The organism is Myceligenerans crystallogenes (assembly GCF_039529775.1).
Classification (GTDB): domain Bacteria; phylum Actinomycetota; class Actinomycetes; order Actinomycetales; family Cellulomonadaceae; genus Myceligenerans; species Myceligenerans crystallogenes.
In genome coordinates this window covers 115343-230685 of record NZ_BAAANL010000001.1, presented here as the reverse complement: position 1 = coordinate 230685, position 115343 = coordinate 115343, and the positions used below count along the sequence as shown (strand labels likewise).

75 protein-coding genes and 2 pseudogenes (2 of these 77 running past the window's edge) are annotated in these 115343 nt (G+C 72.3%); 27 read left to right on the top strand and 50 right to left on the bottom strand.

Annotated features, from left to right (window positions below; genetic code table 11):
* Positions 1-910: the 5' portion of an NAD(P)/FAD-dependent oxidoreductase gene (locus ABD208_RS00870; protein ID WP_344098776.1), read on the bottom strand. Its footprint begins 422 nt before the window's first position; only the first 910 of its 1332 coding nucleotides appear in the window; the start codon lies at positions 908-910; the stop codon falls past the left edge of the window.
* A gap of 38 nt (positions 911-948) precedes the next feature.
* Between ABD208_RS00870 and ABD208_RS00865 the strand changes: the two genes are divergently transcribed.
* A complete protein-coding gene (locus tag ABD208_RS00865; protein WP_344098775.1) occupies positions 949-1743 on the top strand; it encodes a ThuA domain-containing protein in 795 nt (264 codons plus the stop codon).
* On the opposite strand, the gene ABD208_RS00860 is transcribed toward ABD208_RS00865, so the two are convergent.
* The 4 genes from ABD208_RS00860 to ABD208_RS00845 all read right to left on the bottom strand — a co-directional run bounded on the left by ABD208_RS00860 (position 1736) and on the right by ABD208_RS00845 (position 7013).
* On the bottom strand, positions 1736-3523 hold the full coding sequence (locus ABD208_RS00860) for a UxaA family hydrolase (RefSeq protein WP_344098774.1): 1788 nt from the start codon (positions 3521-3523) through the stop codon (positions 1736-1738). The two genes, ABD208_RS00865 and ABD208_RS00860, sit on opposite strands and share 8 nt — an antisense overlap.
* Positions 3524-3716: 193 nt before the next feature.
* Positions 3717-5048, bottom strand: a complete 1332-nt coding sequence (locus ABD208_RS00855; protein ID WP_344098773.1) for an ABC transporter substrate-binding protein — start codon at positions 5046-5048, stop codon at positions 3717-3719.
* A gap of 116 nt (positions 5049-5164) precedes the next feature.
* A complete protein-coding gene (locus ABD208_RS00850; RefSeq protein WP_344098772.1) occupies positions 5165-6097 on the bottom strand; it encodes a carbohydrate ABC transporter permease in 933 nt (310 codons plus the stop codon).
* Positions 6090-7013 (bottom strand): carbohydrate ABC transporter permease, encoded by a 924-nt coding sequence (locus ABD208_RS00845; RefSeq protein WP_344098771.1) that lies wholly within the window; start codon positions 7011-7013, stop codon positions 6090-6092. The genes ABD208_RS00850 and ABD208_RS00845 overlap by 8 nt, the downstream gene beginning before the upstream one ends.
* 143 nt (positions 7014-7156) lie before the next feature.
* Between ABD208_RS00845 and ABD208_RS00840 the strand changes: the two genes are divergently transcribed.
* Both ABD208_RS00840 and ABD208_RS00835 read left to right on the top strand, forming a co-directional pair.
* The gene (locus ABD208_RS00840; protein ID WP_344098770.1) at positions 7157-9157 is read left to right on the top strand and encodes a DUF6807 family protein; all 2001 of its coding nucleotides are present in this window, start codon (positions 7157-7159) and stop codon (positions 9155-9157) included.
* Positions 9154-10338 (top strand): Gfo/Idh/MocA family protein, encoded by a 1185-nt coding sequence (locus ABD208_RS00835; protein ID WP_344098769.1) that lies wholly within the window; start codon positions 9154-9156, stop codon positions 10336-10338. The genes ABD208_RS00840 and ABD208_RS00835 overlap by 4 nt, the downstream gene beginning before the upstream one ends.
* Positions 10339-10437: 99 nt before the next feature.
* On the opposite strand, the gene ABD208_RS00830 is transcribed toward ABD208_RS00835, so the two are convergent.
* Positions 10438-11922 carry a pectate lyase family protein gene (locus ABD208_RS00830; protein ID WP_344098768.1) on the bottom strand — a complete coding sequence of 495 codons (1485 nt, stop codon included), beginning with the start codon at positions 11920-11922 and terminating at the stop codon, positions 10438-10440.
* A 271-nt stretch (positions 11923-12193) separates the two neighbouring features.
* Between ABD208_RS00830 and ABD208_RS00825 the strand changes: the two genes are divergently transcribed.
* Positions 12194-13450, top strand: coding sequence for a hypothetical protein (locus ABD208_RS00825; protein ID WP_344098766.1), 1257 nt, complete (start codon positions 12194-12196; stop codon positions 13448-13450).
* A 416-nt stretch (positions 13451-13866) separates the two neighbouring features.
* Here the strand turns inward: ABD208_RS00825 and ABD208_RS00820 are convergent, their stop codons facing one another.
* Both ABD208_RS00820 and ABD208_RS00815 read right to left on the bottom strand, forming a co-directional pair.
* A complete protein-coding gene (locus ABD208_RS00820; RefSeq protein ID WP_344098765.1) occupies positions 13867-15288 on the bottom strand; it encodes a Gfo/Idh/MocA family protein in 1422 nt (473 codons plus the stop codon).
* A 99-nt stretch (positions 15289-15387) separates the two neighbouring features.
* A complete protein-coding gene (locus ABD208_RS00815) occupies positions 15388-16185 on the bottom strand; it encodes a FadR/GntR family transcriptional regulator (RefSeq protein ID WP_344098764.1) in 798 nt (265 codons plus the stop codon).
* Positions 16186-16303: 118 nt separating this feature from the next.
* On the opposite strand from ABD208_RS00815, the gene ABD208_RS00810 reads away from it, so the two are divergent.
* From ABD208_RS00810 to ABD208_RS00770, 9 genes are all read left to right on the top strand, one after another.
* Positions 16304-17194 carry a (Fe-S)-binding protein gene (locus tag ABD208_RS00810; RefSeq protein ID WP_344098763.1) on the top strand — a complete coding sequence of 297 codons (891 nt, stop codon included), beginning with the start codon at positions 16304-16306 and terminating at the stop codon, positions 17192-17194.
* On the top strand, positions 17191-18759 hold the full coding sequence (locus ABD208_RS00805; protein WP_425561050.1) for a LutB/LldF family L-lactate oxidation iron-sulfur protein: 1569 nt from the start codon (positions 17191-17193) through the stop codon (positions 18757-18759). The genes ABD208_RS00810 and ABD208_RS00805 overlap by 4 nt, the downstream gene beginning before the upstream one ends.
* On the top strand, positions 18756-19448 hold the full coding sequence (locus tag ABD208_RS00800; RefSeq protein WP_344098762.1) for a LutC/YkgG family protein: 693 nt from the start codon (positions 18756-18758) through the stop codon (positions 19446-19448). The genes ABD208_RS00805 and ABD208_RS00800 overlap by 4 nt, the downstream gene beginning before the upstream one ends.
* A 199-nt stretch (positions 19449-19647) precedes the next feature.
* Positions 19648-20310 (top strand): ATP-binding protein, encoded by a 663-nt coding sequence (locus tag ABD208_RS00795; RefSeq protein ID WP_344098761.1) that lies wholly within the window; start codon positions 19648-19650, stop codon positions 20308-20310.
* A 173-nt stretch (positions 20311-20483) separates the two neighbouring features.
* Complete coding sequence (locus ABD208_RS00790) at positions 20484-21623, top strand: glycosyltransferase (RefSeq protein ID WP_344098760.1); 1140 nt, start codon at positions 20484-20486, stop codon at positions 21621-21623.
* 126 nt (positions 21624-21749) lie between these two features.
* A complete protein-coding gene (locus ABD208_RS00785) occupies positions 21750-22862 on the top strand; it encodes a LacI family DNA-binding transcriptional regulator (protein WP_344098759.1) in 1113 nt (370 codons plus the stop codon).
* A gap of 186 nt (positions 22863-23048) precedes the next feature.
* Positions 23049-24203, top strand: coding sequence for a Gfo/Idh/MocA family protein (locus ABD208_RS00780; RefSeq protein WP_344098758.1), 1155 nt, complete (start codon positions 23049-23051; stop codon positions 24201-24203).
* A 329-nt stretch (positions 24204-24532) separates the two neighbouring features.
* Complete coding sequence (locus ABD208_RS00775) at positions 24533-25897, top strand: dihydrodipicolinate synthase family protein (RefSeq protein ID WP_425561049.1); 1365 nt, start codon at positions 24533-24535, stop codon at positions 25895-25897.
* The gene (locus ABD208_RS00770) at positions 25894-26877 is read left to right on the top strand and encodes a sugar phosphate isomerase/epimerase family protein (protein WP_344098757.1); all 984 of its coding nucleotides are present in this window, start codon (positions 25894-25896) and stop codon (positions 26875-26877) included. The genes ABD208_RS00775 and ABD208_RS00770 overlap by 4 nt, the downstream gene beginning before the upstream one ends.
* 147 nt (positions 26878-27024) lie before the next feature.
* Here ABD208_RS00770 and ABD208_RS00765 read toward each other — a convergent pair whose 3' ends face one another.
* Positions 27025-28242, bottom strand: coding sequence for a sulfotransferase family protein (locus ABD208_RS00765; RefSeq protein WP_344098756.1), 1218 nt, complete (start codon positions 28240-28242; stop codon positions 27025-27027).
* A gap of 150 nt (positions 28243-28392) precedes the next feature.
* Between ABD208_RS00765 and ABD208_RS00760 the strand changes: the two genes are divergently transcribed.
* The gene (locus tag ABD208_RS00760) at positions 28393-30282 is read left to right on the top strand and encodes a heparinase II/III domain-containing protein (RefSeq protein WP_344098755.1); all 1890 of its coding nucleotides are present in this window, start codon (positions 28393-28395) and stop codon (positions 30280-30282) included.
* A gap of 79 nt (positions 30283-30361) precedes the next feature.
* Positions 30362-31255: a hypothetical protein gene (locus ABD208_RS00755; RefSeq protein ID WP_344098754.1), complete on the top strand. Its 894-nt coding sequence runs from the start codon at positions 30362-30364 to the stop codon at positions 31253-31255.
* A 17-nt stretch (positions 31256-31272) separates the two neighbouring features.
* On the opposite strand, the gene ABD208_RS00750 is transcribed toward ABD208_RS00755, so the two are convergent.
* The 5 genes from ABD208_RS00750 to ABD208_RS00730 form a co-directional block, all read right to left on the bottom strand.
* Positions 31273-32862, bottom strand: coding sequence for a rhamnulokinase (locus ABD208_RS00750; protein WP_344098753.1), 1590 nt, complete (start codon positions 32860-32862; stop codon positions 31273-31275).
* Entirely contained in the window at positions 32859-34961 is a 2103-nt protein-coding gene (locus ABD208_RS00745) for a bifunctional aldolase/short-chain dehydrogenase (RefSeq protein ID WP_344098752.1), read from the bottom strand. Before ABD208_RS00745 ends, ABD208_RS00750 begins: the two co-directional genes overlap by 4 nt.
* Before the next feature lies 1 nt (position 34962).
* A complete protein-coding gene (locus ABD208_RS00740; RefSeq protein WP_344098751.1) occupies positions 34963-36033 on the bottom strand; it encodes an alpha/beta hydrolase in 1071 nt (356 codons plus the stop codon).
* Positions 36030-37193 (bottom strand): L-rhamnose isomerase, encoded by a 1164-nt coding sequence (gene rhaI / locus ABD208_RS00735; RefSeq protein WP_344098750.1) that lies wholly within the window; start codon positions 37191-37193, stop codon positions 36030-36032. Before rhaI ends, ABD208_RS00740 begins: the two co-directional genes overlap by 4 nt.
* Before the next feature lie 181 nt (positions 37194-37374).
* Positions 37375-37728, bottom strand: coding sequence for an L-rhamnose mutarotase (locus ABD208_RS00730; protein ID WP_344099983.1), 354 nt, complete (start codon positions 37726-37728; stop codon positions 37375-37377).
* Between the two features lie 279 nt (positions 37729-38007).
* Between ABD208_RS00730 and ABD208_RS00725 the strand changes: the two genes are divergently transcribed.
* Together ABD208_RS00725 and ABD208_RS00720 are read left to right on the top strand one after the other, a co-directional pair.
* Positions 38008-39051, top strand: a complete 1044-nt coding sequence (locus ABD208_RS00725; RefSeq protein WP_344098749.1) for a LacI family DNA-binding transcriptional regulator — start codon at positions 38008-38010, stop codon at positions 39049-39051.
* Positions 39052-39222: 171 nt separating this feature from the next.
* Positions 39223-40671: an APC family permease gene (locus tag ABD208_RS00720; protein WP_344098748.1), complete on the top strand. Its 1449-nt coding sequence runs from the start codon at positions 39223-39225 to the stop codon at positions 40669-40671.
* A gap of 138 nt (positions 40672-40809) precedes the next feature.
* Here ABD208_RS00720 and ABD208_RS00715 read toward each other — a convergent pair whose 3' ends face one another.
* From ABD208_RS00715 to ABD208_RS00705, 3 genes are all read right to left on the bottom strand, one after another.
* Positions 40810-41886, bottom strand: a complete 1077-nt coding sequence (locus ABD208_RS00715) for a Gfo/Idh/MocA family protein (RefSeq protein WP_344098747.1) — start codon at positions 41884-41886, stop codon at positions 40810-40812.
* A 55-nt stretch (positions 41887-41941) separates the two neighbouring features.
* Positions 41942-43108 (bottom strand): Gfo/Idh/MocA family protein, encoded by a 1167-nt coding sequence (locus ABD208_RS00710; protein ID WP_344098746.1) that lies wholly within the window; start codon positions 43106-43108, stop codon positions 41942-41944.
* A 501-nt stretch (positions 43109-43609) separates the two neighbouring features.
* Positions 43610-44608: a LacI family DNA-binding transcriptional regulator gene (locus ABD208_RS00705; RefSeq protein WP_344098745.1), complete on the bottom strand. Its 999-nt coding sequence runs from the start codon at positions 44606-44608 to the stop codon at positions 43610-43612.
* Between the two features lie 878 nt (positions 44609-45486).
* Here ABD208_RS00705 and ABD208_RS00700 point away from each other — a divergent pair.
* Positions 45487-47652: an HNH endonuclease signature motif containing protein gene (locus ABD208_RS00700; protein WP_344098744.1), complete on the top strand. Its 2166-nt coding sequence runs from the start codon at positions 45487-45489 to the stop codon at positions 47650-47652.
* Between the two features lie 147 nt (positions 47653-47799).
* Here the strand turns inward: ABD208_RS00700 and ABD208_RS00695 are convergent, their stop codons facing one another.
* Positions 47800-49899, bottom strand: a complete 2100-nt coding sequence (locus tag ABD208_RS00695; RefSeq protein ID WP_344098743.1) for a beta-galactosidase — start codon at positions 49897-49899, stop codon at positions 47800-47802.
* 63 nt (positions 49900-49962) lie between these two features.
* Between ABD208_RS00695 and ABD208_RS00690 the strand changes: the two genes are divergently transcribed.
* Entirely contained in the window at positions 49963-50751 is a 789-nt protein-coding gene (locus tag ABD208_RS00690; protein WP_344098742.1) for an MBL fold metallo-hydrolase, read from the top strand.
* 6 nt (positions 50752-50757) lie between these two features.
* Here the strand turns inward: ABD208_RS00690 and ABD208_RS00685 are convergent, their stop codons facing one another.
* Complete coding sequence (locus ABD208_RS00685) at positions 50758-51582, bottom strand: alpha/beta fold hydrolase (RefSeq protein ID WP_344098741.1); 825 nt, start codon at positions 51580-51582, stop codon at positions 50758-50760.
* Positions 51583-51717: 135 nt separating this feature from the next.
* Here ABD208_RS00685 and ABD208_RS00680 point away from each other — a divergent pair, with 135 nt between their 5' ends.
* Both ABD208_RS00680 and ABD208_RS00675 read left to right on the top strand, forming a co-directional pair.
* Complete coding sequence (locus ABD208_RS00680) at positions 51718-52938, top strand: cytochrome P450 (RefSeq protein ID WP_344098740.1); 1221 nt, start codon at positions 51718-51720, stop codon at positions 52936-52938.
* Between the two features lie 257 nt (positions 52939-53195).
* A complete protein-coding gene (locus ABD208_RS00675) occupies positions 53196-54410 on the top strand; it encodes a beta-ketoacyl-[acyl-carrier-protein] synthase family protein (RefSeq protein WP_344098739.1) in 1215 nt (404 codons plus the stop codon).
* Here ABD208_RS00675 and ABD208_RS00670 read toward each other — a convergent pair.
* The 21 genes from ABD208_RS00670 to ABD208_RS00570 form a co-directional block, all read right to left on the bottom strand.
* Positions 54324-55079: a 4'-phosphopantetheinyl transferase family protein gene (locus ABD208_RS00670; RefSeq protein WP_344098738.1), complete on the bottom strand. Its 756-nt coding sequence runs from the start codon at positions 55077-55079 to the stop codon at positions 54324-54326. The two genes, ABD208_RS00675 and ABD208_RS00670, sit on opposite strands and share 87 nt — an antisense overlap.
* Positions 55076-56293, bottom strand: coding sequence for a beta-ketoacyl-[acyl-carrier-protein] synthase family protein (locus ABD208_RS00665; protein WP_344098737.1), 1218 nt, complete (start codon positions 56291-56293; stop codon positions 55076-55078). The genes ABD208_RS00670 and ABD208_RS00665 overlap by 4 nt, the downstream gene beginning before the upstream one ends.
* A gap of 85 nt (positions 56294-56378) precedes the next feature.
* A complete protein-coding gene (locus tag ABD208_RS00660) occupies positions 56379-56615 on the bottom strand; it encodes a phosphopantetheine-binding protein (RefSeq protein WP_344098736.1) in 237 nt (78 codons plus the stop codon).
* 28 nt (positions 56616-56643) lie between these two features.
* Positions 56644-57438 carry an ABC transporter ATP-binding protein gene (locus ABD208_RS00655; RefSeq protein ID WP_344098735.1) on the bottom strand — a complete coding sequence of 265 codons (795 nt, stop codon included), beginning with the start codon at positions 57436-57438 and terminating at the stop codon, positions 56644-56646.
* 10 nt (positions 57439-57448) lie between these two features.
* Entirely contained in the window at positions 57449-59851 is a 2403-nt protein-coding gene (locus ABD208_RS00650; protein ID WP_344098734.1) for an ABC transporter permease, read from the bottom strand.
* Positions 59848-60336 (bottom strand): DUF6790 family protein, encoded by a 489-nt coding sequence (locus ABD208_RS00645; protein WP_344098733.1) that lies wholly within the window; start codon positions 60334-60336, stop codon positions 59848-59850. Before ABD208_RS00645 ends, ABD208_RS00650 begins: the two co-directional genes overlap by 4 nt.
* A 52-nt stretch (positions 60337-60388) precedes the next feature.
* Positions 60389-61768 carry an MFS transporter gene (locus tag ABD208_RS00640; protein WP_344098732.1) on the bottom strand — a complete coding sequence of 460 codons (1380 nt, stop codon included), beginning with the start codon at positions 61766-61768 and terminating at the stop codon, positions 60389-60391.
* Entirely contained in the window at positions 61765-62517 is a 753-nt protein-coding gene (locus ABD208_RS00635) for a thioesterase II family protein (RefSeq protein WP_344098731.1), read from the bottom strand. The genes ABD208_RS00640 and ABD208_RS00635 overlap by 4 nt, the downstream gene beginning before the upstream one ends.
* Positions 62514-63557, bottom strand: coding sequence for a hypothetical protein (locus tag ABD208_RS00630; protein ID WP_344098730.1), 1044 nt, complete (start codon positions 63555-63557; stop codon positions 62514-62516). The genes ABD208_RS00635 and ABD208_RS00630 overlap by 4 nt, the downstream gene beginning before the upstream one ends.
* 28 nt (positions 63558-63585) lie before the next feature.
* Positions 63586-64932 (bottom strand): aspartate aminotransferase family protein, encoded by a 1347-nt coding sequence (locus ABD208_RS00625; RefSeq protein WP_344098729.1) that lies wholly within the window; start codon positions 64930-64932, stop codon positions 63586-63588.
* Positions 64932-65171 (bottom strand): acyl carrier protein, encoded by a 240-nt coding sequence (locus ABD208_RS00620; protein WP_344098728.1) that lies wholly within the window; start codon positions 65169-65171, stop codon positions 64932-64934. Before ABD208_RS00620 ends, ABD208_RS00625 begins: the two co-directional genes overlap by 1 nt.
* A gap of 13 nt (positions 65172-65184) precedes the next feature.
* Positions 65185-66882 carry a polyketide synthase gene (locus tag ABD208_RS00615; protein WP_344098727.1) on the bottom strand — a complete coding sequence of 566 codons (1698 nt, stop codon included), beginning with the start codon at positions 66880-66882 and terminating at the stop codon, positions 65185-65187.
* Positions 66879-83189 (bottom strand): non-ribosomal peptide synthetase/type I polyketide synthase, encoded by a 16311-nt coding sequence (locus ABD208_RS00610; protein WP_344098726.1) that lies wholly within the window; start codon positions 83187-83189, stop codon positions 66879-66881. The genes ABD208_RS00615 and ABD208_RS00610 overlap by 4 nt, the downstream gene beginning before the upstream one ends.
* A gap of 50 nt (positions 83190-83239) precedes the next feature.
* On the bottom strand, positions 83240-83776 hold the full coding sequence (locus ABD208_RS00605; RefSeq protein ID WP_344098725.1) for a flavin reductase family protein: 537 nt from the start codon (positions 83774-83776) through the stop codon (positions 83240-83242).
* A 2-nt stretch (positions 83777-83778) separates the two neighbouring features.
* On the bottom strand, positions 83779-84843 hold the full coding sequence (locus ABD208_RS00600) for a MupA/Atu3671 family FMN-dependent luciferase-like monooxygenase (RefSeq protein ID WP_344098724.1): 1065 nt from the start codon (positions 84841-84843) through the stop codon (positions 83779-83781).
* A gap of 235 nt (positions 84844-85078) precedes the next feature.
* Entirely contained in the window at positions 85079-87370 is a 2292-nt protein-coding gene (locus ABD208_RS00595; protein ID WP_344098723.1) for a rhamnogalacturonan lyase, read from the bottom strand.
* Between the two features lie 49 nt (positions 87371-87419).
* Positions 87420-88061 (bottom strand): hypothetical protein, encoded by a 642-nt coding sequence (locus ABD208_RS00590; RefSeq protein WP_344098722.1) that lies wholly within the window; start codon positions 88059-88061, stop codon positions 87420-87422.
* Positions 88062-88067: 6 nt separating this feature from the next.
* Positions 88068-88910 carry a carbohydrate ABC transporter permease gene (locus tag ABD208_RS00585; protein WP_344098721.1) on the bottom strand — a complete coding sequence of 281 codons (843 nt, stop codon included), beginning with the start codon at positions 88908-88910 and terminating at the stop codon, positions 88068-88070.
* On the bottom strand, positions 88907-89920 hold the full coding sequence (locus ABD208_RS00580; RefSeq protein ID WP_344098720.1) for a carbohydrate ABC transporter permease: 1014 nt from the start codon (positions 89918-89920) through the stop codon (positions 88907-88909). The genes ABD208_RS00585 and ABD208_RS00580 overlap by 4 nt, the downstream gene beginning before the upstream one ends.
* A 74-nt stretch (positions 89921-89994) precedes the next feature.
* On the bottom strand, positions 89995-91311 hold the full coding sequence (locus ABD208_RS00575; RefSeq protein ID WP_344098719.1) for an ABC transporter substrate-binding protein: 1317 nt from the start codon (positions 91309-91311) through the stop codon (positions 89995-89997).
* 197 nt (positions 91312-91508) lie between these two features.
* On the bottom strand, positions 91509-93371 hold the full coding sequence (locus ABD208_RS00570) for a rhamnogalacturonan lyase family protein (RefSeq protein WP_344098718.1): 1863 nt from the start codon (positions 93369-93371) through the stop codon (positions 91509-91511).
* Between the two features lie 42 nt (positions 93372-93413).
* Between ABD208_RS00570 and ABD208_RS00565 the strand changes: the two genes are divergently transcribed.
* Positions 93414-93776, top strand: a complete 363-nt coding sequence (locus ABD208_RS00565; protein WP_344098717.1) for a ribbon-helix-helix domain-containing protein — start codon at positions 93414-93416, stop codon at positions 93774-93776.
* Positions 93770-94210: a type II toxin-antitoxin system VapC family toxin gene (locus ABD208_RS00560; RefSeq protein WP_344098716.1), complete on the top strand. Its 441-nt coding sequence runs from the start codon at positions 93770-93772 to the stop codon at positions 94208-94210. The genes ABD208_RS00565 and ABD208_RS00560 overlap by 7 nt, the downstream gene beginning before the upstream one ends.
* A 44-nt stretch (positions 94211-94254) precedes the next feature.
* Here the strand turns inward: ABD208_RS00560 and ABD208_RS20430 are convergent.
* The 3 genes and pseudogenes from ABD208_RS20430 to ABD208_RS00550 all read right to left on the bottom strand — a co-directional run.
* Positions 94255-95481 (bottom strand): annotated as a pseudogene (locus ABD208_RS20430) (exo-rhamnogalacturonan lyase family protein); the annotation flags it as partial.
* Between the two features lie 39 nt (positions 95482-95520).
* Positions 95521-96879: pseudogene (locus tag ABD208_RS20425) on the bottom strand (exo-rhamnogalacturonan lyase family protein); the annotation flags it as partial.
* A 287-nt stretch (positions 96880-97166) separates the two neighbouring features.
* Positions 97167-99284, bottom strand: a complete 2118-nt coding sequence (locus tag ABD208_RS00550) for a DUF2264 domain-containing protein (RefSeq protein ID WP_344098714.1) — start codon at positions 99282-99284, stop codon at positions 97167-97169.
* Positions 99285-99395: 111 nt separating this feature from the next.
* Between ABD208_RS00550 and ABD208_RS00545 the strand changes: the two genes are divergently transcribed.
* Positions 99396-100463, top strand: a complete 1068-nt coding sequence (locus tag ABD208_RS00545) for a substrate-binding domain-containing protein (protein ID WP_344098713.1) — start codon at positions 99396-99398, stop codon at positions 100461-100463.
* 25 nt (positions 100464-100488) lie between these two features.
* Here ABD208_RS00545 and ABD208_RS00540 read toward each other — a convergent pair whose 3' ends face one another.
* The 4 genes from ABD208_RS00540 to ABD208_RS00525 form a co-directional block, all read right to left on the bottom strand.
* Entirely contained in the window at positions 100489-101781 is a 1293-nt protein-coding gene (locus tag ABD208_RS00540) for an ABC transporter substrate-binding protein (RefSeq protein ID WP_344098712.1), read from the bottom strand.
* Positions 101782-102039: 258 nt separating this feature from the next.
* Positions 102040-103161, bottom strand: coding sequence for a rhamnogalacturonan acetylesterase (locus ABD208_RS00535; protein WP_344098711.1), 1122 nt, complete (start codon positions 103159-103161; stop codon positions 102040-102042).
* A gap of 150 nt (positions 103162-103311) precedes the next feature.
* Positions 103312-104349, bottom strand: a complete 1038-nt coding sequence (locus tag ABD208_RS00530; protein WP_344098710.1) for a DUF6807 domain-containing protein — start codon at positions 104347-104349, stop codon at positions 103312-103314.
* Entirely contained in the window at positions 104346-105482 is a 1137-nt protein-coding gene (locus ABD208_RS00525; protein WP_344098709.1) for a Gfo/Idh/MocA family protein, read from the bottom strand. Before ABD208_RS00525 ends, ABD208_RS00530 begins: the two co-directional genes overlap by 4 nt.
* A 221-nt stretch (positions 105483-105703) precedes the next feature.
* Here ABD208_RS00525 and ABD208_RS00520 point away from each other — a divergent pair, with 221 nt between their 5' ends.
* Positions 105704-106861 (top strand): cellulose binding domain-containing protein, encoded by a 1158-nt coding sequence (locus tag ABD208_RS00520; RefSeq protein WP_344098708.1) that lies wholly within the window; start codon positions 105704-105706, stop codon positions 106859-106861.
* Between the two features lie 75 nt (positions 106862-106936).
* Here the strand turns inward: ABD208_RS00520 and ABD208_RS00515 are convergent, their stop codons facing one another.
* Positions 106937-108544, bottom strand: coding sequence for a mannitol dehydrogenase family protein (locus ABD208_RS00515; protein WP_344098707.1), 1608 nt, complete (start codon positions 108542-108544; stop codon positions 106937-106939).
* Positions 108545-108679: 135 nt separating this feature from the next.
* On the bottom strand, positions 108680-109849 hold the full coding sequence (locus ABD208_RS00510) for a LacI family DNA-binding transcriptional regulator (protein WP_344098706.1): 1170 nt from the start codon (positions 109847-109849) through the stop codon (positions 108680-108682).
* A 113-nt stretch (positions 109850-109962) separates the two neighbouring features.
* Between ABD208_RS00510 and uxaC the strand changes: the two genes are divergently transcribed.
* The gene (gene uxaC / locus ABD208_RS00505; RefSeq protein WP_344098705.1) at positions 109963-111414 is read left to right on the top strand and encodes a glucuronate isomerase; all 1452 of its coding nucleotides are present in this window, start codon (positions 109963-109965) and stop codon (positions 111412-111414) included.
* Between the two features lie 177 nt (positions 111415-111591).
* The gene (locus ABD208_RS00500) at positions 111592-113700 is read left to right on the top strand and encodes an alpha-glucuronidase (RefSeq protein WP_344098704.1); all 2109 of its coding nucleotides are present in this window, start codon (positions 111592-111594) and stop codon (positions 113698-113700) included.
* Positions 113701-113802: 102 nt separating this feature from the next.
* Here ABD208_RS00500 and ABD208_RS00495 read toward each other — a convergent pair whose 3' ends face one another.
* Positions 113803-115343: the 3' portion of a glycoside hydrolase family 9 protein gene (locus tag ABD208_RS00495; protein WP_344098703.1), read on the bottom strand. 1237 nt of this gene lie beyond the right edge of the window; 1541 of the gene's 2778 nt are visible here — the last part of the coding sequence; its start codon lies off the right edge, out of view; its stop codon occupies positions 113803-113805.

The window sequence follows — 115343 nt, the reverse complement described above, 5'->3', positions numbered from 1 at the left end:
CGTGCGGCAGCTGATGCGTCGCGTGCGACCCGACGTCGGTGACCTCGAACCCGCGCCGCCGCAGGTCGGCGAGGTAGACGTCGAACAGCTCGCCGAGCTTCTGCTCCCGCTGCGCCAGCAGGTCCACGGGAATGCCGATGCCGACGTTCGCCCGGTCGCCCGGCAGCGGGAAGATCCACCCGTAGGCGGGCAGCAGCTCGTCGATGAAGTCGAACCAGAGCGTGTCCGCCAGCACCCGCTCCGGATGCGTCACGGTGGCGTAGGCCCGCATCGCGATGATCGTGTCCTTCTTCGCCGGGCGCGCGATCCCGAGCGCACGCCGGACGGCGGAGTAGGCACCGTCGGCGCCCACCACGAGGTCGTACGCCTCGGTAGTCACCCCGGTCTCGGCCGCCGGATCGTGGCCGACGGCGGGCGTCGTCGTGCCGCCCTGGCCCGTGCCGTCCCGCGCGAGGCGGACGACGGCGCCCCCGGCGTCGTCGGACATCTCGATGCCCTGGAAGGAGACGCCCTCGCGGAACGTCACCCCGGCCTCGACCGCGGCGTTCTTGAGCGCCTCGTCGAGGTCGAGGCGCGGCACGACGTAGCCGCGGAAGTCACCGTGGGCGATGGTCGACTTCTCGATGGCGGCGGACACGCCGCCGGGGCCGCTGATCGCGACGCCGGTCGGGGTGCCGAAGCGCTCGAAGACCTCGGTCAGCCCGAGCTGCTCCAGGATCCTCCGGGCGCCGGGACCCATGCCGTCGCCGCAGGTCTTGTCGCGCGGGAAGGTGGCCTTGTCGACGAGCGTGACCTCGGCGTCGGGCAGCTCGCGCCGCAGCGCGATCGCCGCGACGGACCCTCCGGGCCCGGCACCGACGACAAGGATCCGAGGCGGACGAGACGGGCCGGCACGCAGAACTGAGCTCACGAACCGACCGTATCGGAGTCTCGTGGCAGGATCGCGGTGTGACGACGCGCATCGTGGTTCTGGCCGGGCGGGGACGGTACGAGGATCCCTGGCATGATCACGCCGCCACCTCGCACGTGGTGGCGGAACTGCTGGGAGAGCTGGGCGACGTCGCCGTCCGGTCGACGTGGCGGGACGCGCTCGGCGACCTGGACGACGCCGGGCTGCTGGTGGTGAACTCCGGGAGCGGGCGCGTGGATCCGGCGTTCGACGGGGACGACGCCGCCTGGGCCGGGTTCCACGAGCGGCTCGCCGGGTGGGCGCGGGGCGGCGGGGCGATCCTGGCGCTGCACCAGGCCGCCAACACGTTCGCGGACGCACCCGGTTTCGAGGAGATCCTCGGCGGGCGATGGATCCCGGGCGTGTCGATGCATCCGCCCATCGGGGACGCGGTGTTCGACGTCGTCCCGGGGCATCCGGTCACCGACGGCCTCGGCACCGGCGGAACGGCCGCGGGCGGGACCGTCGCCGGTCGAACCGCCGCGGGCGGCCCCGGGGCGGACGCCGCGGCGTCGTCGATCGCGGCGTTCGACGAGCGCTACTGCCACCTCGTCGTCGCGGAGACGTCCCGGGTCCTGCTCACCACCCGCGGCCCGGGACCCGGCAGCGGCGCCCCGGACGGCACCCACGTCCACCCGGTCGCCTGGGCGAACGAGGCCCACGGCGGCCGCACCGTCTACTCGGGCCTGGGCCACGACCCGCGCAGCTTCGGCTCGGGGTCGCACCGGGCCTTCCTCCGCGCCGCGGCCGGCTGGCTGCTGGGCCAGGAACAGGAGCCCGGCCGGCTCAGGTGACCGCGCCGACGTGCCAGGGGATGAACTCCTCGGCGCCGATGCCGAGGTCCTCGCTGACCGTCCGCTCGCCCGAGGCGACCGCCAGGATGCGGTCGAGGATCACCCGGCCGACGTCGGCCACGGTCGCCTCGCCGTCCACGATGACGCCCGCGTTGACGTCCATGTCCTCGGACATGCGCTCGTACATGGGCGTGTTCGTGGCGACCTTGATCGACGGCGACGGGCGGCAGCCGAACACCGACCCGCGGCCCGTCGTGAAGACGACGACGTTCGCCCCGCCCGCGACCAGCCCGGTCACCGACACCGGGTCGTAGCCCGGGGTGTCCATGAACGAGAACCCGACGTGCGGCTCGATCGGCTCGGCGTACTCGTACACCGCAGACATGGGCGCGGTGCCGCCCTTGGCCACCGCTCCGAGCGACTTCTCCAGGATCGTGGTCAGGCCGCCGGCCTTGTTGCCCGGCGACGGGTTGTTGTCGAGCGTCCCGCCCCCGGCCGCGACGTACTCCCGCCACCACTCGATCCGCCCGAAGAGCTTCTCGGCGACCGCGGGCTCCGTGGCCCGCGCCGCGAGCAGGTGCTCCGCCCCGTACACCTCGGGCGTCTCGGCCAGCACCGAGGCGGCCCCCAGCTCCACCAGCCGGTCCGAGGCCCAGCCGAGCGCGGGGTTCGCAGTGATCCCGGAGTACCCGTCCGATCCCCCGCAGTTCAGAGCCAGCACCAGCTCGGACGCGTCGCACTCGACCCGCTCCCGGGCGTTCAGCTCCGGCAGCATCGCGCGCACGGCCGCCACCCCGGCACGCACGGTCGCGCGCACACCCCCGGTCTCCTGGATGGTCAGCGACCGCACCACGGTGTCCGCGGGAATCGAGGCGAGCAGTCCCGCGTCGACACCAGGGTCGACGCCGCCACTGCCGATGACGCCCGACGACGGCGCGCCGCCCGACGACGCCGCCGCGACCTCGTGCCCGGCGACCGCGGGCGTCTCCCCGCTGGTCGACCCCGTGGCGGTCCTTCCCGGCGCCGGCATGGCCGGCATCCCGAGATCCACGCTCGCCCCGCTCCGCGCGGACAGCGCCGCGCCGGGGACCATCTCGCACCCCAGCCCGAGGACCAGGAGGCCGGCGACGTTCGGGTGCGCCGCATGGCCCCGCAGCGTGCGCAGCAGCATCTGCCCGCCCTCCGACTCGGGCACCATCCCGCAGCCGCTCGTGTGCGTCAGCGCGATGACCCCGTCCACGTTCGGGAACTCGTCGAGCGCGGCCCCGCGGAACTGGTCGGCGATCATCTTCGCCGTCGAGGCCGAGCAGTTCACGCTGGTGAGGATCGCCAGGTAGTTCCGCGTCCCGACCCGCCCGTCGGCCCGCGGGTAGCCCCGGAACGTCAGCCGCTCCCCCGCCGCGGAAGGCGTGACCCCGCCACCGAAGGCGGTGCCGGGCGCGGAACCCCCTGCCTCCGGACCCGGGGCACCCCGGCCCGAGGTGTCGTCACGCCGGAGGGCGAGGGCGGCGTCGTCGTCGAACACGAGGTTGTGGGAGTGCACGTGGTCGCCCGCCACGATGTCCGACGTCGCCATGCCGATCGCCTGGCCGTACTTGCGCACGAGCCCGCCCGTGCCGACGTCGGACATCGCGATCTTGTGCCCGCGCGGCACGTCCGACCGGACGACGAACGCCCGCCCCGACGCGGAGACCTCCTCCCCGCCACGCAGATCGCGCGTGGCGACGGCGACGTCGTCGCCCTCACGCAGCACCAGCAGGTCAGCAGATCCAGATCCCACGATTCCCCTCCGAAAAGCGCTTTCCCAAGACCTCGCACCAGTCTCGCAGACCCCTGGGCGCAGGCCCACCCACCAGATCACCACCAGGGGCACCGATGATCGGTGCCCGCCGGACGCAGCCGAGAGGGCCGGGGCGCGCGGCGGACATCCCGTCGGCCGCGCGCGCCGGCCCCCTCAACAGGAGCCCAGGGGATCAGCCGGCGATGGCCGCCCCGACCTCCTCCATGAACATGGTCGCCGCCTCCTCGGGCGTGATCCGCTCGAACAACACCTCGGTGTTGATCCGCTCCATGATCTCCTCCATCTCGGCCGACCCGTTCGGCGGCACCGGCGGCGCGTCGACGATCTCGTCCTCGATGTCGGCCATGTAGTCGGCCATCGCCTGGTCGGCGTCGGCCAGCTCCGGCGTGATCAGCTCACGCATCTCCGAGTTCGCCGGCAGGCCGCGGTCGGTCAGGTTGATCTTCGCGGCCTCCTCGGCGTTGAGCATGAAGTCCACGAACTTCGCCGCGGCGTCGGGGTACTCGGTCTTCGCCGACACGGAGTAGAACATCGCCGGCTTGTAGTAGACGCCGGTGCGCTCGCCCTCGGTCTCACCCGGGTACCGCAGCAGCTGGATCTCCTCGCCGGACGCCTCCGTCAGCGCGCCGAGCTGGTTCGACCAGAAGTGCGCCATGCCGCCCACGTTCGTGCCGACGAGCGAACCCTCCGGGCCCGCGTGCTGGTACTCCAGCGAGCGCGAGGCGTCGGGCTGGCCGCCGCCCTCCATGAGGTCGAGCGAGGTCTGGTAGAACTGCGCCACGGTCTCCTCGGAGACGCCGATCTCGCCCTCGGGCGTCCACAGGCTCTCGCCCTTCTGACGCGCGAGGATGTTCAGGCCGGCCTCGTTGAAGCCGTAGTCCTGGACGCCCCAGACGCCCTTGCCGGCGCCCTCCGAGATCGCGTTGGCGGTCTCGACGTACTCCTCCCAGGTCCACGTCGTGTCGTCCGGGATCTCGACGCCGGCCTTCTCGAACACGGCGGGGTTCGCCATGAGCGCGTAGGAGTTGATGCCGGTCGGCAGCGCGTACTGGGTGCCGTCGATCTGGCCGCCGGCAAGGATGGCCTCGTCGATCTTCGAGGTGTCGATGTCGAGCGTGCCCAGGTCGGCCAGCACGCCGCGCGTGGCGTAGTCGGAGACGTAGCGCTCCTCCTGGGTGATCACGTCGGGCGTGTCACCGGCGGCGACGGCCGTCGAGAGCTTGTTCCAGTAGCCGTCCCAGTCGGTGAAGTCGGGGACGACGTCGATGTCCGGGTTCTCCTTCTCGAACGCGGCGATGATCTCCTCGGTCGCGGCGTGCCGCTCGTCGGAGCCCCACCAGGCGAAGCGGATCTCGCACGGGCACTCCTTGGCCTCGACCGGCTCGCCGCCCCCGCCGAGCCCGGAGTCGCCGCCGGAACAGGCGGACAGGATCAGTGCGGCGGCCGCGGCCCCCGCTGCCACCGCGGCGGCCCGCCGGTGGCGCTGGTTCGTTGTGGTACGCATTTCTCTCCTTCTGGGTGACGAGACGTCGTCGTATCGGTCGTTTCGGAGGAACGGATTCGGAGGGACGGAGCGGGACGACGGCGGCCGCCGGGTACTGGTGGCACCCGGCGCGCCGGCTACTTGATGCCTGTCGTGGCGATCCCCTTGACCAGGTACTTCTGGCCGAAGAGGAAGACGAGGAACACCGGGACCAGGGAGACCATCGACATCGCGAACAGCGCGCCCCACGAGCTCTCGCCCGAGGTGTCGACGAAGGTCCGCAGCGCGATCGGCACCGTGTACATGTCCGGCTTGGTGAGGAAGATCAGCTGGCTGAAGAAGTCGTTCCACGTCCAGATGAACGTGAAGATCGCGGTCGTCGCCAGGGCCGGGACCGCCAGCGGCATCATGATCTGCCAGAAGATGCGCAGGTGCCCGGCGCCGTCGATGCGCGCGGCCTCGTCGAGCTCCTTCGGGATGCCGCGGAAGAACTGCACCATGAGGAAGATGAAGAACGCGTCGGTCGCCAGCAGCTTCGGCACGATCAGCGGCAGGAACGTGTTGATCCAGCTCAGCTGGGAGAACATCACGTACTGCGGCACGATGATGACGTGGATCGGCAGCATGATCGACATCAGCATGATCGCGAACCAGAAGTTGCGCCCGCGGAACTTCAGCCGGGCGAACGCGTACGCGGCCAGCGAGCAGGAGAACAGGTTCCCCAGCACCGACCCGAGCACGATGATCGCCGAGTTGATCAGGTAGTGGCTGAACGGGTGCAGCAGCGCGTCCCAGCCCTCGGTGTAGTTGCTGAGGTCCGTCTCGGTCGGGATGAGCCCGGGTTCCCGGAAGATCAGCGCGTCCGGCTTGATCGAGCTGACCGCCATCCACAGCAGCGGGTACAGCATCACGAAGCCGAAGAGGATCAGCCCGGTGTGCTTGAGGGCGGTCACGAGGCCGTGCCGCGCGTTCCGCGCCGCCCTGCTGGGGCTGTTGCGGCGGCTCCGCTGCGGGGCCGACGGCGCCGGCTCGGCGAAGGTGAGCTTCGAGTCGGTCGTGAGTTCAGTCATCGTAGTGGACCCAATACTTCGAGGCGAGGAAGTTGACGAGCGTCATACCGCCGATGATCAGGACCAGGAACCAGGCCATCGCCGAGGCGTAGCCCATGTCCAGGCTGGAGAACCCGTTCTCGTACAGGTAGAGCGTGTAGAGCAGGGTCGAGTCGGCGGGGCCGCCGTTGCCCCCGCTCACCACGAACGCCTGCGTGAAGTTCTGGAACGCGTTGATCAGCTGCAGCACCAGGTTGAAGAACACGATGGGCGTGAGCAGCGGCATCGTGATCGACCAGAACCGCCGGAACCTGCCGGCGCCGTCGATCGACGCGGCCTCGTAGTACATCTGCGGGATCTGCCGCAGGCCCGCGAGGAAGATGACCATCGGGGCGCCGAAGGTCCACACGTTGAGGATGATGAGCGTGCCCAGGGCGTGGTCCGGGTGCGAGACCCAGCCGACGCCCTCGATCCCGACGAGGCTCAGCACCTGGTTGATCAGGCCGTCCGCGCCGAAGATCTGCCGCCAGAGGATCGCGATCGCGACGCTGCCGCCGAGCAGTGACGGCAGGTAGTAGACCGACCGGTACAGGGCCAGCCCGCGCAGGCCGCGGTCGAGCACCAGGGCCAGGGCGAGCGCGGCGGCGAGCTGGAGCGGCACGGACACGAGCACGTAGGTGAACGTGACCTGCAGCGACTTCAGGAGCCGCGGGTCCTCGAACATGCGCACGTAGTTGTCGAGGCCGATCCATTCCGGCGCCGACAACAGGTCGTAGTCCGTGAAGGACAGGTACAGCGACGCGGCCATGGGGCCCGCCGTGATGAGGAACAACCCCACGAACCATGGGGCGAGGAAGAACGCGGCCCACTTGCCGTCGCCCTTACGTCGTTCGAGCGCGGCCCCCCGCGTCCGAGCGACCTCTTGGATCACAGACATTCCGTCCTCCGGTCTTCGTCGACCTGGATTCCCGCCCGTGGGTGCGGCAAGGGGCCCGCCGTTGCACCCACAACCAGGAAACCGGTTGCTGTTGCAGAACGTACCACATGAGGAACCGGTTTCCCATGGTGTACCTTCAGCACGTGAGCATCAGGCGACCAGCAGTGACGATCGGTGACGTGGCCAAGGCCGCGGGAGTTTCGCGCGCCACGGTGTCGCGGGTGATGAACGGCCGCAGCACGGTCGCCGCGGACATCGCCGAACGCGTCCGCGAGGCCGCCGAGCAGCTGAGCTACCGGCCCAGCAACGCCGCGCGGAACCTCGCGCTCGGCCGCACGCGGACCGTCGCGCTCGTCATGCCCGACGTCGGCAACCCGGTCTTCCAGCAGATCCTCCACGGCGTGATGAACGCCGCCGACGAGGACGGCTACCGCGTCCTGGTCGCGGACACCGCCGAGGACCAGACCCAGGAGGCCGCCATCGCGCTGGAGGCGCGGCTGCGCTGCGACGCGCTGGTGCTCGTCTCCCCGCGCATGTCCGACGACGACCTGGGCAAGCTGATCCCCGAGGTCGAGCCCGTCGTCGTGCTGAATCGTCAGGCACCACCTCCTCCCCGGGCCGACGGTACCGCTCCCGGCGGGCGTCAGGTAAACGATGTACTCGCGCCCAGCCTGCTGGTCGACTACGAGGGCGCGGCGGTGCAGGTCATCGAGCACCTCGTGACGCTGGGCCACACCCGGCTCGTGTATCTCGCGGGCCCGGGCGCCTCGGCGTCGGACGCGCAGCGCCGCGCGGGCATCCGCCGCGCCCTGGCGCGCCACCCGCACCTCGACGTGCAGGAGATCCCCGCCGGGCCGGACATCGCCGCGGGCCACGCGGCGACCGGCGCCGTGCTCGACGGCCGCGCCACCGCGGCCGTCGCCTTCAACGACCTGGTCGCGTTCGGTCTGCTCGCCGGCCTGAACGAGGCCGGGGTCGCCGTGCCCGCCGACATCTCGGTGGCCGGATTCGACGACATCGACCTGGCCCGCTACGCGACACCGGCGCTCACCACCGTCGCCGTGCCGCAGGCGGAGCTCGGCCGACACGCCTGGAAGGAGCTAGCCGCAGTGATGGACGACGACGCCCAGCCTGCCCGGTCCGCCCGATTCACCACGGAACTCGAGGTGCGCGCCAGCACCGGACCCGTCCCCGTCCGGCCCGAGCGCGTGCATGTCACGGACCGCGCGGTACCCGCCGGCGAGCCGGGGCAGCAGGCGACACCCGCCGACGACGCGCCGGCGCCGTCGGGCACCACGCTGAACTGGTCCGAGGACCAGGACGCAATCGTTCTCCACGGCCCCGCGGGCACGCCGCTCGCGCGCCGCGAGAGCGGCGAGCGCATCCCGCCCGTGCACGCCCCGCGCCCGTACCTGCACCCGGTCCACACCCTGGGCGGCACGCCGCTGACCGACTCCGGGCCGGTCGACCACCGGCACCACTACGGCGTCGGGATGGCCGTCGCGGACGTGAACGGCACCAGCCACTGGGGCGGGCGCACCTTCATCGAGCACGTCGGCCCGACCCTGCTGCAGAACCACGGGCGCCAGATCACGAGCGACCTGCGCCCCGCCGGCGCGGCCCTGACCGAGACGCTGGCCTGGCTCGACGAGCACGGCGGCCGCCAGCTCACCGAGGAGCGCACCCTGACCGCGCGCCTGCTCGAGGACGGCTGGGCGCTCGACTGGCGCTCGACCCTCCGCGCGACCGAGGGCCCGCTGGAGATCCGCTCCCCCGCCACCAACGGGCGGCCCGGCGCGGGCTACGGCGGCCTGTTCTGGCGCCTGCCGATCGCCGACTCCACCCGGGTGCTGTCCGTGGCGGGCGAGGGCGAGACCCTCGCGCACGGCAGCAGCTCGCCGTGGATCGCGTTCACCCAGCGGCACGGCGACCGCCCGACGACGCTCGTGCTCGCCCAGCCCGGCACGGTGCGGCCGTGGTTCGTGCGCTCGGCCGAGTACCCGGGCGCCTGCCCGGCCCTCGCCTGGGACGCGCCGCTGGTGGTGCCCGCCGGCGGGTCGGTGACGACGGGCCTGGTCGCGGCGCTCTTCGACACCGAGCTCGACGCGGGCGAGGCCGCCGCGGTGGCGGAGGCGATCGTATGACGACGACGCCGCCGCCGGGCCGGGCCACCCCGGGGACCGGCGAGACCGGCACCCCGCGCATCGCCGTCGTCGGCGTGCACGGGCACGGCGCGTCGCACGTGCGGCGCGTCAGCGAGCTGGAGGCGCGGGGCGAGGCCCGGCTCGTCGCCGTCGTCGACCCGCGGGAACCGGATCGCGAGGCGCTCGACGCCTCCGGGGCGACCTGGTACGCCCACCTCGGGGACCTGCTGTCCGGGCCCGAGCCGCTGCCCGACGTCGTCGTCCTGTCCACGCCGATCCACACCCACCTGCCGCTCGCGCAGGCGGCCATGGAGGCGGGGATCGACGTGCTGCTGGAGAAGCCGACCACCGCCTCGCTCGCGGAGCACGCGGCGCTCGTCGACGTCGCGCGGCGGACCGGGCGGCTCTGCCAGGTCGGCTTCCAGACGTACGGGTCGCACGCGCTGCCCGCCGTGACGGCCATGGTCGAGAGCGGGGAGATCGGCGAGGTCACCGGGATCGGGGCGGTCGGCGCGTGGGTGCGGACGGCGTCGTACTGGGCACGGTCGGCGTGGGCCGGGCGGCGGCACCTGGACGGGCACGACGTCGTCGACGGCGTCGTGACGAACCCGCTCGCGCACGCCGTGGCGACCGCGCTGCGGATCGGCGGGGCCCGCCGCGCCGAGGACGTCGCCTACGTGGACACCGAGCTGTGGCACGCGAACCCGATCGAGGCGGACGACACGTCGTCCGTCCGCGTGGTCGGCACGGACGGGCGGCGGTACGGCTTCGGCCTGACGCTCTGCACGGACGTGCGGACGGCGTCGCGCGTGATCGTCCACGGGACGCGCGGCACGATCACGCTGGAGTACGAGTTCGACCGCGTGCTGCTGCGGACCGGCTCGGTCACGGCCGAGAAGGAGTACGGCCGCACCGACCTGCTCGAGGACCTGCTCGCCGCGCGCCGCACCGGCGGCCCGCTGCTCTGCGAGGTCGCCGAGACCGGCGCGTTCATGCGCGTCCTGGAGGCGGTCCGCACGGGCCCGGAGCCGCGGGAGATCGTGTCCGACGACGCCTGGCTCGAATGGCGCGGCACGGACGACGGCCGCTGGCCGGTCATCGCGGACATCGAGTCGTGGTGCGAACGCGTGGCCGCGGAGCAGAAGCTCTTCTCGGAGCTCCAGGCCCCCTGGACGAGGTAGGCCGTTTTCGCCGTTCAGGCGGTATTCGCACGGGTAAGCGCTTACTCGCGCGAATACCGCCTGAACGGCGAAAACAGCCTGGGTTCACCAGGAGACGAGCTACCCCAAGCTGCGGGGGAGCTCCGAGAGGAGGACGCCCGCGCCCGCGTTCGCCGGGACCACGTGGGGGACCGCGCGGTTCGGGTGCAGCTCGTACGGGTAGACGTCCGCCGGGGTCCAGCGGGCCGCCGGGGACAGCGGCGTCGTCGCCGTCTCGTTGTAGGCACCGACGACGTCGATCTCGTGGCCGTTCACCCGCGTACCCGTGGCCCGCAGCATCGTGCCCTTGAAGACCGAGGTGATCCGGCCCGCCGCGACCCCGGGAGCCAGCTGCACGGCGTTGTTCTCGGCGACGACCGACGACTCGATCCCGGCGCCCCAGTAGTAGTTGAAGATCCCGGCCTCGGTCTGCCGGTAGTAGTTGTTGTAGACGTGGACGTCGCCGAACCGCACCCGCGGGGCGCGCTGGCCGATGTCCTCCCAGTAGTTGTGGTGCAGGGTCACCCGGTGCTGCCCCCGGTCCAGCACGCGGGAGTCGCTGGAGCCGATGAGCATCGTCTTGTCGTGGTGCAGGAACTTGTTCCACGAGACCGTGACCAGGTCGGAGCCGTGGGTGATGTCCAGCAGGCCGTCGTGCACCTCGAACTTGCGGCCGAACACCTCGGGCAGCGACTCGGCCGGGTGGTCGCCGTCGTCGAACGTGGAGTGGTCCACCCACACGCTCGTGGCCGTCCACAGGGAGACGTTGTCGTACGCGGAGTTCCAGTTGCCGGTCGCGCCGTCGGCCGGGTCCCACTGCGGGAAGCAGTCGTAGGCGTCCGAGAACGTGAGGTTGCGCAGGATGACGTTGTGCGCGCCGCGGACGCGGAGGTTCGCGCCCATGATCCGCGCGTCGTCGCTCACGCCGACGATCGTCACGTTCGAGCCGACGTGCTGCTGCGTCTGCGCGGCCTGCGCCGCCTGCGCGGCGAGGCGCGCGTCCTCGAGCGGGCCGCTGGGCTCGGCCCTGCCCCACGGGCCGGACGGGTCGAAGTGCGCGATGTAGTCGTCCATCGAGAAGGGCGCGCCGGTGCCGGGGACCGTGACCTGGGAGGCGATGTCCTCGCAGGTGGTCGTGGTGCCGTCGGCGGCCTCGAAGGCGTCGATCGGGCCGGTGACGTAGATGACGCGCGGGGTGGTGCTCGCGCGGGCCGCGGCCTGGTCGGCGCCGTTGCCGCCGGACAGGGCGTCGCGCAGCTCGGCCCAGGTGTCGACGGCGTGGACCTCGTCGTCCGCCGCCGCGGCCCCGCCGGTGGTGCCCGCGGCCACGGTCTCGATGCCGTCGGGGCGCGTGACGCCGTGGTACGAGCCCCAGCCGTCGTCGTCGGGCAGCACGTCGCGGCCCAGGTCGGCACTGGTGTGGCGGCTCTCGCCGCCCGCGAGCGGCGTGGCGATCGCCGGGACGACGATCGCCGTCCCGGCCACGGCGCAGGCGATCGCGGCGGCGCCGGCCGCCGCGATCATCGTTGTCCGACGGCGTCGCTGCCGTCGCTGAGGGTCTTTCATGGGAACTCCTTCGTCGCCATGGTCTGGGGAAACCTGGTGAGAAACCGGTTTCTCGTTCATTCTGGCACGGGTCGGCGGGCGAGTACAGCGGGCGGGGCGGGTGAAATCTCTAAACGTTTCAACCCTTGCTCAACGATGTAGGAAAGCGCAATCCTGGGCGGGTATTGCAACGATTCAATCGGGTCTTCGGCGGCAGGACCGCGGACCCTGTTCGAACGCAGGCCTGGCACCAGCGGCCGGCCTGGATCAATGACGATCACCAGGAGGAATCATGCAGCTCAAGCCTGCGCGGCACGCCCGCGCGGACCTGGACACCGACCCGGCCGGCCCGGGAAGCACCGTGGCCCAGGCCGGTCCGGCTCGTACCGCCGCGGCGCGCGGCCGGCGTCGTCCCCGCATCAGGGCACGGACCAAGCTCCTCGGCGGCGGAGCGGCCGTCGCGGTCGCCGCGGCGCTCGCCGTCGTCGCCTCCTCGGGCCTGATCCCCGGGTCCTCCGCCCCGGCGGCCGCCGCGGACTGCAGTTCCGGCACGACGATGGTCACCGGTTCGTCCGGGAGCTACCGGACGACCAAGGGCGGCACCACGGTGTACTCCGGCGGTGACTACCGCGCGGCGATCCAGGCGGGCATCAACAACCTGGACGCGAACCGCACCTCCCAGCAGCACGTCGCCGTGCCCGCGAGCGGATCCATCGGGGCGTCCACGATCGACCTGCCCAGCAACACCTCGATCGCGATCTGCGGCACCATCAACGTCGGCAACCGCTCCGGCCGCGGCGCCATCGAGGCCACCGACGCGAGCAACGTGACCATCTGGGACCTGAACATGACCGGCAACCCGTACTTCGGGATCCGCGCCTACGGCATGAACGGCTTCCACATCGGCGACGTCGACTTCAACCTGTCGGGCGGCATGGCGGTCCGCTTCGAGCGCGACTACGCCGGCAGCCGCAACGTCGTGATCGACGACGTCTACGCTCGCGGCGCCGGCAGCGACGCCGTGGAGACCTGGAACATCGACGGCCTGACGGTCGGCCGGGTCACGGGCCGTGACGTCGGCGGCAACGCGCTGCTGCTCAACAACACCCGCAACGCCCGCATCGGCACGGTCGACGGCGACGACGTCGCCACCGGCACCGGCTACGCCACCTTCCGCACGGCCAACCGGGCGGGCCGGATGAGCGACGGGTCCTACCCCACCAACATCATCGTGGACAAGGTGATCTCCCGCGGGGGCGGCCGCGGCGTCTTCTGCGTCTCCGAGTCCGGCGGCGTCCAGATCAGGTCCGTCGACCTGGCGGGCAACGGCAACAACTCCGTGCTCATCGAGAACTGCTACAACTACCGGATCGACAGCGGCACGGTGAACGGCGGCGGCGAGGTCCGCGTCGCGGCCCGCTCCGAGTTCCCCAACACCAGAGACGTCACGGTCACGGCCCGCGTCGACAACACCAGCGTCCGCGAGTCCCCCTGCGGCATCAACATCAACTGGAACATCACCGGCAACGCGAGCGTCAACGTCTGCTGAGATCAGCCGCCCCGCGAGGTTCCCGCCTGGTCACCGCAAGGTCCCCCTTCTGGTCACCGCCCGGTTCAGGGACGCCGCGGTCACGCAGTGAACCTCGTCGCACCGCAGGCTGTTCTCGCGGGTCAGGCGGTTATCGCGCAAGTAAGCGTTTACCCGCGCGATATCCGCCTGATCCGCGAGAACAGCCTGCCGGACATCTCGCCTCAAGGGCCTGAAGGGGACAAGTTGTGCCGGGTCACGTGGCTGCGCACAGGGACCGACGTCGACGGCAGCCGGCGGAGGTCGACGGGGACCGGCGGACATCGGTGGCAGCCGGCGGAGGTCGACGGCAGCCAGCCGACGTCGACGGCAGCCGGCCGACGTCGGTAGCGACCGGCCGACGTCGGTAGCGACCGGCGGACGTCGGCGCCGTGCGGTCAGGCCTCCAGGCCGAGGTCTTCGATGAGGACCGGGTTGCCCGTCTCCAGGGAGGCGTTGCCTGCGTAGCCGACCGCCGACGCCCGGATGCCGTCCAGGTACCCGGCCGCACGCCCGATCGGGTCCGCCTCGTCCGCCGGGGCGAAGATGTCCCGCAGCAGCAGCGTGTCGCCGCCGCCGTGGCCGCCGCGTGCGACCGCGACGATCTCGCGCTCCTCCGCCCTCTCCCAGTGCCGCTGCACCACCAGGCGCTCGCCCTTCGGCCGCACCTCGTCGGTGTCGAACACGTCGGTCGCGCTCGGGTCGAGGATCGCCGCCCCGTTCTCGCCGAACGCCACGGACCCGCGCTCCACCACCTCGAGCTCGGCCCGCCCGCGTGTCCCGTTCACCACGACCCGGTACCCCTCCCACGGCGAGTGCGCCGTGAGCGAGTAGGTCATCGTGGCCCCGCTGCCGTACTCCACCACGAGGCTCAGGGTGTCCTCGGTGGTGATCCCGGCGTCGAACACCGAGCGGTTGCGGACGTAGCCGTCGTGCTCCTGCGCCTCCGGTCCGTACAACCCGGACAGCCAGTCGTTCTTGGTGATGTCGAGCTGCCACGGGTCGATCCCGCGCTCGTTGAGCTTCTTCTCGGTCTCGGTCGGCTCGTACCCGTCCGCGTGGGCGGCGTCGTCGCCGTAGAACATCCTGCCGCCGGTGGCGAAGACGCGGCGCGGGACGTCGTCGATCCACCAGTTGACCAGGTCGAAGTGGTGGCTGGACTTGTGCACGAGCAGGCCCCCGTTGTTGACCTTCTCGCGGTGCCAGCGGCGGAAGTAGTCCGCGCCGTGCACGGTGTCCAGGGCCCAGTCGAAGTGCACGGACAGCACGCGGCCGATCTCGCCCGACGCGATGACCTCGCGCAGCGCCGAGTTCCGCGGCGAGTACCGGTAGTTGAAGGTCATGATCAGGTCGCGGCCGGTCTCCGCGACGGCGTCGACGATCTGGCGCGCCTGGTCGGCGTGCGCGGCGATGGGCTTCTCGACGACGACGTCGGCGCCCGCCCGCAGGGCCCGGCTGACGAGGTCGCCGTGCGTGTTGTCGATGCTGGTGACGATGACCCTGTCGACCCGCTCGGTCTCGATGACCTTCTCCAGGTCCTCGGGCGGGTACACCGGCCGGGTCCCGCCGAGCGCGGCCGCGACGCGCGCCTCGTGGAACGCGGCCCGCACGGGGTTGGGCTCGATCCACGCGACGATCTCGCCGTCGGCGGCGTGCGCGCCGGTCAGCGCGTCCACGTACATCGCCGCACGATGTCCGGTGCCGACGACGGCGTAACGGGTGCGGCCCTCGGGCAGCGGCCCGTCGACCGGCGCCGGGGCGTGCGTCGGACCGGTGATCGGCTCGGTGGTGGGGGCCTTCGGCCCGGCCTGCTCAGGCATCGTGATGCTCCTCGGTCGTCGCCAGACGGACTGGATTCGCCGGACACGATACCGAGTGAACGATCACTTTGGAAACCGCTTCCCGACGCGCGCGACCACCTACAGCTCCCCCGGCTCCCGGCCCGGGGCCGCGGGGCCCGTGTCGGAGACCGCGGCAGCCGGGCCCGGGCCGGAGACGGCGGCCGCCGGGTCTCGCGCCAGGCCCGTCTCCACGTAGAACTCCTCGATGTGCTCGCGCACGAGGCGCGCGGCCGTCACCCCGTCGCCGACCGAGACGGCCTCCAGCAGACCGGTGTGCTCGCTGCCCAGCCGGGCCGACGTCGTCGTCCAGCGCGGCATGCGGGAGACGCCCTCGGCGACGTAGCGCTGGACCGCGCCGCGCAGGCCGAGCATGAACGCCTCGACCACCTGGTTGCCCGCGATCCTCGCGAACTCCAGGTGGAACTCCTGGTCACGGGCCACGAACTCGTCCGGGCCCAGCCCGGGCTCCTCCATCGCGTCCACCAGCTCGCGCGCCCGTTTCAGCGCCTCGTCGCCCAGTTCGCCCGCCCGGAACCGGTCCGCCGCGGCCCGCATCATCCAGGTCTCCAGCAGCACCCGGGTCGCCACCACGTCCTTCAGCGGCAGCGTCCCCGACGCCACGTGCAGCCGCACCGCCATGCCGAGCCCGGCCGCGGGCCGGTCGATCACGACGGCGCCCGCCGTCGGCCCGGACCCGACCGCCGTCCGCAGGATGCCGGCCGCCTCCAGGATCCGGATCGCCTCGCGCACGGACGGCCGCGACACCCCCAGTTCCTCCGCGAGCACCCGTTCCCCCGGCAGGCGTTCGCCGAGGCCCCACCGCCCGGCCCCGAGGTCGGCCTCGATCTGCGCGAGTACCCGCTCATGCGTTCGCATGGGCTCCACGGTACCCCTGTGGTCGTACCACAGCTGGTGTGGTCAAACCACAATGGGGTACGGTTGGCGCCAGCGCAGCACCCCACGCGACGCTTCGCCGGTTGAAAGGATTCACTCGATGCGGATCGCCCTCGCCGCCACCTGCCTCGGTGACGCGATGTTCCCCCAGGCGCCCACCGCCGTCGTCCGCCTGCTGGAGCGCCTGGGGCACACCGTCGTCGTCCCCGCCGGGCAGGCCTGCTGCGGCCAGATGCACGTCAACACCGGCTACCAGCGCGAGGCCGTGCCCGTGATCCGCAACCACGTGCGCGCGTTCGCGCCCGTGGCCGACGGCGAGTGGGACGCCGTCGTCGTCCCCTCCGGATCCTGCACCGGCTCGATCCGGCACCAGCAGGCGATGGTGCTCGACCGCGCGGGCCTCGGCGCCGAGGCCCGCACCGCGACCGCCGTCGCCGCCCGCACGTACGAGCTGTCCGAGCTGCTGATCGACGTGCTCGGCGTGACCGACGTCGGCGCCTGGTTCCCCCACCGCGTCACCTACCACCCCACCTGCCACTCGCTGCGCATGCTCGGCGTGGGCGACCGCCCGCTGCGGCTGCTGCGCGCGGTCGAGGGCATCGATCTCGCCGAGCTGCCCGGCGCGGAGGGCTGCTGCGGCTTCGGCGGGACGTTCGCGGTGAAGAACGCGGACACGTCGGCGGCGATGCTCGCGGACAAGGTCCGCGCCGTCGAGAGCACCGGCGCCGGATACCTCACCGCGGGCGACTACTCGTGCCTCATGCACATCGGCGGCGGCCTGTCGCGGTCGTGCCGTTCGGGCACGACGGCCGACGACGGTCGCGGGGTGCCGCCCGTCCGCACGGTGCACCTCGCGGAGATCCTGGCGTCCACGCACGAGATGCCCTGGTCGGACCCGGACCCCGGCGGCAGGCGAGGGCGGTCGCTTCCCGGGACCGGCGCGCACGAGCAGGCCGGCGGCAGCCGGCACACCACGGAGGTGGCACGATGAACGCGCGGCCCGCCCGGACGTCGTCGTCGGACGCGAAGGCCGGCAACGTGACCTTCCTCGGCATGCCCACGCCCGCGGACCCCCTGCGGTGGGGGCCGTCGTTCCCCGACGCGGCCCGGCGGGAGCTGGGGAACGAGCAGCTGCGGCGGAATCTCGGGCACGCCACCGCCACCATCCGGGCCAAGCGGGCCGCCGTGGTCGGCGAGGTACCGGACTGGGAGGCGCTGCGCGACGCCGGGTCCGCGCTGAAGACTCAGGTCATGGACAACCTGCCCGAGCTGCTGCAGGAGCTGGAGCGCAACGTGACCGCGCGGGGCGGCGTCGTCCACTGGGCGCGGGACGCCGCGGAGGCGAACCGGATCGTCGCGGACCTCGTCCAGGCGAAGGGCGCCACCGAGGTGGTCAAGGTGAAGTCCATGGCCACGCAGGAGATCGGGCTCAACGAGGCGCTCGAGGAAGAGGGCATCCACGCCACCGAGACGGACCTCGCCGAGCTGATCGTGCAGCTCGCCGGGGACATGCCGTCGCACATCCTCGTGCCCGCCATCCACCGCAACCGCGCGGAGATCCGGGACATCTTCACCGCGCGGATGGGCGACGCGCCACCGGACCTCTCCGACGTGCCCCGCGAGCTCGCGATGGCCGCCCGGGCCCACCTGCGGCGCAAGTTCCTGTCGGCGAAGGTCGCGGTGAGCGGGGCGAACTTCGGGGTCGCGGAGACCGGGACGCTGTCCGTGGTGGAGTCCGAGGGCAACGGGCGGATGTGCCTCACCCTGCCCGAGACGCTGATCACGGTGATGGGGATCGAGAAGCTGATCCCGCGGTTCCAGGACCTGGAGGTGTTCCTGCAGCTCCTGCCGCGGAGCTCCACCGGCGAGCGGATGAACCCGTACACCTCGATGTGGACGGGCGTGACGCCCGGCGACGGCCCGCAGGAGTTCCACCTGATCCTGCTCGACAACGGCCGCACCCGCGTGCTCGCGGACGAGGCCGGCCGGTCGGCGCTGCACTGCATCCGCTGCTCGGCCTGCCTCAACGTGTGCCCGGTGTACGAGCGCGTCGGCGGGCACGCGTACGGCTCGGTCTACCCCGGCCCGATCGGCGCCATCCTCACCCCGCAGCTCACGGGCGAGCCCTCCGACCTGCCGTACGCGTCCACGCTGTGCGGCGCATGCTACGAGGTGTGCCCGGTCAAGATCGACATCCCGTCCATCCTGGTGGACCTGCGCGCACGCGAGGTCGAGTCGGGTCACGCCGGCAAGGGCTGGGGCGCGGCCATGAAGGCCGCGGCGACGGTGATGTCCGACGGCGCCCGGTTCCGCCGGGCCGCGGGGCTCGGGCGCGCGGGCCGGGTGCTGGCCGGGAAGGACGGCACGATCACGCGGCTGCCCGGGCCGGGCGCCGCCTGGACGGACTCCCGGGACCTGCCGCGCCCGCCGAAGCAGACGTTTCACGGCTGGTGGGCGGACCACGAGAAGGCCGCCGGCACCGAGGCCGGGTCAGGGACCGAGCCCGGGACCGAGGCCAAGCCCGAGCCCGGGACCGGAACCGAGGAGGAACGATGACGGACGCACGCACGGAGGTGCTGAACCGGATCCGCGAGGCACTGGGTTCCGGGTCACCGGCGACACAGGGCCCCGTTCCTCGCGGGTACCGCTCCGCCGGCCAGTGGGAACCGGGATCGGCCGGGGCGCTGGAGCTGCTGGTCGACCGGCTCGCGGACTACAAGGCACGGGTGCATCGGGTCGCCGGCGACGAGATCGCCGCGACCGTCGCGCGCCTCGTGACCGAGCTGCCGCTCGCCGGCGACGCGGCGGAGACGGGATCGCGCGGCGACGTGTCCGCGGTCGTCGTCCCGCACGGCCTCGACGCGGCCTGGCTGGCCGGGCTGCCCGCCGGGGTCCAGGTGGTCACGGACGCCCCCGGGCAACCGCTCCCGGCGTCGGACCTGGAACGGACGGACGTCGTGGTGACGGCCGCGCGCGTCGCGATCGCCGAGACCGGCACCATCGTGCTGGACGGCGAGCCCGGCCAGGGGCGGCGCGCGATCTCCCTGGTACCGGACGTGCACGTGTGCGTGATCCGCGCGGACCAGGTGGTACAGACCGTCCCGGAAGCGGTGCGCCTCCTCGCGGGTCACCCGGCCCGGCCCCTGACCTGGATCAGCGGCCCCAGCGCCACCAGCGACATCGAGCTCGACCGCGTGGAGGGGGTGCACGGCCCCCGGACGCTGCACGTGGTGCTGGTCTCCTGAACCGACCTCGCGGGACCTCCGCACGCGATGCTGCGGGATCCCGCAGTCCCCGCGCCCCCGGGCGTTCCTACGGTGAGGTCCATGCCCACGACACCTCGTTCCCGGCGCGCCGTCGCCGTCCTGCTGGCACTCACCCTCGGCACGGCCGCCGCCGGCGCCCGGGGGCCGGCGGCCGGAGTGTGCGGGACAATGGGTTCTCGTGACCGACCTCGCCACGCCGACCGACCTGACGCTCTTCGACGTGCCGCCCGGCGCGCGCCGGCCGCGGGCGATGATCGTGCTGCTCACGGGGCCGTCAGGGTCGGGGAAGTCCTCGCTGACGCGGCGTCTGGGCCTTCCCGTCGTCGAGCTCGACGACTTCTACCGGGACATCGACCACCCCGGCCTGCCGCGCGCCTTCGGCAGCGTCGACTGGGACGACCCGGCCAGCTGGGACGACGCCGCCGCCCTGGCGGCGCTCCGCGAGATCGCGGCCACGGGCCGCACCGTCCTGCCCGTCTACGACATCCCGACGTCGCTGCGCACCGGCACCCATGTCCTCGACACGGGCGGCGCGCCGCTGGTGATCGCGGAGGGCGTGTTCGCCGCCGAGCTGGTGGCCGCGTGCCGGGCCGAGGGCTTCCTCGCCGACGCGATCTGCCTGGCCAGGCCCCGGCTCGTGACGTTCTGGTTCCGGCTCTTGCGCGACGTCGCCGAGTCGCGTAAACCACTGGGTACCCTGCTCCGCCGGGGCGTGGCGCTCTACCGCGCCGAACCCCGGCTGATCAGGCGCTGGGCGGCGGCAGGCTGCCGCCCGCTGGGACGTACCCGGGCCGAGATCGTGCTGCGGCGGCAGGCTCGCGATCTGGTCAAGAAGAAGTGACCTTCCCGTAACGAAGGCGTCACACGATTCACATGTTGTCACCGCACGCTGTGAATGCCGGGCGGTAGGCGCCGCCTTCCGCCTGCCCGCAAAAGGAGGTGGTGGATATGATCCAGACCAACGGATCTCGTGTGCTCTCACTCTACGAGGGCTTTTTCAGTGGAGGCGCACGTGTGCTCCACTCCACGGTCGTGACCGGGCTGCACCAGGCCGGGCACCAGAAGCACTCCGTGCTCAGCCTCTACTCCGAGGTCGAGCGGGAGGCCACCCTCCAGCGCATGGAGGAGGACCCGCGGTACCAGTCCCTGGTCGGCGTCGGCGTGCGCGTCGCGTCGCTGGGCCGCAGCACCGCGGGCAACCACGACCCCCGTGACTTCACCGAGGCCGAGATGGCGGTGGCGACGCGCGAGGCGCGCGCAGCGGGCGTCATCCTCTCCCTCAAGGAGCAGCCGCTCCGGCTCGTGAACCATCCGGCGTTCCCCGACCGCCCGGTGGTCGCGTGCCTGCACAGGTCGGACCCGGAGCACTCGGGCCACGCCCTCGACGACCTGCTCGACTCCGCCGCCAACGGCCGCCTCGCGGCCGCCGTCTGCTGCGCGGAGTCCACCCGGGACGCCTACCTCGCGGCCGGCGTGCCCGCCGAGCTCCTGCACGTCATCCCGAACGGCATCAACCTGGTCCGGTTCCGTCCGGTGCGCGGCGCCCGCCGCCTCGCGCTGCGCGGCGCGCTCGGGCTCGGCGCGGACGACAACGCCGTCGTGTACGCCGCGCGGTACGACGCCATGAAGAACCCCGAGCTGTTCCTGAGGTCGGCACGGGAGTTCCTGGCCGCGGACCCGCAGGGCGCCGTGCTCATGTGCGGCGCCGGCATGAGCGCCCACAACCCGGCCCTCGCGGCCGACATCGAGCAGATCTTCGGCGACCGCCCCGACCTGCTCGGCCGCGTGCACCTGCTCGGCGTCCGGCTGGACATGGAACGGCTCTACGCGGCGGCCGACGTCGTCGCGCTCACCTCCGCGTTCGGCGAGGCGGCACCGCTGTGCCTCATCGAGGGTGCGATGTGCGGGGCCGTCCCCGTCACGACGCCGATCGGCGACGCGCCGTCCATCGTGTCCCGGATCGGGTTCGTGACGTCGTTCGACCCCGCCGAGATCGCCGCGACGTGGATCGAGGCGGCCGCCCGCCGCGAGGAACTGCGCCGGGCCCGCGACAGCGTCCGCCCCCGGTTCAGCCACGTCCGCATGCTCGCGGGCTACACCCGGGTCATCGAACGCGTCCACCGCGACGCGGGCATCCGCCTGCTGGCCGCCTGACCCGGACCGCCAGAGCGGCCGTGACCCGGCGCACCCGGGACCCCTCCGGTGCGTCGGATCACGGCCGCTCGCCCCTGTATGGCGGGCCCCCGGACGCCGTCGTGCACTTTGCGGCAGGATGACCCCATGCCCGACGGCCCTGTCACCCTCAGCCGCGTCGCCCGCGAAGCGGGCGTCTCGCTCGCCACCGCGTCCCGCGCGATCAACGGGAGCGCGACCCGCACCGTGCGTCCCGAACTTCGCGAACGCGTCCTGGCGGCCGCGGAGGCCCTGGGCTACGTCCCCGACCCGAGCGCGCAGGCGATGGCCCGCGGCCGCACCGCCGCGCTCGGCCTCGTGGTGCACGACATCGCCGACCCGTACTTCTCCGCGATCGCGTCGGGCGTCTCCCGCGCCGCCGAGGCCGAAGGCCTCATCGTGACACTCTCCTCCACGGAGCAGCACCCGGAGCGCGAGCTCGGCTTCGTCGACCTGGTCCGGCGGCAGCGCGGCCGCGCGGTCATCCTCGCGGGCAGCCGCGTCGTGTCCGACGACGCGGGGGCCGGCCCGGCGACGTCGGCCCTCACCGGCGGGAACCTGCAGGAGACCCTGACCGCCTTCCAGGAGTCCGGCGGCGGCGTCGCGACGATCGGGCAGGCCATCGGCACGCTCCCCGTCGTCGAGATCGACAACGCCGGCGGCGCGGCGGCGCTCGCGCGCGAGCTGCACGGCCTGGGCTACCGCCGGTTCGGCATCCTGTCCGGGCCGCCCGCCCTGCGGACGGCGTCGGACCGCACCGCGGGGTTCCGCGACATGATCCGGAGCCTCGGCGGGGAGGTCCGGGACGACGACGTCGTGGCGGGCGAGTTCACCCGCGACGGGGGCTACGCCGCGATGGAACGGCTCGCCGCCGGCGCGCACGGCGACCTGCCGGACCTGGTGTTCGCGGTGAACGACGTCATGGCGGTCGGCGCGATGGCGGCGGTCCGGCACGCCGGGATGAGCGTGCCGGACGACGTCGCCGTCGCGGGCTTCGACGACATCCCCACCCTGCGCGACGTGACCCCGGAGCTCACCACGGTCCACATCGCCCTGGAACGGATCGGCGAGGCCGCCACCCGCCTGGCGCTCGGCATCCCGACCAGCCTGGACCGCGCGTCCGGCGACGGCGCCTCCGACGGCCTGGAGGCGACGTCGTCCCGCTCGATCACGGTCCACGGCGAGATCCGGCTGCGCGCCTCCACCCCTCCCGCGCCGTAAGGGCTCCTTCGGCGGAGAGGCCCCCGGCGCCGTAGGAGCGTCCGCCGTCGGGACCCCGTCCCGCGGTGGGGTCCCGAGCCTCCCCGCCTCCGTGGTTGCCATCTGCTCCGTCGCTTGCGTACTCTGTGGGAAAGCGCATTCCACGGTGCCCAGCACGCACCGTCCCAGCACGACGAAGGAGTCCCGATGACACGCACCCTGCGCATCGCCATGAACGGCGTGACCGGCCGCATGGGCTACCGCCAGCACCTGCTGCGCTCGATCCTGCCGATCCGCGAGCAGGGTGGCGTCACCCTGGCCGACGGCTCACGCGTGCAGGTCGAGCCCGTCCTGGTCGGCCGGAACATCGACAAGCTGAAGGAGCTCGCGGCGAAGCACGACGTCGAGCACTTCACGACGGACCTCGACGGCGCCATCGCCGACGCCGACATCGTCTTCGACGCCGCCATGACGAACCTGCGCCCGGCCACGCTGGCCAAGGCGATGAAGCAGGGCAAGCACGTCTTCACCGAGAAGCCGACCGCGGAGTCGCTCGAGGAGGCGATCGAGCTGGCCCGCCTGCGCGAGGAGACCGGCGTGACCGTCGGCGTCGTGCACGACAAGCTCTACCTGCCCGGCCTCGTCAAGCTGCGCCGGCTCGTGGACGAGGGCTTCTTCGGCCGCATCCTGTCGCTGCGGGGCGAGTTCGGCTACTGGGTGTTCGAGGGCGACATCCAGGCCGCGCAGCGCCCGTCGTGGAACTACCGCCGCGAGGACGGCGGCTCCATGACCACCGACATGTACTGCCACTGGAATTACGTCATGGAGGGCATCGTCGGCAAGGTCAGGTCGGTCACCTCCAAGACCGCCACGCACATCCCCACCCGCTGGGACGAGCAGGGCAAGGAGTACACCGCCACCGCCGACGACGCCGCCTACGGCATCTTCGAGCTGGAGACCCCGGGCGGCGACGACGTCATCGCGCAGATCAACTCCTCCTGGGCGGTGCGCGTCTACCGCGACGAGCTGGTCGAGTTCCAGGTCGACGGCACGCACGGCTCCGCGGTCGCCGGCCTGAACAAGTGCGTCGCGCAGCAGCGCGCCCACACGCCCAAGCCGGTGTGGAACCCGGACCTGCCGGTCACGGAGTCGTTCCGCGACCAGTGGATGGAGGTTCCCGCCAACGCCGAACTGGACAACGGTTTCAAGCTGCAGTGGGAGGAGTTCCTGCGCGACGTCGTCGCCGGGCGCCCGCACCGCTTCGACCTCCTATCGGCCGCCCGCGGCGTCCAGCTCGCCGAGCTGGGCCTGCGGAGCAACGCCGAAGGCCGCCGCGTGGAGATCCCGGAGATCACCCTCTGACCTGCCTGCAGCCGATGATCGGCCCGCTGCAGGGCAGCCGACCGGCTGTCGAGCAGTCGGCCGAAGGTCGAGCAGTCGGCCGAAGGTCGAGCAGTCGGCCGAAGGTCGAGCGGTCGGCCGAAGGTCGAGCAGTCGGTCCAATGTCAGTGCGGTCGGCCGCCCGAGGAGCCGATTTCTCGACATCGGACCGACCGCGGCCGACAACTTGCCGACCACTCGGCAACTGGCCGACCTCAGCCGACGACCTGCCGACCTCTCGACCACGGATCGACGAACCAGCGCCGCCCGGCCGCCGAGCAGCCGCCGGCCACCTCCTGAAAGGACTCCTCGTGAGCAGCAGAATCACTCTTCCGGTGTTCCACGACGCCGGGGCGCCGGCGGGCACCGAGACCCTGGACCTCGGCGGGCCGGGCCCCTGGACCCTCCCCGGAAAGCCGCTGACCAGCCGCGTCGCCTTTGCCGCCGCGCACGTCGTGCCGCATCCCGGCGCCGAGAACGTCCCGGGCGCCCCGGCGTCCGTCGACTGGGACAGCACGCTCGCCTACCGCAACCGCATCTGGTCCTACGGCCTCGGTGTCGCCGACGCCATGGACACCGCCCAGCGCGGCATGGGCCTGGACTGGGCCGCCACGCAGGAGCTCGTACGGCGCTCCGCCGCCGACGCCCAGGCGTTCCGCGAGTCGTCCAAGGCGGGCCACGCCGCCCGCATCGCGTGCGGCGCCGGCACGGACCAGCTCACGCCGGACGCCGTCGCGGCCCTGGAGCCCGGCGAGACCGGCCTGAAGGCCGTCACGGACGCGTACCGCGAGCAGGTGAACGTGGTGCAGGACGCCGGGGCGCAGGTCATCGTCATGGCGTCGCGCGCGCTCGCCAAGGTCGCGCGCGGCCCCGAGGACTACGCCGCCGTGTACGACGACGTCCTGGCGGAGGCCGACCAGCCGGTCGTGCTGCACTGGCTGGGCACGATGTTCGACCCGGCCCTCGAGGGCTACTGGGGCTCCCGCTCCGTCGACGCCGCGACCGGCGTGTTCCTCGACCTCGTCAAGGCCCACCAGCCAAGGATCGACGGCGTCAAGGTCTCCCTGCTCGACGCCGGGCACGAGGTCGGCCTGCGCCGCGCCCTCGCCGCCCTGGAGCCGGTCGCGATGCCGTCCGGCTTCGGCGTCACCGCGTCGGAGGCAGCCGCTCCGGCGCACGACGGTGCTCTCGGTCCCACGGCAGCGTCCGCGGAAGGCAGCACCCGGCCGGCCCGGCCCCGCCTCTACACCGGCGACGACTTCAACTACCCCGAGCTCATCGCGGGCGACGACCAGGGCCACTCCGACGCCCTGCTCGGCATCTTCGCGGCGATCTACCCGGCGGCCTCCACGGCGCTCCAGGCGTTCGACGCCGCCGCTGCGGGGGACCTGTCGGCCGCGCGGCGGGCCCACGAGATCCTGGCGGCGACCGAGCCGCTCGGCCGCAAGATCTTCGAGGCGCCCACGTACTACTACAAGACCGGGATCGCGTTCCTGTCCTGGCTCAACGGCTTCCAGCCCGCGTTCTCGCTGGTGGGCGGCCTGCACTCCGGCCGCTCGGTGCGGCACCTGACCGAGCTGTTCCGGCTCGCGGACGGCTGCGGCATGCTGCTGGACCCGGAGCTGGCGGTCCGCCGGATGGCGTCGTTCCTGGCCGTGAACGGGGTGGAAGCATGAGTTCGCAGAACCAGACGTCGTCGCCCGGCAGCGCATCGGCTCAGCCCGGCAACGGCTCGCCGGAGCCGGCCGGCGCGCCCGCGCCGTCGTCGGGCATCGGCTTCCCGACCGGCCTGCGCCGGGCCTCGCTGAACACCGCGACGATCAAGCACGCGACGCTCGCCGAGGCGTGCGAGGCGGCGGCCGCCGCCGGGTTCGGGGCGGTCGGGCCGTGGCGCGACCGCGTGCAGGAGGTGGGCGCCGCGAAGGCGGCGTCGATCATCGCCGACGCCGGGCTCGTGGCGTCGTCGCTGTGCCGCGGCGGGTTCCTCACCGCGCGGGACGACGCCGGGATCGCCGCGGCGCTGGAGGACAACAAGCGGGCCGTCGAGGAGGCCGCGGCCATCGGGGCGCCCGAGCTGATCTTCGTGGTGGGCGGGCTGCCGGCGGTGTCGGCGCCGGGCGCCGGGCCGCGGGCCGACGCCGGGCCGGAGGACCGGGACCTGGTCGCGACGCGCGCCCGGGTCGCGGACCGGATCGCGGACCTCGTGCCGTTCGCGGCCGAGCACGGCGTCCGGATCGTCCTGGAGCCGCTGCACCCGATCTTCGCGGCGGACCGGGCCGTGATCTCCACGTTGGGTCAGGCGCTCGACCTGGCGGAGCCGTTCGCGGCGAGCGAGGTCGGCGTCGTCGTCGACACCTATCACGTGTGGTGGGACCCACAGCTGCGCGAGCAGATCGCGCGGGCGGGGGCCGCGGGGCGGATCGCGTCGTACCAGGTGTGCGACTGGATCCTGCCGCTCGCGGCGGAACCGCTGAACTCGCGCGGGCACGTGGGTGACGGGTACATCGACTTCCCCGCGATCACGCGCTGGGTCCGCGACGCGGGCTACCGCGGTTACGTGGAGACGGAGATCTTCAACGAGGAGATCTGGGCCGCGCCGGACACGCCGGCCACGGTCATGTCCCGCTACGCGGAGCACGTGCACCCGCATCTCTGACCCACAGGACCCGCGGCGCGGGGCCGCCGGCCGTCCGGCCGGCCCCGAGGCAGGGCCCCGTGCCGCGCCGGGCGTGACGGCCGGGGAGAACGTCGATGTGTTGCTCGGAGGCAGCTCCCGATGTCCTCCCCGGCCGTACCGCCGGGATCAGAAGTCGGTCACCGGCGGCGCCTCGCGCTCGTCGATGTGGTCCAGGAGGCGGGTGTAGGTCTCGAACCTCCGGGCGACCTCGACCTCGTCGAGGCCGTACCGCGCGAGCTCGTACCGGTGCGGGCGGGCCTTCTTCGGCTTGGCCAGGACGGCGGCCAGGTTCGCCTCGTCGTCGACGGTCCACCTCGCGCCGATCGCCTGGTAGAGCCGCGGCACCTCGGCGTACGGGTCCGCGCTGAGCCGGTGGTACGGCACGTCCACGATGGCCGACGCCGGCAGGGACAGGCGTGACTCCAGGCCCTGCTCGATCCAGGTCGAGAAGATGTCCATGTTCTTCCGGCCGATCGCCGCCAGATCGGGGCTCGTCTGGTACAGGCCCCACAGGGTCTCGGAGAGGCTGCACGCCGAGCCGATGACCGTCGTCGGGTCGCGGTGCGTCCACACGAACGTCGCGTCGGGGAAGACCTCGCGGGCCTGGGCCATCTCCGCCACGTGGCCCGGGTACTTCAGGATCCAGCGCTTGCGCGGCCGCCCGTGCTGGAGCACCTGCAACGCCTGCTTGAGGTAGACGTAGTCGGGGACCATGTCGTGCTCGCGGAGCCAGGCGCGGTATCCCGGCAGGTCACCGTGCAGCACCTCCCAGTACAGGCCGTGCGGGAGCACCATCATCGACTCCTCGGGGACGGTGGGCCCCGAGGGGTGCTGGTGCGCGAGCGCGGGGATGAGCACGCCGGTGATCCGGCTCTCCTGGTTGACCGACGCGATCATCTTCTTCTCGACCCCGGGTTCGGCGAGCCCGATGTTCTTCATCTCCCAGCTGAGCGGGCCCCGGTGGGCAGGCGCCATCGCCAGGACGCGGTGCGTCAGCGTGGTCGCCGTGCGGGGCAGCCCGCAGACGAAGACCGGCGCCTTGATCGGCTCGTCGGCGACCTCGGGGTGCTCGGTCAGGACCTTCAGCACCCGCAGGCGGTTGGTGTACCGCGTCGTGAGCTCGCCGAGGGTGAAGACCCAGCCCAGCGGAGCGAGGTTCGGCTGGGCGGCCGAGCTCTCCAGCAGGACCCGGAAGCCCTCGGTGAAGGCGGGGTCGCGGTACCCGATCTCCTCCTCGGCCTCGGCGCAGGCCTTGGCCCAGGCCCCGGCCGGATCCTCGGGACCCTTGACAAGGGGCCTGACGAGGGTGTTCAGGACGCTGGCGGTACGAGAGGTGCGTTTCATGAGGTTCCTTGTCCGGGGTAGGGGTTCGCCTGGAGCGCTCGCGAAGAATCTCACGATATCCCGGTAGATCCTAGGATCTGTCCGCCGACTTCCGGTCGCCCGCACGAAGTGCGTAGTGTGCTGTCAGGCGACTTGGAAGGGGCTTTCCGCATGCTTCCCGTAGGCGACATCGTGGACCGCGCGTTCTGGGGTTCGGAGCGGATCGGGGCCGCGCTCCGCCCGGCGCTCGACAAGGCCGACGCCGCCCTCGGCACGCCGTGGCCCGAGGCCCGCGCCTCGCAGTTCGCCCGGTACTGGCGCGACGGCGACCGCAAGGACTACGAGGGCGGGGTCGTCGCCCGGCAGCACCGGCTCACCTACGCCACCCTCGCCGCGCTGCACACCACGGACGAGCGCTACCTCGACGAGGCGGCCGACGGCGTCGTCCTCCTGTGCGAGCAGTCCACCTGGTGCTGGGCCGCCCACGACCACACCAACGCCCGCAACGGCTGGGTGGTCCCGGACGTCACCGACCCGTGCCTGGATCTCGGCGCCGGGGAGGTCGCCGCGCAGCTCGCCTGGGTGGACCACCTGCTCGGCCCGGCCCTCGACGACCGCGCCCCCGGCGTGCGCGCCCGCGTGCGGCACGAGGTACGACGGCGCGTGCTGGACCCGTTCACGCGGCGGCGCGACTGGTTCTGGCTCGGCATCGACCGGCCGCCGATGAACTGGTCCGCGTGGATCCACGGCAACATCCTCCCGGCCGCGCTCGTGCTGGAGCCCGACGCCGCCCGGCGCCGGCACGTCGTCGGCCTCGTCGAGCAGGGCATCGCCGCCTACTGGGACTCCCTCCCGGCCGACGGCGGCATCGACGAGGGCTACCACTACTGGTGGCAGGGCGCGGCCCGCGCGCTGGAGGCCCAGGACCTCCTCGACTGGTACGACGGGCAGGACCCGGGACGGCGCCCGGAGCACGACGCCCGGGAATCCGCGGAGACCGCGGCGGCGTCGGACATCGCGGAGCGCCGCGCCGGGACGATCCGGCAGGTCGTCGCGTTCCCGCACCGGATGCATCTCGGCGGCGACTGGTACGTCGGCGTCGCCGACAGCCCCGCGCGGCCGATCTGGACGTGGCCGTGGAACGTCGTGCACTCCTGGGCGCGGCGCGCCGGGGACGACGACGCCGCCCGGCACGCCGCCTCGTACCGTCGCTTCCCGGAGATCCTCTGGGACGAGCGCGTCACGCTCTCCCGCGCGGTGCTGATGCTGGCCGACGACGAGTGGGCAAGCCTGCCCGGCGACGCCGCTCCCCCGCTGGCGGGCGAGGTGTGGCTGCCGAAGACGCAGGTGGCGCTGGCCCGCTCGCGGGCGGGCACCGCCGCGGGCCTCGCGGTGTTCGTCAAGGGCGGCCACAACGGCGAGAACCACAACCACAACGACGTGGGCGAGGTGCTGGTCGCGCTCGACGGCGTCCCCGTGGTGGTGGACGCCGGGAAGCCGCGGTACGTCGCCGGGACCTTCGGCGAGACGCGCTACGAGCGCTGGCCGATGCGGTCGGCCTGGCACAACGTCCCCGTGATCCGGGGCGCGGAGCAGTCCGCGGGCGCGCGGTTCGCGGCGCGGGACATGGAGGTCACCCCGGGCGAGGTGTGGCGGGCGCGGCTGGACATCGCCGGGGCCTACGACGTCGACGGCCTCGCCGGCTGGCGCAGGGGCGTCGTCCTCGACCGCGCGGCGGAGACGGTCACCGTCACCGACGAGTGGGAGGCGGCGTCCGGCGACGAGCCCACCGCCTGGCACTGGCTGCTCGCCGGGGACGTCGCGCTCGACGCGGACGGCGGCGGCGCCGTCGTGCGGCATGCCGCCGGGCGGGCCGACGCCGAGGTCCGCGCGCTGCGGATCTCCTGGGACCCGGCCGCGGCCGGCGCGGCGCTCGACGTGCGCGAGATCGACGACGACGAACTCGCCGCGGTCTGGGGTGAAAAATTGACCAGGCTTTCCTTGATCGCCCGCCGGAACAATGCTTCCGGCACGTTCAAGACTTTCTTCGGGCTCGGCTGATCCGGAAAGCAGAATCCGATATCTCCGGAAGAAACTCGGGAAACGTCGTCCCGACGGAAATCCACTAGGATCACGCGTCATGAGCCGAAGGGCGGCGGTGCGACTCGCCGGGCTCGCCGCGGCCGTGGCGAGCCTCCTCGTCATCGGCGCCGGCCCCGGCGCCCCCGAGGCACCCGCGGCGGCCCGCGAGACGATCCTCCTGCCGGAGATCTCCGTCACCGTGCTCGGCGAGCGGGACGACCGCACCTGGCTGCGGGTCCGCTCCGACGGCGTCGCCTTCGACGGCGACCGGGTCGGCGACGGCGCGCGGCTCGAGTACACCGCGCGTCCGCCGCGGAGCGACCAGGCGGTCTGGTTCGGCCGCGAGCTGACCGACGCCGAGCGGAGGGCCGGCTGGGCCGCCTTCACCGAGGCGCCGGCGCAGTTCCCGGACGGCTACTGCATCTCCTGGCTGCGCCTGGGCAACGCCGAGTGGGGCGAATGGATGTCGGGCCCGGTCTGCTGGGAGCCTCCGGCGCGGGAGCAGTCCGGCGGGCAGGACGACCCGCAGGACGCCGAGCCCACCGCGGAGCCCTCCCCCACGGCGACCGCGGGCTCCCGGCCCGGCGCCGCCCCCGGGTCCGGGTCCGGCAGGAAGCCCGCCGCCGCCACCCCCGCGGCCGAGAAGTCGCCGGCACCGGAACCGTCGCCCACGCCGACCCCCGCACCGTCGCCCAGCGCGCCGTCGTCGTCCCCGTCGCCGACGGCGAGCAGCAGCCCCAGCGCCTCGGGCTCGCCGAGCCCCGGCCTCCCCGCGAGCCGGGGCGACGCCGCGAGCGGGATCCTCGACACGTTCCAGGACCAGCCCGTCCACGCCGAGGGCGAGACCACGAGCCCGCCCCGCGCGGGCGACCTCACCTGGCTCTGGGTGCTCCTGGCCGGCTTCGCGGCGGCGGCGGGCGGCGTCGTCATCATGCTGCGCCGCCCGTCCTGACGGCCGGGGCGGACCGGCTAGACCGCCGGGGCGGGGGCGTAGGTGCGCAGGGCCGCGCTCGCGCGGACGACGTCGCGGATCGTGGCCGACGTCGCACCGGCCGCACGGGCCTGGACCAGGAGGTTGCCGAGGGCCGTGGCCTCGACGGGACCCGCGTGCACCGGCAGGCCCGTGGCCTCGGCGATCAGGCGGTTGAGCAGGTCGTTCTGGCTGCCGCCGCCGACGACGTGGACCGCCGTCACCTCGACGCCCGCCAGCGCGGCCGCCCTGCCGATCACCTGGGCGCAGCCGGCCGCGAGGCTGTCCAGGATCACCCTGACCAGGGCGGGCCGGGTGTCCGGGACGTCGCCGGCCTCGCCCGCGGCGCCGTCGACCGGCCCCGCGATCGCCGCGCGCACGCGTCCCGCCATGTCGCCGGGGGCGAGGAACTCCTCCCCCTCGACGTCGAGCAGGCAGCGGCCGCCCGGCTCCCCCGCGGCCGCGTCGAGCAGGCTCCCGAGGTCGACGGCCGGGCCGCCCGCCGCGACGTCCGCCTCCGACCACTCGCGCACGCACTCGTTGAGGATCCACAGCCCCATGACGTTGCGCAGGTAGCGCACGGTGCCGTCGACGCCCAGCTCGTTGGTGAAGTTCGCGGCGCGCGACGCGTCGGTCAGCACCGGCGCGTCCAGCTCCAGCCCCACCAGGGACCAGGTCCCGGACGAGACGTAGGCCGCGGCCCGGGGCGCCGCACCCGGCGCGGGCTCGCCGGGCTCCGCCGCGAGCGGCGCCGCCGCCACGGCCGACGCCGTGTCGTGCGAGGCGACCGCGTACACCGGCACGTCGCCCAGCCCGGTCGCCTCCCGGATCTCCGGCAGGAGACGCCCGACGACGGCGCCGGGCTCCACCAGCTCCGGCAGCCGCGACCGCAGGTCCCCGAGCTCGGGGAACCCGGCCGCCAGGCGGGCGATGAGCGGGTCCGCCCAGGTGCGCGAGCGCGCGTCCACCAGACCCGTCGTGGACGCGTTGGTCACCTCGGCCACGCGGCGGCCCGTGAGCCGGTACGTGACGAGGTCCGGGATCAGGAGCACCTGGGCCACGCGCCGCCAGTCGTCGTCGGCCGCACCGGCGACCAGCTGGAACACCGACGTGAACGGCAGGTCCTGCAGGCCGGTGACCGCGTAGTGCTCCGCGAACGGCACGCGCTCGTAGACGCGCGTCCGGGCCGGCTCGTTGCGCCCGTCGCGGTAGCACCAGGGCCGGGCGATCAGGCGACCGTCGTCGTCCAGGAGACCGTGGTCGACGGCCCAGGAGTCGACGCCGATCCCGCGGACCTCGACCCCGCGCCCGGCGGCGACCCGGGCGGCCTCGCGGAGGCCGCCCAGGATCCCGCGCCACAGTGCCTCGAAGTCCCACCGCAGTTCGTCGCCACCGGATCCGGCCGACGCGACGGGCCCGTTCGGGAACCGTCCGCACTCGACCAGCTCGACCCCGCCAACAGGGGCGTCCCCGCCGTCGGACACGATGCCGAGCATCACCCTGCCCGACGTCGCGCCGAGATCGACGGCGACGAACCCGGCGGGCCCGGCCGCGCCGGGCCCGGCCGCGGGATCGAACGCCTCGCTCATCGCAGGAACGCCGTCGCCACACCCGAGTCGACGGGGACGTGCAGGCCGGTCGTGAGGGTGAGGTCCGGCCCGACCAGCGCGAACACCGCCGCGGCCACGTGGTCCGGCAGCACCTCGCGCTTGAGCAGCGTGCGCTGGGCGTAGTACTCGCCCAGCTTCTCCTCCGGCACGCCGTACACGGCCGCGCGCTTCGCGCCCCAGCCGCCGGCGAAGATCCCGGAGCCGCGCACGACGCCGTCCGGGTTGATGCCGTTGACGCGGATGCCGTGCTCACCGAGCTCGGCCGCGAGCAGCCGCACCTGGTGCGCCTGGTCGGCCTTGGTGGCGGAGTAGGCGATGTTCTTCGGGCCCGCGAACACGGAGTTCTTGGACGAGATGTAGATGATGTCGCCGCCCATGCCCTGGGCGATCATCGCGCGGGCCGCCTCGCGGGAGACGAGGAACGAACCCTTGGCCATGACGTCGTGCTGCAGGTCCCAGTCCGCCTCGGTGGTCTCCAGCAGCGGCTTGCTGATCGACAGGCCGGCGTTGTTCACCACGAGGTCCACGCCGCCGAACGCGAGCGCGGCGGCGTCGATCGCCGCCGCCACCTGCTCGGCGGAGGTCACGTCGGCGGCCACGCCGATCGCGACGTCGGGCCCGCCGAGCTCCTCCGCCGCGGCCTGCGCCTTGCCCAGGTCCAGGTCGGCGATGACGACGCACGCGCCCTCGGCGGCGAGCCGCACGGCCGTCGCCTTCCCGATGCCCGACGCCGCGCCCGTCACCAGCGCGACGCGCGTCGCGAGCGGCTTCGGCGCCGGCATCCGCCGGAGCTTGGCCTCCTCCAGCGCCCAGTACTCGATGCGGAACTTCTCGGACTCGTCGATCGGCGCGTACGCGGAGATCGCCTCGGAGCCGCGCATCACGTTGATCGCGTTGACGTAGAACTCGCCGGCCACGCGCGCGGTCTGCTTGTTCCGCCCGAACGAGAACATGCCGACGCCCGGGACGAGCACGACCAGCGGGTCCGCGCCGCGCATCGCGGGCGGCTCCTCGCCGCGCTCGCGCGCCGCCGCGGCGCCTCGCTCGTAGTAGCCCGCGTAGTCCTCGCGGTACGCGGCGTGCAGCTCGTGCAGCCGGGCGACGACGTCGTCCACGGGCGCGTCCGCCGGCAGGTCCACGACCAGCGGCTTGACCTTGGTGCGCAGGAAATGGTCCGGGCAGGACGTACCGAGGTCCGCGAGGGGCGCGAGCTTCTCGCGGGAGAGGAAGTCGAGGACGACGTCGGAGTCGTCGAAGTGGCCCACCTGCGGCGCGTCGGTCGAGGCGATGCCACGGATCACCGGGGCGAGCCGGGCCGCCTTGGCGCGGCGGGCACGGGGTTCGGGGCGGGCGGCGTCGTCGGGCAGCGCCTCGTAACCGGGACGGACGGCGCCGAACGGGTGCGCGCCCTGCTCCGCGAGCGCCGCGGTCCTGGCCGCGATGAACTCCTCGGCCTTCCGGATGATCGTGAGCGAGCGCTCCTCGGTCTCCTCGGACGTGTCGCCCCAGGCCGTGATCCCGTGCCCGCCCAGGATGCACCCGATGGCCTGCGGGTTCCTCGCCTTGATCTCGGCGATGTCGAGGCCGAGCTGGAACCCGGGGCGGCGCCACGGCACCCAGACGACCTCGTCGCCGAAGATCTCGGCGGTCAGCGCCTCGCCGTCGGCCGCCGCGGCGACCGCGATGCCCGCGTCGGGGTGCAGGTGGTCGACGTGGGCGGCGTCGACCAGGCCGTGCATGGCGGTGTCGATCGACGGCGCGGCGCCGCCCTTGCCGTGCAGGGCGTAGTCGAAGGCGGGGACCATCTCGTCCTCGCGGTCGACGCCGGGGTAGGTGTCGGTCATGGCGCGCATCCGGTCGAGCCGCAGCACGGCCAGGCCCTCGGCCCGCAGCGTGCCGAGGTCGCCGCCGGAGCCCTTGACCCACAGCAGCTCGACGTCGGTCCCGGTGACCGGGTCCTTGTCGATGCCCTTGGCGGACGTGTTGCCGCCGGCGAAGTTGGTGACGCGCGGGTCGGAGCCCAGGCGGTTCGACCGCGCGACGAGCGCGTCGACGGCCGGGTTGTTCGCAGGTGTCATCTCAGCTCTGCTTCCTCGTGTGCTGCGGGGAGTCGTCGGGGGTGGTCTCGGGAGGTGGGCCGGCCGCGGGCGGCGAGGCGAGGACGACGTCGTCGGGCGCGGGCGACGGCTCGTGGGCCGTGCCGATCAGGGCGTCCGCGGTGAGCCAGGTGGCGATGCGCGCGATGCTGCGTGCCGCGCCCGGGGTACCGGGCTGGTTGAGGTGGCCGTGCCGCGTGCCGTCCTCCCGGACGAGGTACACGTCCACCCCGGCCGCCGCGAGCTCGGCGGCGTACGCCTGGCCGGACGAGCGCAGGGCGTCGCTGTCGGAGTTCAGCACGAGGTGCGGGGGCAGGCCCCGCAGGTCCTGACCGCCGGGAAAGGCGTAGGGGGACGACGACGGCCCGGGGTGGCCCAGGTAGTTGTCGTTGATGGCGAGCATCTGCGCGTCCCGGAAGTTCGCCTCCGCCTCGAGCAGCCCGGCCTTCTCGGCCAGTTCTCGCGAGGGTGCCGGGAGCTCGTAGTGCGCCACGGGATAGACCAGCACCACGCTGCGCGGCTGGGCCCCCGGTCCCGAGGCAGTGCCGTCCGCCGCGGCCGCCCTGCCGAGGGCGACGTCACGGAGGCGGAGGGCGGCCCCGCCGGCGAGATTGCCGCCCGCGCTCGTGCCACCGAGGGACCATCGGCCGGCCTCGACGCCGAACCGGCCGGCCGCCCAGCCGAACGCGAAGGTGACCTCGTCGTGCGGGACGGGGAAACGGACCCGGCCCGGCTGCGGGTCGGCGGGCGGCGTCCCGTCCCGGTAGTCGAACGCCGGCGCCAGGCGGTACCCGACGCTCGCGACGACGACGCCACGGGCCGCGAGCTCGCGGGCGACCCAGTCGGACTCGGCCATCTCCAGGTCGCCGTGCATGAACGCGCCGCCGTGGCACCAGACCAGCCCGGCGACCCGCGCGGCGGCGGGCGCCGGCTCGTACACCCGGATCCGGAGCTCGCCGTGCGGCCCGTTCACCACGTGATCGGTCACCAGGACCTGGCCGCGCGGGACGCGCTGCGCGCCCGCGACCGTCGTCGGCCCGGAGACCGCTGTCACGCGCCCCACCCCGCCTGGGCGCCGCCCACCCGCTCGGCGGCGATCTTCTCCGCGTAGCCCGAGGCGGCGAAGGCCGCCATCGGGTTCGGGTCGAGGCCCTGCTCCTCGCGGAGCTCCGCCAGGAGGGGGCGGGTGTCCGTGTTGTAGGCGTCCATGAGGACGGCGTTCGCGCCGAGCACGTCGCCCGCCTGCTGGGCCGCGGCCAGCGCGTCGGCGTCGACCAGCAGCGCCTTGGCCGTGGCCTCCTGCACGTTCATGACCGAGCGGATCTGGCCGGGGATCTTCGGCTCGATGTTGTGGCACTGGTCGAGCATGAAGTTGACGCCGGAGTCCGGGGCGAGGGCCCCGGCTGAAACGATCTCGTGCATGATCCGGAAGAGCTGGAACGGGTCGGCGGCGCCCACCATGAGGTCGTCGTCGGCGTAGAAGCGGCTGTTGAAGTCGAAGGCGCCGAGGCGGCCCTGGCGCAGCAGCTGCGCGACGATGAACTCGATGTTCGTGCCGGGCGCGTGATGGCCGGTGTCGAGGACGACGTCGGCGCGGTCGCCGAGCGCCATGCAGTGCAGCAGCGACGTGCCCCAGTCCGGGACATCGGTGGCGTAGAAGGCGGGCTCGAAGAACTTGTACTCCAGCACCATGTGCTGGTCCTCGTCGAGGCCCGCATAGATCTCGGCGAGCCCTTCGGCCAGGCGGTCCTGGCGGCCGCGGATCGAGTCCTGGCCCGGGTAGTTGAGGCCGTCGGCGAGCCAGACCTTGAGGTCCTTGGAGCCGGTGGCGCGCATGACGTCGATGCACCGCAGGTGGTGGTCGATCGCCTTGCGGCGGACGCCGGCGTCCGGGTTGCAGAGCGAGCCGAGCATGTACTCGTCGTCCTGGAAGACGTTCGAGTTGATCATGCCGATGGTCACGCCCAGGTCAGCGGCGTGCCGGGAGAGGTCGGTGAAATCCTCGACCAGGTCCCACGGGATGTGCAGGGAGACCCGCGGCGCGATGCCGGTGTACCGGTGCACCTGGGCGGCGTCGGCGAGCTTCTCGTAGGGATCGCGCGGGACACCCGGCTGACCGAACACCTTGAACCGGGTACCGGAGTTCCCGAAAGCCCAGGACGGCAGCTCGATGGTCTGGTCACGGAGTGCCGCCTTGGCGTTGTCGGGCGTCATCGGCACGGCTCCCTTCTCGCGCGACATCGCGCGGTGCGGCGGCGGATCATCTCCGCCTTGAAACGATTCAAGATGAGCGTAGCCCGACCTCCGGATCCAGGTCAAGCCATGACCAAACGGTACCCGGAAAGCGCTCGCCACAGGCGTCGGAACACGCCGCCACCAGGGACGAGACAGTGCGCTACCGCGTGGCGCCGGGAGACACGGGCAGGCCCGCGGCCGCGAGCTGGGCCTCCAGGTGGAACACCTCGTCGAGGATCACGAAGCCCTCGTCCGGGTTGCCGTCGTCGACGAAGAAGCCGCCCATCTCCGCCTGCCAGCGGGCGTTGACCTCGGTGGCCGCCATGCCGGCCTGGGCGGCGTCGTAGTCGTCGGTCTCCAGGACGCCGACCAGGAGGCCGTCGTCGCGCAGGTAGAGGTGGTAGTCGCGCCAGCCGGTGTCGCGCAGCGCCTCCAGCATCTCCGGCCAGACCGCGGCGTGGGCCGCGCGGTACTCGCCGAGGCGGTCGGGGCGGACCCGCGAGGTGAAGCACACGCGGCCGCGCCTCGCCGTCGTGTCGCCTTCCCGCGAACCGGCTGCTGCCGGGCCGCCTGCCGCCGCCTGACCGGCTGCCGCCAGGCGGCCTGCCGCCGGGTCGCCTCCGGCCACCGCGCTCACTGCCGCCGGTTCCGCTGCCGGGCCACCTCCGGGCGTGTCGCCCACCGCCGGACCGCCCGCCGTCGTCCCGTCCGTCATCGTCGACCTCCTCGTCGTTTTGAATCGGTTCAACACTACCGGACCCCGGCTTCGCCGAAACGTTCCATAATGGAAGGCATGGCCACCTCCACGAAGGCGTCGAGCCCGCCCCCGTCCCGTCGCCGGGCATCCATCACGGATGTCGCGAAGGCGGCCGGCGTCGCCGTCGGCACCGTGTCAAACGTTCTCAACAAACCCGACCGCGTCCTGCCCGCCACGCGCGAGCGCGTCGAGGCGGCCATCGCCGAGCTGAACTTCGTGCGCAACGGCTCCGCCCGGCAGCTCCGGGCGGGCACGCTGACCAGCGTCGGCGTCGTCGTCCTGGACCTGTCCAACCCGTTCTTCACCGACGCCGCCCGGGGCATCCAGGACAGGCTGGAGCGCGACTCGTTCACGCTCATGGTCGCGGGCTCGGACGAGGACCTGGACCGCGAGCGCCGCTACCTGCGCCTCTACGAGGAGCACGGCGTCCAGGGCGTGATCGTCAGCCCGGCCACGGACGACATCGACCACGTGCTGGCCATCCACGAGCGGGGCACGTCGGCGGTACTGCTGGACCGGCCGTCGCCGGTGCCGGAGGTGTCGTCGGTGGCGGTGGACGACGTCGCGGGCGGGCGGCTCGCCGTCGAGCACCTGCTGGCGCAGGGACACGAGCGGATCGCGTTCCTGAACGGCCCGCACACGATCCGGCAGTGCCGGGACCGCATGGCGGGCGCGGCGATGGCACTGGCCGACTCGGGCCGCGACCCGGGGGCGGCGCTCCTGGAGATCACGGTTCCGGCGCTGAGCCCGGACGGCGGCGAGGCGGGGATCCGGGAGGCGCTGGAACTCGCGCCGGACCGGCGCCCCACGGCCGTGTTCTGCGTGAACGACCTGGTGGCCCTGGGCGTGCTGCGCACGCTGCGCCGCGAGGGGATCCAGGTACCGGAGGAGATGGCGGTGGTGGGGTACGACGACGTCACGTTCGCCGCGGAGCTCGCGACACCGCTGACCTCCGTCCGGCAGCCCACGGTGGAACTCGGCACGCGGGCCGCCGACCTGTTGTTCCGACCGGAAGGAGCCGCCCCTGAGCAGGTGATGTTCGAGCCGCAGCTGGTGGTGCGGGAGTCGTCCACAAGGTAATTCCGGCCGACGAGCATGTCATTCCGGCTGATGGTCACGCTCCCACCGACCAAGATGGCATGGTCGACACCGTACTGGCGATTCCTATTGCCGAAGTTGACCCTTTTACGACAGGCTTGTTGGATCATCGGGGCAATGGGGCCCCGGATTTTTCGAGGCATGGAGGTCGTGATGAGTCAACAGGCTTCTTCGCAGAATCATGCGGCGCTCGGGGAGGAACCCACCGAGCTGCGACGGGTCATGGGGCCCAAGCTCCTGCTGCTGTTCATCGTCGGTGACATCCTGGGCACCGGCGTCTACGCCCTGACGGGCCAGGTCGCGAGCGAGGTGGGCGGGGCCGCGTGGGTGCCGTTCATCGTCGCGTTCCTGATCGCGCTGGTGACGGCGTTCTCCTACCTGGAGCTCGTGACGAAGTACCCCCAGGCCGCCGGGGCCGCGCTGTACACGCACAAGGCGTTCGGGGTGCACCTGTTCACGTTCATGGTGTGTTTCGCGGTGATGTGCTCGGGCATCACGTCGGCGTCGACGGCGTCGCGCGCGTTCGCGTCCAACCTGGCGGTGGGGTTCGGGCTGGACGAGACCAACGCCACGCTGATCATCACCGTCGCGCTGATCTTCATGGCGCTGGTCGCGGCGATCAACCTGCGGGGCGTCAGCGAGAGCGTGCGGGCGAACATCCTGCTCACGCTGGTGGAGCTGTCGGGTCTGCTGCTGGTGATCCTGGTCGGCTTCTGGGCGGCGTTCGCGGGGAACGCCGATTTCAGCCGGACGGTCGTCTTCGACAGCCCGGACGACAAGAGCGCGTTCTTCGCGGTGACGGCGGCGACGTCGCTCGCGTTCTTCGCGATGGTCGGCTTCGAGGACTCGGTGAACATGGCCGAGGAGACGCACGACCCGGTGCGCAACTTCCCCCGGATGATGATCACCGGCATCGGGATCACGGGGGTCATCTACGTGCTGGTGGCGATCATCTCCGTGGCGATCGTGCCGGTGGGTGAGCTGGGCGCCACCGACACCCCGCTGGTGACGGTGGTGGAGACGGCGCTGCCGGGCTTCCCCGCCGGTGACGTGCTGCCGTTCATCTCGATGTTCGCGGTGGCGAACTCGGCGCTGATCAACATGCTCATGGCGTCGCGGCTGCTGTACGGCATGGCGAAGCAGAACGTGCTGCCGTCGTTCCTCGGGAAGGTGGGGGCACGACGCCGCACGCCGTGGGCCGCGATCGTGGTCACCACGGTGATCTCGTTCGGGCTCATCTACTACGTGAGCATCGACCCGGAGAACGACGTCGTCGCCGCGTTGGGCGGGACGACGGCGCTGCTCCTGCTGGGCGTCTTCGCGATCGTGAACGTCTGCGTCCTGGTGCTGCGCCGGGACCGGATCGACCGCACGCACTTCCGGGCGCCGACGGTGCTGCCGATCATCGGCGCGCTGGCGTGCGCGTTCTTCGTCGGCCCGTGGACGGGGCGCGACCCGATCCAGTACCAGATCGCCGGATGGCTGCTCGCCATCGGGCTGTTCCTGTGGGTCCTCACCTTCATCACGAACCGCCTGCTCGGCCAGCCGACCCGCATCACGGACGAGCAGGCGATCCACGAACCGGAGGGCGGCGTGAACTGAGGCACGGCACGACGGGCGTCGCGGCACGACGGGCGTCGCGGCACGGGCGCGCGGGGCCGCGACGCTCGTCGCGACAGGCGACATCGCTCGCCGGATCAGGTCGGTTCCGGCGAGCGACGTCGATCGGCGGTGCGGGGGTCAGCGCGGCGTGAGGTCCGTCGCCCGCAGCTGGGCCTGGACGCTCAGTTCCGCCGCCTTGAAGGCGTGTTCTTGGGTCATCGCCGTCTCCGTGCCGTCCAGGCAGTCGCGGATGAGGCGGCCGAAGTACGGGAAGCCCACGTTCCCGTTCGCGACGAGGTGCTGCTCGCCGTCGTCGTTGACCAGGAAGACGTGGCCGCCGGCCTTCTCCGTGGCGACGTTCACGTACTTGCGCAGCTCGATGTAGCCGTCCGTGCCGAGGAGGAAGGTGCGGCCGTCGCCCCAGGTGGACAGGCCGTCCGGGGTGAACCAGTCGACGCGGCAGTAGCCGGTGGCGCCGTTGTCCATGACGATGTTGGCCTCACCGAAGTCGTCCAGGCCGGGGTGCTCGGGGTTGTGGTAGTTGGCGATCGCGGCGTGCGTCACCCTCGCGTCCTTCGCTCCCGCGTAGTGCAGCATCTGCTCGAAGTTGTGGCTGCCGATGTCGCACAGGATGCCGCCGTATTTCTCCTTCTCGAAGAACCAGTCGGGGCGGCCGGTCCCGAGCCGGTGCGGCCCGAGCCCCATGACCTGCAGCACCCGGCCGATCGCGCCCCGCTCCACGAGCTGGTCCGCCAGGACGGCGGCCTCGACGTGGAGTCGCTCGGAGTAGTAGACGGCGTACTTGAGCCCGGTCCGTGCCGTGGCCTCGCGGGCCGCGGCGAGCTGGTCGAGCGTGGTCAGCGGCGCCTTGTCCGTGAAGTAGTGCTTGCCGGCCTCGATGGCGCGCAGGCCCAGGGCGCAGCGCTCCGAGGTGACGGCGGCGCCCGCGACGAGGCGGACGGCGTCGTCGTCGAACACCTCCTGCTCGCTGCGCGCGACGCGCGCGCCGGGGAACTTGCCCCGGAAGACCTCGACCTTCGCGGGGTCCGGGTCGTAGACCCATGTCACGGTGCCGCCCGCGGCCTCGAGGCCCTCGCACATGCCGAAGATGTGCCCGTGGTCGAGGCCGATCGCGGCGAACGGGAAGTCGCCCGGGCCGACGACCGGGTCGGGGATGGGCTCGGGGGCGTAACTGGCGCCGCTGGTCGCGGTCATGGCTGTGCTCCTGGATCGTCGGGTCGTGCGATGGGTGGTGTGGCGGGGTGGCGGGCTAGCGGTCGCCGTCGTTGCTGCTGCCGACGACGATCGCGCCGGGGAGCTCGCCGACCGATGCCGTCTTGGCGAAGAAGCGCGGCGCGCGTTCGACGAGCGTGCCGGCGCGGTAGTACGGGTCGCCGGGCCGGAGCGGCAGGTCGACGGTGCGGCGTTCGATGCCGGCCTGGTAGATCGCGGTCACGAGCTCGATGGCGCGGCGTCCGTCGCCGCCGTCGATCGCGGGACGACGACGCCGTCGTACCGCGTCGAGCATGTCGCCGATCTGACCGTTGTGGCCGACGTGCTCCAGCGGGCTCCGGGCCGCGGCCAGATCCTCGATCCGGGCGACCAGCGCCGGGTCGCCGCCGGGCGCCGGGAAGCCGTTGGGCTCCGCCTGGGAGGCGACCACCTTCCACGGCTGGGAGACGCGTGCGTGCCGGCCGTGCACCACGATCGCCTGCTCCTCGCCGTGGTGCACCACCGAGCTCGTGACCTCGGCGAGCGCCCGTTCGTACTGCAGGACGGCCACCGACAGGTCCTCGACCTCGGCGTTCTCGTGGGCGGCGTTGGTCAGGACGGCGGTGACCGAGCTCGGCGCGCCGAGCATCCACAGGGTCAGGTCGAGGTGGTGGATGGCGTGGTTGAGCGTGCAGCCGCCGCCCTCGGACTCCCAGGTGCCGCGCCACCACAGGTCGTAGTAGGCGGTGCCGCGCCACCAGGACGAGTTCACCTGGACGTGCGAGACAGGGCCGGCGAGGCCGGAGTCGACGACCTCCTTGAGCGTGGCCATGTCGTCGCGGAAGCGGTTCTGGGCGACGACGGACAGCAGGCGGCCGCTCTCGGCGGCTGCGGCGATCATCGCGTCGCACTCCTCGAGGGACGGCGCCATCGGCTTCTCGACGAGCACGTCGACGCCGGCCTGCAGGGCCGCGATCGTCAGCTCGGCGTGGGTCGACGGCGGGGTCGCGATGCTGACGAGGTCGAGCTCCCCGGCCGCGAGCATGGCGTCGATGTGCTCGTAGGCGCGGACACCTGACAGCCCGAGCTCCGCGCACCGGGCCTCGGCCTTCCCGGGCACGATGTCGCAGGCCGCCACGACCTGGCACTCCTCCGGGAACCGGAGGTACCCCTCGACGTGCGCGGCGGAGATCCCGCCGGTCCCGACAATCCCGATCCTGAGCATGCTTCCTCCGTTGGACGCCCGTCGAACAAGAGCATCATACGTATGATGCGGGTTCAATCATGCCAGCCGGCGCGGGGCGGATGTCAAGCCCTCCACCTAGGGGCGGCACCGCGGTGCGTGGTGGATCAAGGGGGCGTGATCTGGCGTAGGTAGTGGTGGTGCGGTGGTGTGTGGCGTGGTGCCGCGTGGCGTGTGGGCACCTGGCAGGTGGGTGGGGTGCCTCGTGAGCGGGCGGTGCGGGCGGATGGGCGCGCGGGTACGCACGTGGGTGTGCACTTGGGCGCGCCCGTAGGTGCACGTGCCCGTGCACGAGTGGGCGGGCGGCGCGGGTGGGCGAGGCCGCGTGGTGACGCAGTAGCGCAGTGCCGCACAGTACGGAGGCGCGGAACCGCATAATGCGGTGCTGCGGCGCGCGTGGGTGCGGTGCCGCATAGCGTCAGGTGCGGTGCCGTAGGGCGCGGTGCCGTGGTGCCCGTGTCGGGATTCGCGGCACCCGAGGGTTCAGGAGCGGGCCGGGCCCGTGGACTCGCGCCAGAGGATCTGCTGGAGGGGGGCGGCGGGGGTCGGAGCGGGTTCGTCGCGGATCGCGGCGATCAGGCGGCGCATCGCGCGGGCGCCCGCCTCGCGGAAGTCGACAGTGATCGTGGTGAGAGCCGGGGTGGTGTACGCACCGAAGGTGGCGCCGTCCCAGCCGGTGACGACGACGTCACCCGGCACCTGCCACCCACGTTCCGACGCACCCCGCATCACGCCCAGGGCGATGTGGTCGTTGGCGGCGATCACCGCGAGCGGGGGCGCGTCGTCGGGCAGCGCGAGGATCGCCTCGCGTCCGGACTCGGGGGACCACGTGCCGACGATCTCGCCGAGCGACTCGACGTCGTCGTGCCGCCCGGTCTCCGCGACGTAGACGTCGCGACGGGCGCGTGCCGAGGCGAAGTCCGCCGGGCCTCCCACGTGCAGGAAGCGCCGGTGCCGGGCGTCGACCAGGGCCGCGATGACGTCGGCGAGCAGGCTCGCGTCGGCGAGTTCGCCGGTGCTGCGCATCCGCTCGTCGAGTGCGGTGACGGCGACGACGGGCGCGGCGCCGTCGTCCGTCGTGAGGCCGTCCGGGACGACCGGCAGGAACGTGAGAACGCCCTCGACCTGCCCGCTGCGCGCGAGTTCGACGACGCGATCGGTGCGGTCCTGGGCGGCGCCGCTGACGCTGTGCGTGTCGACGGCGTAGCCGGCCTCCACCGCCGCTTCGGCGGCGCCCGAGAGCATGCTCATGCGGACCTCGGCGGCCGTGCTGGTGACGACGGCGACCCGGCCGGACCGGCGGGTGCGCATCGACCGCGCGGCAAGATTCGGCCGGTAGCCCAGCTCCGCCGCGACGGCGAGCACGCGCTCGCGGGTCCTGGGCGCGATGGTCCCCTTGCCGGACAGCGCGTAGGACACCGTCGACTGCGAGACCCCGGCGGCCCGCGCGACGTCATGACTGTTGGGGCGACTGGCTGACACGCTCACAGTGTCCCCTCCCGGGCCCCGGGCCCGCAGCACCCTGGAGATGTGCCGCTCTCGCTGCGGAGACCCAGCGTGTCCCCTGCCTCGTCGCTCGTCCCCGCGAGCCATGGAGCGATCCTCACGTTGACCTCCTTCCGGGCTTGCCGGCCCGACCGGCTTGACCCTGCTTCCCAGCCTCCGAGCGGGTGCTTGATGCGGTCGGCGTCGGGAACGAGCGCCGGGGGCGCTGTTGGTCAGACACAGGACGATTCCCTTCTGTGCCGAGGTGAGGCACGGGCTGGCGATGGTGAATCCAGTACGAGGCTATCGTCTTCCTGCCGCCGATGATGTTTATCCACAGGTTCATTCTTGGAGTAGCAGGGAGTGTGATCCAGTCATAGGATCGAACAGACGGCGATCCAATAGACCGGCTGGGGGTGGGCACAGTGAGTGATGCAACGCCGGGCGACGGCATGTCACCGCAGGTATCGCACGGCGGCATGTCACGACCGCTGCCAGGCGACGGCGTGGCGCCGCAGCTGCCGAGCGGCCGCATGTCACGACCCGTGCCAGACGACGGCGCGGCACCGCGGAGGTCGAACGACGAGGCGCGGGGTGACGGAGTCCCGCCGCGGATTCCGGACGGCGGCGTGTCACTGCAGGCAGGTCTCGATGACGACGCTGTGGCGGGCCTGCTGGCCCGGGTGCGTGAGTGCGCGCCCGGGCCGGAACTCGCATCGCTGCTGGAAACCCTGACCACCGCGTCAAGCGTCGTGGAGGCCGCGGCAGGCCCAGTCGTGTCAGGCCCAGTCGTGTCAGGCCCGGTCACGCCGGGGGATTCGGTCACGCCGCGGCGTGATGGGGTGCTGTCGGGGTTGGATTCGGTGGAGTTGGGTGTGGTGATTGCTGGGGCGGAGCGGTTGGTGTCGTGGGCGCGGGCGGTCCAGGCGCGGGCCGGGGCGGTGCTTGTCAGGGAGCAGGGCGGGGTGATGGGTGTGGAGCAGGCGGCCACGATCGTGAAGGACCGGCTCAAGGTCACCGCGCGGGAGGGGAGTGAGGCAGTGATCCGCGCGCATGAGTGTGCCCGGTTCCCTCAGGTCCTGCACGCCCTGGAATCGGGGCAGGTCACCGCGCGTAAGGCCGACACGCTCCTGCGTGCCGGCCAGGGCCTGACCGAGCAGGAGCGTGCGGCCGCGATCGAGGTCCTGCTGCCTGAGGCCCCGTCACGAACCTGGAAATGGCTGTCGGACCAGCTCAACGCCCTGACCGTCCGCCTGCACGGATCCACCCTGGAGGTCCGCCGGGCCGAGGAACGCTCCAACGTGTGGCTCGAGATCGCCGGGCCCGGCATGGGCCTGCTGTCCGCGCTCCTACCCGCCAAGGACGCCGCCCGCGTCTACAACGCCGTCCAAGCCGGCTCCGACCAGCTCCTGCGCCTGCCCGGACAAACCCGCACCCGCGGCCAAGCCCGCGCCGCCGCCCTGACCTCCCTCATCACCGGCCGCATCATCCCCCACCCCATCGACGAACACACCAGCGACTCCAGCGACGACAGCCGCAACAGCGACACCAGTCACGGCCGCCAAGACCGCCTCGACCACCACGACCGGAGGGTTCCGGCCGGCGTGGACACGACGGCCGGGGACCCGAGCAGCGCAGCGGACGTCGGCACGACGCACGCGGATCAGGTCAGCCGCGACACCGACACCGCACAGGCCCGTCTCAGCGTCCCGGTGACCGCGCCCGGCATGCTCGTGGAACCGTCCACCGACACCGACCTCGTGCCCGTCCCCCACGAGGACGACGGCATCCTGTCCACCGCACCCCGACCGATCGACAACGCACCGCCTGCCGGTGAGGTCGGGGTCGTGATCCGCGGCATCGAGGTACCCGCCACGATCAACGTCGTCGTCCCCGCCACCGTCCTGGCCAACCCCGATGACCACACCCCCGGGATCCTGGACCACCTCGGCCCCATCCCCGCCGACCTCGCCCGCGAGATCGCCGCCGAAGGACTCTGGCGACGCCTGGTCACCGACCCCGTCACCGGAATCCTCACCGACTACGGCACCACCGCCTACCAACCCCCCGCCCACCTCCGCGACGCCGTGCGCCACCGCGACCGCACCTGCACCCACGACGGCTGCGACCGACCCGCCACCGGCTGCGACCTCGACCACATCGACCCCTACAACCACCAGCAACCCCAAACACCCGGCCAGCCACCACCCACCAGAGCCGACAACCTCCACGCCCTGTGCCGCACACACCACAACCTCAAAACCCTCGCCGGATGGGAAGTCCAACGCGACCCCGCCACCGGCACCGAACACTGGACCTCACCCACCGGCCACACCGCCACCTACCAACCCGAACCCACCGACCCACAGCACCGCTACCAGACCATCAACCAGATCCAGCTACCTGGCACCACCACACCAGGAACCGCCGAGCCAGGGACAGCAGGGACCGCCACCGCCACGGCAGGGACCGCCGCGTCAGGAACTACCGCACCCGACACTCACCTGCCCGAGAACAGCGCGCCCGAAAGTGACGTTCCCAAGGACGACCACCCGAACCACACGCCACCCACCGGCAACCCCGACCAACTGCAGTCCAGCGGCACGCGCGAGCGGCAGGAAGAAGACCCCAGCAGCCAGGACACCCACACCCCGGAGCAGCACGACACCACCTCCCAGAACTCGCAGCACACCAACACCACCGACGATCCGAACCCCCGCAAACCAGAAGGACACCCCACAGGGGATCGCGACCGGCGGCAAGCCGGCGGCACCAATGACCGGAACGCCAACAGGCAGCAACGGCAGGACACCACCAGCCCCGGGCGACAGGACCTCGGCGACGACAACGCCAGCCCCACCAAGCCCGAAGGCAGCTTCCGACAACCACCGATACCGGTACCGCAGCCGATCCCGCGACTGACCGTCGCCCGCCCACCCAAGAACCCCGCAACCCCGGCCTCCAGGACGACACCCCCGGCAACCTCGAGGGCGATCTCCCCGACCTCGAACAGCGACACCGACGCGCTACCACCGTTCTAGCTCGGACCGCCGGCGCATGGCTGGCACATGGCCCGGCGCATGGCCCGGCGCCGTGCCGGCCAGGCCACCTCGTCGAGATGAGACTCATCGAGATCACGAGGGCCCGAGCCGGCACCGCGCCGAGTGCCACACCAAGGGGTGCCTGGGTCAGGCGGCCAGACGGAGGACCCGGACGGCGCCCGCGGCGATCGACACCTCGCCCGAGAACGTCTCGCCGGTCAGGAGGTCCGTGCCGGTCGGCACGGAGGCGGCCGACGACGGCACGGCGCCCGTCGCGTCCAGGGTGACCTCCGCGTCCGTGTGGTTGATGACGAAGATGTAGCCGGTACCGTCCTCCGCCACGCGGTGGACCGCCTCGACGCCGTCCGGGACCGCAATCGCCGGGAGCACGCCCGCCTCGGTCGCGATACGGCGGGCCAGGTGGGCGACGCCGTCGTCGGAAAGACGCGTTGCCACGTACCAGGCGGCGCCGTCGGGCCCGACCGGGCGGCGGGTGATCGCGGGGCGGCCCGGGAGAGGGCCGTCGTCGTAGGTGGCGACCGCCTCGACGTCGTCGGCGATCGTGGACTTCTCCGTCCACAGGTCCGCCGGGGCCGAGCCGCCGGGGAGCGACTCCCCGGAGATCCGCACCGTCTCGCCCTCCTGCAGCGGGAAGAACTCCTCCGTGCGCACCCCCAGCAGCTCGCGGAACGCGCCCGGGTAACCGCCGAGGCGGATGTGGTCGTGCTCGTCGGTGATGCCGGAGAAGTAGGTGATCAGGACGGTCGCGCCGCGGTCGGCTGCCGCGCGGACGCGCGCGGCGTCGTCGTCGGACACGAGGTAGAGGTTGGGGACGACGACGAGGTCGTAGCCGTCGAGGTCGCGCGACGGGGGGACGACGTCGACCGTCACGCCCAGCCGCCACAGCGCCTTGTACCAGGCCATCACCTGGTCCAGGTACTGCAGCCCCTCGGTGGGGTGCACGTCCTGGTCGCAGGCCCACCAGGCGTTCCAGTCGAAGACCAGCGCGGTCCGGGAGAGCACCCGCGAGCCGCGCACCTCACCGAGCGCCCGCACCGCCCCGCCGAGCGCGACGACGTCGCGCCACAGCTCGGAGTCGCGGCCCGCGTGCGGCACCAGACCGCTGTGGTACTTCTCCGCGCCCGCCTTGCTCTGGCGCCACTGGAAGAACATCACGGCGTCGGACCCGCGGGCCACGTGCGCCAGCGAGTTCCGCAGCATCTCCCCCGGCTGCTTGGCGCGGTTGCGCGGCTGCCAGTTCACCGCGCTCGTGGAGTGCTCCATGAGGATCCACGGGGCGCCGCCCGCAATGCCGCGGGCGAGGTCCGCGGAGAACGCGAGCTGGACGTGGCGGTCCGGGTCCGCCGCGGTCGTGTAGTGGTCGTTGGCGACGACGTCGAGGTCGTCCGCCCAGGAGAAGTAGTCCATCCCCGCGTGGCTGCCGGCCATGAGGTTGGTGGTGGTCGGCACCTGCGGGGTGACCTCGCGCAGCAGATCACGCAGGTCGCGGTAGTAGTCCAGCAGCGCGTCGGAGCTGAAGCGGTCGAAGTCCAGGCGCTGGGTCGGGTTCTGCATCGCCGTCGTCTCCAGCGGCGGCAGGACGTCGTCGAACGACCCGAGGCGCTGCGACCAGAAGGCGGTCCCCCAGGCCTCGTTGAGACGGTCGACATCCGTGTACCGGGCGCGCAGCCACTCCCGGAACGCGTCGGCGGCGGCCGGGGAGTAGTCACGGGGGCAGTGGCAGCCGAGCTCGTTGTCGACGTGCCAGAGCGCGAGCGCCGGGTGGTCCGCGTAGCGGCGGGCGACGCGCTCGGCCGTACCGAGGGCGTAGTCGCGGAAGACCGGGTGGTGGATCGAGTAGGTCTGGCGGGAGCCCTGGTGGAGCACGGTGCCGTCGGCGCGCTGCGGCAGGATCTCCGGGTGCTTGCGCGTAAGCCACGGCGGAACGGCCGCGGTGGCGGTGGCGAGCGCGACCCGCACGCCCGCCTCGTGGAGGCGGTCCATCGTGGCATCGAGCCAGCCCCAGTCGAACTCGCCCTCCCGGGGCTCGACGGAGGCCCAGGCGAAGATCGCGAGGCTGACGATGTTGACGCCCGCCTCCCGCATCAGCTCGATGTCCTCGAGCCGGACCTCCTCGGCCCATTGCTCGGGGTTGTAGTCGCCGCCGAAGGCGAGGCCGTCGAGGCCGGAGTTCCAGGGGCGGACCGCGGAGGGGTCGAAGGCGCTGGGGGCCGTGCGTCGTCGCATGCGCCGAGTCTGGCACGCCGGACTGAAACGGTTCAACCCGGCGGCCGCGGCTACCGTTGGGCCGTGACGTTCACCGCGGTGGCCGACCAGGTGCTCGTGCGGACGAGCCGTCGGATGCGTACGACGACGACGCTGGCGCTCGGGCCCGGCGGGATCCTGGTCGATCCCGCCTGGGAGCAGGACGAGCTGGACGGGATCGCCGACGACCTCGACGGACTCGGCGTGCGGGTGACCGCCGGGTTCTCGACCCACGCCCACTACGACCACCTGCTCTGGCACCCGCGGTTCGGGGGCGCGACGCCGCGGTGGGCGTCGTCGGCCGCCGTCGCCGTCGTCGCCGCGCAGCGCGACGCGCTGCTCGACGACCTGGCCGCGGATTCCGCCGGGTCGCACGACGGCGCGGTCCGCGCCCTGTTCGGCCGGGTGACGGCGATGCCCGACGACGACGGGCGCCCGGGCACCCGCATCCCCGGCCCGGACGGCGCCCTGCCGCCCCACGAGGTCGTCACGCACGACGCCCATGCGCCCGGGCACTCCGCCCTGTGGCTGCCCGGCCCGGGCGTCCTGGTGGCCGGCGACATGCTCAGCGACACCGAGATCCCGCTCCCGTTCGACCCCGACGATCTCGAGGCCTATCTCGCGGGCCTGGACCGGCTCGAGCCCTACGTGCGGGCCGCGTCCGTCCTCGTGCCCGGCCACGGCACGCCGTCGTACGCGCCGATGACCCGGCTGGACGCGGACCGGCGCTACCTCGACGCCGTCCTGTCCGGCCGGGCACCCGACGATCCGCGCCTGCGGGATCCTGGCATGGCCGACGCCCATGCGCGCGTCCTGCGGATCGCCGGCCGCTGAGCCCGCTCAGGCGGAGCGGGACTCCTCGACGCGGTCGAGCCATTCGTGGACGAGGGCCTCGAACACCGCCCGGCTCTCCAGGTGGACGTGGTGGCCGGCGCGGTCGACGACGGCGAAGGTGGTGCGCGGGTAGTGCTCCAGCAGGTCCCACGCCTGGCGGTAGCCGGTGACGTGGTCCTGGCGGCCCACGACGAACAGGCCGGGCCCGCCGAACGGGCGCGGCTCCAGCGGGAACGTGCCCGCGTAGGCGGCGGAGATCCGGTCGACGGCGCGCTGGTCGACGACGGACAGGCCCGGCGCGATCTCCGCGGCGAACCGCGCGAGGACGGCACGGGTCTGGACGACGTGGATGTCGTCGTCGGCGTCGAGCGCCGCGTCGCCGACCTCGTCGACCAGGGCGGGCTCCCGGACCAGCACCTGCCGGTCCGGCACGACCCGGCGCGCGTGCTCCGCCTCGATCACCGGGACCACGAGGCCGATGCCCTCGACCCTGTCGTGGGCGGCGGCGAGGCCGCGGGCGAGCAGGCCGCCGTACGACTGCCCGATCACCGTGTACGGGCCGGGGACCAGCTCGTCGACGGCGGCGCGGAGGACGCGGAAGACGTCGTCGGTGCCGGCGACGCTCTCCGGGGCGACCGTGCGGCCCATGCCGGGGAGGTCGAGATAGATCCGGCGCCATCCCGGGCGCTCCGCGAACACGGGCTCGTAGGCGCCCGCCATGAGGCGATGGTCCACCCCGAAGCCGTGGATCAGGACGGCCGTGGGCGCCCCGGGATCCTCCGGGCCGTGCACGACGTGATGGAGCTTGACACCTTCGACCTCGGCGAACATGCGAACACATTATCCGGCGGCCCGGTCGGGGCGTTCCGGAGCGGCCGTGTCAAGCGGGTCCGCCGCGCTATTTTGGCGCCCGGCGGTCGATGGATTCGCGGCTTTTGCTGGATCTGCCGGTGCTAGCGTGCCGCCATGGCCACAGTGCAGGGCAGTCTGATTCCCGACCTGACATCGGTGGACCTCATGGATCCGCGGACGTTCGTCGAGCACGAGCCGCGGGACTTCTGGCGCGAGGCCCGCAAGGCCGGGCCTGTCTACTGGCACCCCGCCCGTGAGGGGCGCGAGGGCTTCTGGGTCCTCACCCGGCACGCGGACATCCAGAAGGCCTACCGGGGGGTCCGCCAGTTCCTCTCGGGCCGCGGCACGGTGCTCGACGTCGTGGTGCGCGGCGACGACCCCGCGGGCGGCAAGATGATGGCGGTCAGCGACGGCGCGACGCACCGCCGGCTGCGCTCGGTCCAGCACAGCGCCCTGACCCCGAAGGTGCTCGAACCCGTGGTCCGGGACGTCAACGAGCGGGCGGACCGCCTGGTCGCCGAGGCCGTCGGCGCGGGCGAGTTCGACTTCGCCGCCGGGATCGCCGAGCACATCCCCCTGGCCACGATCTGCGACCTGCTGTCCATCCCCGAGGCCGACCGGCCGAAGCTGCTGGGCTGGAACAAGCTCGTGCTGTCGGCCGAGGAGGCCGGCACCGATCACATCGAAGCGCTCGCCGCCCGCAACGAGCTGGTCATGTACCTCGCCGACCTCGTGCTCGAACGGCAGGAGAACCCCGGCGACGACATGGTCAGCATGCTGGCCACGACCCCCGTCGACGGCAGGCCGCTGACGGTCGAGGAGGCGGCGCTCAACTGCTACAGCCTCATCCTGGGCGGGGACGAGACGAGCCGGATGTCCGCGATCGTCGCCGTGAAGGCCCTCGCCGAGCACCCCGAGCAGCTCGCCCTGCTCCGCGACGGGGCCGACCCGGAGATCGCCGCCAACGAGATGTTCCGCTGGGCGACGCCCGCGATGCACTTCGCCCGCCGCGCGGCCGACGACGTCGAGTTCGCCGGCGAGACGATCCGCAAGGGCGAGATCATCAGCCTCTGGAACACCTCGGCGAACGACGACGAGGACGTGTTCGAGAACCCGGGGACCCTCGACGTCACCCGGCACCCGAACCCCCATCTCGCGCTCGGGTTCGGCCCGCACTACTGCGTGGGCGCCTACCTCGGCACGGCCGAGATGTCGGCCGTCCTGTCGGCCGTCGCCCGCCACGTCGGCTCCATCGAGGTGTGCGCGGAACCCGCCCGCGTGTACTCGAGCTTCCTGTACGGGTACAGCTCGCTGCGCGTCCGGTTCCACCCGTAGATCGCCCTGCCCGCCCGAGCCCGGGCCCCGACGGCACCGCCGTCGGGGCCCGGGCTTCGTCGTGCGCCCGGCAGAGCGGGGGTGAAATTTCGATACGCCAGGGCATTGAACATTGCAATTGGCTGAGTTGGACGCACGTCCTAGGGTGAAAATGGTCGCACCGGGTCTCAATCTTGCTACCACTCTCCCCCATTCGAACCATTTCCCGCTAGGCTACGAGCGGCACAGGCAAGCCGCTCCACCACCCGGGAGAAACAATGGAAAAGGTCGTCGTCACGGGCATGGGCGCGTTCTCGCCCATCGGGAAAAGCGTGAACGAATTCAATGAGAATCTGTTTGCCGGTCGTCACGGCATTGCCCCCGTCGACCATTTCGACACCACGGATCTGGCGGCGAAGGTTCATGCCCCGGTCAAGGATTACGAGGCGGAGGAGTACTTCCCCGCGAACATGGCCTGGCGCCTGGACTCCTACAGCCAGTTCGGGCTGATCGCGGCCCGCGAGGCGATGCAGGACGCCGGGCTCGCCGGCGCCGTCGACCCGTTCCGGCTCGGGGTGTTCATGAGCACCGCCTTCGGCGGCATCGGGACGGTCCTGGACGAGTCGGAGACGATGCGCGAGCACGGCCCCCGGCGCGTGTCGTCCATGCTGGTCCCGAAGTGGATCGGCAACATGCTCTCCGGCCTGGTGGCGATCGAGCACGGCGCGAAGGGACCCGTCCTCGCGCACGTCGCGGCCTGCGCGTCGAGCGCCGCGAGCATCGGCGAGGGGCTGCGCGCCATCCGCCACGGGTACGCGGACGCCGCGATCTGCGGCGGCGGCGAGGGCATCACGCAGAAGCTCGTGATGGCGGGCTTCCAGAACCTGCGCGCGCTGACCACGGCGTCGGACCCGGACCGCGCCTGCCTCCCGTTCGACAGGAACCGCGGCGGCTTCGTGATGGGCGAGGGCGGGGCCGCGCTCGTGCTGGAGAGCGAGTCGCACGCGAAGGCGCGCGGCGCCACGATCCACGCCGTCGTGGCCGGTTACGGCATCACCAACGACGCGTCACACATCACCGCGCCGGCGGAGGACGGCGAGGCGGTGGACCGCGCGATCCTCGACGCGCTCACCGAGGCGGGCCGCCGGGACGAGACCGTCTACGTGAACGCGCACGGCACGGGCACGGTGAAGAACGACAAGCTCGAGGCGGCGGCGATCTCCCGGGTGCTCGGGGGCAAGGCCATCGTGTCGTCGACCAAGTCGATGACGGGTCACCTGCTCGGGGCCGCGGGCGCGATCGAGGCCGTGGCGTCCGTGCTGGCGCTGCGGAACCAGGCGGTACCCCCGACCGTCGGCACGACGGAGCTGGACGAGAACGTCCAGATCGACGTCGTCACCGGGGCCTCACAGCCGGCCGACCTGGACCGCGCGCTGTCTCTGTCCCTCGGTTTCGGCGGCCACAACGCATGCCTGGTCCTGGACCGCCCGTGACGGCCGGGCCTGCGTCCACGACCCGGCCCCCGGCGCGGGAACGAGGAACCGCGTGCGCAGCGCCGTCCGCAGCTCGGGTTCGGTGTAGCCGTCCGCGGTGACGCTGAGATGACACGGCGGTTCGGCGATCGCCAGGGTGAGGATGTCGCCGGACGCCGTCGTGTCGAGCTGGTCCAGCGGGACGGTGAGGCCGCTGCCGGTGCGTTTCACGGCCGCCTCCTTGCGCGTCCACAGCAGGCTCAGGTCGTCCGCCGCACGCAGCCGGCCCGCGAGGTGGCGTTCACCGGGCGCCGCGATCCGGGCGAACAGCGCCTCGCTGTACCGGACTCGCGGCTGCACGTCCACGCCGAGCGGCGCCGGCCCGAGCGCGCACACGCAGACCGACGCGTCGTGCGACCAGTTGAAGTGCCAGCCGGGCGCCCCCGCGAACCGTGGCTTCCCGTGCTCCCCGCTCACGACGCCGGGCAGGGGCCCGCCGGCCCGTTCCCGCCACAGGTACTGCAGCAGGGAGAACGCGACCACGCTCGCGTACCGGTCCGCCTTGCGCCGGCAGCGGTCCGCCCGCTCCCGCCGCCAGCGCGGCAGGCCCGCGCGGAGCCGCCGGAAGGCGGCATCGTCCAGGAGATCCGGCCGCGCGATCGCCAGCTCGATCGCACGGCCGCCGGTCATGACGCGCGGTCGATGACCAGGGCGGCGTTGTGGCCGCCGAAGCCGAGGGACAGCGACAGCGCGCGGGAGAACTCCATGCTCCGCGCCGCGCCGTGCACGACGTCGACCTGCACGTCCGGGTCCAGCTCGCGCGTCCCCACCGTCGCCGGCACGGTCTGCCGCCGCAGGGCGAGCACGGACGCCACCGCCTCGATCGCGCCGGCCACGCCCAGCAGGTGGCCCGTCATCGACTTCGTCGACGAGACCACGGCCTTGCCGCCCAGCGTGCGCGCGATCGCCGCGGACTCGAGCTTGTCGTTCTTGATGGTGCTGGTGCCGTGGGCGTTCACGTAGAGGGTGTCGTCCGACGGACCGGCGTCGGCCAGCGCGTCCGTGATGACGCGGTCCGCCGACTCGCCGTGCATCGCGGGGGCCGTCATGTGCGCGGCGTCGTCGGTCAGCGCGTAGCCGGAGACCTCGGCGAGGATCTGGGCACCGCGGGCACGGGCGTGCGACTCGCTCTCCAGGACGAGCGCGGCCCCGCCCTCGCCCATGACGAAGCCGGAACGGTCCTTGTCGAACGGCACGCACGCGCGGTCCGGGTCGGACTCGGCGGTCAGCGCGCGCAGGTTCTGGAAGCCGGCGACGACGAGCTTCTGGGTGGAGGCCTCCGCGCCGCCGCAGATCATGGCGTCCACGTAGCCGTGGCGGATGGCGCGCATCGCCTCGCCGATGCTCAGCGCGCTCGACGCGCAGGCGGCGAGGTGCGCGGCGGCCGGGCCGCGGGCGCCGGTGTCGATCGCGACCAGCCCGGACAGGATGTTGCCGTAGAACCTCGGGACCGTGAGCGGCGAGACCTTCCCCGCGCCCTTCTCCAGCAGGGTGTCGTACTCGCCCAGCAGCGTCCCCGTGCCGCCGAACGACGTCGTCATGTAGACGCCGATCCGGTACGGGTCGACGCCGTCGAGCACCCCGGACGCCGCGACCGCCTCCCGTGCCGCGATCATGCCGTACTGGCTGTAGGTGTCCATCCGGTGCGCCTCGCGCTCGGAGAAGTACCGGGCGGGGTCGTAGTCCTTGACCGGGGCGTGCACCTTGGTGGTCATGTCGCCGAGGTCGAAGTGCTCGATGGGGGCGATCCCGTGCCGCCCGGCGAAGAGGCTCTCCTCGAACTCGGCGAGGGTGCCGCCGATCGGGCTGATCACGCCCATGCCTGTGATGACGACCTTTTCCATGGCTCTCCTTGGGTTTTGTCCGGCCGTTCTCCGGGCACGCCACGTAGAGGCCGTTCTCGCGGGCCCCTACGTGGCGGTGGTGAGGTCAGGCGTTGTCGAGCGCGGCGGCCTTCTGGACGTGGTCGTACAGGTCCGCGACCGTGGTCATGTCCTCGTCGATCTTGGTGGCGTGCTCGCCCACCGTGTCCTCGATCTGGATCATCAGCTCGAACACGCTGATCGAGTCGACGCCGATCTCGTCGAGCCGGTCGCTCATCTCCAGCTCGTCCGCGGACTTCGTGGCGAAGGCCGCGAGAGCGTTCCTGAAGTCTGTCTCGTTCATGAGGTTCTCCTTCTGGTGTGGGGGGACGTCAGAAGCCGAGCTCCCGGAGCCAGGCCAGGAGCTCGTCCTCGCGCTGCTGCGCCTCGGGCTCCTGCCACGACCCCATCGCCTTCTCGTCCACGACCTGGCCGTCGCGCAGGTAGATCACGCGGTCGCCGCGGGCGGCGACGCCGGGGTCGTGGGTGACCATGACGACGGTGGTCCCGTCGCGGTGCACGCCGGTGAACGCGTCCATGACCTCACCGGTCATGGACGAGTTCAGGGCGCCGGTGGGCTCGTCGGCGAACAGCACGGACGGCTCGCCGGCCAGCGCACGGCAGATCGAGGCGCGCTGCAGCTGGCCGCCGGACACCTGCGTGATGCCGTGGTCCTTGATGTGCGCGATCCCGAACCGCTCCATCAGGGCGTCGACCCGCGCGATCGCGGCGTCCCGGCCGGACCGGTCGGTCCCCTTGAGGGCGGGCAGCAGGATGTTGTCCCGCACGTCCAGGTTGCCCAGGAAGTGCGCCTGCTGGAACACGAAGCCCATCTTCGTCAGCCGGACCTCGCTCATCTCGGAGTCGCTGAGCGACGTGAGCTCGCGCCCCTCCAGCAGCACCGTGCCGGACGTCGGCCGGTCCATCCCGCTGATCGAGTACAGCAGCGTCGACTTGCCGGAGCCCGAGGCGCCCATCACGACGAGGAACTCCCCCGGCCGCACGGCCAGGTCGATCCCCCGCAGCACCTCGGTGGGCGGCTCGGTCGAGTAGAACGTCTTGGTCAGCTCCCGCGACTCGAGCGTCGTGGTCGTCGTCGTGGCCTCGTTCGTCATTGCCTGATTCATGATTCTTTCCTCATCCCCTGAGCCACTGGCTCTTGTCAGCGGTCCGGATCCCCGCGGTCAGCAGGACGACGCCCACGTAGCCCGCCCCGAGCAGCAGCAGCGGGAACAGCGCGTACACCAGCCACGGGTTCGGGATGAACGACAGGTCCGAGATGGTCAGCGCCATCATGTTGAGCAGCACGGCCGCGAAGCCCTCCCCGCCCGTGGCGGCGAACACCACGCCGAGCAGGACGCCGAGGACGACGGTGACCAGCACCTTCAGCCGGATCTGGGAGATGATCTCGGCCCCCGAGAACCCGATCGCGGTCAGCACGCCCATCTTCGACCGGTCCCGCGTCAGCCGGAGCTTCAGGAACAGGCTCGTGACCAGCACGGCCACCCCCAGCCCGAAGATCAGGGAGATCCAGGAGGCGCTGCGGAACGCCGTCGTCGTCCCCGCGAACGACTGCTTCTGGTACTCCGCCAGCGGGTAGACCGCGGTCCGCGGGAACTGCTCCGCCAGGGCGTCCGCGACCTGCTCCGGGTCCTGGCCGTCCGCCGCGTTGGCGTAGAACGTGTAGGCCGTCGCGCCGTCGGGCACCTCACCGCTCATCTTGGCCGTCTTGCCGCCCGCGGTGATGTCCTGGTAGATGGCGCTGATCTCGACGTCCGACGCCGTGCCGTCCTGGTCGAGGGTGATCGTGTCGCCGACGCCCTTCTCCAGCTCGGTGGCGAGCAGCGCCGACAGCGCGATCTGCCCGGCCTGGGGCGCGGCGCCCTGCATGAACTCGATCGTGTCGCCCGAGTAGTCGCCGATCTGGACCGGCACGCCGACCGTGCCCTCCGGGCCCTCGGTCCGGTACTGCACGCTCGCGAAGAGCTCCAGGTCCCTCAGCCGCTCGTCGCCCTCCAGGGCGCCGAGCACCTCGTGGCGCAACTCGTCGACGTCGTCCTGGTACTGCACCGCGACGGCGAGGTCGCGCTCCGGCAGGCCCAGGTACTCGACGAACTTCGGGCTCTCGAAGGTGGTCAGCAGGTTCACCGGGATGGTGATCAGCACCGCCGTCAGGAAGAACACGACCGGCACCAGGAGCCACTGCCCCGCCTCGGCCCGCAGGTCGAGGAACGCCAGGCGCGTGTTGATGTCCCCGCCGGACGACGACGCCAGGGTGGTCCGCCGCACCCACCAGGCCTGCCGCCTGGCGCGCCGCGCGGTCTGCTTCTCGGTCAGCGTGCTGCCGTGCACGAGGGCGTTGACGACCTCGATCTTCTTCACCGCGCCGAGCACGTTGCGGCAGATCCCGACCACGATCAGGAAGACGACCGCCAGCGAGATGAGCGGCACCAGGAAGGTCCACAGGCCGATCGGCGCCGCGGCGTAGTTCGCCTGGAGGTTCTGCGTCAGGAACATCGTCGCGAAGATCGCGAGCAGGCCGCCGATCACGCACGCCACGAACGTCATCACGCTGTACTTGGACAGGTACAGGCCCGAGATCGCGCGGTTCGGGATGCCGATCGCCTTCATCGCGCCGATCTCGCGGACCTCGTCCTCCAGGGTCCCCTTGATCACGAACCGCAGGTTGAGCAGCGCGATGACGATGAGCAGCAGGCTGATGAAGATCAGCGCCATGGCCGACAGGCCGTCGCTCAGCGTGTTGATGACCTGGATCTGCGCGGCCGTGATCGCCGGGCCCTCCTTCGGCAGCGCGTCGTCCGCCTCGTAGGCGGCCTGCAGGGCGTCCGCCCCGCCGGCGTCCGCCAGCAGGTACTCGACGATGATCTCCGGCAGGTTGCTCGAGTCGCCGCGCAGCGTCTCGAAGTCCTGGTCGGAGATCAGGACCCGCGTCGCGCTGTTGGCCGACGACGCCATCTGCGCGTCCTTCACGACGCCGACGACGTCCAGCGAGAACGGCCCCGAGTCGGTCGCGACGGTCAGCACGTCACCGGGCTGGAGGCCGAGCGACTGCTGGTACTTGACCGGGATCCAGACCTCGCCCGGCCCGGGCTCCGGGATGTTCCCCTCGCCGTCGACGAGGAAGTCGAACTCGTCGTTCTGCGTCACGAACAGGTTGTCGAACCGGTTCTGGCTGAGGTCGCCGGACTCACCCGTCTCCGGGCGCTCCCAGCTCAGCGCGTTGCTCTCGTAGCCGAGCATCTCGGTCACGAGCCAGGAGTCGATCTCGTCGTGCTCGGCCGCGAACGCCTCCAGCGCGGCGGTGTCGTACTCGCCCTTGTGCATCTGCAGGAAGTGCGGCGGTTTCGCCTGCTCGAACAGGCCGCCGACCGCTCCCGCCATGCGTTCGATCACCATCGACCCCGTCGCCATGAGAAAGGCGCTCAGGATCAGGATGACGATCAGGGCCGCATTGATGCCCTTGTTCTTGGTGAGGTCGTTGAAGGCGTACCGGAGATAAAGCCGATCTCCGTTTTTCACTGGAAGCTCCAGACTCCCGGGATCTGCAACGACATCCACGTGAGGACGAGGTGGTAGATCACGTCGAGGACTAGGTTGAAGATTTCGATCCGGGCCCACTCACCGGTCTCGCGGCGCCTGCGGACCACCTCCTGGGTGTGGGTCCACAGCCCGCTCAGGCCGTAGATGTACAGCGTGACCAGCACGCCCACCCAGAAGTTACCCTGGAACCAGATCGCGAGCACACCCATCACACCCAGCCCGAACTGGGCGAAACCGTACTTGACCTGGAACGGTCCGCCCGGCCAGCCGAGCTTGGCGGCGGTTCGCTCCGGGTACAGCACGTTGATGATGAATCCGCCGACAGCGATAAAGCCGTGCGACACCACGAACTGGTGCAGCAGCAGGGTGTGCATGATCTTGGCCTCGTCGGCCGGGAAACCCAGGATCCACAGGTGGACGAGCGCGGTGAGGATACCGCCCCCGATGATGTAGACGATCGCCATTTCTCTCAGTTCCTCTTTCGCTGTCGCCGCGGTCGCGGCCGGGTCGAAGTGTTCATTTCTTGTTCGCCTCGGCGGCGGCCTGCCGGGCGTACTCCTGCTCGATCGTCCTGATGCTCCTCGCCCGGTAGACCACCACGGCGATGGCCACGAGCATCAGGCCCACGAGGATGAACATCAGGCCAATTCCTCGCGAGGCGCCCACGCCGACCCATTGCCCGGCGGTTTCCGCCAGGGCGCCGTCGGCGGTGAGCAGGGGGTTGAAGACGTGGTCGGCCAGCAGCCCCGAGATCCCGTACGCGACGATGTAGCCGAGCTGCGAGAGCAGGCCCATCAGGCCGAAGACCCGGCCCTGCGTCTCGTTCGGGATGGCCGCGCGGACCAGCACCTCGACGCTCGTGTTCAGCACCGGCAGGGTGGCGAAGAACAGGAACGTGAAGACGCCGATCGCCCAGACGTTCGGCGTCGTCCCCATCGCCAGGACCGCGACGCCCCCGCCGGCCAGCCCCGCGGCCAGGTAGGCGCGGTGCCGGGTGCCCAGGCCGGCGGCGCTGATCACGATGCTCGCCACGAGCATGCCGACCGCCGCCACGGACCGGATGGTGCCGAGCGTCTCCTCGTCCGACAGGTCGAGCACCATCGGGGTCTGCAGGGTCACCAGGAAGCCCATGCAGAACGTGACCAGCGTGATCAGGAGCATCATCACGGTCACGGCCCGGTTGCGGGCCATGAACGTGACCCCGAACCGGAACTCCGACCAGAACGAGCCGGTCGCGCCCTCCTGCGCCGAGCCGCCCCGCGTCGTGCCACGGATGGTGCGCCACACGAGCAGCATGCAGCCGACGGTCACGGCCATCGTCGCGACGTCGATCATGACGACGACGCCGATGTCCCAGGCCGCCATCAGCACGCCCGCGACCGCGGGCGAGATCAGGTACTGCGCCGCCCCCGCGAGCTGCACCAGGCCGCCGGCCCTCGCGTACTGCTCGGGCGTGAGCAGGTCGCCGATCGTGGCCCGGTAGGCCGGGTCCATCACGGAGGTGAACACGGAGCTCAGCCCCACGCAGAGGCAGATGACGGGCACGCTCGCGACGTCGGTCGACAGCGCGACGAGCAGCAGGACGAGGCCCACCGCCGAGAACGTGTCGCCGAGGATCATCAGCAGCCGCCGGTCGAACCGGTCCGCAAGCACTCCCGCGAACGGGGTGAGCAGCACGCCCGGCAGGAAGGCCGCCATGGTCACGGCGGCCACGGACGAGGTGGTCCCCGTCTCCTGGTAGACGTGCACGCCCAGCCCGAACGCGGTCAGCCCGTTGCCCAGCCGCGCGACGAGCTGCGAGGCCCAGATGATCAGGAAGGCCCGGTAGTTGCGGCGCTGTTCCCTGGGGTCGCCGGCGGCGACGTCTTCGGTCAGCACGTTCTCGGCGGTGCTCACAACGCCCCCGCCGTAACGCGGTTCAGGTCGTCCAGGACGGGCACGACCCGCTCCGGCTCGTCCAGGACGAACATGTGCTCGGCCCGGTCCAGGTGGTGGTACCGGAGCGGCCGGACGAGGTACTCCTGCCAGACCTGCGGCGTGCCCGCGGGCGTCTGCGTGTCCCGCTCACCCAGGATGAGGTGGGCGGAGACGTCGAGCCGCGTCACGGGCCGGCGCCGGATCTCCTCCAGCACCTCGTAGTCCGCACGGAAGGCGGGCAGGAACAGCTCCATGATCGACCGGTCCCGCAGCACCTCCTCGGGGAACGTGCCGAAGGACCGCAGGTGCGCCATCAGCTCCGGCTCCGGCAGCCCGGCGAGACCCACCACCGGCAGCTCCCGCGGCCCGGCCGAGGCCGACAGCACGAGGTCCGCCGGCCGCCGCCCGTCGAACTCCGGGCGTCCGGTCATCGCCAGCAGCGTGTGGTAGCCGACGACGGCGCCCATGCTGTGCCCGAAGAACACCGCCCCGGGACGCAGCACGTCCCGCAGCTCCCGGAGGTAGAGGTCGACCAGCTCGTCGAGCCGGGTCACCGCGGGCAGGACGGACGTCCCGTGCCCGGGAGGGTTCACCGTCCACACGTCCCAGTCGCCGTCGAGCCGGCCGATCAGGCGGTTGAACGACGCCCCGAACCCGCCGAGGAACGGGAACATGACGATCTGCCGCCCGGCCGACTCCCGCAGGTGCCAGAGGACGTCGGAGCTCATGCCGTCCCCGCCTCGGCGGCCGCGGGCGTCCCGGACACCGCCGCCGTCTCCTTGCTCCGGTCGCCCTGGCCCGGGAAGGGAGCGCCCTGACGCGTCGTGTACTCGTTCTCGAGGTACTCCGGGAACGTGTGCAGCTCGTCGGCCAGCTTGCCGCCGCCCCGGGCCTTGAGCACGAGGTAGAGCACCACCGTGAGCGCGGCCCACAGGACGATCTGGATGTACTGCGTGTCGAGCTTGAACTCGTACAGCCCCAGGTGGCTGCCGGACGCGGAGACCCAAAACGGGATGATGAAGAACCAGGTGTTGCCCTTGGTCACGGGCAGCAGGAGGTTCATGGAGATGCCCAGGACGGAGAGCTGCACCGCGTACAGCGGCCACGCCACCGCCTGCTCGGGCCCGGACAGCAGCATCCCCGGCGCCACGAAGACCGCGATGCCCAGCCCGGTGAGCGCGCCGCCCCAGATGCGGCTGCCGGTCGCCCGGTTCATCAGCGGCAGGAAGATCCCGAAGAAGCCGGCGCCGATCGCCAGCATGCCGATCTCCATCACGATGAGCGACAGGAACTTCAGGAGCCCGTCGACGGGCCCCAGCGGCTCCGCCGGCACCTCGATGCCGAAGAGGATGCAGAGGTAGCGGATGACCCAGATGTACGCGGCCATGATCGCCACGAGCACCGGGATCCAGACGAGGTCCTTCCTGCGCGGGACCAGGGAGCGGCCGAAGTTCGCGACGCCGCGCCATCCGTCGTACGACAGCAGGACGACCAGGGCGGCGATCGCCGGCGTGTTCAGCACGAAGATGATGAACGGGTTCGCCATGGACATCTCACCGATGATCCCCGCCATGTACTCGTAGTCCGGGGCGTAGAACCCGATGAGGATCCACAGGGGCAGGATCGCCCACAGCATCACGGTCCAGGCGTGCTTGCGGTAGCCGCGCAGGCCGAGGCGGGCGGGCTTGCCGCCCTCGGGCGCGGGGGTCGTCACTTCGGGCGTCGTCGATCCGGACGCTGAGTTCTCGGAGACGGTGGTGTCGGACACGGTCTTTCCTTCCGGTTTCACGAGGAGGTCACGAGTAGATGTCGTCGATCTGCTGCTTGGCCTCGGCGAGGGCCCTCGGCGCCCGCTCGGCGAAGAACTCGACGTCGTCGTCGGTCAGCTGGGCGTTGGCGTAGATGCGCGACATCGTCGAGATGAGCACGCCGTGCCGCTGGAGCGCGGCGGTCAGCAGGATGTCCTTGCCCATCAGGTCGAAGTCGTACTGGTCGGGGGTGTCGAGCGGCGTCTCGCGGCAGTGGAACGAGGCGAGCCCGGCAGGGCCCTGCACGATCAGCGGCAGGCCGATGCGCGCGGCCTCGGCGAGCAGCACGTCGTGCACTGCCTCGACGCGACGCCGCATGGCCACCAGCGCCGCCTCGTCGTCGCGGCCGAGGATCCGGAAGGTCGCCCGGACACCGGCCGAACCCAGCGAGTACCCGTTGAACGTGCCCGCGTGGACGACCCGCTTGCTCTCCAGCAGCTGCATGATCTCGGCCTTGCCCGCGAGCGCGGCGATCGGCATGCCGCCGCCGGCCAGGGCCTTGCCGAAGGTGGCCAGGTCCGGGGTGACGCCGAACGTCTTCTGGGCGCCGCCGAGGCCCATCCGGACGCCCGTGATCATCTCGTCGAAGATCAGGACGACGCCGTACCGCGTGCACAGCTCGCGGACCTTCTCCAGGTACCCGGGCGCGGGCTCGACGGAGCCGCCGTTCACGCACACCGGCTCCAGCAGCACGCAGGCGATCTCGTCGCCGCGCTCGGCCAGCAGGGTCTCCAGCGCCGCGGCGTCGCTCCACGGCAGCATGTACGACTGCTCGGCCATGATGCCGGCGGCCCGGCCCGCGGTGCCCTTGTAGTCGCCGCGGTAGTCGACGGGCACGGGGTTGGCGCGGTCGGGCACGCGCCCGCCCATGATGTTGTCGTAGCTGCCGTGGAAGTGGTTCTCGAACCGCACGAACTTGTTGCGGCCCGTGTAACCGCGCGCCAGGCGGATCGCGATCTGCAGGATCTCCGAGCCCGACGTGCCGAACCGGACCATCTCCGCGCACGGGATGTGCTGGTTCATCAGCTCGAGCGCGTCCGCGTCGAAGTCCGTGTGGCTGACGCACAGCACGTCCCGCATCGCGTCCGACAGCGCGTCGAGGTACTCCTCGTTGGAGTGCCCGAGGATCATCGCGCCGAACCGCGCGTACAGGTCGAGGTACTCGTTGCCGTCGACGTCGAACAGCCGGCTGCCCCGGCCGCCGCTGAAGTGGATCGGCACCTCGGCCCAGGGCATGTTGAAGTTGTAGTTCACGCCGCCCGGCAGGATCTTCCTGACCCGCTCGTGGTAGGCCAGGTTCGCGGTCGTCGCCAGGGGTTCGGTGGTAGCCGTCATCAGGCGGACTCCTCCGCGAGGTACTCGCTGATGTCGTCGACCGTCTTGAACTCGAAGAGCGCGACCGGGTTGATGTCCATGTCGAGCTCCTTGCGGAGCCGGTTCACGATCTTCAGCGCCTGCACCGAGGACACGCCGAGCTTCATGAAGCTCGCGTCCTCCTCGATCTCGCCCGGTGCGATGGACAGTTCCGTGGCGATCTCCTTGACGAGAACGGCCCTGATTTCTTCTTTTTCCATGATGTTTTTCCTCTCAGAACTCGAGCCAGTACGGCGCGCGGGTGAACGGGTAGGGGGCGAGGGCGACGAGCGTGCCGGTGGCGTCCGGGAAGAAGCGCGCCCAGTCGATCGCGCGGCCGTTCACGAACCCGTCGGCGGCCGCCTCGTACGACGCCGGCGGCTCGCCCTTCGGGCGCCGGTCGGGCTTGGCCACGTGGTTGACCACGGCCTCGGCGAGCGCCCCGGTCGCGGGGTCGAACCGCGCGGTCGCCCGCCAGTCGTGGGCGGGGCGGAAGCGGGCCAGCGTCATCGCGAGGTCGTAGGTGTCGACGCCGTCGGCCAGCAGGCCCTCGACCTCCTTGAGCAGCGCCCGCAGCGCCTCCTCGGACTTCGCCGACAGGCAGATCAGCGGCGCGGTGAGCTCGCCGCGGCGGCGCCCGGCGTCGTCGTCCCGGAGCTCCTCGACGACGACGTGCACGTTCGTGCCGCCGAGCGCGAGTGAGGTGATGGCGCCCGCGCGCCGGCCGCCGGCCGGCCGCGCCCAGTCCCGCGGCTCGGTGACGACGTCGAACGGCGTCCGCTCCAGCTGCAGCAGCGGGTTCACCGTGCCGAGGTGCAGGTTCGGCGCCATCCGCCCGTGCTTCAGGCTGAGCAGCAGCTTCGCGAGCCCGGCGCCGCCCGCGGCGCTGAGCAGGTGGCCGATGTTGCTCTTCACCGAGCCCAGGCCGACGCGGTGGTCGCCGAGATCCTCCTTCCGGTAGATCTTGGCGAGCGCGTTCACCTCGATCGGGTCGCCGATCTTCGTGCCGGTGCCGTGCGTCTCGATGTAGCCGATGGACGCGGGGTCGACGGCGCCCGCGTAGGCGTCGCGGACGACGTCCGCCTGGCCGCGCGGGTTCGGCGCCATGATGTTGAGCGACGAGCCGTCGTTGTTGACCGCGTGCGCCGCGATGCGGCCGTAGATCCGCCGGTTCTTCGCGAGCGCGACGTCCTCCCGCTCCAGGACGACGACGACCGCGCCCTCCCCGAGCAGCGTGCCGTCGGCGTCCTCGTCGAACACGCGGGTGCGCGGGTGCGACGTCGTGATGCCGCCCGCGTTGGCCAGGAACGACGTGTAGGCGGCGCTCATCAGGTTGACCCCGCCGACGACGGCGCCCTCGCACCCGTTGTTCCGGATGTCGTCGATCCCCCGGGTGAGGGCCACGAGGAACGACGAGCAGGCGGTGTCGATCGCGGTGACCGGCCCGGTGAGGTCGTACTGGTGCGAGATCCGCGCGGCCAGGGCCTGGTGGTACGAGCCCATGATGGTGCGCGGGTGCAGCCCGGCCGCGCCGTGCTTGTCCATGTACCGGCACAGCAGCCCGTAGTACGGGTTGCAGGTCATGGCCATGTGCACGGCGTAGCGGCGGGCCGCGGCCCCGGACTCGGCGAGCCCGGCGTCGCACGCCGCGTCGTACGCGACCTCCATGCCGACGCGGTGCTGCGGGTCCATGAACCGCGCCTCGTCCGCCTCGATCTTGAAGAAGCCGGCGTCGAACATCTCGATGCCGTCGACCTCGCCGATGATGTCGTCCCAGCCCGGCGCGCCCGCGAGGGCACGCCGGTGCTCGCTGACCGGGGCGGTGCGGTCGACGCCGTTGATCAGCAGGTCCCAGAACTCCTCCTGGCTCGCCGCGCCGGGCAGGCGCAGGGCCAGGCCGGTGATGACGACGGGCGCCGGGCCGGAGGTCATACGAGGACCTCGTCCTTGGTGGCCGCGGCGTCCGTGCCCGCGTGCAGCGCCGGGTCGTCGATCCACTCGAGGTGCAGCGCGTCGTCGTCGTACCAGACGCTGACGTGGGTGCGGGCGACGGTGGGCGCGTCGTCGGCGGCCTCGAGGATCTCGTGCGGCGGGATGTGGCCCTGGAAGTTCACCAGGATGAAGTCGAGCTTGCGCTCGTCGTTCCAGTAGGCCGCGCGCACGTCGTTGAGGGTGCCGAGGTCGCGCTGGTCCGCGAGGGCGTGCACGAAGTGCAGGCCGATGTCGCCGACCCGGGTGAGCCGCTCGGACAGCTTGGCCTGGTCGTTCTCGCCGGTGAGGACCACCGGGATGATGTCGAGGAACTCGCCGAAGCAGTTGGCCCAGTCGTGGCCGACGAACCGGCGCACGCTGTGCACCCAGCCGATCGCGACCTCGGGAGAGCCGCTGAGCTCCGCCAGCTTCTCATGGACCTTGCGCAGGCCCAGGTCCAGCGGGTTCGCGTCCCCGGTGAGGGGGTAGTGCTCGATCTGGATGCGGCCGCGCGGGCTGTCGATCGCGGTCGGGATGGCCTGCGCGCGGTTCGCGGCGGACCAGGCGGTGTAGTCGAAGCCGTCCGACTCCGCCGAGTTCCTGGCGTCGTCGCCGGCGCCGATCCGGGTCGGGTCCGCGAGCGACTCGAGGAACGCGCCGAACTGCTGCGGCTCGGGGAGTTCCTCGCCCCGCAGGACGCGGGTGATCTCGTCCTTCAGGATCCCGGCGCTGAAGCCGTCGAACACGGCGTGGTGCAGGGCCCAGACCGCCTGCAGCTCGTCGTCGGACACGCGCATGATGACCACCCGCCACATCAGGCCCTCGCCGAAGGCCTCCTTCTGCAGGCCGTAGGCGAGCTCCTCCATGACGTCGCCGATCTGCCCGCGGTCGATCCGGCGGGCGTCCAGCACCGGGATCAGGTCGGCGAGCTGCTCGAACGGCTCGTGGTCCATGATCTGGAAGCGCTCGCCGACGAGCCGTGAGCGGAGGGCGTCGTGGCGAGTCGTGGCCCTCACGATCGCGTCCGCCAGGTCCTCCGGGGCGTGGCCCGTGATCACGTGGAGGAAGCCGCCGGCCTCGACGTCGCTGTCCTGGTGCAGGCGGCCGAAGGCGCCGATCGTGTAGCCGTCCTGCGCGGGCTCGTCCGCGAAGGACCGGGTGAGGCGGACGGCGTCGTTCACCGACCACGAGACGGTCCGCTTGAGCTGCGCGTCGCTCAGGGTCTTGCGCGACGTGTCGCGGGTGGGGGCGGCCGGGGCCGGCGCGGCCGCGGCGGCGGCGGCCTCGGGCAGGACCGCCGCGATGAGCGCGTCCGCCGACGGGTGCCGGTAGAGGTCCGTGACCTCGACCTTCACGCCCTCCTGCCGCAGCCGCCGCACGAGGGTGATCGCCTGGAGGGACTGCCCGCCGGAGGCGAAGAAGTCGTCGCCCGCGCCGAGGCCGGGCAGGCCGAGCGCCTCGCGGAACATGGTCAGCACGTCGGCGGCCGTGATGGTCGGGGCGGTGGGGGTGGTCACTGCTGCCTCCTGAGGCTGTGGCTGCTGGGTCTGGAGCTCGGCCGCCCGGGCGGCGAGCGCGCGGCGGTCGATCTTGCCGTGGGCGGTGAGGGGGAACTCGGGCACCGCGACCAGGCGGTTCGGCACCATGTAGTGCGGGAGCTTGGCCAGGAGGTACTCCCGGGCCTCGGCCTCTGACGGCGCGGCGCCGCCGCCGGCGACCCCGGTGTAGAAGCCGGTCAGGCGGCTGTCGGTGCCCTCCTTCTGGTGCAGCACGACGGCCTCGGCGATGTCGGGGTGCTCCTGCGTGGCCACCTCGATCTCGGCCAGCTCGATCCGGTAGCCGGCGTGCTTGATCTGGCGGTCGATGCGGTCGAGGTAGACGATGCGGCCGGCGTCGTCCAGCACCACGCGGTCCCCCGTGCGGTAGACGCGGCCGCGGTCCCCGGCCAGGTGCTCGACGAACTTCTCGGCGGTGAGCTCCGGCCGCTGGTGGTAGCCGAGCGCGACGCTCGGGCCGCCCACACACAGCTCGCCGGTCACGCCGCGCGGCACGTCCGTGCCGTCGGGGTGCACGATGTAGAGGTCGCGGTTCCGGCAGGGGACGCCGATCGGCATCCGGTCGAAGTCCGGGAACTCGTCCACGCGGAAGTACGTGGTGCAGACCGACGCCTCGGTGGGCCCGTACAGGTTGTAGAGCTTGCCCGCGCCCAGCACCTCGAACGCCTTGCGCGCGGCCCAGGGCTGCATCGCCTCGCCGCCGACGTACAGCGCCGACATGTTCGCGACCGCCTCCGGGCGCTCCGCCATGAGCAGGTGGAACACCGCGGTGATGAGGATGCCGGCATCCGCCTTCTCCTCGGTGAGGAAGTCCGCGAGCAGGTTCATGTCCATGTTCTGCTCGCGGCCGCCCATGATCAGGGTGGCGCCCGCGAGGAACGCGCTGTGGATGTCGAGCAGCGACGGGTCGAACGTGTAGCCCGTCAGGTGCAGCACCCGCATCCCGGGCCGGTAGTCCATGTACCCGTTGTCCGCGCAGGTGCTGAGCACGCCGCCGTGGCTGACGAGCGTGCCCTTGGGCCGTCCCGTCGTGCCCGAGGTGTAGATCATGATCAGCGGGCTGTCCTCGGTGATGCCCGACGGCGCCGCGTACGCGCCGGTCAGATCCTCCGGACGGTGCGCGACGACGCCGTCCGCCCACGTCCGGGCCTCCGGTGCGCTGGCGAGGACGACGCCGGCGCCGCTGTCGCCGAGGATCCCGGCGACCCGCTCGTCCGGCAGGCCGGCGTCGAGCGGGACCTCGATCGCGCCGCACTTCATCAGGGCGATCCGGGAGAACACCTGCCACGGCCCGCGGTCCAGGAGGCACAGCACGAAGTCACCGGCGGCGACCCCGGCGGCCTGGAGGCCGCCCGCCAGGGCGTCGGTCACCTGGTCGAGCTCCGCGTAGCTCCACTCCTGGCCGGCCCAGCGCAGGGCGGGCAGCTCCGCGTGCTCCGCGAACGAGGCCGTGATCCGGGCCAGCAGGGACTCCGTGATCGCGGGGCCCTCGGCCGTCAGCTCCGTGCGGCGGCGTGCGTGCTCCTCCGGGGACTCCAGGGAGAGGTCCGCGACCCGGCGCCCGGCGTCCTGCGTCATGGCGAGCAGGAACTGGTCGAGCTGGCCGCCGAGGCGCGCCATCGTGCTGTCGTCGAACATCTCGGTGCGGTACTCGAGGTCGATCGCGAAGTCGTCGGACGCGACCCGCTCGGCGATGCTGAACGAGAGCGCGTAGCGGCTCTTGATGCGCCCGTGCGGCAGCGGCTCGATCGTCAGCCCGTCGAGCTCCAGCTCCTCGGTGCCGGTGCTGACGTAGCTGAACATGACGTCGAACAGCGGGTTGGCGTCGGCGCCGGCCTGGATGCCGAGCCGGGCCAGGACCGCCTCGAACGGCGCGTTCTGGTGGCCGAGCACCGCGACCGTGCTCTGGCGGGCCGAGCCGACGTAGTCGCGGACCGTGCGCCCGGCGTCGTCGGACAGGCGCAGCGGGAGGGCACCGACGAACATGCCCACGGTGTGCTCGCTGCCGGGGACGTGCCGGCCGGTGACGGCCGTACCGAGCAGGAACTCCTTCTGGCCGCTGTACAGGCCGAGCACCCGGGTGATCGCGGCGAGGACCACCATGTACGGCGTCGCGCCGCACTCCCGTGCCAGGTCGGCGACCGCCTGCCGGCTCGCCGCGGAGACGAAGCTGTGGCGCCGGCCGTCCAGGGTGGCGTTCTCGGGCGGGGTGCGGTCGGCCGGGATCTCGAGCCGCGGGAGGTCGTCGCCCAGCTGGTTCGCGAAGAACTCGACGTCGGCGTCCGTCCGGCCGTCCGCCTTGAGGCGGTCCAGCGCGGCGACGTAGTCGGTGTAGCGCAGGGGCGGCCCGGCCAGCGCCTCGCCGCGCAGGGCGCGCACGAGGTCGTCGGTGACGATCTCCAGGGAGGCCTGGTCGCCGACGATGTGGTGCATGTCGAGCAGCAGGTAGTGCAGCTCCGGGTCCACCGTCAGGACCTCGATCCGCACCAGGGGCGCCGTGGCGAGATCGAAGGGGCGCGGGCCGGCCGCGAGGCGGGCCTCGACGTCGGCGGCGGTCGCGGTGGTGGCGGTCACGACGTCGGGCACCTCGGGGACCACGCGCTGCACCAGAGTGCCGTCGCCGGCCAGGTGGAACGACGTGCGCAGCTGCTCGTGGCGGGCCACGACCCGCCCGAACGCGTCGCGGAGGGCGGCGACGTCGAGGGGGCCCGTCACCTGGTAGGCGAGGCCGAGGTTGTACGCGGTGTCGTCGTCCCGCAGCGCGCACGCGGCGTAGATCTGCCGCTGCGCGGCGCCTGCGGGCGACTCGTACTCCCGCGGGGCCTCCTGGGGCTCGGCGAGGTCATCCTGCTGCACGTTCTCCTCCTGCTGAGGGTGTTGCTGCTGAGGGGTCTGCGGGGCCTTCGCGTCCAGCACCTTGCGGATCCCGGCGTAGCTCGCGTCCGTGAACATCTCGCCGACCGTGATGGCGATGCCCGCGTGCTTCTCGATCAGGGCGGTGAAGTGCACCGCCGTCAGGGAGTCGCCGCCGGAGCGGAGGAAGTCGGCGTCGTCGGAGGGCTCGGAGCCGAGCACGTCGATCCAGGCGGCGCGCAGCGCCGTCTCGGGGTCGTCCTGGACGACGACGTCCTCGGCCGGGACGGTGTCCGCGGCCTCCGGGGCCGGCCGCGCCGCGCCCGTGCCGAGCTCGTCCCAGCGGATGTCCGAGACGAACGCCGTCGGCTCGAAGGCGTAGCCGGGCAGCGGGACGCGGCGTCCCGGGGCGGTGAACTTCTCGCGGTCGACGACGCCGCCGCGCACCCAGCGGGAGGCGAGCAGCCGCGCGAGGACCTGCGCGGTGACCGGGGCGCCGGCCGCGACGAGCGTGACCTCCGGCCCGCCGGTGCCTGGCGTGGCCTCCGGGGCCGTCCCCGCGCGCAGGTGGCGCACCGCGTCGCTCACGCCGAGCTCGGCGCTCTCCACGGCCAGGGCGATGCGCAGCAGCCGGTCCTGCCCGGCGGCGGCGTGCAGGGACTCCGGCCCGGCGCACCGGGCGAGGGCGGCCCGCACGACGAACTGGGCGAGGCGCTCGATCGCCACGTCCGCGGGGGACGTCCCGTACAGCGCCTCGCGCACCTGCGCCTGCAGGCCGTCCTCGAAGACCCGCAGCGTGCGGTCCAGCGCCCGGCCGAACGCGGCCTCCGCGGGCAGGGGCACGGCGGACGGCGCGGCCAGGCTCAGCCGCACGCCGTCGGAGGCGTCGACGGCCTGCACCGGTGAGCCCGGCTCGATCCACTCCAGGGGCTGCCCGGGGGTGCTGACCGCGGCGGCCCGGGAGTCGAACTCGGCGCGCCCGGCCGCCAGCGTGGCCGACGCGTCCCGGCGGGATACCCCGCCCGCGACCGCCTGCTCCAGCTCCGCCTGCATCCGCCGGCGCGCCCCGTCCGTCCGCGCGCTGACGGGCAGGATCCACTCGCCGTCGTCGGCGGCGGGCCCGTCCGCAGGCCGGGGCGCGGGCTCCAGGATGACGTGCGCGTTGGTGCCGCCGATGCCGAAGGACGAGACCGCCGCCAGCGGGATGCCGCCCACCGGGGTCGTGACCCGGGTGGGGACGTAGATCGCGGCGTCGTCGTCGATGTGGCCGTTCAGGGCCGTGAAGTTGGCCATGGGCGGGACGGCGCCGCGCGCCAGCACGCCGACCGCGCCGAAGAACCCGGCGACGCCGGCCGCCGCGTCGAGGTGGCCGACGTTCGCCTTGGCCGCGCCGAGCGCGACCGGCCGCCCCGTGCCGTACACCGACGCGAGGGCGGCGTACTCGATGGGGTCGCCGTTGACGGTGCCGGTGCCGTGGGTCTCGACGTAGGCGACGTCGGCCGGGTCGGCGGCGGCGTCGGCGAGCGCCGCGCGGATCACGGCCTCCTGGCCGCGCACGCTGGGGGCGGTGTAGCCGACCTTGTCGTGGCCGTCGTTGTTCACGGCGCTGCCGGCGATGACGGCGTAGACGTGGTCGCCGTCGGCGAGCGCCGCCTCGAGCGGCTTGAGCAGGACGACGCCGCAGCCCTGGCCGGCCACGGTGCCGTCCGCGTCACGGGAGAAGGGCCGGCAGACGCCGTCGGCCGAGAAGATCATGCCCTCGTGCCACTCGTAGCCCTCCTTGCGCGGGAAGTTGAGGGCGACGCCGCCGGCCAGCGCCATGTCGGCCTCGCCGTCGCGGAGGCTGCGGACGGCCTGGTGGATCGCGACGAGCGAGGTGGAGCAGGCCGTCTGCACGCTGACGGCGGGGCCGGTGAGGCCGAGCTTGTAGGCGACCTTCGTGGTGAGGAAGTCCTTCTCGTTCGTGATCATGGCCTCGAACGCGGCCATGGGGTCGTCCTTGCGGGCGAGGAACCCGGCCATCCAGGGGAAGTTCGTGCCGCTGCCCGCGAAGAGCGCGATGTCGCCGTCGAAGTCGCCGGGCACGTAGCCGCCGTCCTCCAGCGCGTGCCAGGCGGTCTCGTGCAGCAGCCGGATCTGGGGGTCCATGGTCTCGGCCTCGCGGGCCGAGTAGCCGAAGAACTCCGCGTCGAACGTGCCGGCGGCGACGTGGCCGCGGGCCGGGACGTAGCGCGGGTCGTCGATGGTGGCCGCGTCGAAGCCCGCGGCCAGCAGCTCGTCGCGGCTGAAGCGGGAGATGCTGGTGACGCCGGCGAAGAGGTTGTCCCAGTGCCCCGCGACCGTGTCGGCGCCGGGCAGGACGCCGGCCAGGCCGATGACCGCGATCTTGCGGGAGGAGGTGTCCCGGGCGGGCGCGGCCGGCTCCTGCCAGGCGGCGACGTCCGCGATGTCGGTCAGGCTGATCGTGCCGGTCTCGCCCGCGGGCTCCGCACCCCGCGGCCCGGCGGCCGGTGCCGCTCCGCCCAGCGAGTCCGCGAGGCCGCGGGGGGTCGGGTGCTCGAAGAGGCGCACGAGCGGGATGTCCTGGCCCAGTTCCTCGCCGAGGCGGTTGTTGACCAGCATGAGCTTGTAGGAGTTCCCGCCGGCGTCGAAGAAGTTGTCCGACTCCCGCACGCCGCGCCCGAGCACCTCCTCCCAGACCCCGAGGATGACCCCGAGCGCGTCCGGCGGCACAGGTTCGGCGTGGTTCATGGCAGCGTCACTCCCGGTGGTGGCGGCCAGCGCCGCGCGGTCGACCTTCGTGTTGGGCAGCTTCGGCATCTCCGCGACGCGGCGCAGGCGCGCCGGCCGCATGTACGCCGGCAGGGCCGCGTCGATCTCGGCGAGGATCGCGGCCTGCCTGTCGGCCGCGCCGTCGGACGTGTAGTGCAGCACCAGGTCGCCGTCGGACACCGTGACGACGGCGTAGGTCACGCCGTCCGCGCGCATCGCGGTCTTCTCGATCTCGCCGAGCTCGATGCGGTTGCCGTTGACCTTGACCTGGTGGTCGAGGCGGCCGGACAGCACGATGTCGCCGTCGGGCCGCCGGTAGCCGGCGTCGCCGGTGCGGTAGATCCGGACGCCGGGCAGCGCGCGCAGCGTGGTGAACGCGGCGGCGGTCTTCTCCGGGTCGTTGATGTAGCCGATCGCGAGGCCCTCGCCGGCGATGCAGAGCTCGCCGGGTGCGCCGTCGGGCAGGAGCTCGCCGTCGTCCCCGACGACGAGCACCGCCGCGCCGGACACGGCGCCGCCGATGGTCACGTCGTCGCCGGGCGCGAACTCCTTGACGGTCGCCGTCACCGTGGTCTCGGTGGGCCCGTACATGTTGAAGATCCGCGCGCCGCTCTCCTCCTGGAGCAGGGCCAGCAGGTTCTCGGCGAAGTGCTCGCCGCCGCAGACCACCACGCGCAGCGCGGGCAGCTGGGCGCGGAACCGGCGGTTGCCGCACAGCGCCGCCATCTTGGAGACGGCCACCTGGATGTGGGTGACCCCGTGCTCCTCGATCCGCCGGGCGATGGCGGCGGCGTCCTTCTGGTCGCCGGCCGGGCACATGTGCACGGCGGCGCCTGAGGCCAGCGGCAGCAGGCTCTCGAACGTGAAGATGTCGAAGGTCGGGTCGGCCAGGCTGACGATGACGTCGCCGGGCGCGAAGATCCCGCGCTCGTCGTGGTCGCGCCACAGGTTGGTCACGCCACGGTGCCGCACCGAGATGCCCTTGGGGCGGCCGGTGGAGCCGGAGGTGTAGACGGCGTAGACCGGCGCGTCGGGGCCGACGGCGGGCAGGGCCGGGGCGGGGGCGGTCCGGGCCGTGCAGGCGGTGATGTCGAGGACCGTCGTCAGGGACGACGACGCCGCCACCGAGGACAGGCCCGGCTCGGCGAAGGCGAACCGCGGGGCGGCGTCCGCAAGGATCCGCTCCTGGCGGGCCTGCGGCTGCTCCGGGTCGACCGGGAGGTAGGCGCCGCCCGCCTTGAGGATCGCGAGCTGCGCGATCAGGAGGTTCACGTCGCGGCGGGTGAACAGGGCGACGTGCTCGCCGGGCTTCAGCCCGGCCTCGATCAGGCGGGCCGCCTGGGCGTTCGCCATGCCGTCGAGCTGGGCGAAGGTGTACCGGTCGCCGTTGGCGTCGACGACGGCGGTCGCGTCCGGCTGCCCGGCTGCCCGCCGCGCGATCAGCTCGTGCACCGGGGTGAACGGGCGGGGCTCGATCCGGGCCCGGATCGCGTCGGTGCCGGCCTGCGGGGCGGCGGCGGGCAGCGGGATCCGGCCGATCGGGAGGCCGGCCTCGCGGCACACCGCGTCGAGGAGCTGCTCGAAGCTCGTGGCCAGGCGCTCGATCGTGGACCGGTCGAAGAGGTCCGTGGCGTAGTCGAGTTCGAGGGCCAGGCCGTCAGGGGTTTCCGTGCAGGTGATGACGAGGTCCATGCCGACGCCCGCCGGGCTCACCTCCAGCTCCCGGGCCGGGATGCCGTCGATCGAGATCTCGTGCAGCTCGATGTTGTGGTAGTCGAACGACACGTCGCACAGCGGGTGCCGGCCCGGGATCCGCTCCAGGGCGAGGCCGTCGACCAGCCGGTCGAACGGCACCTCCTGGTGCTTCAGCGCGTCGAGCACCGAGGCGCGCGCCGCGTCGAGGTACTCGCCGAACGGCATCTCCGCCGCGGGCCGCAGCCGGATCGGCATCATGTTCACGAACATGCCGACCATCTCCTGCGTCTCCGCGAGGGTCCGGCCGGTCACCGGCGCGCCGATCACCAGGTCCTCGCGGCCCCCGGTCCGCCCGAGCGTCGCGCCCCACGCGGACAGCACCACCATGAACGGGGTCGCGCCGTGGGCCTCGGCGAGCGTCCGGATGCTCCGCATCCGGGCCGGGTCCACGTGCAGCTTCACCCGCCCGGCGGCACCGTTCCGCGCGCCGCCGCGCGGCCGGTCCGTGACCAGCAGCGCGTCCGACGGCGCGTCGCGCAGCGCCTCCAGGAGGTGCGCCTCGGCGCCGGCCAGGGCGTCCGCCCGCGCGGCGTCGTCGTGCACGACGAAGTCCTTGTGGTGGACCCCGAGCGGCGGCAGGTCCCCGGCGTACAGTTCGCCGAGGTCACGGGCGATGATCTCGACGGCCACGCCGTCGGACACGATGTGGTGGATGTCGAACAGCAGGAGGCTGCCGCTGGGGCCGCCGTCGACGATCTCCATCCGGAACAGCGGGCCCGTGGCCAGGTCGAACGGGCGCACGAAGCGCTCCATCAGGCCGTCGAGCACGTCCTGCCCGACGCGGTCCGCGCGGGAGAACTCCACCGGGACCGGCCCGGCCTGGTCCGGCACCGCGATCGTCTGGCGGACCTCGCCGCCGCTCATCGCGAACGTCGTGCGCAGCGGCTCGTGCCGCGCGACCAGGCGCTGGACGGCGACCCGGAGCCGGTCCTCGTCGAGGGTGCCGTCGAGCCACGTGGCCGAGGCCATGTTGTAGACGAGCGTGGCCGGGTCGAGCCGCGTCGCGATGTACATGCGCGTCTGCGCGGGGCTGAGCGGGTAGCTGTCCTGCTCGGGCGCGGGCCGCATGCGGTGCGTGTCCGGCGACGGCGCGCCGTCGGCCCCCGCGTTCGCGAGGACCAGCGGGCCGAACCGGTCCGCGAGCGCCGCGGGCGACGGCGCGGTGAACACGTCGGCGACGGTCACGGTCACGCCGAGGCCGGCGGCGAGCTGGGCGGCGAGGCCGGTCGCCTTGAGGGAGTCGCCGCCGAGGGCGAAGAAGTCGGCGTCGGCGGCGACCTCGTCGTAGCCGAGGACCGCCAGGAACGCGTCCTGGATCGTGGCGTGGACGTCGATCGCGCCGCCCGCGGGCCGCACCGGGGCGGACGCCGCCGGTGCCGCGCTCGTGAGGGCGGGGGCGGGGCGGGCCGTCGCCCCGCGGCCCTGCGCGAGCCGCGCGGTGGTGTGCACCGAATGGGGCACACGGTCGAAGACGTAGGACGGCAGGGAGATGCGGCGGCCGGTGGTGTGGTGGCTCCAGTCCACGGCCAGTCCCGCGCTCCACAGCGTGCCGAGGGCGCCGAGCAGCCAGGCCTCGTCGGCGTCGGTCTCGGCGGCGTGCTTGAGCACGTTGACGAACACCTGGTCGTCGCGCTTGCCGGGGTCGTGCGCGGCGAAGGTGGCCAGGCTCGGGCCCGGGCCGAGCTCGACGCCGAACAGCGGGCCGTCGGCGAGCAGTGTCGCGAGGCTCTCGGTGAACCGCACCTCGCCGGCGATGTGGTCGCCCCAGTACGCCGGGTCGGTCATCTCGCCCGGCGCGGCGACGTGGCCGGTGCGGTTCGAGATGATCGGCAGGGCCGGGTCGCGGGTCTCGACGTCGGCGACCACGGCCTCGAACGCCCGGGCGGCGCCGGTCATCATCGGCGTGTGGAAGGCGTGCGACGTGGCCAGCGGGATGCCCCGGACGCCGGCGTCCTCGAGGAGGCGGACGACGTCGCCGGCCTGCTCCTCGCGCATGCCGAGCACGGAGCGCCGGGCGGAGTTGTCCAGCGACAGCCAGACGCCGTCGTGCCCCTCGATCAGGGCGCGGACCTGCGCGGCGGGCGCGAGGACGGCCATCATGACGCCGGGCTCGGCCGCCTGCATGAGCGTGCCGCGCGTGCGGACGAGGCGGACGGCGTCGGGCAGGTCCCAGACGCCGGCGAGCGTGGCGGCGGTGAGCTCGCCGATGCTGTGGCCGATCATGATGTCGGGGGCGACGCCGAACGCGTCGAGCACCTTCGCCATCGCGTACTGGCTCGCGAACAGGGCGAGCTGGGACCACTCGGTCCGGTTGATCCGGGCGTCCGGGGTGTCGCCGTACAGGACGTCGCGGAACTGGGCGGCCTCGTCGTCGGCCAGGTGGCCGATGATCTCGTCCATCCAGCTGCGGAACACCCGGCCGGACGGGGTGCCGGCCTGGTACAGCTCGCGGCCCATGGCGTGGTACTGGTTGCCCTGGCCGGAGAACAGCAGCGCGGTGCGGGCGCCCGTTGCGGTCGCACGGGTCACCGACGCGCGGGACGCGCGCTTGGCCCAGCGGTCGGCGTCGCGCGGCTCGGCCGCCGACACCACGATCGTCTTGCGGTGGGCGAGCCGGGCACGGCCCTCGCGCAGGGTGCGGGCCGTGTCGCTCAGGGACACCGACTCGTTGCCCGCGACGTGCCGCACCACGGCCTCCGCGGTGCGGTCCAGCGCCTCGGGGGTCGCCGCCGAGAACTGCAGCACCTCGTAGGCGTTGTCCTCGGTCACGCCGGGCCGGTCCGCCCCGGGCCGGGGCGCCTCTTCCACGATCATGTGCACGTTGGTCCCTCCGACGCCGAAGGAGTTGATGCCCGCGCGCAGCGGCCCGTCGGCACGCCAGTGCCGGCCGTCGCTCGTGACCCGGAACGGGGTGGGGGCGAAGTCGATGTTGGGGTTGGGCTCCGCGTAGTTGCGGGTGCCCGGGACGTACCGGTGCCGGAGCGCCAGGGCGACCTTGCTCAGGCCCACCGAGCCGGCGGCGGAGTCGGTGTGGCCGACGTTGCCCTTGACCGAGCCGAGCAGCACGCTGCCCGGGGCGGCGCCCGTGAACGTGCGGGTCAGCGAGGCGACCTCGATCGGGTCGCCGAGCAGGGTGCCCGTGCCGTGGGCCTCGACGTACGTGACCGTGGCCGGGTCGATGCCCGAGGACTCGTAGGCGGCCCGCGCCGTCTCGTACTGGCCGTCCTCGCTGGGGGCCGTGTAGGACAGCTTGCGGCGCCCGTCGTTCCCCACCGCGGAACCCTTGATGACGCCGTAGACCGGGTCGCCGTCGCGGACGGCGGCGTCGACCGGCTTGAGCAGGAGCAGGGCCGCGCCCTGGGAGAACATCGTGCCCGCGGCCGCGGCGTCGAAGGGGCGGCAGTGGCCGTCCGGGGAGAACATCATGCCGTCGGCCCAGTGGTAGCCCTCGTCGTTGGGCAGCTCGATGGTGACGCCGCCCGCCACGGCCATGTCGCACTCGCCGAGGCGGAGCGACTGGACGGCCAGGTGGACGGTCAGGAGGGACGTCGAGCAGCCGGTCAGGGCCGACATGGACGGGCCGGTGAGGTCGAAGTGGTACGACAGGCGGGTGCCGAGGAAGTGGTTCGTCGCCAGGGTGAAGTTCTCGTAGGCGTCGCCGTAGCGCTCGGCCTCGATGAGCTTCTCCTGGTACCAGGCGAAGTCGTCGTTGCCGCCGACGAAGACCCCCACCTTGCCGGGAAGGGCGGTCGGGTCGTAGCCGGCGTCCTCGCAGGCCTGCCAGAAGGTCTCGTAGAGCAGGCGGAGCTGGGGGGACGTGGCGTCGGCCTCGGCCGGCGGGATGGTGAACAGGGTGTGGTCGAAGCCGCCCACGCCTTCGAGGCGGCCGGCCGCCTTGACATAGCTGGGGGCCTGGATGTCCGACTCGGGGATACCGAGGGCGCGGAGCTCGTCGTCCTCGTAGAACTTGATGCCCTCCGCGCCGGTGCGGAGCAGGTGCCAGAAGTCGTGGACGTTCTGGGCGCCGGGGACCTGGGCGCCGATGCCGATGATGGCGATGTCGGCCGAGCCTGTCCGGCCGACGTCGAACGGCACGGCGTCCTGTCGTTCGGCGCGGGCGCCGACGACGTCGAACAGTTCCGCCTGGGACTCGACCGTGGTGTGCTTGAGGAGGTCGACCACCCGGACCTCCTGGCCGAACTCTTCCTTGAGTTCCAGCTGGAGGGTCATGAGGGACAGGGAGTTGCCGCCCTGCTGGAAGAAGGAGGCGGCCGGGTCGATGTCCGGGGTTTCCAGGACCGTGCGCCAGAGGGTGGTGACGCGGTCGGTCACCGTGGCGTTGTCGGTGTTCACGGCCGTGTCCGCCGGTGCCGCGGTCTCCGGCGGGGCGGGCGGGGGTGAGACCGCCGTGGGCTGGTCGCGCAGGGTGGACAGGTGGGACGTGAGGGCCCGGCGGTCGAGCTTGCCTGCCGTGCTGGTCGGGAGTTCGGCCATCGGGACCAGGACGGACGGGACCATCTGGGGTTCGAGGGTGCGGGCCAGCTCCGCTCGCACGACGTCAGGGGCCGGGCCCGTGGCGTCGCCGTCGGCCCGGGTGGTGAAGAAGGCGGCCAGGCGGGGCGGGGTGATCGTGTCGTCGACGATCGCGGCCGCCTCGACGACGCCGTCGACGCGGAGGATCGCCTGCTCGACGTCGCCCAGTTCCATGCGGACGCCGCCGACCTTGACCTGGCGGTCGATGCGGCGCATGAAGGCGAAGCGGCCGTCCTCGCGGAGATACCCGAGGTCGCCCGTGCGGTACAGGCGGCGCATGTGGGGCGGGTCGGTCTCCGGGTCGTAGAGGGGGTTGTCCACGAACTGGGTGGCGTTGAGCTCCGGGCGGTTGAGGTAGCCGACGGCCACGCCCGCGCCCGCGATGCACAGCTCGCCCGGGAGGTCGGTGCCGCAGAGGGTGCCCGCGGGGGTCAGGGCGTACAGGCGGTAGTCGTTCAGCGCCGTGCCGACCGGGACGTTCGTCGTGGCGTCCGCCGCCGTGACCGTGGTGTGGGTGGCCCACATCGTGGCCTCGGTGGGGCCGTAGACGTTCTCCAGGGTGGCGTCGAGGTCCAGGGCGACGTAGCGGTGCACGATGTCGGGGGTGAGGGCCTCGCCGCCGCTGAAGACGTACCTCAGGCCGGCGAGGTCCGCGCCGCCGTCGCGGGCGGCCGCGGCGCCCAGGAGGACGCGCAGCATGGTCGGCGTGAAGTTGACGTGCGTGACCGACCGGGTTCGGATGGTGTCCAGGACGGCCAGGACGTCGCCCTCGTGGCCGGGCGGGAGGATGTGCAGGCGGCCCGCACCGACGAGCCAGCCGTAGGCCTCCGTGCCGAAGATGTCGAACGTGAACGCCGTCTTGAGCAGGTAGACGTCGTCGGCCCCCAGCGGGAAGCGGCGCTCCAGGTCGAGGGCCGTGTTCTGGAGGTTCGCGTGGGTGATGACCACGCCCTTGGGGACGCCAGTGGAGCCCGAGGTGTACTCGACGTAGAGGACGTCGTCCGGCGTGACGTCGACGTCGGCCGGCTGCTCGCGGATCTCCGTGCGGTCGTCCGCGTGGAGCGCGGTCAGCTCGTCCCACGTGTCGAGGTCGAGGCGGGCCACACCGCCGGGGAACCCGGCCCCGGCGTCGGAGGTCGTCAGGACCGCGGTGATCTCGGCGTCCGCGAAGATCTGGGCGAGGCGCTCGGGCGGGGTGCCCGCGGAGAGCGGGACGTAGGCGCAGCCCGCGAGGCCCGTGCCGAAGACGGCGGCCAGGAGGTCCGCGCTGCGCGGCAGGAGGATCGCGACCCGGCGCCGGGCGCCGCCGGTCACCTCCAGGAGGCGGCGCTGGACGACGGTGGCGGCGTCGTGGGCCCAGGCGTTCGTGTAGGCGCGGGTGGCGTCCGACCAGGCGGGGGCCGCGGGGGCCGCCGCCGTCTTGGCGAGGAAGAGGTCGCCGAGGTGGGCCGGGGTCCAGTCGTGGTGGTGCGTGTCCGAGAGCCGGGCCAGCAGGGCGGCGTCGTCGTCCGGCGTCGACTCGCGCAGCGTCGCGACGGGCTCGTCCAGGGCTCCGGGGAGCTGCTTCAGGAGCGTGACGTAGCGGTCGGCGAAGGCCCGGGTCCTGGTCTCGGTGAGAACCGGCTCCTTGTACTGGAACAGCAGCTCGGTGGCGCCGTCGACCTGCTCCAGGATGACGGTGAGCGTGCCGGGGAAGTGGATCCGCGACGGCGGCACGGCGCCGTGCACGCCCGTGGGCCAGGAGAAGTCGTCGTGGATGAAGGTCACGTCGAAGACGCGGGCGAGGGCCGGGTGGTCGGCCAGCAGGCGCGTGACCGGGTGGTCGAAGTGCTTCCAGGTGGCCAGCACCTCCGTGCCGGCCTGGGCAAGCAGGTCCCGGACGGTCGGGGCCGCGGTGTCGAGGCGCACGGGGAGGGTCCGGATGAAGCAGCCGACGCTGCGCTCCATCTCCTCGCCCGGGCGGTCGGTGAAGGGCATGGCCACGGTGACGTCGTCGGCGTGCGCGTACCGCGCGAGCAGCAGGCCGAAGACCGCCAGGTAGACCGTGTACTCGGAGACCTCGGCGTCCCGGGCGCAGGCCTGCAGCGCGGCGGCCAGGTCCGCGTCGACCGGGACGCGCAGCTCGCGGCCGACGACCTCGGCGTCGCCTGTCGCGGCGGCTGCCGGGTCGAACCAGTGCGCCAGGTCCGGCGCCTCCTGGCGGGCGAGGCTGCGCTCCCAGAACTCGGCGTTGCGGGCGGCCTTGCGCTTGCCGGGGGCCTTGGTCTGCTTGACCTGGTAGGCGGTGAAGCCGGCGTCCTCGCCGGGTTCGCCGCCGTCGGCGCCCGTCCCGTCGCCGAGCGCGTGGCTCATGACCTGGTCGACCAGGTGGCTCACCGACAGGCCGTCCGCGATCAGGTGGTGGCAGACGAACAGGGCCTGGTCCTCGCCGTCGAGGCGGGCGTGCACCACGCGGAACAGCGGCGCGGTCTCCAGGTCGAAGGGGGCCGCGGTGGTCTCGGCGGCGATCGCATCGAAGGCCTCCTCGGCGTCCGCCCGGCCCCGCAGGTCGTGGGAGGCGAACGGCGTCGCGACGTCGTCAGCCGGGAGCACGGCGTACGAGACGCCGCCGCGCAGGTTCCGCACGGCGCTGCGCAGCGCCGGCTGCGCGGCGACGACGCGCCGGACGGCGGCGCCGAACCGCTCCGGCGAGACCTGCTCGATCCGCAGGCGCAGCGCGACGTGGTAGTCGGACACGTCCCGCAGCTGCGCATCGAAGTACATTCCGAGCTGCGACGACGACAGCGGAACGACGCTCATGTTCTCGTGCTCCCTGGGGCTTGCTGTGAGATCCGGGTCGGCGGGGAGGGTCATCGGTCGCGGGGCTCCGCGTGGAGTTCGGTGTGCCGCCACGAGGAGAACTGGCGGTAGCCGTAGAGCAGCGGGTCGCCCTCGCGCTTGGCGGTGCCGACCACCTCGCCGAAGACGACGGTGTGGGTGCCGAGCGACACGGTGCCCGAGACGCGGCACTCGGCCGTGGCATGCGTGTCGTCCTCCAGCCAGGGCGCGCCCAGCAGCGGGGACGGGTTCCAGCGGACGTTCGAGAACCGGTCGGCCGCGGTGCGCGCCATGAGCCGGGCCGTGTGCGAGGCGCCGTCGTGCAGCAGGTTCACGGCGAACACGCCGCGCTCCAGCAGCACCGAGAGGGTGCCGCCGGTGTTCTGGCGCAGGCAGACCAGGAGGGTCGGCGGGTCGAGCGCGACGCTCGTCATCGACGAGCAGGTCAGGCCGTGGGGCTCGCCGTCGTGGCCGCGCGTGGTGACGACGGCGACGCCCGTGGGGAATCCGCTCATGAACTCGCGCATGCCGTCGTCGAGGCCGCCGGGCGCGGTCGCCACGTCCGTCATGGTCACGCCTTCAGGCCCGCGCCGTGGAGGCGGCCGAGCGCTTGGACCGTCTCGGTCCACGCCTCGCCGTGCGGCAGGAAGTCGACCAGGCAGGTGATCTCGGTGACGCCGAGGGCGGTCAGCTTGTCCTTGAAGACCTGCCACTCCGCCTCGGGGCCGACGAGCGACAGGCCGTTTCGCAGGCGCTCGGCGGCCGCCACCATCCGGGGCTTCCAGTCGTCCGGGTTGACCAGCGACGGGTCCTCGCTGGAGCTGGTGAAGGTGGCGAGCATGTAGCGCTCCAGCGCCTCCATGTTGCGCTCCTCCGACGCCTCGTCCGTGGAGAGCGCGGCGTGGGCCAGGACCGTGATCTCGCCGGGGCCCTCGAGGCCGGCGTCGGCGCGGCCCGCGCGGTAGCGCTCGATGTTCGCCGCGAGCTGGTCCAGGTCCTGCCGGATCAGGTTGGTCAGGACCCCGCGGCCGCCCTTGCCCGACTCGTAGTACGAGTCCGGGTTGCCGAGGCACGCCTGCCACATGCGCAGCTCGCTGACCGGGCGGGGGTGCAGCCGCACCGTCGAGGTCTGGCCCGAGTGGCCGGTGAGCTCCAGGGCCTCGCCGCGCCAGAGCTTCTCCAGCTGGCCGACACGCGTCCGGAAGAGGTCGATGCGCTCGGCGTGCGGCGCGTCGGACAGGACGAAGTCCCGCTCCATCCAGCCGAAGGCGATCCCGATGCCGACCCGGCCGCCCGATGCGGCGTCGACCATCGCCCAGTCCTCCGCGACCGACACGGCCGAGTGCAGCGGCAGCACGCTGCTGCCCGCGCGGATCCCGAGCCGGGAGGTGCGCATCGCGACCATCGCGCCGAGCACGGCCGGGTTCGGGGAGAAGCCGCCGAAGTCGTCGAAGTGCCGCTCGGGGAGCCAGACGTTCGCCAGCCCCTCGGCCTCGGCGACCTCCACGAGCTCGAGCAGCCGGTCGTAGACGCCTTCCTGGCCGTCCGTGGTGAAGCCGAAGAGGGAGAGGCTCACCGCGGGCTCGGACACCACGGTGGCAGGCGCAGGCAGAGGCGAGTCAGGAGGAGTGGCCATGGCGCTCATCCTGGGGCGGTAGCGATAGCGCCAGGAAGGGATCAAGCCCTCCGCAAAAAGGCGGCCCCCTCCCCAGAACACCGGGATAGACCAGCAAGTGCAAACTCAGGCCAACCCGGGCAAATATCCGCCCTGAATTCAACCTCTGGACACCGGAAGAACATGGTTAGTACGCGAGGTAAGGCCTTCGGAAAGGCCCTACCTCGCGTTCACGTGCGGGCACTCCCCGCGGGGATCAGCCGCGGGCGTTCGGCGGGAGCGGCGCCGCGCTCCAGTCCGTGTCCGTGGCCAGGTAGAAGCTGGTGTAGCTCGGCTGGTTGTACGCCGTCTGCTGGCGGGCGACCTCGACCCGGTACTGCGGGTCGTGCATGAGCGTGTGAAGCTTGATGTCGCTCGGCTCGGTCGTCGTGAACAGGCGCAGGGCGGTCGAGTCCGTGGTGCGGACCAGGATCTCCTCGCGCCAGTCGCCCAGGACGTCCGCGACCAGGGCGGGGTTGCCCTTGGTGCCGTTGTTCGTCAGCGTCCCGTCCAGGGTGCGCACGACGCCGCGGGCCCGGTCGACGACGGTCGGCGTCGTCGGGTCGGCGCCGTCGACGAGCTGCCGGGAACCGTCGCCGGCCCAGAGGACCGACGCGTTCGTGCCCATCGTGGACGCCGAGACGATCTCGCCCGTCGCGGACAGGGTCCCCGACCCGAGCGTGCCGTTCGGCATCGACGCCCAGACCTCGATGCCGGGGGTGTCCGGGTAGATGTCGCCGATCATCGACCGGCCCGTGTCCCGCCCGGAGTACGAGCCGAACAGCACCTCGCCGGTCGCGGCGTCGCGCAGCGCCGAGCCGTAGGGCGCCCAGGCGCCGCCCTCGTGGCAGGTCCAGATCTCCGGGCCCGGGCGCGTCGGGTCGATGTCGGTCACGTGCAGCGCGTCGCCGTGGCCCAGCTTGGCCCGGGTGCCGGGCGCGGCCGAGCCCTCCGGCATCGTGTCGTACGAGGAGTACAGCAGCGACCCGTCGTCGTCCAGCGTCGCGGAGCCGTAGACGATCTCGTGCCTCCCGTCGCCGTCGACGTCCGCCGCCGACAGCGAGTGGAAGCCCTGCGTCGTGAGCGTGCCCCACTCCGGGGACGGGCCCTCCACGCCGTGCGGCCCGTCGTTGAACGGGTTCCTCATGGGCGCGTGGCCCGAGTCCGCGAACCACCGCTCGCGCAGCCGGTAGCCGTCCCAGTCGTAGGCGACCACCGTGGTGCGCGTGTAGTAGCCGCGCGCGAACACCGCGCTCGCCGTCTCGCCGGCCCCGCCGAGGTAGGCGACGCCGGACAGGAAGCGGTCCACGCGGTTGCCCGGCTCGATCCGGGACATCGCGTAGTCGCCCCACAGCAGGCCGTCGTCGCCGCGGCCCGGCTTGTAGTCGACGGTCTGCAGGTTGCGGCCGGTCTCGCCGTCGAACACCGACAGGTACTCCGGGCCCGTGACGACGAAGCCCTCGAACTTGCGCAGCTCGTTGCGCGCGGAGCGCGCGGGCGCGTAGACGTCGACGAAGTGGTCGGCCGCCGCGCGCGCGTCCGCCTCCGACAGCGGGTACTCCCAGCGCGGCTCGATCCCCCACGCCTCCTCCAGCGTGGCGGGCCACTGCCCGGACGTCACCTCCTCGCGCTCCGACCAGCCCGCGAGCACGTCCGCGAGGTACTCGTGGTACTGCGGCGCGGAGAACCGGTAGTCGTCCTGGTGCGTGACGCCCGCCGCGCGGTCGTCACGCGGGATGCTGATGTACGACGACGACAGGGGGGCGCCTTCGTCGTAACGCGTGACCTTGGTGCCGGGCGCGGTCTTGAGCATGACCTCGGCGTCGCCGTCCCCGTCGAAGTCGTAGACGGGGAACTGGGTGTAGTGCGCCCCGGCCCGGATGTTCACGCCCAGGTCGATGCGCCACAGCTGCTCGCCGTCCAGCGTGTAGGCGTCGAGGTACTGGTTGCCCGTGTACCCCTTCTGGGAGACGTCCTTGGAGTTGGACGGGTCCCACTTCACGACGATCTCGTAGGAGCCGTCGCCGTCGAGGTCCGCGACGGACGCGTCGTTGGCGCGGTAGGTGTAGGCCTCGCCCGCGGGGGTGGTGCCGTCCGCGGGCTTGTTCAGGGGGATGTCGAGCGAGTCGCCGGCCCAGGGCCTCGCGGAGCCGGCGGGGCCGCGGCCGTCGGCGGGCCGCACGACGTACCTCGAGCGGGCGGTGCCGGCCGGGTCCACGTAGTTCGTGGAGCTCGTGACCGTGGCGATCTTCCGGCCGTCGCGCAGGACGACGAAGTTCTGGCCGGTCAGGCCGTTCTCGCCGGCGCCGGTGACCTCGTCGCCGAGCAGGCGCCAGCTGAGGAAGACGCCCTCGCTGGTGTGCGCGGCGACGAGGCCGCGGTCGAGGTCTTCGAGGCCGGGATAGGCGGCCTGCACCGGCCAGGTTGCCAGGGCTGGTACGGCCCCGGAGGCCGCGAGGGCGAGCCCGGCCATGACGGCCGTGCCCACCCGGAGGGACGAGGAAAACATCGTTGTACTCCTTGCCTAGGTACTTGAGCTGCGTGTTGAGTTCGTGCGGCTATGCCTGTTCGTCGCGTCGTTCGTGACGGTGCTCGACGGCGACGACGGCGAGGGACAGCAGCCCCCCGACGACGATCACCAGGGGCGCGAGCATCCAGATCAGGACGCCGCACAGGCCCAGCGCGAGCAGCAGCAGGAGCGACCCGGTCGGGTCCTCCCGAGCCACCCGCGCGGCGAGCGGGACCAGGTCACGGGCCCGCGCGCCGTCGTCGTCGGACTTGCCGTTCACCCGGGACCAGCGACCGGCGACGCGGAGGACGACCACCGCGCCGACCGCGCCGACCGCGAGGGAGACCCAGCGGACGACGTCGCCGCCCGGCAGGGCGCCCGACGCCGCGACCTGGACGTTCACCGTGAGGAGAACGGCCAGCACGAGGGCTGCGACGCCGAGGAGCCAGAGGTCCTTGACCGCCGACCACCAGTCGCGGGCGAAGCGGGCGAGGTCCGTCCGCTCGCCCGCGAGGTGGCGGCCGATGTGCGCGCACCCGGCCGCGAGCGCCGCCGGCAGCGTGATCACCGGCAGGCTGCCGATCAGGACGTACACGCCCACGAGCAGGCATTCGGCGAGCAGGGCGAAGCTGTCGTGGAGGCTGCGGGCGGGGCGCACCGGGGGTTCCTGGCGGGCGGCGGCGTCGGACATGATCTGTCAGCCCTTCAGGCCCTGCGTCGCGACGCCGTCGACGATGTAGCGCTGGAAGATGATGAAGAACAGCGCGACGGGGACGAGCGCGATCACCGCCATGGCGATCTGGGCGCCGTAGTCGGAGACCGAGGTCTGGTCGACGTACTGGTTCAGCGCCACGGGCAGGGGGTAGAGGTCGGGCTTCTTGAGGTAGAGCAGGGGGCCGAGGAAGTCGTTCCAGGACCAGATGAACGTGAAGATCGAGACCGTGATGATCGCCGGCCGCATGAGCGGCAGGATGATCCGCGCGAACGTCCCGAAGTGGCCGCAGCCGTCGATGCGGGCGGCCTCGTCGAGGTCGCGCGGGATGCCGCGCAGGAACTGCACCAGGAGGAAGACGAAGAACGCCTCCGTGGCGAGGAACTTCCCGGCGAGCAGGGGCACGAACGTGTTCACGAGGCCGGCCGAGTTGAACATGACGTACTGCGGGATCATCACGACGTGGAACGGCAGCAGCAGGGTCGCGATCATGATCGCGAACATGACGGTGCGACCGGGGAAGTCGATCCGCGCGAAGGCGTAGGCCGCGACGGACGAGGACAGCACGGTGCCGACCACGGACAGCACGGCGATGATCGTGGAGTTCCACAGGAACGTCGTGAAGGGGACGCCGCCGATGCCGGACAGGGCGGTGACGAAGTTGTCGATCGTCCAGGTCTCGGGGAGCAGGTCGGTGTTGCCGACGATGTCGTTGGACGGCTTGAAGGCCGAGAACACCATCCAGGCGCACGGGTACAGCACCACGATCGAGGCGAGCACCGCGGCGACGTGGAAGACGATCGAGTTGATCCTGCGCAGCTTCTTCATCGTGAGTCTCCCGTGTAGTGCACCCAGCCGCGGGACGTGCGGAACAGGATCGCGGTGATGATCCCGATCACCAGCACGAGGACCCACGCCATCGCGGCGGCGTAGCCCATGTCGAGCTGGCCGAAGCCCTTCGTGTACAGGTACAGCGTGTAGAAGTTGGTGGACCCGGCCGGGCCGCCGGTGCCGCCGGAGATGACGTACGCGGAGCCGAACACCTGGAAGGCGCCGATCATCTCCATGAGCAGGTTGAAGAACACGACCGGCGACAGCATCGGCACGGTGATGCTCGCGAACCGCCGCCACGGGCCGGCGCCGTCGATCGACGCCGCCTCGTACAGCTCGTTCGGCACCTGCTTGAGGCCGGCGAGGAAGATGACGGTCGGGGCACCGAACGTCCACACGGCCAGCAGGATCATCATCGGCATGGTCATGGACGGATCGCCGACCCAGCCGCCCGCCGGGAAGCCGAGGAACTGCTGGACCTGGTCGACGATGCCGTCGTCGATGAACATCGCCTTCCAGATGATGGCGATCGAGACGCTCGCGCCCACCAGGGAGGGCAGGTAGAAGATCGAGCGGTACGCGCCCTGGCCGCGGTGCCGCGTGTTGAGCAGCATGGCGGCGCCGAGGGACGCGGCGAGCTTGATCGGGGTGCCGACGAACACGTAGATCGCGGTGACCTGCGCGGACTGGAGGAACCGCGGGTCGGTGAACATCTTCTGGAAGTTCTCCGTGCCGATCCACTCGGGCGCCCGGAAGAGCCCGTAGTCGGTGAACGCCAGGTACAGGGACGCCACCATCGGGAACGCCGTCAGGAGCATGAAGCCGATCAGCCAGGGGCTGACGAACGCGTAACCGGCGCGGACGTCCGCGGCCTTGTACCTCGTGCGGCTGTTCGTCGCGTGACGATCGCCGGGCGGGCGGGGCCCGGTCGCGCCCGCACGTGGGACGACGTGCCGGGCCGGCGGCGTCGTCGTCGGGCCTTGCGGCGCCGCGGCGATGTCGGCCATGAGAACCTCCGTGTTCCATGGGCCGTCCGGTGCGTCTGCGCACCGGACGGCCGGTGTCCTGGGTCAGTGCTGGGTCACTCGGGGGCGGGGATGGTGTCCTGCGCGAACGGGAACCACTGCTCGACGAACTCGTCGACCGTGATGCGCTCGTAGGCCATCTCCTCGAAGAGGCGCAGCCACTCGGCCTCGATGGCGCCGAAGCCCTCGGCCGGCATCGGGGCCGGCTCGGTGACGAGGTCGGCCACCTCCTCCTCGAACGCGACGACCCGCGCGTCGACCGAGCCCTCCTCGACGTCCATCGCGTCGATCTGGGCCTGCACGGCCGGGACGCCCTTGTTCGTGCCGAAGATCTTGCCGACCTCCGGGTCGTTGACGAGGAAGTCGATGAGCTTGGCGGCCGCGGCCGGCTGCTCGGTGTTCGCCGAGGCGGACAGGAGCATGGACGGCTTCCAGAACTGCTGCGGACCGTTCGGCCCCGACGGCATCGGGAGCATCTGGATGTCCTGCTCGGTCTCCGCGACGTAGCCGGCGAGGAAGTTGTCCCAGGTCATGACACCGGTCTCGGCGCTGGTCATGAAGCCGGTCAGCGGCTCGATCTGCTTGGTCTTCTCGATCGGGAAGAAGACGTCGCCCGCCTCGCGGTTCTCCGCGGTGAGGTTCAGGAACTCGGTGGCCTCGGCCTCGGTGAAGTTCATCTGGCCGTCGTCGGTGAACGGCTGCTTGCCCTGCTGGATGAGCCACTGGCAGAAGAACCAGAAGGTGCCCGTGTAGTCGCCGCTGCCGTAGACGGCCGGGTCCTGCTTGCCGCCCTTCGCGGCGACCTCGGCGGACCACTCGTTGAGGTCCTCCCAGGTGTAGCCCTCGGCGGGCGGCTCCATGCCGAGCTCCTCGAGCACGTCCGCGTTGTAGAAGAAGGCCAGCGTGTTGGTGCTGGTCGGGATGCCGACCTGCGCGCCGTTGAGGTTGCCCGCCTGCAGCAGCTGCTCGTCGTAGCCCGACACGTCGAGGTTGGACTCGAACGCCGGGGCGAGGTCGAGCAGCTGTCCCGTGTTGCCGTACTGGCGCAGGTAGGAGAGGTCCATCTGGAACACGTCCGGGAGGCTGCTGGAGGCGGCCTCGGTGTTGCGCGCCGTCCAGTAGTTCGGGAAGTCCTGGAACCCGGTGGTGACGGTGATGTTCGGGTACTCCTTCTCGAACAGCGCCACGGCCTCCTCGTACATGGCCGCGCGGGTGTCGTCGCCCCACCAGGCGAGGCTGATCTCGATCTCCGCCTCGGTGTCCAGGGGTTCGGTCAACCCGCCGCCGGCGCTGCCGCCGGAGCAGGCCGAGAGAGCCAGAGCCGCTGCCGCGCTCGCGGCCAGGGCGGCCGTTGCCTTGCGCGCACTTCTCATCGGGAGCCTCCTTGCTCTTCCGGCGTCTGCACCGACACCGGCTGTCTGTCGCACTGGGCGGCCCTTGACTGCCGACCGCGATTGAAACGATACAACAGAAGGGGAGAGCATTGTCCAGTCCTCGATCGCCAACGGCCGATCACGATCCGGTCACGCCATCTCCTGGCGGGGGCGCCGCGGCCCCCGCCAGGAGATTCTCAGCTCCCCGCGTAGGTGATGTTCGGCCGCGGCGGCGGCGTCATCCCCGATCCCAGGTAGTAGTCGGTGAAGTGGGACTGCAGGTACCCCTTCAGGGTCATGGCGTTCCGGTAGGCCGGGTTGTGCGGCAGCGTGTACAGGCGCGTGCCGGTCGGCCGGTTCGTGGTGAAGACGATCAGCTCGTCGTAGGCCGCGTTGGTGTAGACGGCCTCCTCGCGCCAGTCGCCCAGGATGTCGCCGTAGAACGCCGGCTGCACGCCCTGGCCGGCGTTCACCGCACCGTAGTTCCACGTGCTGACGAGCCGCGGCAGGCTGCCGCTCCGCGTGGGGTTCGCCGGGTCCCACTGCTCGAACTTGCCGTCGTTCAGCAGTTCGGTGGGCAGGTCGCCGTCCCAGTGCAGGTTCAGCTGCGGCCAGGGGTACAGGGACCTGTCCGGCTCGGTGAGCTCGGTGCTCCGGAAGTTGTACACGCCGTCGAACGCCCACGCCTCCATCCCGGAGTGGCGCGGGTCGATGTCACCGACGAGGCCGCGACCGACGTCCGCGACGTCCTCGCCGAAGCGCTCCCACAGCAGGTCGCCGGTGCGGGCGTCGTAGCCGTACTCGCGCAGGCCGGTCGGGTTGTCCTGCTGGACGCCATAGCCCTCGAGGCCCGCCCGGTCCGGGTCGATGTCCGCGACGTAGAAGCGGTCGCCGTGGACCACCCCCTGGTCCGCGAGCGAGTACTCGAGCGTGCCGTCGCCGTCGATCACGAACCCGATCTCCGCGATCTCGTCGGTCCCGTCGCCCGAGACGTCGACGATCCTGGTGTTGTGCCCGTCTGGCAGGTTCTGCGAGCCGCGCAGGAACTTCCACTCCCGGGCCAGGCTCGTCCCGGAGAACCGCCAGGCGGTCATCATGAGGTTGAAGTCGCCGGACCCGATCCGGTTCTTCGTGTAGGCGACGAGGCTCGGGTGCACGCCGTCGAGATGCCCGACGCCGAACCGCGCCATCAGCGGTCCGTCGGCGAGGTAGTCGGCGGGCAGGGGCGCCGTGGCGCGGGGCCTGCCGGTCAGGCCGTCGAGGATCGCGATCGACTGCCGGACGTCGTCGGACTCCCTGTGGACCGACCCGTCGCCGAACCGCACGCCGTTCGCGACCTTCAGCGCGACCTCTGCGCGGCCGTCGCTGTCCAGGTCGTACACGGTGACGCCGTCGTTGTGCCCGACGTCGATCACCGCCGACCCGCCCTCGATGTTGTTCTGGTTGGTGCTGTTGGGGCCGAGGTCGACCTGCCACAGGAACTGACCCTTGCTGGTGTAGGCCTCGAGCTTCTGCTGGGACGTCTGACGGTCCAGGACGTAGTCGTACTCCCCGTCGCCGTCAAGATCGCCCACCCAGACGAACTTGACCGCCCCGCCGGGCCGCAGCGGCACGCGGACCACCGGTTCCGTGGCGTGGTTCGCGCTCAGGGTGAACGCGGCGCTCGGCGTCTGCTCGACGCCGTTCACGACGGCGCGCACGCGGTAGGCGTTGGACCTGGTCAGGTCCGCCGTCGTGTCGGTGAAGTTCGTCCCGCCGGTGAGGGCCGACGGCGTGAGCTTCGTCCAGCCGCCGCCCGCCGTCGACCGGTACACGTGGAAGCCGATCCCGTCGGGATCCAGCCCCAGCAGCCGCCAGCTGACCAGCACGGACGTGCTGCTCGCCCGGACCGCGACGACGCCGCGGCCGAGGTTCTCCATGATCCGCGGGCTCGCCGCCGTCGCGGACGGAACGGTCTCGCGCACGATTCCCGTGACCGGGACCGCGACGGCGGCCAGTGCGACAACGAACGCCAGCGCCCGCCATGATCTGTTCGAACTCTTCGATCTCTTCGTTGACATCGATCTCTCCTCCTGGGGTCTTCGTTGACTCCAGGAGCAAGCGTGGACTTCACCGGCCCCGCCCTCGCCGGAACAGGCAAGAACGGACAGCGGATCCGCGGCTGTGACCTGAACGACGGTCCGCAGCCTCTCGACTGGCACGTATGTCAGTCCTACCATATGTTCATGGCCATGCGACGTACGACCGTGTATCTCGACGACGCCGACCTTCAGGAGCTGAAGGCGACCGCTGCCGCGCGCGGTGTCAGCGAGGCCGAGCTGATCCGCGAGGGGGTCCGGCTCGCCGTGAACCGGAACCGGGTATGGGACGAACCGATGGACCTTCCGACCGTGTCGAGCGGCGATCCGACCTGGGCCTCACGCGCGGACGACGAACTCGGCGAGAGCGGGTTCGGGGCGTGGTAGTCGTCATCGCCGACACCTCGGGCTTGATCGCCTCGATCGACCAGGACGCCCCGGAACACGAGGGAGCTCGGAAGGTCTTGAACCAGGCCTCGGTCGTGGTCGTGCCCCAGCTTGTCCTGGCCGAACTCGATCACCTGGTGAGCCGCCGCTTCGGCAAAACCCTCGCCGCAAGGCTCCTGGACTCGCTCATCGCCCAGGCCGAGCGCACCCGAGTGCATTTCGCCGAGGCCGACGCCGCGGTGCTCCGCACGGCGCGAGCCGTCCAGGACCAGCACGCGGACCTCCGCCTCGACCTGACCGACGCCGTCATCACCGCCGTCGCGCGCGAGTACATGACGGCGTCGATCCTGACCCTGGACCGCAAGGACTTCCGGGCGATCCGGCCCCTCACCGGCGAGCCGGCGTTCCAGGTGCTGCCCGACGACGACTGGTGACGGGCGGGCCGCGCGCGGCCCGCCCGTCCTACGACACGGGCTGCTCAGGCGTGGTCCGGGACCAGGGCCAGGAGCTGGATGGCCGCCAGGCCGTACTGGGCGCTGGCGTTCGTGGAGAAGCTCGCCTCGTCGACCGGCTTGAGGACCGCCGGGGGTTCGATGCGCGCGGTGCCCCAGTTCTGGCCGTCCGGGTAGCCGGCGTGGCCCGTGCGGAGCTCCTTCCAGGCGCGGGTCGCCAGGGCGTCGTCGTCCAGCTTGACCGCGGCGTAGGCCGTGGCGCGCGAGTAGGCCTGGCGGAGGTTGAGGCTGCCCCAGGACGCGCCGGTGACCTCCCGTTGCTCCGCGGAGGTGCCGTTGTACAGCCGGCAGAACTCGACCCACTTCGCCTCGACCTCGGGCTCGTCGACCAGGTCGATCAGCTCGGTCATCACATCGATGAGGCCGAACACCGAGGACAGCGAGCCGACCGAGACGGCCTTGTCCGGGCCGGAGCTGAACTCGGCGGTCCCCAGGTCGTAGGTCGCGCCCCCTTGGACCCAGCCGTTCGGAAGTGCCGCGATCGACCGCGCGCTCGCGAGCAGCCGCTCCTTCGCCTTCGGGTCGCCGCCGCGCTCCCACTCGGTGAGCCAGGCCCCGGCGATCGCTCCCCAGTCCGTCGTCGTGGACAGGGGCAGCGCCGTCGGGTCGGGCTCGTACGGGCCGGTCGAGCCGTCCACCTTGCGGCCCGCGTTGAGCACCAGGTACGTGCGGTCGGAGTCGATCAGCTCGTGCAGCAGGTCGCCGGAGCGCTCGTCGCCGCCGGTGAGGTAGTAGAAGTGCCGCCGGTAGTTCGCGTTGCTGATGCGCACCTGCTTCGCGCTGTCGGCCCAGTGCAGGATGCCGTGGCGCGTGCCGAGGCCCTTCCACTCGCCGAGGTGGTTCTGGTCGACGTCGCCGGTGTGCCGGCACATCGCCTCCGCGAACCGGAAGGCCGAGGCGTTGCCGGTGCGCAGGTAGTGGTACCAGAGCCACAGGTCGGTGGACAGCTCCGAGTTGTCCCAGGCGTAGCCGCCGACGTCGTACCGCCACTGGTGCCGGTCTCCGTCGTAGGAGTGCATGACGTCGCCGTAGTCCCAGAAGCCGTACCAGGAGCGCTGGTCCTGCTGGCCCAGGTGGTACTCGAAGATGGCGTCGAGGCGGTCCTCGACCACGGCCTTCGCGGTGGTGCCGCGGTCCACCGGGGACCAGCTGCCGAGCACGCCCGCGGAGTGCAGGTGCGCGGGGTCCGCCTGCAGCAGCGGCGGCGTCGCGTTCGCGCCGGCCAGCGCGGCGAACCGCTCCGCGCCCGGGGTGGCCTCCAGCGCCCAGAACATCAGCTCGCTCGTGCGCGCGATGCCGTACGGGGTGCCGAAGCCCGGCTCGTAGTCCTCGTAGGTGATCTCCAGGGCGTCGAGCTGCTCCGGGTAGGTGTCCTGGCCCATGCCGTCGTGGTAGAAACGCAGGTCCATGGCCTCGGCGCGGGGCGACCACAGCCAGACCGTCACCTCGGCCTCCTCGCTCGCCGCCCCCGTGATCGCCAGCTCGGTGGGGTGCAGCTGCCAGAAGTTCCGCAGCCCGAACGCCAGGCCGCCCGCCGGGGTGCCGAGGTAGCCGAGCCCCGCGGCCCGCGTACCGCCGTCGGACCTGATCCACGAGTGGCCCTGACCGGTCCGCTTGCGGATCTCGAAGCCGTCCGCGGTGAGCTGGCTCAGGGAGTACTCGCCCCAGTCCGGGATCCACTTGAGGCGGCTCGTGACGCGGGTGTCCCACGTGGACGGGTCCGGGAGCGCCTCGCCCGCGATCTGCGCGGCGCGCACGGCGGCGCCCGGGTCGCGGCGCAGGCCCGTGACGCCCTTGACGGCCTCGGCGAAGACGCCGCCGTCGGTGCCGGCGAAGCGGACGTGGCGGTCGTAGAGCTCGCCGCGCATCGGGACGGAGAACTTCACGCCGAGGGCGCGGATGAAGTCGCGGTTCTCGTCGCCGTCGAACAGGAACGTGTGGACGAGGCGGACGCCGTCGGACCCGGCGTACAGGTAGAAGCGCAGCACGAACGGGAGCCAGGCGCGGCCCGCCGACCTGTGCTTGCCGGTCACCTTGACGACGGCGCGGACCGGGCCGTCCTGCTCGACCTCGACGCGGTCGATCGCGCCGGTGAAGTCCTGGAAGTTGGGGCCGCTGCCCGGGTCGGTGGAGGGCTTGTCCTGGCGCGAGACGACCAGGCGGCCGCGGCGCGCGATGATCGCGCCGCCGCGGCGGATCTCCCGCACGACCTGCTCGCCGGTCCTGCCGAACACGACCTGGACGACGCCGGTGTCGACCACGACCTGGCTCGGGCTCTCGGCGACGGAGAGGGTGTGCGCGCCCTGGGCCGGGGTGCCCGGCGCGAGGCGATAGGTGTCCGACGCCGCCGCGTCGGCGCCGATGGCGTGCGCGGTCCACTTGGCGGACCCGTCCGGCCACCAGGCGGTGGTCCAGCTCTGCACGGGAACGCCGGCGCCGCCGGTGGTGAGGGCGAACCGCTGGTCGCCGGTGCAGGCGCCGCGTGGCCACGGGACGCCCCAGGTCGCACCACCGGCGAGCTCGGCGGGCGTGCCGCCCTCGAGCCAGTGCAGGTCGACGGGGTCGTGTCCCGTGGGAACGAGGGCCGGCATCGCGGGGACGGCGGAGGCGACGCGCGGCGCGATCATCGCACCCGCCCCGGCGGCGATCGCTGTGGTGAGAACGGTTCTTCTGCTGATTTCGACCACTGGGGGTCACTCCTTCGTGACGGTTCTTGCCCGGCCCGGAATCCCGTCCGACGACGAACGGCGGCCGACCGTGCCCGTCACGATGCCGCCCGCCGGCCCGCCGCTCCCCCGAACGAACAGAAACAGACACACCCGTGCACGGCCCTGGCGCAGCCTCGTGATCGTCTCCTTCGTGGAGGACGACGATCTGGTTATCGTCGCCGCCCGCTACCACCACGAGAAACAGGGACGACGTCGGTCTTGCCCGTGCGCCAGCGGATCTCGACGGTGCCTGTCCCCGGGTCGTGGTGGACCGAGTCGACGGCGTCGGCGTCGGCGTCGCGTGGGTTCGGGTCGCCCGTCAGGACGACGAGGGCCGCTACCGGGGATTCCGGGGTGGCCCGGCTCTGAGACCGGAGCCAGGGAGTCACCGAGATCTCGCCGATCGGGTCGGCGCCAGTGCGGCGGGTGGAGCCGGGGGTTTCCAGACCCAGGAGGGCACGGACCAGGGAAGAGCGGCCGTCCCGGCGGTGGACGCGGGCCCAGTCGTCGCCGCGTTCCACGACCAGATCGCCGTCGCGGTCGGCCGCCAGCGGCCAGCCGCCCAGGTGGAACGTCCACGGGCCGGGGTCGTGCTGCCAGGCAGCGGAGGCGATCGCTCCCGGGACGGGCGGACGCCCGGCGTCGTCTGCGCCCTCGGCAGTATCGGTGTCCGTGGGGTCGTCGTCGGGCAGCGTCCAGGCGAGGCGCACCTCGAAGCGGCCGCGGACGACGCTGGCCGTCACCACCTGCGGGCCGATGCGGTGGCCGGCGACGCCGGCGTGGTCGCCGCCGCGGTCACCGGGATCCGCGCCCGGCGCGCCCGGGAGGTCGAGCCAGCGGACGCGGGAGCGGGAGATCGCGACGTTGCCGTCGAGCGCGACCCGGCTCACGCCCTCGCGGTGCGACGGCGTGCCGTGGGCGTCCAGGAGGGCGACGTGCGATTCCAGCGGGGCGGCGATCGCATCCCGGGTGAGCTGCGGTGACGTCGCGTTGGAGTAGGCGAGGCGCTGGTAGAACGGGTCGTCCGCGTGGGGGTGGTGGCGGCTCTCCAGGAGGCGGTCCGAGCCGTGGTTGTAGAGGCGGACGACGCCGTCCGCGGGCGTCGAGGCGACGATCCAGCCGGGCGCCCGCAGGGTGGTGACCGTTTCCTCGCGCCAGGCGTCCGGGAGCTCCGGGGCGTCGGTCCAGACGGCGTCGTCGACGGGGAGCAACAGGCCGAGGAAGCCCTTGCTCGCCCAGTACGGGGACGCGCCGCCCGAGTAGAGCTGGCGGATGCGGTCGTAGCGGTGGTGCCAGCCGACCGGGAGCAGACCGTCCGCGTCGACGGCGCCCGCGGCGGTGAAGTGCTCGACGACGCCCGAGGTCAGCGCCCGGGTCTGGCCGGGACGCAGCGGGGTGACGCCCGCGACGGCGCCCGCCCAGAACGGGGCAAGGACCGCCCAGCGGTAGGTGGCCGAACGGCCCTGCAGCACCGGAGCGCCGTCGGCCCCGACAAGGTGCTGGGCCTGGGCAAGGAACTCCCGCAACCGGGTCCCGTGCGGCTCCGCCAGGGGCTCGCCGGCGATCCGCGCGTGCAGCAGCGGGTACAGGTGCCAGGCCCAGCCCGCGTACCAGTCGAAGTTCTGGCGGCGGCCGTCGTGACCGCGGCCGTCGGAGTACCAGCCGTCACCGGTGTACAGCGCCTCCTGGAGCTCCAGGTTCCGGTCCAGGTCGGCCTGGTCCCACGGCCCGCCGACCCCGCGCAGGAACTCCTCGATCACGTTCTGGAACCAGATCCAGTTGTTGCGGTAACCGGACGTGCCGACGATGTCCGCGAGGTAGCCGACGACGCGCTCCTGCGTCCCGGCGTCCAAGCGCTCCCACAGCCACTCGCGCGTCTCGTGCAGGCCGATCGCGATCGACGCCGCCTCGACCACGGCCTGCCGCCGCTCCGGGATGCGCGGCCAGCGCTCGGCCGAGCCGGGATCCGTGCCGCGCCGGACGCCGTCGGCATACCGTTCGAGCAGGCCGTGCGGGTCGTCGCCGTCCTGCCCCCGCAGCCGGAACGCCGCGAGCAGAAAGGTGCGGGCGAAGCCTTCGAGACCGTCGGACCAGGCGTCGGACGCGCTCACCGGCCCCGGCAGCGAGATCAGCGCGCGGCCCGGCGACGCGAACGGCTCCGTGGCCGCGAGGAGATCGTCGGCCAGGCCGAGCCAGCGGTCGCGGGTCCAGGCCGCGGCCGGTCGCAGGGCCGGATGCACCACGGACGACGACGTCGCGGCGGAGGTTGAGGCTTCGGTGCTCGTCACGCCCGCGAGTCTGTACGATGCTCCGCAAACGTTTGTCCGAGCGGACAATTACGATCACGAGGGCGGCCGGGTCCGGCACCGAACCCGCGCCCATCACCGGAGGTAACGGCAATGCTGCCGATCGCACGCCAGGACCACCTGCTACGGGAGATCGAGCTGCGCGGCAGCGTGCGCTCCGCGGAGGCGGCCGCCCACCTGGGCGTCTCCGAGGTGACGATCCGCCGCGACATCATCGAGCTGGACCGCGCCGGCAAGCTGGCACGTGTCCACGGCGGTGCGATCGCCCTGCGCGCGACCCGCGGCCCCCAGGCCGCGAGCGCCCTGGTCGGCGTCATCGTGCCGAACACGACCACGCACTTCCCCGACACCGTGCGCGGCATGGAATCCCTCGCGCCGTCACTCCGGGTCCGGCTCGTCCTCGGCGTCTCGCAGTACCGCCCGGAGGTGGAGGAGGCCCAGGTCTCCCGGATGCTGGGCCTGGGCGTCCAGGGCATCGCGATCGTCCCCACGACACGCGATCGTGAGCCGGACGACGTCGCCCGCTGGCTCCGCTCCATCCCGGTCCCGGTGGTCCTGGTCGAGCGCCGCCCGGACCCGGTGACCAGCGCGAGCGAACTCGACCAGGCCCGCACGGACCACGCCCACGGCGCCATCCTCGCCGCCGAGCACCTGGCGGGACTGGGCCACGACCGGATCGCCCTGGCCGTCTTCGACCGCTCCCCCACCGCTCCCTACCTGCGCGAGGGCTTCGCGAGGGCCGCGGCCCGCCTGGGCCTCGCCGGCGCCCCGGACGTCGTCCTGCCCAAGGGCGACGAGGACCCCGCGGCCCTCGACGCCACCTTGAACGACCTCCTCGACGCCTGCCGCGCCACGAATACCCGCGCGGTCTTCGCCCACACCGACTACCACGCGGCCCGCCTGGTCGAGCTGGCCCTCGACCGCGGCCTGCGCGTCCCGGACGACCTCGCCGTCGTGGCCTACGACGACGAGAACGCCGCCCTGGCCGTGGTCCCCCTGACCACGGTGACCCCGCCACGGCGCGAACTCGGCCGCCAGGCCCTCAAGCTCCTGGTGGAACGCATGACGGAGGACGAGCCCGGCCCACGCACACCCCGCCACGTGGAACTGCTCCCCGGGCTCACCATCAGAAGCTCCTGCGGCGCGGGCCGCACCGCGTAGTGCCCTGTTCGGCACCACGGCGTGGTCAGTCGGTGACGATCATTTCCGGGGCGCCGGCAAAGAACTCGGCGACGGCGTCGTCGACCGACGTCGCACCGTACGAGACGTCGCTCGCGATCCGGAGGAACTCCGCCTCCACGGCACCCGCGCCCTCCGGCGGCGGCGCCGGCGAGGTGCCGACGACCTCCAGGACCTCGTCGTAGTAGTCGAGGATCTGCTTGTCGAGGCCCTCGAGGTCATCGAGCGCCTCCAGGGCCGACTCCGAGATCGGGAGCCCGCGCGACGTCCCGAAGATCTTGCTGACCTCCGGGTCGTTCGTGATGAAGTCCATGAACTTCGCCGCTTCCTCCGGGTGCTCCGTCGTCGCGGACATCGACAGCATGAGGCTCGGCTTGAGGTACAGGCCGCGGTTCTCCGCGTCGTCGGCGGGCGGGAGGGTCATCTCGAAGTCGCTGCCGGACGTCTCCGCGAAACGGACCAGGAAGTTGTACCAGCTGATCTCGTTCGCGGTGAACTTCATCCCGAGGTTGTCGCCGGCGGACTGCTCGGCCCGCTTCGGCTCGATGAAGGCGCCGTCGGCGACCATCGGCTCGATGCGCTCCCACCACTCGGTGAGGTCGGCCTCGTCGAAGCCGAACTCGCCCTCCGGGGTGTAGAGCTGCTTGCCCTGCTGGTTGAGCCAGATCTCGAACACGGCGATGAGCTGCGCGTACGGGGTGGAACCGTCCACCTCGGGATCCTGGTCCGCGCCGGCCTCCGCGATGTCGCTCAGGAGCGCGTCGTACTCCTCCCAGGTGAGGTCGCCCTCGGGCGCCTCCACGCCGATCTCGTCGAGCACGTCCGCGTTCCAGAAGTTCGCGAGCGTGCCGATGCTGGTCGGGATGCCGTAGACCTGCTCGTCGACCGTGGTGGCCGGCATGACCGTGGTGGGGAAGCTCGCGACGTCGATCTGGCCGGCCGTGTACTCGTCCAGCGGCTGGATCTGGCCGCTCGCCGCGTACTGGCTCAGGTAGGTGCTGTCCATCTGCATCACGTCGGGCAGCGAACCGCTGGCCGCCTCCGTGTTGCGCGCGGTCCAGTAGTCGCCGAACGCCGCGTAGCCGGACTGGATCGTGACGTCCGGGTTCTGCTTCTCGTACAGGGCGATCGCTTCCTCGTACCGTTCGGCACGGGTCGCGTCCCCCCACCAGTTGAAGACGAGCGTGACCTTCTCGTCCTCGCCCGTCGCGGAACCGCCGGAGCACGCGCCGAGCGCGGCCAGACCGGTGACCGCGAGCAGCGCGATCCCGGCGCGCGCCCCGCTTCTCGTTGTGACCATGTGAGCCTCCTTGCACACTGCCGTCACATGACGGCTCCAAGGATCACGCGGGCTGGGAAGCCGCGCGACCTCGTGTTGACGACCGCGATCGTGCCACCACGGTGTCCGGTCGCGGAGCAGACAGACAAAAACGTGCAGGACCCGTCATCGGTTGCCCGGGGCACGACGGCGAGGCCCCGCCGGGCAGGGTGCACTCCCCGGCGGGACCTCGCGGGAGACCGTGCGGGGGCAGGCAGCTCAGCCACCCCCGCACGGGGTTCAGGGGCGGGCGGCGTCGTCGTCGGCCCAGAACCGCTCGGGGACGATGCCCTGCCGCCGTAGTTCCCCGGCGACCAGACCGGCGTAGACGGACGCGCCGTACTCGGACGTGTGCGTGCGGTCGCCGGTCTCGTCGATGAGGTAGATCGGCTTGGCGGCCTCGTAGCCGAGGCCCTCGACGAGTTCCTCGCTCATCGCGGTGAGGTCGATCAGCGGGACGCCGAGCCCGGCAGCGACGCCGCGGATCTCCTCGGGCAGATCCGCCTCACCCGTGCGGATCAGCCCGGTGTCGTTCAGCTGGTCGCCGGTGAACCGGCAGCGCACGATCGGCGTGACGAGCACGGGCTGCGCACCCCGGGCCCGCACGCCCTCGACGAGGGTGGTGAGGTTGGCGCGGTAGTCGGCGGCCGTGGTCGTCTTGTCGTTGTGCGCGAGCTGGAACAGGACAACGTCGCCCGAGCGCAGCTGCGGCGTCAGCTCGCCGAACATGTAGGCGCGTGACAGGTACGAGACCGTGCTCTCGCCGCCGCCCGAGTAGTTCACCACCGACAGGCCGTGCCGGAAGTGCGCCGGGAGGCGCTGGCCCCAGCCCGTGTACGGGAAGTTGTCCTGGTCCGTGACCGTCGAGTCGCCGCCGAGGAACAGCCGTGGCGCGTGCTCGGGCGCCTCGGCGATCCCGATCCGCGCCACCGCGGGAGCGCCGCCCGTGAACCGGAGCGTCAGGCCCGGTTCGCCCGGCACGTCCTGACGGTTCTGCTGAGCCTCGGGCGTGCGCACGTTGACCGTGAAGGTCTTGCGCGTCAGTTCGCCCGCGGCGGTCGGGGTCTCCGCGACCATGAGCCGGCGGGCCTCCGCACGGACCTCGGTCGCGGCGGCCTCGTCGGCGTCCCCGAGGAACACCGTCACGTCGTAGTGGCCGGCTGCGAGATCCGCGTACGTGCACACGATGTCGCCGCCGTCCTGGGCGCACTGCTCGAGAAGTGCCGCGTCGGTCCGGGGCGCCGGGTGGTACGCGGGCCCGGCCGCGGCGGCGGGCCCGGCGGCGAGCAGCACCGCGGTCGCGGCGGCGCCGATCCCGGCGAAGACGGAACGCGGCCTACGGCCGCCGAGGAAGTGAGTCATGACGTCGTTGTCCTCTCTGGGGGTTCGCTACCTCCGAGCCGACGACGGCGTCGGGCGAACCCTCACGACAACGTGACCAGGACTCCGGCGTCGGACAACCGCCATACTGGGCGAAACCGAGCACCCTCGCGTCCGAACGAACAGAATCGGTCAGCGGTGGGTGATCCCCAGCTCGCGGCGGCCGAGGTCGGCGAGGGTGGCGGCGCGGGGTTCGTCGGAGGCGCCGTCGGCTACGACCACCGCGTAGTCGAACGTCAGGGTCTCGCCGGGGGCGAAGGGGATCTCCTCGCCGAAGGCCGGGGCCGGGCAGAGGCAGCAGAACGGCTGGGAGCGCACGAACCACTGGGGCTTGCCGCCCGGGTTGGTTCCCGGGTCCACCATCAGGAGGGTGGAGGAGGCGGCACCGCCCTCGGGGGTGGGGGCCGCGCCGTCGTGCCGGCCGACGATGCCCATCCACTCGAAGCGTTCGCCGCGCACCTGCTCGGCGTCGCCCGTGAAGCCGGGCGCCAGCACGACGCCGTCGGTGAACGAGCGCGGGCCGCGCCAGAACAGGCCGCCGTAGCCCGCGTTCTCGCGGCCCTTGGTGGTGGGGCTGCCGAGGTCCAGGGCGTCGTCGGACACGTTGGTCAGTTCCGCGTGCCAGGCCAGCACCCAGACGCCGTCGCGCAGCGACGCGCGGACGGAACGTTCCTCGCGGACGACGACGGCGCCGGGCGTGACCTGGAGCGGGTCACCAGGACCCTGGCTCCCGCCGGGGCCCGGCGGCTCCCAGCCGGACGGCGGGACGCGCCAGGCCAGGTCCTCGCGGAAGCCGGCCGAGCCGCCGTCGGACCAGACGGTCGCGAACCGCTCGTGCTCCTGCGTGCCGTCGTTGGCGAGATCCTGGTAGCCCTCGTCGCGGACGTAGGTGGGGCCGCCCCAGAAGTTCCACGGGCCGACGTTCGGCAGCGACCACGCCAGGCCCTTGTGCCACACGTGGTCCCACGGGCGGTACGTGCTGAGCTCGCGGCCGCCCGTGGTGCGGATCGGGTGGAAGTACGGGCGCGGGGACTCGTACTGGACGTCCGCCGGCCGGTACACGTAGGTGAACAGGTCGCAGCTCAGGGCCGAGCCGTCGTCGTCCAGGTGCACGCCCGACGGCGGCGTCCTCCGGTGCGGGGCGTCGTGCGGGTGCCACGGCTCGCTCATCGGGCTGCCTCCTCGGGGTGGGCGGGGACGTCCTTCACGGGCCGCCACTCCGGGCCCGAACCGCGCATCGACTCGTAGAACGGATCCGCGGGCCCGATCTGCCCGGCGCGCACGGGGGTCCCCGTGAACGCCGACCGGTAGATCGCGGCGGCGAGCTCCAGGGTGCCGCGGGTGTCCGACACCGTGACCGGCAGGGGCGCGCCCGTGGCGAGCGCCGGGTACGTCGCGACGAACTGGGCCTCGTGGCCGCTCGGCAGCGCGTCCGGTTCGGGGGTCCAGAGCTGCGCGACGTCGGTGCCCTCCAGGGGCGTGAACGTCCAGTTCTCGTCCGAGTAGCCGTACACGTGCGACAGCTCGATCGTGGCCTTCTCGGTGTCGAACCGCAGGTCGGAGGCCTGCCGCGGGGAGAGCAGGCTGTTCGTGACGCTCGCCATCGCGCCGTTCGCGAAGCGCACGATCGCCATGGAGACGTCCTCGGTGTCGACCTCGCGCGCCAGGCGCCCGGCCATCGCCGTGACCTCGGTCCACTCACCGAAGATCGCCAGCAGCAGGTCGAACTGGTGGATGCCGTGACCCATCGTCGGGCCGCCGCCCTCGGTGTCCCACCGACCGCGCCAGGGGACGTCGAAGTAGGCGGGCGGGCGGAACCACATCGTGTCGCAGGTCGCGACGAGGGGCCGGCCGAGCGCGCCGTCGTCCAGCAGGCGGCGCAGCCGGAGCGCCCCGGCGCCGAACCGGTGCTGCACGATCTGCGTGAAGCGCGCCGTGCCACCGCCGGCGCGGGCCGGCGCGGCGGACCGCTCGGCGGCGGCGATCGCGTCGGCCTCCTTGAGGGAGAGCACCGCGGGCTTCTCGACGACGACGTGCACGCCCGCGGCCAGGGCCTGGAGCGTCGCGGGCAGGTGGACGCCCGGGGGCGTGCAGATGTGCAGCACGTCGGTGTCGGCGAGCGCCTCGTCGAGCGACGTGCCGTGGTTCGGGACGCCGTGCCGCGCGGCGAAATCCGCGGCCCGGCCGGGATCGATGTCCACCGCGTGGGTGACCCGCGCCTCGATCCCGTGGTGGCTCAGCGCGGCGAGGGCGTCCGCGTGCAGGGCGGCGATGGCGCCGGTGCCCAGGATGGTTGCTCGCATGTCGGGAGATCTCCCCTGTCGTCGTCGACGGCCCGATTGAAACGTTACAAGACTCTACACCGCATCGGATTCCCCGGGAAAGCCATGATCGCGCTGCGGCGTGCGGGATCGAACTGATTAAGCGTTTCAGCTAGCTCCGGTGGTCTGTACGGGGCGGCGCGCGCGGACTACGTTCTGAAAACGCTTCCCACCCTGTCATTCCATCGCTAAGGACGTGGATCATGCGAGCATTTCGAACGCGAAGAGGCGTTGCGATCATCAGCGCGCTGGCGGCCGCCCTGGTCGCGGGCACGCTCCCGGTGATCGGCGCCGCGTCGGCGTCGGCCGAGGAGGGCTGCGAGGTCGAGTACACCGTCGCCAGCAACTGGGGCAGCGGGTTCCAGGCGAACGTCACGATCACCGCGGGCAGCGAGCCGATCGACGGCTGGGATCTCACCTGGGCGTTCCCCGCCGGGACCACCGTGAGCCAGGCGTGGAACGTCGGCTGGAGCCAGACCGGCACGACGTTCCACGGGTCCGACGTCGGCTGGAACGCGAGCATCCCCGCCGGGCGCAGCGTCCAGTTCGGGTTCGTCGGCTCGGGCAGCACCGCCTCGCCGTCGTACGCCCGCGTCAACGGCGACCTCTGCAACGGCGTCGTCCTGCCGACGCCGCCGAAGTCGCCGCCGACGCCGCCGGCGTCGGCCACGCCCTCCGCCACGCCGACCGTCAGCCCGGCGCCGTCCCCGACGACACCGACCGATCCGCCGACGCCGGCGGGTCCCGTGAAGATCATGCCCATGGGCGACTCCATCACCGGCAGCCCCGGCTGCTGGCGCGGCAACCTCTGGCAGCTGCTGGACACCGCCGGGCACGAGGTCGACTTCGTGGGCGGGGAGTCACAGGCCTGCAACCCCGCCGCGTCCGACGCCGACCACGAGGGCCACGGCGGCTACCTGGTCACCCAGTCGGTCTCCAACGGGAACACCTACCGGTGGATGCAGCAGAACACACCCGACGTGCTGCTGCTGCACTTCGGCACCAACGACGTCTGGAGCAACCTGCCCCCGTCGCAGATCCTGGCCGCGTACACCTCGATCGTGACCGACCTGCGGACGCTCAACCCGGACGCGACGATCCTGGTCGCCCAGATCATCCCGCTCGAGCCGGCCCCGTCGTTCGGCTGCACGGACTGCGCGCAGCGGGCGATCGACCTCAACGCGCAGATCCCGGCGTGGGCGGCGGAGAACTCGACCGAGGAGTCGCCGATCGTCGTCGTCGACCAGTGGACGGGCTTCGACCCGGACACCGACACCTATGACGGCGTCCACCCCGACGAGGACGGCAACGTCAAGATCGCGGCCCGCTGGTTCGAGGCGCTCGACCGCGTGCTGCCGTAACCCCGGACCGCCGGGGCGGTGGGACCTGGACACCCCTGCCGCCCCGGCCCGGCGCCGAGCTCGCCCGGCCACCGGTCACGCCTTCACGTGGCCGAGGACCTCGGCGACCAGGCCGCCGTTCGAGACGGGCAGCAGGCCCGGCAGGTCCAGCAGCTTGCGGACGGTGTCGTGCGGCGCGTCGCCGGCCGAGACCAGGGCGGCCAGCTCGGCGGCCCGCGGGTCGTCGACGCCGCCGCCGGTCCCGCCCGCGACGTCGTCGGACACCCCCGCCGCGGCCAGCGTGCGGCGGCGGACGAACAGCGCCCACGACGCCAGGCCGAAGGCCAGGCCCTCCGGCACCCTGCCCGCGGCCAGCGAGTCCTCCAGCGTGCCGCCCCAGCGGAACGGGATCTTCTGCGTGCCGTCCATCGCGACCTGGGTCGTGGTGTGGCCGGTGTGCGGGTTGGCGAAGCGGCGGAGCAGTTCCTCGCCGTACTCCTGCAGGTCCAGGCCCTGCGGGGCCCGGAGCGTGGGCAGCGCGTCGTCGAACAGGTAGGTGCGGGCGTACCGGGCGATCACCGGGTCGGAGACGGCCTCGGCGATCGTCGCGTGGCCCGCGAGCGCCCCGGCGTAGGCGAGCAGCGAGTGGGTCCCGTTGAGCAGGCGCAGCTTGGCCTGCTCGAACCCGGCGACGTCGTCGGTGAACGTCGCGCCCGCGAGCTCCCAGGCGGGCCGCGGCCCGGCGAACGTGTCCTCGATGACCCACTGCGTGAACGGCTCGCCGACGACGAGCCCCTCGTCACGGACGCCGAGCGCCCGTTCCACGACGTCGCGCTGCCCTGCCGTGGTGGCGGGGACGATCCGGTCCACCATCGAGCACGGGAACGTGACCTGCGCCTCGAGGTAGGCGCGCAGGCCGTCGCCGTCGGCCCCGGGCAGGGCCGCGCCCGCGGCCTCGCGCACCAGCCCCTCCAGCACGCGCCCGTTCTCGACCATGTTGTCGCAGGTCAGCACGGTCAGCGGGGCGCCGCCCGCGCGGTGCCGCGCGGCGATCCCCCGGACGAGCAGCCCGATGGCCGACGACGCCGCGGCGGGCTCGGCCGCACCGCCCGCCGATTCCGCCGCGAGGGCGTCGAGATCCGGCCGGACGCGGGCGAGGTCGAGGCCGCCGCCGGGGAGCCGGGCGTACCCCTTCTCGGTGATGGTCAGGGTGATGACATGCGTGGTGGGGGCGGCGATGGCCGCCAGCACGCGCCCGGTCTCCTCGGCGGGGTAGGCGATGTCGACGACGGCCCCCACGAGCCCGACCTGAAGCTGCGGGCCGAGCACGAGGTTCCCTTCGTCACCACGAGGTTCCCGCGCGTCGCCCGGGAGAGAATCCCGCGAACCTCGTGCTGGTGCAGGCAAGCTCGTGGTCGACGACGACCGCGGCTCGGGTGCGGGGGGAGTCATGTCGCCGGCCGTGAGGACCGCGTAGACGCCGCCCTGGGGGCGGAGCTGGTCGCGGACCGTGGCCGAGCGCTGGGTGACGCCGAGGATGCCCCAGGTCAGGTCGCCCGTCGCGGCCATCGCACGTTCCGTGTAGACGGCCTGGTGGGCGCGGTGGAACGCGCCGATCCCCAGGTGCACGATCCCCACCCGCTCGGGGTGCACGGGGGCGGCGACCCCCTCGGGAAGCGCTTCCCTCGAAAGCCTGTCAGTCATGTCCATCCTCCTGGTCGGCGTGCGGTTCGGCGGGAGTGCCGCTGCCTCGTCACCCACGAGTTCCCAGGTGCGCCACGCACCGAGGCCGTAGCACGCGGCGCACCTGGGAACCCGAGGGCGACCCGGCAGCAGAGCTCATCTCCCTGGTGGCTCCTCGGGGGCGCTCCCCGCGGAGCCGCGGATCACCAGTTCCACGGGGAGCTGGGCGCCCGCGGGCGCCGTCGTCCCGGACAGGCGCGCCAGCAGCAGGTCGACGGCGCGGCGGCCCAGCTTGTCCAGCGGGACGCGGACGGTCGTGAGGGCGGGGGTGACCAGGGTCGCCAGCGGGACGTCGTCGTACCCGATCACGGACATCTGGCCGGGCACGTCGATGCCGCGCTGCCGCAGCCGGTCCAGCACCCCGAGCGCCATGAGGTCGTTGAAGACGACGACGGCGGTCGCCGGGCTCGCCACGGCGTGATCCGCGGCCTGGATGCCGCCGGCGAAATGCGGCCGGAAGTCGCCGAGCTCGATGAGGCGGACGTCCCACCTGGTGGCGGCCGCGTGCAGGCCGGCGACGCGGCGGGCGGCGGACCACGAGGCCTTCGGGCCGGCCGCGATGCCGACGGTGCGGTGGCCGAGGGCGCTGAGATGGCCGAGGATCTGCGCCACGCCGTCGGCGTCGTCGAGCGTGATCGCCGGGATCCCGGGGACGACGGCGGACGCGGCGGGCGACCGCCCTTCGGCGACGACCGAGGCCCGCGCATCGAGTGCCACGGGCCGCCCACCGGAGACGACCAGAGGCTGCTCGGGGACGATCGGCGGCCTCTCGGACGATGGCTCCGGCGGAGCCGCGGCGGCGACCGGCGGCGGCAGCTCACGGTTGAGCAGTACCGCGATCACGCCGTCCAGCGCCTCGTAGAGGCTGACGGCGTCGGCGCGCGGGGAGGCCAGGAGCAGGCCGTCCGTGCGGATCGCGAGGGCCCGGATCAGCTCCGGCTCGACCTCGGGATCCTCGTCGGAATCGGCGACGAACACCTCGTAGCCCTCCGCGCGGGCGCGGGCCTGGACGGCCTTGGTGACGGCGGCGAAGAACGGGTTCCCCAGGTCGGGGACGAGCAGGCCGACCGCGTGCGTACGCCCGGTGCGCAGGCCGCGCGCGACGGGATGCGGCCGGTAGCCGAGCTTCTCGGCGGCACCCAGCACCCGGGCGCGGGTGGCCGGGGAGATCTTGCTGGACGGGTCGAACGAGCGGGAGACCGTCGAGATCGAGACACCCGCGTCGCGCGCGACGTCGTGCACCGTGGCCATACCGCTCCTTCCCATCCGGGGACCCTATCGCGTGCAAACGTTCGCACAATGACAGGCCCGGCGCAAGCACCCGCACCCTCCGGTAGCATGCAAACGTTCGCACTGCCGCCGCACCGAAGGGGCCACACATGAGTGACTGGACGCTGCACCCCGACCGCGCCCTCCCCGCCGACCCGGCCACCCGGCCCGTCGCCCGCGAGATCTACGAGACCACCCGCGATCTCCCGATCGTCTCGATGCACGGCCACGTCGACGTCGCCGCGTTCGCGGACGACACGCCCTTCGGCGACCCGGCGCAGTTGTTCGTCGTCCCGGACCATTACCTCACCCGGATGCTCGTCTCGCAGGGGACGCCGCTGCCCGCGCTCGGCGTCGGCCCGGAAGGTGCCCCTGGTCTGGAGAAGGACCCGCGCGCGATCTGGCGCCGGTTCTGCGAGGGCTGGAAGCACTTCCGCGGCACGCCCACGCGGTACTGGATCGAGCACGAGCTCGTCGAGATCTTCGGGATCACGCGGCGGCCGTCCGCCGAGACCGCCGACGCCATCTACGACCAGCTCGCCGAACGCCTCGAGGACCCGGCGTTCCGGCCCCGCGCGCTGCTGGACGAGTTCCGCATCGAGGTCATCGCGACGACGGACCCGGCGTGGAGCGACCTGGCCCAGCACCAGCGGTTGGCACAGGAGCTGAAGGGCCTGGACGGTACGGGCACCCCCGGCAGCGCCCGCGTGCTGCCCACCTTCCGGCCCGACCCGTTGCTCCACCCGGCCCGCCCGGGCTGGCGGGACGACGTCGCGCGGCTGGCGACGGCGTCGGGCATCGAGATCGGCGGGTACGCCGCCTACCTCGACGCGCTGCGCGAGCGGCGCCGCGCGTTCGTCGCGGCGGGCGGGACCGCGACCGACCACGGCCACCTCAGCGCGGACACGACGCCGCTGCCGGACGACGTCGCCGCGGAGCTCTTCGCGCGGGCGCTGGCCCGGGGCGAGGTCACGGCCGAGGAGAACGCCGCGTTCTCGGGCCACATGCTGTTCCAGATGGCCGCGATGTCCTGCGAGGACGGGCTGGTCATGCAGCTGCACCCGGGCGTGCTGCGCGACCACGACCCGGAGCGGTTCGCGACGTTCGGGCCGGACAAGGGGTACGACATCCCGGTCGTCACCGAGTACGCGAACGGGCTGCGGCCGGTGCTCAACGCGTTCGGGCACGCCGAGAACTTCCGGATGATCGCGTTCACCGTGGACGAGGACGTGTACTCGCGCGAGCTCGCGCCGCTGGCGGGCGTGTACCCCGCCCTGCGGCTGGGCGCGCCGTGGTGGTTCCTCGACGAGCCGGACGCGATGCGGCGGTTCCGCGAGGCGGCCACGGGCACGGCGGGCTTCTCGAACACCTCGGGCTTCGTGGACGACACGCGCGCCTTCTGCTCGATCCCCGCCCGCCACGACCTGAACCGCCGGGTCGACGCCGGCTTCCTGGCCCGGCTCGTCGTCGAGCACCGCCTCGAGCTGGACGAGGCCGTCGACACGGCGGCCGACCTCGCCTATCACCTCCCGAAGAAGGCCTACGCCCCGCCGTCGGCCTGACCGTCTCCCCTGGCAGGAGGGCGCCATCAGGTCGCCCGAATTCGATATCGTTTTCCGACGGAGTTCGGTCCGGTCCGCCCGGTTTCGGGGGGTGGACCTGGGACGTCCCGTCGCGGCACTCTCTTGTTGTCCGCGCACCAACCGCCCACCGCCCCCTCTACGGAACGGTCACGAACGGTGAACTCCCCCACCTCGTCCACGGACACCACTCCCGCGCATCCCGCCTGGCTCCCCTCCTCCGCGTTCGCGGCCGTCGGCCGGCGCCGGGTCGCCGTCCGGGGCGACGGCGCGCTCGTCGGCACGATCGCCGCCGAGGTCGCCGGCGCCACGGCCGCCCACGGCGGCTCGTTCACGCGCCTCGACCCCGGCTCGGGCGTCGGCGACGCCGACCTCGTCCTCACCCTCACCGAGGACGACGACGCCCCCGGCCCGGACGACGGCGGATCGGCCTGCGACGCCGAGGACGAATCGTTCCGTCTGCTGCGGGACGACGGCGCCGTCGTCGTCCAGTCGGCCTCCGACCGCGGGCTGCTGTACGGGTTCTTCCACGTCGTCCGGCTCGGCGAGGCGGCGTTCACCGGGCCCGACGCGGTCGAGACCCACGCGCCCGCCACCCCGCTGCGGATGCTCGACCACTGGGACAACGTCGCCGTGCACGACGTGATGGGACAGGTCGAGCGCGGCTACTCGGGCGGCTCGATCTTCTACGCCGACGGCGAGGTGCGCGCCGACCTCTCCCGCGTCGAGGAGTACGCGCGCCTGCTCGCGTCGACCGGGATCAACCGGGTCGCGATCAACAACGTCAACGTGCACGCCCGCGAGGCGCGCCTGCTCACCGACGGGCTGCCCGACGTCGCCCGGATCGCCGCCGCGTTCCGGCCCTGGGGGATCCGGGTGCACCTGGCGGTGTCGTTCGCGGCGCCCATGACGCTCGGCGGGCTGCCGACCGCGGACCCGCTGGACGCCGGCGTCGCCCGCTGGTGGCGCGACGCAGCCGACCGCGTCTGGGCGAGGATCCCGGACTTCGGCGGGTTCGTCGTCAAGGCCGACTCCGAGGGCCAGCCCGGCCCGTTCGCCTACGGCCGCGACCACGCCGACGGCGCGAACCTGCTGGCCGCGGCCGTGGAACCGCACGACGGCCTGATCCACTGGCGCGCGTTCGTCTACGACCACCGCCAGGACTGGCGCGACCGCTCGACCGACCGGGCCCGCGCCGCCCACGACAACTTCGCCCCGCTCGACGGCCGCTTCGCGGACAACGTGATCGTCCAGGTCAAGCACGGGCCGATGGACTTCCAGGTGCGCGAGCCGATCTCGCCCGTGCTCGCCGCGCTGCCGCGCACCCGGGTCGCCCTGGAGCTCCAGGTCACCCAGGAGTACACGGGCCAGCAGAAGCATGCCGTGTACCTGGGCCGCGCCTGGAGCGAGATCCTGCGGTTCGATTTCCTGGCGGGCGCGGCCACGCCACCCGTCCCGGAACCAGGGACGACGACGTCGTCGGACATCCCGCCCGGCCCGACGACGGTCGCCGGGCTCGTCGCGAACTCCGGCGGCCTCGTCGCGGTGTCGAACGCGGGCGACGACGAGTTCTGGACCGGGCACCCCTTCGCGCAGGCCAACCTCTACGCCTACGGCAGGCTCTGCTGGGATCCGGCCGCGGATCCCGTCGGCCTGCTCGGCGAGTGGATCGCGATGACGTTCCCGGGCGCGGCGCCCGGCGTCGCCGGCGCGATCCACGAGATCCTCGACGACTCCTGGGAGACCTACGAGCTGTACACGGCCCCGCTCGGCGTCGGGTTCATGGTGCGCCCGGGCCACCACTACGGCCCGGACGTGGACGGCTACGAGTACACGCCCTGGGGCACGTACCACTTCGCGGACCGCGACGGCATCGGCGTCGACCGCACCGTCGCGACCGGCACCGGGTTTGCGGGGCTCTACCCCTCCCCCTGGCGCGAGATCTACGAGTCGGCCGAGACCTGCCCCGACGAGCTGCTGCTCTTCTTCCACCACGTGCCGTACACCCACGTGCTGCACTCCGGGAAGACGGTGATCCAGCACATCTACGACACCCACTTCGAGGGCGTCGAACGCGTGGAGCGCTTCGTGGCGACCTGGTCCGAGGCCCGCTCCTCACTACCCGCCGACGCCGCCCGCCTGGCGGCCCGGGTCACGGACCGCCTGACCGAGCAGCTCCGCAGCGCCACGGACTGGCGCGACCAGCTCAACACCTACTTCCTCCGGAAATCTGGCGTCCCGGACACCCACGGCCGCACGATCCACTGACCCCGGGACCCCCGGAAAGCAGGGAGCCGACCATGTCATTCCGGTCGATGGACACGTAACCATCGACCGGGATGACATGGTCGGCTCCCTGCTACCGTCTCGTCAGCCTGCCGTGCAGGTTGCCGGGATCGATGTCGGGGGCTTGCCGTTGCCCAGGAAGCCGAACTCCGTCGTGCCGCCGGCCGGGACGTTGCCGTTCCAGCTCATGTTCTTCGCGGTGACCACGGACCCGGAGCTGGTGAACTGCGCGTTCCAGCCCTGGGACAGGGTGGCCGGGGTGAGGTCGAACGTCGTCGTCCAGCCGGTCAGGGCCGTGGCGCCCGCCTTGACCTTGACGACGCCCTGGAATCCCGAGCCCCACGAGCTGACCACGGTCAGCGATGCGGTGCAGCTGGCGTCAGGCGTGGGCGTCGGGGTCGGCGACGGCTCGGTCGGCGTCGGGGTGGGCGACGGCTCGGTCGGGGTCGGCGTCGGCTCGGAGCCGCCGTCGCCCGCCATGTCGTCGGCCCACGACGAGAGCCAGCCGAGCGGCGCGTTCCAGTTGATCGTCATCTCGTTGGTCGACCACGAGTCGATGTGGTCGATGTAGCAGAACTGCGGGGCGCAACCCTGCAGGTTCTTCTGCGCGATCGGGTCCTGGATGTCGGAGTTCGCACCACCCGCGAGCATGCCGTCCGGGTGCGCCGGCAGCCGGTCGGCCGACGCCATCCACCGGTTGTGCATGTTCTGCGAGAAGTACGTCCCGTAGCCCTTGACGTAGGAGTTGTTGAGCGCGTTGCGACCCAGCACGTAGTCGAACGACTCCAGCGCGCCGTCGCGGTACCTCGCGTCACCGGTCAGGTCGAACGCCGTCGCGATGACGACCGCGTTGTTCAGCACCGAGCTGTTCGAGGCCCACTGGTACTGGGCCGGCGCGTAGGCCTGGCCGAACGGCTGGGTCGCCTGGTCCGCCAGGTACCCGTCGGCACCCGCGATCACGGAGTCGACGACGGCCTGCCGGCCGGGCAGCTCGTTCGGCACGGTCGCCAGGTCCAGCCGGGCGGCCGCGGCGGTGAAGCCCCAGTCGAACCCGGTGGTCCGCCAGATGTCGCCGTTCGCGCCGCCGACGTGGTACGGCGACGAGGTCACGGCGTCGGCGAACGGCGCCTCACCCGTGGTCAGGAACAGCTGGGCGGCGGCCCAGTAGAAGTCGTCGCCCAGTTCGCCGTCGTTGTACGGGCCACCGCCCGGGTTGGCGACGAGGTTCGAGTTCGGCGCGATGATCCCCGGGTGGTCCTGCGCGGCGTCCCACGCCCTGCGGGCCGCGGCGAGCAGCTGGTCCGCGTAGGCGGGGTCGATGTCCGCGTAGAGGCGGGCACCCTGCGCGGCCGCGGCCGCCAGGTTGAGCGTCGCCGCGGTCGAGGGCCGGTGCACGTAGCGAGGCATGGGGTCCTCGCTCGGCAGCAGGTTGAGCCCCGTCCAGGCGACGTCGTGGATCTTGTGGTGCACCAGGCCGCTCGCGTCGATCTGCTCGCCGTCGATCGTCATCTGGGTGCCGTTCTCGACCTGCATCCTCAGCATGAAGTCGAGGTTGTGCCGGACCTCGTCGAGGATGTCCGGCACGTCGTTCCCGCGCTCGGGGATGACGAGCGTGGAGTCGCCCA

Excerpts from the sequence above, each read along its gene's own strand:
- ABD208_RS00745 (WP_344098752.1), bottom strand. The coding sequence starts at position 34,961 with ATGACACCTGCGAACAACCCGGCCGTCGACGCGCTCGTCGCGCGGTCG.
- ABD208_RS00695 (WP_344098743.1), bottom strand. The coding sequence starts at position 49,899 with ATGCGACGACGCACGGCCCCCAGCGCCTTCGACCCCTCCGCGGTCCGC.
- ABD208_RS00810 (WP_344098763.1), top strand. The coding sequence starts at position 16,304 with ATGCGGATCGCCCTCGCCGCCACCTGCCTCGGTGACGCGATGTTCCCC.
- ABD208_RS00510 (WP_344098706.1), bottom strand. The coding sequence starts at position 109,849 with ATGGGAAGGAGCGGTATGGCCACGGTGCACGACGTCGCGCGCGACGCG.
- ABD208_RS00715 (WP_344098747.1), bottom strand. The coding sequence starts at position 41,886 with ATGACCGCGACCAGCGGCGCCAGTTACGCCCCCGAGCCCATCCCCGAC.
- ABD208_RS00755 (WP_344098754.1), top strand. The coding sequence starts at position 30,362 with ATGAGCCGAAGGGCGGCGGTGCGACTCGCCGGGCTCGCCGCGGCCGTG.
- ABD208_RS00580 (WP_344098720.1), bottom strand. The coding sequence starts at position 89,920 with ATGGCCGACATCGCCGCGGCGCCGCAAGGCCCGACGACGACGCCGCCG.
- ABD208_RS00600 (WP_344098724.1), bottom strand. The coding sequence starts at position 84,843 with ATGGCCACTCCTCCTGACTCGCCTCTGCCTGCGCCTGCCACCGTGGTG.
- ABD208_RS00615 (WP_344098727.1), bottom strand. The coding sequence starts at position 66,882 with ATGACCTCCGGCCCGGCGCCCGTCGTCATCACCGGCCTGGCCCTGCGC.
- ABD208_RS00520 (WP_344098708.1), top strand. The coding sequence starts at position 105,704 with ATGCGAGCATTTCGAACGCGAAGAGGCGTTGCGATCATCAGCGCGCTG.
- ABD208_RS00845 (WP_344098771.1), bottom strand. The coding sequence starts at position 7,013 with ATGTCTGTGATCCAAGAGGTCGCTCGGACGCGGGGGGCCGCGCTCGAA.
- ABD208_RS00830 (WP_344098768.1), bottom strand. The coding sequence starts at position 11,922 with ATGAAAGACCCTCAGCGACGGCAGCGACGCCGTCGGACAACGATGATC.
- ABD208_RS00655 (WP_344098735.1), bottom strand. The coding sequence starts at position 57,438 with ATGAATCAGGCAATGACGAACGAGGCCACGACGACGACCACGACGCTC.
- ABD208_RS00670 (WP_344098738.1), bottom strand. The coding sequence starts at position 55,079 with ATGACCGGCGGCCGTGCGATCGAGCTGGCGATCGCGCGGCCGGATCTC.
- ABD208_RS00760 (WP_344098755.1), top strand. The coding sequence starts at position 28,393 with ATGCTTCCCGTAGGCGACATCGTGGACCGCGCGTTCTGGGGTTCGGAG.
- ABD208_RS00610 (WP_344098726.1), bottom strand. The coding sequence starts at position 83,189 with ATGAGCGTCGTTCCGCTGTCGTCGTCGCAGCTCGGAATGTACTTCGAT.
- ABD208_RS00855 (WP_344098773.1), bottom strand. The coding sequence starts at position 5,048 with ATGCGTACCACAACGAACCAGCGCCACCGGCGGGCCGCCGCGGTGGCA.
- ABD208_RS00770 (WP_344098757.1), top strand. The coding sequence starts at position 25,894 with ATGAGTTCGCAGAACCAGACGTCGTCGCCCGGCAGCGCATCGGCTCAG.
- ABD208_RS00645 (WP_344098733.1), bottom strand. The coding sequence starts at position 60,336 with ATGGCGATCGTCTACATCATCGGGGGCGGTATCCTCACCGCGCTCGTC.
- ABD208_RS00720 (WP_344098748.1), top strand. The coding sequence starts at position 39,223 with ATGAGTCAACAGGCTTCTTCGCAGAATCATGCGGCGCTCGGGGAGGAA.
- ABD208_RS00525 (WP_344098709.1), bottom strand. The coding sequence starts at position 105,482 with ATGCGAGCAACCATCCTGGGCACCGGCGCCATCGCCGCCCTGCACGCG.
- ABD208_RS00765 (WP_344098756.1), bottom strand. The coding sequence starts at position 28,242 with ATGAAACGCACCTCTCGTACCGCCAGCGTCCTGAACACCCTCGTCAGG.
- ABD208_RS00850 (WP_344098772.1), bottom strand. The coding sequence starts at position 6,097 with ATGACTGAACTCACGACCGACTCGAAGCTCACCTTCGCCGAGCCGGCG.
- ABD208_RS00710 (WP_344098746.1), bottom strand. The coding sequence starts at position 43,108 with ATGCTCAGGATCGGGATTGTCGGGACCGGCGGGATCTCCGCCGCGCAC.
- ABD208_RS00605 (WP_344098725.1), bottom strand. The coding sequence starts at position 83,776 with ATGACGGACGTGGCGACCGCGCCCGGCGGCCTCGACGACGGCATGCGC.
- ABD208_RS00675 (WP_344098739.1), top strand. The coding sequence starts at position 53,196 with ATGGAAAAGGTCGTCGTCACGGGCATGGGCGCGTTCTCGCCCATCGGG.
- ABD208_RS00800 (WP_344098762.1), top strand. The coding sequence starts at position 18,756 with ATGACGGACGCACGCACGGAGGTGCTGAACCGGATCCGCGAGGCACTG.
- ABD208_RS00825 (WP_344098766.1), top strand. The coding sequence starts at position 12,194 with ATGCAGCTCAAGCCTGCGCGGCACGCCCGCGCGGACCTGGACACCGAC.
- ABD208_RS00665 (WP_344098737.1), bottom strand. The coding sequence starts at position 56,293 with ATGGAAAAGGTCGTCATCACAGGCATGGGCGTGATCAGCCCGATCGGC.
- ABD208_RS00680 (WP_344098740.1), top strand. The coding sequence starts at position 51,718 with ATGGCCACAGTGCAGGGCAGTCTGATTCCCGACCTGACATCGGTGGAC.
- ABD208_RS00540 (WP_344098712.1), bottom strand. The coding sequence starts at position 101,781 with ATGGTCACAACGAGAAGCGGGGCGCGCGCCGGGATCGCGCTGCTCGCG.
- ABD208_RS00835 (WP_344098769.1), top strand. The coding sequence starts at position 9,154 with ATGACGACGACGCCGCCGCCGGGCCGGGCCACCCCGGGGACCGGCGAG.
- rhaI (WP_344098750.1), bottom strand. The coding sequence starts at position 37,193 with ATGACGCCCGACAACGCCAAGGCGGCACTCCGTGACCAGACCATCGAG.
- ABD208_RS00635 (WP_344098731.1), bottom strand. The coding sequence starts at position 62,517 with ATGAGCTCCGACGTCCTCTGGCACCTGCGGGAGTCGGCCGGGCGGCAG.
- ABD208_RS00585 (WP_344098721.1), bottom strand. The coding sequence starts at position 88,910 with ATGAAGAAGCTGCGCAGGATCAACTCGATCGTCTTCCACGTCGCCGCG.
- ABD208_RS00815 (WP_344098764.1), bottom strand. The coding sequence starts at position 16,185 with ATGCGAACGCATGAGCGGGTACTCGCGCAGATCGAGGCCGACCTCGGG.
- ABD208_RS00620 (WP_344098728.1), bottom strand. The coding sequence starts at position 65,171 with ATGGAAAAAGAAGAAATCAGGGCCGTTCTCGTCAAGGAGATCGCCACG.
- ABD208_RS00750 (WP_344098753.1), bottom strand. The coding sequence starts at position 32,862 with ATGAGCGAGGCGTTCGATCCCGCGGCCGGGCCCGGCGCGGCCGGGCCC.
- ABD208_RS00575 (WP_344098719.1), bottom strand. The coding sequence starts at position 91,311 with ATGAGAAGTGCGCGCAAGGCAACGGCCGCCCTGGCCGCGAGCGCGGCA.
- ABD208_RS00625 (WP_344098729.1), bottom strand. The coding sequence starts at position 64,932 with ATGACGGCTACCACCGAACCCCTGGCGACGACCGCGAACCTGGCCTAC.
- ABD208_RS00660 (WP_344098736.1), bottom strand. The coding sequence starts at position 56,615 with ATGAACGAGACAGACTTCAGGAACGCTCTCGCGGCCTTCGCCACGAAG.
- ABD208_RS00685 (WP_344098741.1), bottom strand. The coding sequence starts at position 51,582 with ATGTTCGCCGAGGTCGAAGGTGTCAAGCTCCATCACGTCGTGCACGGC.
- ABD208_RS00595 (WP_344098723.1), bottom strand. The coding sequence starts at position 87,370 with ATGTTTTCCTCGTCCCTCCGGGTGGGCACGGCCGTCATGGCCGGGCTC.
- ABD208_RS00530 (WP_344098710.1), bottom strand. The coding sequence starts at position 104,349 with ATGAGCGAGCCGTGGCACCCGCACGACGCCCCGCACCGGAGGACGCCG.
- ABD208_RS00515 (WP_344098707.1), bottom strand. The coding sequence starts at position 108,544 with ATGACTGACAGGCTTTCGAGGGAAGCGCTTCCCGAGGGGGTCGCCGCC.
- ABD208_RS00805 (WP_425561050.1), top strand. The coding sequence starts at position 17,191 with ATGAACGCGCGGCCCGCCCGGACGTCGTCGTCGGACGCGAAGGCCGGC.
- ABD208_RS00590 (WP_344098722.1), bottom strand. The coding sequence starts at position 88,061 with ATGTCCGACGCCGCCGCCCGCCAGGAACCCCCGGTGCGCCCCGCCCGC.
- ABD208_RS00725 (WP_344098749.1), top strand. The coding sequence starts at position 38,008 with ATGGCCACCTCCACGAAGGCGTCGAGCCCGCCCCCGTCCCGTCGCCGG.
- ABD208_RS00535 (WP_344098711.1), bottom strand. The coding sequence starts at position 103,161 with ATGACTCACTTCCTCGGCGGCCGTAGGCCGCGTTCCGTCTTCGCCGGG.
- ABD208_RS00570 (WP_344098718.1), bottom strand. The coding sequence starts at position 93,371 with ATGTCAACGAAGAGATCGAAGAGTTCGAACAGATCATGGCGGGCGCTG.
- ABD208_RS00785 (WP_344098759.1), top strand. The coding sequence starts at position 21,750 with ATGCCCGACGGCCCTGTCACCCTCAGCCGCGTCGCCCGCGAAGCGGGC.
- ABD208_RS00545 (WP_344098713.1), top strand. The coding sequence starts at position 99,396 with ATGCTGCCGATCGCACGCCAGGACCACCTGCTACGGGAGATCGAGCTG.
- ABD208_RS00820 (WP_344098765.1), bottom strand. The coding sequence starts at position 15,288 with ATGCCTGAGCAGGCCGGGCCGAAGGCCCCCACCACCGAGCCGATCACC.
- ABD208_RS00780 (WP_344098758.1), top strand. The coding sequence starts at position 23,049 with ATGACACGCACCCTGCGCATCGCCATGAACGGCGTGACCGGCCGCATG.
- uxaC (WP_344098705.1), top strand. The coding sequence starts at position 109,963 with ATGAGTGACTGGACGCTGCACCCCGACCGCGCCCTCCCCGCCGACCCG.